The organism is Streptacidiphilus cavernicola (assembly GCF_042510955.1).
GTDB lineage: Bacteria > Actinomycetota > Actinomycetes > Streptomycetales > Streptomycetaceae > Streptacidiphilus > Streptacidiphilus cavernicola.
On sequence record NZ_JBHFAB010000005.1, the window covers coordinates 1 to 82695 of the forward strand.

Below are 82695 nucleotides of genomic sequence, written 5' to 3' on the forward strand. Positions count from 1 at the left end.
ATCTCCATGCTGCTGCACCAGATGGTCCTTCCGTCGCGGCCTTAACTAGCGTCGCTAGTTAAAGCCGCCGGGCACATCCGACGCAAGTGCCCGGTGCCGAATGCCGCGGATGGCGCAAATCTAGGGCGTAGTGGTGGACCAGGTCAGCGGCTCGCCCCAATCCGGTGAGACCTGGGCGGTTGCGGCGCCTCCGCGAGCCCTAGACTCAGCCAATGCGATCGGATGCACGCCCCGCTGCCACGAGTGCCACCGGCACGCCCAAGGCGAAGCGGGTGCCGCGGGCCCAACGCGAGCAGCAGATGCTGGACGCGGCGGTTCAGGTCTTCTCCCGCTGCGGCTACCACGCCGCCTCGATGGACGAGATCGCCGAGGCCTCGGACGTCTCCAAGCCGATGCTCTACCTCTACCTGGGCTCCAAGGAGGAGCTGTTCGCCGCGTGCATCCGCCGGGAGGCGGCCCGGCTGATCGAGGCGGTGGGCCAGGCCGCGGAGCCGGGGCTGGAGACCGGCGAGCAGCTGCGGCGCGGGCTGACCGCGTTCTTCGCGTTCGTGGCGGAGCACCGGGAGAGCTGGATCGTGCTCTACCAGCAGGCCAGGGCCCAGGGCGAGCCGGTGGTCGAGGAGGTGGCGGCGGCGCGCCGCCAGGTCGTCGACGCGGTCACCCTGCTGGTGCGCCGGGCCGCGCTGGACTCGGTCCCGACGCCGAGGCTGGGCGAACGCCCGGACCGCGGCGAGGCCGCGGCGGTGGCCCAGGCCATCGTCGGCGCGGCCGACGCCCTGGCCGGCTGGGTCCTCGACACCGGCCCGGAACCCCCGGAGGAGACGGCCCGCCGCCTGATGTCCGTCATCTGGATCGGCCTCGAACCCCGCCTCCACGGCGCCCGCTACGCGGCGGACCCGCCGACCCCGGACGAGCCGACCCCCGACGAGTCGGCCCGCTGACACCGGCGCCTCCACCGCCCGCCGCCCCCGCGCGTCACCTGCCCAGGGCGGCCATGGCCGCGTTGTGGCCGGGGATGCCGCTGACGCCGCCGCCGCGGACCGCGCCCGCGCCGCAGAGCAGGACGTTGGGGTGGGCGGTGCCGACACCCCAGCGGCCCCCGGGAGTCGCCGGGTCCTGGCCCGCGGAGCCCGCCTCCGTCTCCGCCTCCGCGAAGGGGAAGGACAGGTCGCGGTGGAAGATGTTGCCGCCGGGCAGGCCCAGGTCCCGTTCCAGGTCCAGCGGGCTGCGGGCCTCCACGCAGGGCCTGCCCTCGCCGTCCAGAGCCAGGCAGTCCGCCAGCGGCTCGTCCAGCACCGCGTCCAACTGCCGCAGCACCGCCGCGAGCGCGGCCTCCCGCACCGCCTCGTTGTCGGCCTCGGGGAACAGCCGGGCCGGCAGGTGCAGTCCGAACAGGGTCAGCGTCTGGTAGCCCGCCTCGCGCAGTTCGGGGCCGAGGATCGACGGGTCGGTCAGCGAGTGGCAGTAGATTTCCGACGGCGCGACGGACGGCACCGCCCCGGCCGCCGCCTCCCGGTAGGCGGTCTCCAACTGCCGGTAGGACTCCGCGATGTGGAAGGTCCCGGCGAAGGCCGCCCGCGGGTCCACGGCCCGGTCGCGCAGCCGGGGGAGCCGGCGCAGCAGCATGTTCACCTTGAGCTGCGACCCCTCCGGCGCGGGTCCGGACGGGGCCGCGCCGAGCAGCCGGTCCAGCTCGCGCGGCGCGGCGTTGCAGAGCACCTGCCGTCCGCCGACCCGGTACTCCTCGCCGCCGCTGCGGAACACCACCTCCGCGTCGCCGCCGTCGGTCTGGACCGACGTCACCTCACACCCCGTCAGCAGCTCGGCCCCGGCCGCCCGCGCGGCGTCCGCCAGCGCGTCGGTGAGCGCGCCCATGCCGCCGACCGGGACGTCCCAGTCGCCGGTCCCGTTGCCGATCACGTGGTAGAGGAAGCAGCGGTTCTGCCGCAGCGAGGGGTCGTGGGCGTGGGTGAACGTCCCGATCAGCGCATCGGTGAGGACGACGCCGCGGACGGTGTCGTCGCTGAACGCCGCCTCCACCGCCTCCCCGAGCGGCCGTTCGAACAGCGCCTCCCACAGCGGGTCGTCGCCGAGTCGCCGCCGCAGCTCGTCCCGGCGCGGCAGCGGCTCGGTCAGGGTCGGGAAGACCGCCTCGGCGACCCGCCGGGTCCGTCCGTAGAACTCCTGCCAGGCGGCGTACTCCCGCCCCGACCCGGTCAGCCGCCGGAACGCCTCGGCGGTCCCGGCCTCGTCCCCGTTGTCGACAAGCAGACCTGTCGCCCCGCCGCCGTCCCGCGACACCGGCGTATAGGAGGAGACCCTGCGCCGGCGCAGTTCCACTGCGAGCCCCAGGTCCGCCATGATCTGCCGCGGCAGCAGGCTCACCAGGTACGAGTAGCGCGACAGCCGCGCGTCCACCCCGGCGAACGCCCGGGTGGACACCGCCGCGCCCCCGGTGTGCCCGAGCCGCTCCAGCACCAGCACCCGCCGCCCGGCCCGCCCCAGGTACGCGGCGGCCACCAGGCCGTTGTGCCCGCCCCCGACCACCACCACGTCGTAGCGCGAACGGGACGGAACGGCGGGACCGGCACGGTGATCACTCATGCCCCCGTTCCTACCAGCCCACCCCCGGATCGGCCAGGGCCGGACCACAGCCCCGGTCACCCGTTCGGGCCGTCGGCGGTCGCACCGCCGCCGGGGGCGTGTGAGCGTGGGCCGCAGAGCCGACCGCTGATCCACCCCGGAGGTCCCACCGTGCTGTCGTTCCCCCGCCTTCGCACCGCCCTCGTCGCCGGCACCATGGCCGCGACCCTGCTGGTGCTGCCCGCCTGTTCCAGCAAGGGGAACAGCAGCTCCACCAGCGGAGCCGCCGCGAACCTCTCCTCGCAGTCCGCCAGCCCGGACCCGATCAAGCTGGCGAAGACCAAGTTCGTGGCGAACTCCGCGCTCGCGGCCGGGGCCTCCTACCAGTGGCTGTACAAGCCGTTCAAGGCCGGGACCTTCAAGAAGGGCGCCAAGGGCAGGACCGCCGCCCTGGTGAAGGCCGGTCTGGCCGGGGCCTTCACCTACAACCGGCTGAAGGCGGCGCTCAAGGACGCCCAGGCCGACCCGACCCTGTCCAAGGCCACGGCCGCGTTGCAGTCCGGTGTCGACAAGATCAAGGACCTGCCCGGCAAGCTCAAGAACGGGACCGCCACCGACGGCGACGTCAACCAGATGCAGGGGGTCATCGACGGCGTGAAGTCGGCCGGGGCCAAGAGCGGGCTCAACATCACCGACCAGGTGCCCTCGGTCGGCCAGCTGACCCAGATGGTCAACAGCTGACCCTGCCACTTCCACCCCGTGGCACACAGCACCGCGATCGCACCCGTATCCTTCCTGTACACATTCCGGCAATCCCGGGGTGCGTACGGAGGCGAGAGGGGCTCGATGGAATCCGCGAGCAGGCGCAGCAGTTGGTGGCGCAGGCGGCCCGCTCTGGGCGCGCGCCCGGCCGCCCCGGCCGGCGGCGTCGCCGACCCGGCCTCCCGGCTGGAACAACTGCTCCGCGCGGTCCGGGCCGGCTTCCCGGTCGCGCCCGCCGCGCACGCGGTCGACTACCGCTGCTCCTGCGACCGGGTCGGCTGTCCGGCCCCGGCGCAGCACCCGCTGTCCTTCGCCTGGCAGTCGCAGTCCTCGGTCGACGTGGAGCAGGTCTCCCGCTGGATGGGCCGCGATCCCGACGCCAACGCGGTCACCGCGACCGGCCGCAGCCACGACGTGCTGGACGTCCCGGCCGAGGCCGGGCGGCTGGCGCTGGAGCAGATGGACGCGCTCGGCGTCGCGGTCGGCCCGGTCGCCGCGGTCGGCGACGACCGCTACCTCTTCTTCACCACCAGCCGCTCCGCCCTGGACGAGGACGAGTGGTGGACCTCGGAGCTGGACACCAGCCCCGAGGACGTCACCGAGCACCCGGGCCTGCGCTGGCACACCCGCGGCAGCTACGTGCTACTGCCGCCGTCCCGGCTCGCGGACGGCTCCACGGTCAGCTGGGTCCGCGACCCGGACCGGCCGCTGCCGGACCCGCTGCGGGTGCTGGACGTGCTCACCGACGCCTGCACCGCGGTCGGCGCGGTGGCCCTCGGCGAGCACTGGCTGATCGGCTAGCCCCTGGCCCAGGCAGCGGCGGAGGGCGCTCAGGGCAGCGTCAGGATCTCCGCGCCGTCGTCGGTGACCACCAGCGTGTGCTCGAACTGCGCGGTGCGCTTGCGGTCCTTGGTGACCACGGTCCAGCCGTCCGCCCAGATGTCGTGCTGGTGCGTGCCCAGGGTCAGCATCGGCTCGATGGTGAAGGTCATCCCCGGCCGCATCACCGTGGTCGCGTACGGGCTGTCGTAGTGCGGCACGATCAGACCGGAGTGGAACGACGTGTTGATGCCGTGCCCGGTGAAGTCGCGCACCACGCCGTAGCCGAAGCGCTTGGCGTAGGACTCGATCACCCGGCCGATGACGTTGATCTGCCGTCCCGGCTTCACCGCGGCGATGCCGCGCCGGGTCGCCTCCCTGGTCCGCTCGACCAGCAGCTTCGACTCCTCGTCCACGTCGCCGACCGGGTAGGTGGCGTTGAGGTCGCCGTGCACGCCGTGGATGAACGCGGTGACGTCCAGGTTCACGATGTCGCCGTCCCGGAGCACGGTCGAGTCCGGGATGCCGTGGCAGATCACCTCGTTGACCGAGGTGCAGATCGACTTGGGGAAGCCCCGGTAGCCGAGGTCCGAGGGGTAGGCGTCGTGGTCGCACATGTAGGCGTGGGCGATCCGGTCCAGCTCGTCGGTGGTCACCCCCGGCGCGATCGCCGCGGCGGCGGCGTCCATGGCACGGGCGGCGATCCGGCCGGCGATCCGCATCTTCTCGACGGTCTCGGCGGTCTGCGCCTCGGGCCCCTCGTACGGGGACGGGGCCTTGCGGCCGACGTACTCGGGGCGGGGGATGTGCGCCGGGACGCCTCGGGTCGGGGAGAGGGTGCCGGGAACCAGGGGTGACATGGCGGCAATCCTAACGATCCGCCAGCACCCGGACCGCCCAGGCGTGCGGACGCCGGACCGGGGCAGCATCCTGAGCAGGGACGACCACGACAGCGAGGAGACAGGCTCATGGCCGACGCCGCCGAGAAGGACCAGGGCTGGTACTACTGCCTCAAGCACAGCACGGTGGAGCAGGGGATGGTCTGCCCGGCCCGCAACCGGCTCGGGCCCTACCCGACCGAGGCGGACGCGGCGCGGGCGATCGAGCGGACCAAGGAGCGCAACGAGGAGTGGGACAACGATCCTCGCTGGCAGTAGCCCCGCGACGGCTGAGCCAGGGGATGAGCCGGACATCCCGGACATCCCTTGGCGCTAGGGCGTCAAACGTGCCAGGGTGGCCGTCGAGACTGGCTCGCGTACGCACGTCACGGTGCGCAGCGCGCGACCCGGTGACGTACGGGGGCAAGGGCGCGGGGGCATCGACGGCGTGGCGGACCAGACAGAGGCCGGGAGCCGGTCGCCGGGGCCGCGTCCTGACGGCGCCGGGGGTCCGGGCGGCGCCCGCGCGCTGCTGCTGCTGGCCCTGCTCGGCGGGGCCGCGGTCGCCGCGGTCAGCCTGCACGCGGGCGGCGGCGACCTCGGCGGCGCGGTCGGACCGCTGCACGGCGAGTGGCTGCTGGTGCTGCTGGTCCTGGCGGTGGGCGGCTGGTTCCTCGCCGCGAAGTACCGGGCCCGGCAGGACGAGCGCCCGCTCGGCACCGCCCGCGAGGGCCGGCTGATCACCCTCACCTTCACCGCGCTGGTGCTGACGATCCTCGGCACCGCCGTCGCGGTGGCCGTGCTGGGCATGCACACCCACACCAGCCCGCCTCCGCCGGCACCGCCCCCGCCGCCTCCGCCCGCGCCGACCGGGCCGCCCAATCCGCCGCAGCCGGTGTCCACCGGGCCGATCCGGAATCCGCACCCGCCGTTCGTGTTCTCGATCCAGGACGCGCTGCTGGTGCTGTTCTGGGCGGCCGTCGCGCTGCTGCTGGTGCTCGGGGTGATCGCGGCCCGGCGCTATCTGCGCGGCCGTTCCGCGCCGGTCGCGGTGCTGCGGGGCACGCTGCAGCTCCCGGCCGAGGAGGAGGCGCTGTCCGCCGCGGTCAGCGCCGGACGGCTGGCCCTGGCCGGGGAGGACGTGCGCGCCGCGGTCATCGCCTGCTACGCCGCGATGGAGCAGTCGCTGGCCGAGAGCGGGCTCGGCCGCAGGGCCTCGGACAGCCCGGCCGACCTGCTGGAACGCGCCACCGCCGCCGGGCTGCTGGTCGGCCCCGCGGCGCAGCGGCTGGCCGAGCTGTTCCGGGAGGCGCGCTACTCCAGCCACCCGATGACCCAGGACCAGCTGAACCGGGCCAGGACCGCACTGGACGACATCGGCCACCTGCTCGCCGAGCACCGCGCCGAGGCCGAACGCGCCGCAGCCGCGGCGGCGGCCACCGAGGCCCCGGCAGGCGCGTCCGCGGACCCGGCCGCGCAGGCCGCCGCGGGTCTCAACGGAGCGTCTGCCGGGCGCGGCGGTGTCCGCGGCGCGTCGGCCGAGCGCGGCACCGCACCAGACGCGTCCGCGCTGGACGCCGCGCGGCAGGCCGCTGACGGCAGGCCGGATCCGGCGAAGGGGGCGCAGGCCCGATGAGCTCCCGTCCCGCCCCCCGGATCGCGGTGCTGCCCGAGGCCGTCGCCGTGCTCGCGGTCGCCGCGGTCGCCGCGGAGACCGCGCTCGCCCTGGTCGGCGGGCTGGCCGCGGCCGGTGTCGGCGCGGCCGTGCTGATCGCGGCGGCGCTGCTGGGCGCCCGCTACGTGCACGGCGCCGAGGCCATGGACAGCGACTACCGCCGCAAGGTCCGGCTGGTCGGCAGCCGCGAACCGACCCTGCGCTACTGGGACGCGGCGATCGACGACGCCCGCGAGTCCCTGGCCGGCTACGAACTGCACCTGCGCCCGCTGCTGCAGCGCCTCTACGCGGTCCGGCTGGCCGAGCGGCACGGGATCTCGCTGCACACCGAGCCGCGCAGGGCCGCGGCCGTCGTCGGCGCCGACCTGTGGCCCTGGATCGACCCGGCGCGGGCCCGGCAGAGCCGCGAGGCCACCGCCCCGGTCGCCTCGGGCCGCGGCGGCAGCGTCCCCCGGGTCGATCCCAGGATCGCCCCCGGGCCGCCCCCCGACCACATCCTGACCGCCCTGGTCGAGCGGCTGGAGGCACTGTGACCCCACTGTCGCAGACTGTGACCCACCGTCAGAAGCCGTCCCCCGCACGGCGCCGGAACTCGTACCACCGATGCGAACGCGATCTAGGAGCACCGTGGCAACTCTGAGCCAGCAGGACGCCGTCCCCGTCCTGACGCCGCAGCAGGCGGGCGAGCGCGCCCATGCCGTCCTCGCCGAGGTCGAGCGCGCCGTCGTCGGCAAGCGGGCCGCCCTGGAACTGGTCATGCTCGGCGTGCTGGCCGGCGGCCACGTCCTGATCGAGGACCTCCCCGGCCTCGGCAAGACGCTGCTCGCCCGCTCCTTCGCGTCGGTGCTCGGGCTGGACTTCAGCCGGATCCAGTTCACCCCCGACCTGCTGCCCTCCGACGTGTCCGGCGCGCCGTTCTACGACCAGCGCACCGGCGAGATGGTGTTCCGGCCCGGCCCGGTGTTCACCCACCTGCTGCTCGCCGACGAGATCAACCGGACGCCCCCGAAGACCCAGGCGGCGCTGCTGGAGGCGATGGCCGAGGCCCAGGTCTCGGTGGACGGGGTGACCCGGCGGCTGCCGTCCCCGTTCGTGGTGATCGCCACCGACAACCCGATCGAGTACGAGGGCACCTACACCCTGCCGGAGGCCCAGCTCGACCGGTTCCTGCTGCGGGTCAGGATGGGCTACCTGCCGGTCGCCGACGAGGCCGCGATGCTCAGGGCCCGGCTCGACCGGGCCGCCCCCGAGGCGGTGCTGAAGCCGCTGTCGGACCCGGCCGAGGTGCTGGCGATGCGGGACAGCCTGGAGCGGGTCGAGATCGACGACGACCTGGTCGACTACATCGTGGCGCTGATCGACGCCAGCCGCAGGCACGCCCAGATCCAGGTCGGCGCGTCGCCGCGGGGCGGCCTCGCCCTGGTCCAACTCGCCCGCGCGCGTGCGGTGATGGCCGGACGGGACTATGTCGTCCCGGAGGACGTCAAGTCCATCGCGGTGCCCGCGCTGGCCCACCGGATCAGCCTGCGGCCGGAGCTGTGGGTGCGCCGGATCAACGCGGACGACGTGGTGGCCGGGCTGGTCGAGTCGGTCCCGGCCCCGCGCACCACGCCCCGGCAGGCCGTCCCGGGATCTGTTCCGGCCCCGGCCCAGGCCCAGGCCGCCCCGAGCCAGGTCCCGCCGCAGGCCGTGCGTCCGGCATGACCGCGACCGAACCGGACCCGACGGCGCTGCCACCGGAGGTGGTCCGCGCGCTGGGGCGGGACCGGCTCTCCACCGGCGACTCCGAGGCGCCGGCCCCCCGGCCCGAGGGCTGGCGGCCGTCCGAGCGTGCGCTGCGGCTGGCCACCGTCGCGGCCGTGGCGGTGGCCGCCGCCGTGCTCACCGGGCAGCCGTGGCTGCTGGCCCTGGCCGCGGGACCGGCCTGCCTGCTGGTGCTGTCCGGCTGGTCCGGCCGCCGTCCGACCAGGGCCAGGGCCGAGGCCGCGGTGCCGACCCGGCGCTGCTTCGAGGGCGAGCTGCTCACCGCCGTGGTCACGGTGGACTTCGACGGCCTGGTCGGCTGGGTGGACCCGGGCGTCGCGCCCGGCCCCGGCACCGAGCTGGTCCACGTCGCGGTGGACGGACCGGTGGTCACCCTCGGCTTCACCGCCCGCCGCTGGGGCCGCTGGTCGCTCGGCGTGGTCGACCTCGACCTTTACGACGAGGGCGGCCTGGCCCGGACCACGGTCCGGGCCGACCTCGGCGACGTCGAGGTCTTCCCGCTGCCGGTCGACGGCGGCCTCACCCCGATCCCGGTCCGGCTGCCGGACCGGCTCGGCGAGCACACCGCCCGGCAGACCGGCGAGGGCATCGAGGTCATCGGGGTCCGCCCGCACGTCTGGGGCGAGCGCCAGCGGCGGATCCACTGGCCGTCCACGACCAGGCGCGGCAGCATCCAGATCAACCAGTTCGCCGCCGAGCGGGCCGCCGACGCGGTGATCCTGCTGGACGCCTTCGCCGACATGGCCGACCCGGTCACCGGCCGGTCCAGCCTGGACGAGTCGCTGCGGGTCGTCGCCGGGCTGGTCCGCACCTACCTGCGGAGCCACGACCGGGTCGGCATCGTCTCGGTCGGCGGCAAGCTGTACTGGCTCCAACCGGGAATGGGCGACGCCTACTTCTACCGGATCGTGCAGACCGTCCTGGACGTCCGCCGCGACCTGACCTTCAACACCCCGGACCTGAACCGGCTGCCGCCGCCCGCACTGCCGCACGGCGCGCTGGTCTACGCGGTCACGCCACTGGCCGACAGCCGGATGACGGACGTCCTCGGCGGGCTCGCCGAACGCGGCAACCCGATCGTGGTGGTCGAGATCCCGATCGGCGACCCGAGGGTCGCCGACGCGGACGCGGTGGAGCAGCTGGCCCTGCGGCTGTGGCGGCTGGACCGCGAGGCGGTCCGCTACAGCCTGGTCGAGAAGGGCATCCCGGTGGTGCCCTGGCTCGGCGAGACCCTCGACCTGTCCCTGGCCCCGCTGCTGCGCAGCCGTCTCCGAGGGAGAGTCAGTTGACCGCCCCCGCTCCCGCCGTGACCGGCATGACCTCCCGTCCTGCCCCCGCGGGCGCCCCCGCCGGGGCTCCCCGCCCGGCCGCCGAGGGCGGTCAGGGCGGGTTCGTCCGCCTGCTCGGGGTGATCCTCGCGCTGCTGGTCACCGACCCCGTGACCTGGACCTCGCGGACCCTCCCCGGCCTGGTGCTCACCGTCGCCGTCGCGGTCCTCGCCTGGTTCGGGGCGAGCCCGCTGACGGCCCGTCCGGTCGCGCTGGGCTTCCGCTGGCGGGTGCGGCTGCTGCGGCACCGGAACACGGCGTTCGCGGTGCTGTGCGTCCTGGTCGCGGCGACCGAACGGCCGCCGGGGTGGCTGGCCGGCTGCGACGCGGCGCTGCTGCTCAGCTACCTGCTGCTGGTCGACGCCGTCGCCGGGGGACCGCCCGCGGCGCGGCTGCTGCGCCGTCCGGTGGCGCTGGTCTGCGCCTACGGCGGCAGCGGCGTCGTCCTCGCCGCGGCCCTGGTGCCGGTGGCCCCGGCCGGGCCCTGGGTCCGCCTCCTCGCCGCCGCCGCCCTGGCCGCGGCTGCGGCGGCGGTCATGACCGCCCTGGCCGCCCGCCGCACCCGCCGCTAGGAGCGGCAACAGAGCGGCAGCCGGGGCCTGAATTCCGTCAACAGCCCCTGTGATGTGCGTCATAGCCACTTGGGGTCTAGGTATCGCTATGTCCAATTACTCCCGCGAGGTCGAATCGGGGCACATGGGCGCGATCACCGTACGGGTAAGAATTCCATGAGCACCCGTCATGCGGACCGCCTTGACGCAGGCCCTGGGCGGGCCCATAACCTCCCGGTGAAAAACCGGAAGAAACCAAGGACGGAAATTGAAGACGCCCAGAGCACTCCTCGCCTCCCCGTTGCGCCTCGTCGTCGCCGCTGCCTGCGCCCTGCCGCTCACCCTGGTGGGCACCTCGGCCGCGCACGCGGACCCGGCGGTGACGACGAAGACTTCCCCCTGCCAGGCCTGGGAGGTGGGCGCCTGCCTGTTCTACAACTCGAACGGTGCGGGTGCCACCTACGGTTTCGGAATTAATGTCCCGGACCTTTCCGGCTACTCCTACTCCTGCGGCGCCGGCAATGAATGCCGGGTCAACTACGTCTTTTCGGGCGGCGCCGGGAGCGGGGTGTCGGTCAAGAACAACGCGGCATCGGTGTCGAACGGCTACGAGGCCCAGGAGGTCACTGTCTTCTACAACAGCAACTTCAGCGGGCCCAGGCAGGACATCGACCCCACCATGAAGGCGGTCAACCTCAACTCGACGCTCAAGAACGAGGACGCCTCGCTGTACGCGGCACCCATCTGCGACTGCTGAACCGGTCCTCGCGCGTCGATCCGACGAGCCGCACCGCACACCCCTTAGCTACCGCCCCGTGGAGTTCGTCCCGTGAAGACCCGTACCGCCGCCAGCGCGGTGATGCTGGCCCCCGCGACCGCAGTCGGTACCGCCGGGTGCTCGCGGACTGCCGCCCCGGCCGCCCGGCCCGCCACCCCGGCGGGCCGGTCGGCGGCAGCCGCTGTCCCGCCGCCCACGGGCGCTCCGACGGCCGGTCTGACCAAGGGCATGGTGCTGCCTCTGGAGGCGTACATGGAGAACCGGCAGCAGATGCTCGTCATCGACAACGGGCGCCTGGCGGTGGAGGCCAAGTGCCTGGCCCGGTACGGCTTCAGCATCTCCACCCGGGTCACCAACCCCGGGAACCTGGCTCCCGGGTTCGACGAGGCCAACATGGAACGCCGGTACGGCGTCTCCGACCTCGACGAGGCGATGACGTACGGCTACCACCTGGCCTACACACCGACCCCGGTGGACTCCGCGAGCAACACTCCCGACTCCCCGTCCCGACACGCGCTGGTGTTCGGCGCCACGGTCGACGCCGCAGGCGTGACAACCCCGTTGACCACGTACGACGGCAAGCCGGTCCCCCAGGGCGGATGCCTCGGCGAGGCCACCCGCCAGATCGGTGACGGTCCGTTGCAGGCGGACCTGCCCCACCAGCTGGACCTGCAGAGCATGAACCTCAGCACTGCCGAGCCGCAGGTCCAGGCCGTCATCGCGCGTTGGTCCCGCTGTATGAGGAGCGCGGGCTACCGGGCCGTCAGCCCGGAGCAGACCGGCTCCCTGTATCCGGTGAGCAAGGACGGACTGACCAGCACGGCCGAGATCAAGGCCGCCGTGGCCGACGTCCGGTGCAAGCAGTCGACCGGTCTGGTGGCCACCTGGTTCGCCGCCGAGACCGCTGTGCAGCGGCAGCTCATCGACCGGAACCAGTCGGCCCTGGACCAGGAGAAGACCGTGCTCAGCACCGCCGTCAAACGCGCCGCCGCACTCGCCGGATAGCACGCGCCGGGCAGTACGGGGGAGCGTGCCCCTAGACGGTCGCCGAGGGCTGGGGTGCGGGCGCCGCTTCGCGTTCGCGGCGGGCTCGTTGGGCCAGGGCGTGGGGGTTGGTGCGGGCGTCGTAGCGCATCAGGGCGGGCAGCGAGAGGGCCAGCGCGCCGACGGCGACCACGCAGGCCGCGCCGCCGACCCAGACCGAGGCGCGGACGCCCACCGCGGAGGCCGTCCCGCCCGCCCGTACCTGGCCCAGCTGCGGGCCCACCGAGTAGCTCAGCAGCTCGACCCCGGCCAGCCGGCCGCGGAACTCGTCCGGGATCGTCCCGTTCCACATGGTCGACCGGAACAGCCCGCTGACCATGTCCGAGCCGCCCGCCGCGACCAGGCACAGCAGTACCACCCAGACGTTCGCGCTCAGCCCGGCGCCGGCGACGGCCAGGCCCCAGCCCATCGCCGCCCAGACCACCATCCGCCCGTGCCGGTGCACCCGTGAGGCCCAGCTGCTGGTCAGCGTCACCAGCAGCGAGCCGACCGCGAAGGCCGCGTACATCAGCCCCAACGACCAGTCGGCGTGCAGCCGGTCGGCGAGAAACGGGAAGACCGCGGTGGGCATCGCGAACAGCATCGCGGCCAGGTCGACCGCGTAGGTGCCGAGCAGTTCCGGACGGCTGCGGGCATAGCGCAGCCCGTCCACGATCGCGCCGACCGACGGCCGCGCGGCCGACGGCGACGGCGGCACCGGCCGCAGCCTGCGGATCAGCAGCACCGAGAGCACGAAGGTGGCCAGGTCGATCGCATAGGCCGAGGAGACGCCCGCGGTGGTGGCGATCACCCCGGCCAGCGCCGGACCGGCGATCGCGCCGACGTTCCAGCGCAGCGAGTTGAGCGAGGCGGCGGCGGTGAGCTGGTCGTGCGCGACGAGCTGCGGGGTGAGCGCGTCCAGCGAGGGCCGCTGGAGTGAGCCGAAGGCCGAGGCCAGCCCGGCGACCAGATACAGCGGCCAGACCGCCGGATGCGGCAGCAGTGCGTTCAGCAGCAGCACCGCGGCGCAGACGCCCTGCGCGGCCTCGCTGTAGAGGACCAGGCGGCGCCGGTCCAGCGCGTCGGCGAGGGCCCCGCCCCACAGCCCGCAGACGATCAGCGGGACCAGCTCCACCGCCCCGATCAGTCCGACCGCGAGCGAGGAACCGGTCAGCTGCTTGAGCTGGAGCGGCACCGCGACCAGGGTGAGGAAGCTGCCGAAGAAGGTGATCGCCCCGGACGTCCAGAGCAGCCGGAAGTCGCGTGAGCCGTGCCAGGGCGAGAGGTCCACGCTGAGCTGCGCGGCCAGGCGGCGCAGCCGTGATCGGTCCTGCGGCGGGGTGTCGTTCGAGGTCACAAGGGGTGATCCTGACCCGCGGGGCCCCTACGGAGCAAACCGTTTTCCGGCACCGGGCACGAGCACCGGCACGGTCACCAGCGCATCGGCGGGGCCGGGGTGCTGAGCCGGTCGAGCAGCCGGGACAGTGCCCGCCGACCGCGCCCGGCCGTGCCCGGCCCTTCCCCGGCCGCGGAGCTGACGAGGTGTTGGACCACGTCCAGGGTCAGCGCGCCGCCGACCGGTGTGCTGCCCTCCCCGGCCCCCGGGACCGTCAGCGACTCGTGGGCCAGGCCGTGCAGCTCCCGGTCGTCCCGGTCCGCGCCGAGCGCCAGCACCGTCGCACCCGCCTTCCTGGCCCCGTGCACCCGCTCCAGCAGGCCGCCGTCGGCGCGGTCGGGGGCGACCACGAAGACGGTCTCACCGCGCCGGGCCCGTTCCAGCCGCCGCATCGGCACCGACAGGTGCGGCGGCGCGCCCGGCGGGACCACCCGGCGGACCAGGACCGGGGAGAGCTGCGGCAGCCCGGACCAGGCGGCCTCGTCGTCCAGGTGCGCGGCGAGGTGCCACGGCTCCTCACCGGGCGTGCCGACCAGCAGCAGCCCGTCCGGTGGCGCGGAGGCCCGGGTGACCGAGCCGCGCAGCGCGCCCGCGAAGCCGTGGGCCCGCTCCAACCAGGGCGTCCCGGCGAGGGCTTCCCGCAGCACTGTGATCCTGGCCGCATCCATGCAGCTCATGCTGCCGCAGTCGGCGCGGCTGGTGGGAGGATTCGGGAATGAGTACACCTGAGGGAAGCACCACCCCGGCCGCCCCCGCGCGCGGCCCGCACGACCTGCCGGACGTCTCCGGCCTGGTCGTCGGCGTCCTCGGCGGCACCGGCCCGCAGGGCCGCGGCCTGGCCTACCGGCTGGCGAAGGCCGGACAGCAGGTGGTGATCGGCTCGCGCAGCGCCGAGCGCGCCCAGGAGAAGGCCGACGAGGTGGGCCACGCCACCGGGAATGCGAACTGTCGCGGCGCGGACAACGCCACCACCGCGGCGACCAGCGACATCGTCATCGTCGCGGTGCCCTGGGAGGGCCACGCCGAGCTGCTCGCCTCGCTGCGGTCCGAGCTGGCCGGAAAGATCGTCGTGGACTGCGTCAACCCGCTCGGCTTCGACAAGCAGGGCGCCTACGCGCTGAAGCCGGAGGAGGGCAGCGCCGCGCAGCAGGCCGCCGCACTGCTCCCGGACTCGCGGGTGACCGCGGCGTTCCACCACCTCTCGGCGGTGCTGCTGCTGGACCAGTCGGTGGACCGGGTGGAGATCGACGTGCTGGTGCTGGGCGAGGAGCGGGCGGCGACGGACGCCGTGCAGGCGCTGGCCGAGCGGATGCCCGGGATGCGCGGTGTGTTCGCCGGGCGGCTGCGCAACGCGCACCAGGTGGAGTCGCTGGTCGCCAACCTGATCTCGGTGAACCGCCGCTACAAGGCCCACGCGGGCCTGCGGGTCACCGACATCTGACAGCACCCCTGCGGGCGGGGGCGCGGGCCGGGCAGGGGACAATGGTGCTGCCCGGCCCGTTCGCCTGCCCCGCCCGTAGTCGCTGCCCGTACCCGATGTCCCGTTCCCGGAGTTTCGAGATGCCCCGTTTCGCCCTGCTCGCCTTCGTCCTCGCCGCGCTGGCGCTGCTCGCCGCCGTGGTGTCGGTGCTCGCGGGCTTCTGGCTCGGCCTGGCCTGGATCCTGCTGGCGGGGATCTCCAGCAACATCGGCTGGGTCCAGTGGCGCCGCGCCCGGGTCCAGCAGCCGTAGCACCCGCCCGACCGGTCCCCTTGACTAACTCCGCTCCCGGAAGGTCTGCCGGTAGCTGTCAGGGGGGACGCCGACCACGCGGTTGAAGTGCCGCCGCAGAGTGGTCGCGGTGCCCATGCCGGTCCTGGCGGCGATCTGCTCGATCCCGCCGTCCGTGGTCTCCAGGAGTTCCTGCGCCCGGTGCAGCCGCTGGTTGAGCAGCCACTGCAACGGGGTGGTGCCGGTGACGGCGTTGAAGCGCCGGGTCAGCTGACGCGGGCTCAGACCGGCCTGCCGGGCCAGGTCGGTGACGGTCAGCGGCTGGTCCAGCCGCGCCGACGCCCACTGCAGCAGGTCGGCGAGCGGCGCGGTGTCCGGGGCGGGCACCGGCGCCGGGATGAACTGGGCCTGCCCGCCGGTCCGGTGCGGCGGCACCACCAGCCGCCGGGCCAGCGCGTTGGCGACCGCCGCGCCGTGGTCGAGCCGGACCACGTGCAGGCACAGGTCCATCGCGGCGGACTTCCCGGCCGAGGTGAGCACCCTGCCGTTGTCGACGTAGAGGACGTCCGGGTCCACCTCCACTCGGGGATACCGGGCGGCGAGCGCCTCGGCGTGCAGCCAGTGCGTGGTGGCCCGCCGTCCGTCCAGCAGCCCGGCCGCCGCCAGCACGAACGCGCCGGTGCACAGCGAGACCACCCGGGCGCCGTGGTCGTAGGCCGCCCGCACCGCCTGCACCAGGTCGTCGGGCGGGCCCTCGTCCAGGTCGTGGCAGGCCGGGACGACCACGGTGTCCGCCTCCAGCAGTGACCCGAGGCCGTGTCCGAGGTCGGAGCGCATCCACCCGCCGACCCGGGCCCGGTCCGGCCCGCAGACGGTGAACGAGTACCACGGGTCGACCAGGTCGGACCGGTCGACGCCGAAGACCTCGCAGGCCGAGGCCGCTTCGAAGAGGCTGATGCCGTCGTGGACGGCCAGTGCCACCGTATGCATGTCCGAAAGTGTACGCATAGCGTCGTTCCAGACGCTGTCGAATCGTCAGCCGAGCGACGACCATGGTCATCAGCAAAGCGGTTCCCGCACCCACGAGCCCCCAGGAGCACCGGTGTCCTCGTCCTCCCCGCTGTCCTCCCCGCTGCCGACCGCCGCCCACCGGGAGCGCACGATCGTCGTGTTCGGTGCCTACGGGCACACCGGCCGCTTCGTCGTCGCGGAGCTGCGCCGCCGCGGCCACCGGCCGGTGCTGGCCGGACGCGACCGCGCGGCGCTGCGGTCCCTCGCCGAACTCCACCCGGGCTCGGAGACGCGGGTCGCCTCCGCCGACGACGCACGCTCGCTGGACCGCGCCCTCGACGGCGCGGAGCTGGTGATCAACTGCGCCGGGCCGTTCATCGACACCGCCGCACCGCTGATCGACGCCGCGATCCGGGCCGGCGCGCACTACCTGGACGTCGCTGCGGAGCAGCGGGTCGCGCTGGCCGCGTTCGACGGCGCGGCGGACCGGGCCAGGGAGGCGGGCATCGCGGTGATCCCGGCGATGGCCTACTACGGCGGCCTGGCCGACCTGCTGGCCACCGCGGTGATGGGGGACTGGGCCACGGCGGACGAGATCCGGATCGGACACGCCCTCGACAGCTGGCAGCCGACCCGGGGCACCAGGGAGACCGGGCGGGTCAACTCCCCGCACTACGTCGTCTTCACCGGCAACCGCTACACCACGCCGCCGCAGCCGGCCGCCCGGCGCGGTTGGGACTTCCCGGTCCCGTTCGGCCCGCTCGACGTCACCGAGCTGTCCACCGCGGACCAGGTCACCATCCCGCGCCACCTGGCGGTGCCCGAGGTCCGCGTCTACATGAACGACGCCCCGCTGCGCGACCTCCGCGACCCGGTCACCCCCGAGCCGGTGCCGACCGACGCGACCGGGCGCTCGGCCCAGGTCTTCGTCGTCGAGGCAGTGGTCCGCAGGGGCGCCGAGGAGCGCCGCGCGCACGCCCGCGGGCAGGACATCTACGCCGTCACTGCGCCGCTGGTGGTGGAGGCCGCCGAGCGGGTGCTCGACGGACGCTGCAAGGCGGTCGGCGTGGTCGCCCCGGGGGAGGCGTTCGACCCCGAGGACTTCCTGACCGCGCTGGCGCCCCAGCAGCTGACCTGGCAGAGTGGCTGACCCGGGGGCGTCCGGGTGCCGCTACCTGCCGAAGATTCCACCGAGGTGGAAGTTGAGCACCTGGAACGCGTTCATCCCGGTGTAGGCGAAGTCCGAGCTGTAGCCGAAGTGGCCGAGGATCCCGAAGATCACGGTGTTGAAGAACCAGTTGTTGATGGTCGGGTTCCACAGCAGCAGGAAGAGGATCATCATCCCGTACGGGGCGATGTTCGCGAACGCGCGGCGGTTGGCGTAGGACATCCAGGGCTCGATGATGCCGTAGCCGTCCATGCCCGGCATCGGGACCAGGTTCAGGATCCCGGCCATCACCTGCAGCATCGCCAGGTAGCCGAGGCCGCAGAAGAAGGCCAGGTGCGAGGTGGTCGGACTGACCTGGCCCAGCACCAGCAGCAGCACCAGTGCGAACGCCAGGTTCACCGCGGGACCGGCCGCCGAGATCGCGCTGTGCTTCCACTTCCCGCTGATCCGGCCGCGCTCGATGAAGACCGCTCCACCGGGCATGGCGATGCCGCCGAGGATCAGGAACACCACCGGCATCACGAAGCTGTAGATCGGATGGGTGTACTTCAGCGGGTTGAGGGTCAGATACCCCTTGGCCCCGACGCTGATGTCGCCGCCGTGCAGGGCGGTGCGGGCGTGGGCGTACTCGTGCAGGCAGAGCGAGACCAGCCAGCCGGCGATGACGAAGAGGAAGATGCCGAACCTGGCGTTCCCCCAGCCCGTCCACAGCGCCCATCCGGACGTGACCAGGACGGCGAGCAGGACCCAGAAGATCACACTGATCTTCCGGTCGGAGTGGTTGCGGGCGTCGGTGAAGGACATGCTGGCTCTCGTGCTCCGATGACTGGGAGGGGACTGCCGATCATTCCGCCTAACCAGCGCAGGTACAAGCGACAACCTCTGAACGTCGACAATCGGCCGCGCGTTCCGTCCGGACGCCCGGATGAACGAGAATGATCCGATGCGGTACGGGATCCTCGGCACGACGCAGGCGCTCCGCGACGACGGCACGCGGGTGCCGCTCGGCGGTGCACGGCTGCGCGCCCTGCTGGCCGCGTTGGTGCTGCGGGACGGACGGGCGGTCCCGGCCTGGGCGCTGATCGAGGAGATCTGGGCGGACCAGCCGCCGGCCGACCCGCAGGACGCGTTGCAGACCCTGGTCGCCCGGCTCCGCCGTGCGCTCGGCCCGGCCCGGATCGCCTCCGCGACGGACGGCTACCGCCTACGGGGGGCCGCCGAGGACGGCGGCGTCCTCGACACCGACCTGCGGCGGTTCGAGGCGCTGGCCGCCCGCGACGACGCCGACGCAGACGCGCTGCGCGGGGCGCTGGCGCTGTGGCGCGGCCCCGCGCTGGCCGACCTGCCCTCCCGGGCGGACGCGGCGGCCCGGTACGAGGCGCAGCGGGAGTCCGTCCTGCGCCGGCTGCTCGCGGCGGAGCTGGACCTCGGCCGGGCGGACGCGGTGCTGCCGCGGTTGGCCGAACTGATCGAACGTCAACCGCTGGACGAGCCGCTGCAGGCACTCCACCTGCGCGCCCTCCGCGACACCGGGCGGGTCCCCGAGGCCCTGCTCGCCTACGACACCTTCCGCCACCGCCTGGCCGACCACCTGGGCACCGACCCCGGCCCGGAACTACGCCGCCTCCACACCCAACTCCTCAACCCCACCGCCACAACCCCCACCACCCCGACCCCCGGCTCCGCCACCCCGACCCCGAGCCAGCTGCCGACCCCCGCCCCCGCCCCAGCCGCCCCCGCCCCGACCCAGCCGCCGACCTCGGCCCCCGGACCAGCCCAGCCGCTGACCCCGGCCCCCGGCCCAGCCGCCCCCGCCCCCGCCCCGACCCAGCCGCCGACCTCGGCCCCCGCCCCCACCCCCGGTACCAACCTCCGGCCACGCCTCACCAGCTTCGTCGGGCGGGACGCCGACCTCGCCGCCCTGCGGGCCGCCCTCCCGGCCCAGCGGCTGCTGACGCTGATCGGCCCCGGCGGCAGTGGCAAGACCAGGCTGGCGCAGCAGGCCGCCGAGGCCCATGCCGCCGACCATCCGGCCGACTGCCCGGACGGCGTCTGGATGGTCGAGCTGGCCCCGCTGGACGACCCGCAGGCCGTCCCCGGCGCGGTCCTCAGCGCCCTCGGCCTCCGCGGCACGCACCTGAACGTCGGCGGCAAGGCCGAGGCCATGGCCGCCGAAGCGCTGTCCTCGCCGGAGGCGGAAACCCCGCTGGCGCAGCTGGTCGACTACTGCGCGTCCCGCCGCCTGCTCCTGGTGCTGGACAACTGCGAGCACCTGGTCCAGGCCGCCGCCGAACTCGCCGAGCCGCTCACCGCCGCCTGCCCCGGCGTGACCGTACTGGCGACCAGTCGGGAGCCCCTCGGCGTCCCGGGCGAGGTGCTGCACCCGGTCGACCCGCTGCCGGACCCGGCAGCCCTGCGCCTGCTCGCCGAGCGCGGCGCAGCCGCCCGTCCCGGCTTCGACCCGGCCGACCCGGCCCAGGACCCGGCGGCCTGCGCCGAGATCTGCCGCCGCCTGGACGGCCTCCCGCTCGCGATCGAGCTGGCCGCGGCCCGGCTCCGCGCGCTGACCCCGCGTCAGCTCGCGGACCGGCTGGACGGCCGGTTCCACCTGCTCAGCGCGGGCAGCAGGACCAATCTGCCGCGCCAGCAGACCCTGCGCGCGGTGGTGGACTGGAGCTGGGACCTGCTGGACAAGCCGGAGCGGGTGCTGCTGGCCCGGCTGTCGGTCTTCGCCGGCGGCTTCACCCTGGAGGCGGTCGAGGAGATCTGCGCGGACGAGGTGCCGGGCGGCGGCCTGCCCCGTGCCGAGGTGGCCGCGGTGCTCGCCTCCCTGGTGGACAAGTCCCTGGTGCAGGCCCCACTCCACGGCCCCGGCAACAGCAACGCCTCAAGTGACGGCCCCGGCCGCTCCCCCCGCTACCGGATGCTGGAGACCATCCACGAGTACGCCCGCGAGCGCCTCGCCGAGGACGCGAGCGAAGCCGCCGCCGACACCGACGGCGCCGATACCGACACCGACAGCAGTCAGGTGACGCACCGTCACCTGGTGTACTTCCGCGAGCTGGCCCGGGTCACCGACCCGCTGCTCCGCGGGTCCGGCCAACTCGACGCGCTGGCCCTGCTGGAGGCCGAGCACGACAACCTCCGCGCCGCCCTGCGCCGGGCCGTCGCGGCCAGGAACCAGCAGGAGGCGTTGAGCCTGGTGCTGTCGCTGGCCTGGTTCTGGAACCTGCGCGACTTCGTCGACGAGTCCCGGGCCTGGATCGCCGCGGTGTCGGAGCTCTGCCCGGCCGAGTTCCCGTCCGGCCCGCCGATCCCGCTGCCGCAGGGCCCGATGGACCTGCCGCCGCCCTGGTCCGCCGAGGTGCACGACGAGGCGCTGCGCGGGCTGCTGATCTACCGGTGCGTCACCGCCGAGGGCGACTTCAACCGCAGCCCGAGCGAGGAGCACGTTCGGCTGGCCGAAGCCGTCCTGGCCGCATATCCGCCGGAACTGCCGCAGTCCGCCCGGGTCCCGGGCATGCACCGCGCCTATGTGACCATGTTCGCGGCGCAGATGGAGCAGATGCACCCCACCGTCGAGGCGATGATCGAGGGCTGCCGACTGCACGACCGCCCCTGGGAGCTGGCCTTCTCCCTGCAGTTGGGCTGCAAGCTGCACAACGACCAGCCCGGCAAGCGCGAACTCTCGCTCGCCGAGGCGGTCGAGAGCCTGGAGCTGTTCACCCGGCTCGGCGACCGCTGGGGCATGGCCGAGGCGCTGGCCGGGCAGTCCGAGGCGGCGTCCTTCGCGGGCGACTACCTCACCGCGGCCCGCTGCGCCCGCGAGGCCATCGCCCTGGCCGAGAGCATCGGCGCGGACCAGGGCGTCCCGGTGCTCCAAGTGCGGCTCGGCGACGCCCTGCTGGGCGCGGGGGAGCTGGAGGAGGGCGAGCGCTACATCGTGCTGGGCGTCGAGAACTCCCGGGTGCACACCCCCTACGGCCAGGGGGCCGGGTTCTTCGGGACGGTCGTGCTGGCCGCGCTGCGCTGTCGGCAGGAGCGCTACCAGGACGCGAGGGCCCTGCTTGAGCCGCTGGTCCAGGACTTCCGCGAGGGGAGCATGGGCTCCATGCTCGGCGGGATGCTGGAGGGCATGCTCGGCTGGATCGACTCCCGCGAGGGGCAGCCGCTGGAGGGCCTGCGGCGGCTGCGGGCCGGGGTCGGCCGGGTCGCGGACCACCCGATGGCCGGGATGGTCAACGACATGCTCGGGCTGATGCTGGTCCCCTCGGCCGCCGACATCATGCTGCGCTGCGCCCAGCAGGGCCTGCTGCCCGCGGACCGCAGCACCGACCTGGCGGCCAGGCTGCTCGGCGCCTACGCACAGCAGCAGACCCGCGAGGTGGTCCACCACCTGGAGCGCCAGGTGCTGGACCAGACCACCGCGGGCCTGCGGGAACTGATGGGGGATCAGGCGTTCGACGCCGCCTTCGCCGAGGGCGCCGAACTCGACACCCGCCAGGCCGTCGCACTGCTGCGCGAGAGCTGATGAGCCGTCACTACCGGCCCCGCGCACGGCCGGTCAGGTGCGCTTCTTGAACTTCCGTACCGCCAGCGGCGCGAACACCGCGGTCAGTCCCACCGACCAGGCCAGCACCTCCAGCGCCGGATGCAGCACCGGCAACCCGCCGTTGATCAGTGCCCGGCTGGAATCCGCCAGCGCGGACAGCGGGTTGACCTTGGTGAAGGACTGGAGCCAGCCCGGCATGGTGCTGGTCGGCGCGAAGGTCGAGCTGCCGAACTGCAGCGGCATCACGATCAGCATGCCGACCCCCTGCACCGCCTGGGGGTTCTTCAGCGCCATCCCCAGCAGCATCGACACCCACACCATGCCCGCTCCGAAGGCCATCGCCAGCGCCAGCGCGGCCAGCAGCTGCAGCGGGCCGGTGTGGACTCTCATGCCCAGCAGCATCGCGAAGGCCATCAGGATCACCAGCGACACCAGCGCCCGCAGGCTCTCCGCGACCAGCTTGGAGACCAGCACCGAGGCGCGCCCGATCGGCAGGGTGCGGAAGCGGTCCATCACCCCGGTGCTGAAGTCCGAGTTCAGCCCGGTGCCGACGGCCATGGCCAGCGAGATGCCGATCTGCCCGAGCATCCCGGGGACCATGTACTGGATGTAGTTGGTCTGGTTCCCGGACACCGCGCCGCCGAACACGTACACGAACAGCGTGGTGAACAGGATCGGCATCAGCAGGACGTCGATCATCGACTCCGGATCGGCCTTGATCCGCATCAGGTTGCGCCGGGTCAGCGCGCCGATGTGGGTCAGCGTCGCCCGCGGGCTGATCCGCTGGTCCTCCAGCGGCGGCAGCGGGCGCACCGACGTGCGTACGGTCGTGGCGCTCATCGCACACCCTCCATCTGCTTCTGCTCCGGCACGTCCTGACGCTCAGGCGTTCCGGTGCCGGTGATGGTCAGGAACACCTCCTCCAGACTCGGCATCCGGGTCTCGATCCCGGCGACGGCGAACCCGCCGCGGGCCAGCTCCGCGATCACCGCGGTCAGCTGCTCCTCGCCGCCGACCGGCAGCGCCACCCCGCCGTCGATCGCCTTCGCCCCGTGCCCGGCCAGCCGGCACACCATCTCGTCCAGCTGATCCGCGACCGCCGGACGGACGGTCAGGGTCTGTCCGCCGACCTGGCGCTTCAGCGCCCCGACGCTGCCGTCGGCGATCACCCGGCCCTTGTCGATGACGGTCAGGTCGTGCGCGAGCTGCTCCGCCTCCTCCATGTACTGGGTGGTCAGCAGCACGGTCGAGCCCTCGCCGACCATCCGCTGGACCTCCTGCCAGACCTCGTTGCGGGTCCGCGGGTCGAGGCCGGTGGTCGGCTCGTCCAGGAACAGCACCCGCGGCTGGCCGATCATCGAGGCGGCGAGGTCGAGCCGTCGCCGCATCCCGCCGGAGTAGGTCTTGGCGGGCCGCTTGGCCGCGTCGGTCAGGGAGAAGCGTTCCAGTAGCTCACCGGCCCTGGCCTTGGCCCCCTTGGCGGACAGGTCGAGCAGCCGCCCGATCAGGTAGAGGTTCTCGTAGCCGGAGAGCAGCTCGTCCACCGAGGCGTACTGCCCGGTCAGGCCGATCGCCCGGCGCAGCTGCCGCGGCTGCCGCTCCACGTCGAGCCCGGCCACGGCGGCCGTCCCCGCGTCCGGCTTCACCAGCGTCGAGAGGATCCGCACCAGCGTGGTCTTCCCGGCCCCGTTCGGCCCGAGCACCCCCCGGACGGTCCCCTCCTGCACATCGAGATCGACGCCGTCCAGCGCCTTGGTCTCCCCGTAGTGCTTCACCATCCCCCGTACCACGACGGCCGGGGTCCTCCCTGCGCTCACTGTCATGCCCCGACTCTCCCCCGGGCCGCCGTCAGGCGTCCGTCGGTCCGGGGGAGGGCTCCGTCAGGGCTCCGTCAACCCCGTCAGCGCTCCGTCGGTGCTCGCGCGGTCAGTGGAAGGTGTGCTCCTCGGCCGGGAAGGCGGCGCCGATGACGTCGGCGGAGAAGGCGCGGGCGGCGTCGCCGAGGGTGCTGCGGAGGTCGGCGTACTGCTTGACGAAGCTGGGGACCCGGCCGCCGGTCAGCCCGGCCATGTCGGTCCAGACCAGGACCTGGGCGTCGCAGCCCGCCCCGGCGCCGATGCCGACGGTGGGGATGTGCAGGGACGCGGTCACCTGCGCGGCCAGCTCGGCCGGGACGGCCTCCAGGACCAGCGCGAACGCGCCCGCCGCCTCGGCGGTCTTGGCGTCGCGGAGCAGCTGGTGCGCCGCCTCGTCGCCGCGGCCCTGGACCGGGTAGCCGCCGAAGGCGTGCACGGACTGCGGGGTGAGCCCGAGGTGGGCCATCACCGGCACGCCGGCCTGGACCATCAGCTCGGTCGCGGCGGCGGAGCGCTCGCCGCCCTCCAGCTTCACCGCGCCGACCCCGGCCTCCTTCATCAGCCGGACCGCGTTGTGCAGGGCCTGCTGCGGGGACTCCTGGTAGGAGCCGAAGGGCAGGTCGGCGACGATCAGCGCGCGCTTGGTGCCGCGGACCACCGAGGCGGACATCATCACCATCTCGTCCATGGTGACCGGGACGGTGTTCTCGTAGCCGAGGTGACAGTTCCCGGCGGAGTCCCCGACCAGCAGGACCGGGATGCCGGCCTCGTCGAAGATCGCAGCGGTCGGCGCGTCGTAGGCGGTGAGCATCGGCCAGCGCTCGCCGCGGCGCTTGGCGCCGGCCAGGTCGCGGACGGTCACGCGGCGGGAGGTGACACCGCCGTAGAGGGACTGCTGGGCCTTCTCGGCGGGGGCCTTCGCGGCGGGCGCCGCGGGCGTCCCGGTGGCGGGGTCGGCGGCGGAAGGCGTGGGGGCAGGCGGAAGCGAACCGTGCTGCATGGCTGGTCTCCTGTTGGTGTCGTCTCGTGGCGCCGCAGAGGGCGTCCCCGGATCACCTCCATGCTGACACGTGGCGGCTCCGCCGCAAAGGGGCGGGGCCGACCCGGCGGCGGACATCGTTGCCGAAGATTTACGATACGAGACGGTTCCGTATCGAAAAGAGCGGTAGCGTGTCCGCCATGACCACCACATCCCCCGCCGCCACCGCCGCGCGCCGGGTCCCCGAGGCCGTCCACCGGCGCCGCTGGGCGATCCTGACCATCCTGATCTTCGCCCTGCTCGTCGTCGTGCTCGACAACTCGATCCTCAATGTGGCGATGAAGACCATCGCCACTCCGGCCCCGGTCGGCCTGGGCGCGACGCAGAGCCAGCTGGAATGGGCGATCAACTCCTACACCCTGGTCTTCGCCGGACTGCTGTTCACCGCGGGCCTGCTCGGGGACCGGCTCGGCCGCAAGAAGACCCTGCTGTTCGGGATGGTGATCTTCGGCGCGGGCTCGCTGCTCTGCTCGATGGCGCACTCGCCGGGCGAGCTGATCGGCTACCGGGCCGCGATGGGCTTCGGCGGCGCGTTCGTGCTGCCCGCCACGCTGGCCATCATCATGAACGTCTTCGAGCGCGAGGAGCAGCCCAAGGCCATCGGCATCTGGTCCGGCGCGGTCGGCCTGGCCATCGCCATCGGCCCGATCGCGGGCGGCCTGCTGCTGGCCCACTTCTGGTGGGGCTCGGTGTTCCTGGTGAACGTGCCGATCGTGGCCGTGGCCCTGGTCGGGATGGTCTGGCTGGTCCCCGACTCGCGCGACCCCAACCCGGGGAAGCTGGACCCGCTGGGCGTGCTGATGTCCGTGGTGGGCCTGGTCGCGCTGATCTACGGGATCATCAAGGGCGGCCAGGTCGCCGACTTCACCGTGGTCCAGTCCTGGCTGCCGATCCTGGTGGGCCTGCTGGTGCTGGCCGGGTTCGTGCTCTACCAGCTGCGCAGCCGGCACCCGGTGCTGGACATCGGCTGGTTCCGCAACAAGCACTTCTCCGCGGCCGTGACCGCGATCGGGCTGACCTTCTTCGCGCTGATGGGGGTCACCTTCTTCTCGGTGTTCTACCTGCAGAGCGTGCGCGGCTACTCGGCGCTGCAGGCCGGTCTGCTGCTGCTGCCGCTGGCCGTGGCGCAGCTGCTGGTCTCGCCGCGGGCCCGGCTCGTGGTGGACCGGATCGGGGTCAGGGCGACCTGCACCACCGGCATGCTCACCATCGCCGCGACCTTCGCCGGGTTCCTGCTGCTGGGCCGGGACACCGGGATCTGGGTGCTGGAGGTGCTGGCCTTCTTCCAGGGCGTGGGCATGGCCCTGGTGATGCCGCCCGCGACGGTCACCATCATGTCCAGCCTGCCGCGCGAGAAGGCCGGGTCCGGTTCCGCGGTCAACAACACCTTCCGGCAGGTCGGCGGCTCGCTCGGGGTGGCGATCCTGGGCGCGCTGCTGTCCACCAGCTACCGCGACGGCATCCAGGACAAGCTCTCCGCGCTGCCGGCGCCGCTGCGCGCTCCGGCCGGGGAGTCCATCGAGGGCACTCTCGGCATCGTCGACAAGGTCGGCGCGCGGGCCGCGGGCCTGGTGGACCCGGCCAAGGACGCCTTCGTCCATGCCATGCACGTGACCGCGCTGGCCTCGTCCGTGGTCGCGGTGCTCGGGGCGGTCGTGGCGGTGTCCTTCCTCCCCGGTCGGCCGGGTAAGGAAGAGACGGCAGGATAGGGGGGTGACCAGCACGAACGAGGAAGCGGCGGCCGAGGCGGCGGCCCCGCGCCGGGGCCGCCCCCGGAGCGAGGCGGCCGAGCAGGCGATCATCGGGGCGGTGCTCCGGCTGCTCGACCAGGGGTATCCGCTCGCCCTGCTCTCCATCGAGGGCATCGCCGGTGAGGCCGGGGTCGGCAAGGCCACCATCTACCGCCGCTGGCCCAACAAGGAGGAGCTGCTGCTCGACGTGCTGCGGCGGGTGGACGAGCCGGAGCCGCCGGAGTTCGACGGCCCGGTCAGGGACGCCCTGGTGGCCGCGCTGGAGTTCCTGCGCCGGTCCGGTCTGGCCCGGCGCTCGCAGTCCTCGCTGGCGCTGATCGCGCACGAGGTGCAGCACCTGCCGGAGCTGCACCGCCGCTACCACGAGCAGGTGATCGAGCCCCGGCGGGAGCGGATGCGGCGGCTGCTGGCCCGCGGCGTCGAGCGCGGCGAGATCCGCGGCGACGTGGACCTCGACCTGCTCGGCGAACTGGTCGTCGGACCGATGCTGTCCCGGACGCTGCTCCGTCCGGGCGCGCCGCTGGAGGACCCGACGCTGTCGGCGACCATCGTCGACACCCTGTTGCAGGGCCTGGGCCCGGCCGGGGCGGACATCGGGGCGGACGCGGATCCTGTGTAGATCGGACTTTCCACCGCAAGTCGGAACCTGTTCGACCGGGTCGCACGTCCTTGTCCCCATAGGGTGGGATCAGGGACGCAACGGCACGTTGGGTAGGCACATGGCACAGGCTCCACAGGTTCAGGCCCAGCCCGGGGCGACCTCCGCGGGCGCGGCGCGCTCGCGCATCCCCGGGGTGCGCGGCTGGGGACGGGACTCCCGCGGGAAGTCCGCCTGGCGCCGCGGCTGGATCCTGGCGGCGCTGGCGCTGCTGGTCACCTGCGTGCTGCTGTTCCACCGGGAGATCCCCAACCGGGTCGGCAACCTCGGCAGCCTGGTGGAGACCTTCCTGCCGTGGACCGCGCTGGCCCTGCCGGTGCTGCTGGTGCTGGGCTTGGTCCGCCGGTCGGCGACGGCGCTGGTCGCGCTGCTGCTGCCGGTGCTGGCCTGGGGCAACCTGTTCGGAGCACTGCTCACCGACAAGAGCGGCGGCCCGTACGACTTCACCGTGGTCCAGCACAACGTCAACGCCTCGAACACCGACATCGCCGGGACGGTCGCGGTGCTGGAGGCCGCCAAGCCGGACGTGATCGCGCTGGAGGAGCTGTCCGCCGGGCACGAGCTGGACGCCTTCCGGCAGGACCTGGCCGCCGAGTACCCGTACCACGTGGTGGAGGGCACGGTCGGGCTGTGGTCCAAGGACCGGCTCTCGGACAGCGGCCCGGTGGACATCAAGATCGGCTGGACCCGGGCGCTGCGCACCACCGTCGACACCCCGCACGGCGCCGTCGCCGTCTACGTGGCGCACATGCCGTCGGTGCGGGTGAACCTGGACGCCGGCTTCACCGCGAACCAGCGCGACAACAGCGCCCAGGCGCTGGGGCAGGCGCTGGCCGCCGAGAAGCTGTCCCGGGTGGTGCTGCTCGGCGACCTCAACGGGACCATGAACGACCGCAGCCTGGCCCCGGTCACCTCGCAGATGCGCTCGGCCCAGGGCTCGGCCGGGTCCGGCTTCGGCTTCAGCTGGCCGGCCTCGCTGCCGATGGCCAGGATCGACCAGATCATGACCAGGGGAGTGAAGCCGACCGACGCCTGGACCCTGCCGCGGACCGGCAGCGACCACCTCCCGATCGCGGCCCGCATCGAACTCTGAGCCCGGCCTGCCGCCCCGTTGCTGGTTACGGCGCCTCGCGCCAGCGGTTGGTGATCGGCTGCCGGCGGTCCCGTCCGAAGTTCTTGGACGAGATCTTGGTGCCCGGCGGGTACTGCCGCCGCTTGTACTCGGCGGTGTCGACCAGCCGGATCACCCGGTCCACCACCGCCGGGTCGTAGCCCTCGGCCAGGATCCCGGCCCGGCCCAGGTCGCGTTCGACGTAGGCGGTGAGCACCGCGTCCAGCAGGTCGTAGTCCGGCAGCGAGTCGGTGTCGACCTGGCCGGGGCGCAGCTCCGCGCTCGGCGGCTTGCTGATGGTGTTCTCCGGGATCGGCGGGGTCTCGCCGCGCTCGACCGCGGCCTGGTTGCGCCAGCGCGCCAGCCGGAAGATCAGCGTCTTGTAGACGTCCTTGATCGGCCCGTAGGCGCCGACCGAGTCGCCGTAGAGGGTGGAGTAGCCGACGGCCAGCTCGCTCTTGTTGCCGGGGGCGAGCACCAGGTGGTTCTCCTGGTTGGAGATCGCCATCAGCATCGTCCCGCGCAGCCGCGACTGCAGGTTCTCCTCGGCCAGGCCGGTCAGTCCCAGCGCGCCCATGTAGGCGTCGAACATCGGCGCGATGGACACCGTGCGGAAGTGCAGCCCGGTTCTGCGGGCCAGCTCGGCGGCGTCGTCGCGGGAGTGCTGGGAGGAGTAGGCGCTCGGCATCGACACGCAGTGCACGTTCTCGGCGCCGACCGCGTCCACCGCCAGCGCGGCCACCAGCGCGGAGTCGATGCCGCCGGAGAGGCCGATCAGCGCGGACTTGAAGCCGTTCTTGTGGAGGTACGCGCGCAGCCCGGTGACCAGGGCGCCGTAGATCTCCTCCTCCTCGCCGAGGCGCGGGGACTGACCCGGCGTCACCCGTTCGGCGGGTTCCGGCAGCGGTTCCTCGGAGAGGACGGTGTGCACGACCTCCAGGCCGTCCGCGACGAAGTGGCTGCCCTGCGGTTCGGCGGTGGCCCGCGGCAGCTCCAGGTCGAGCAGCAGGCAGCCCTCCTCGAACTGCGGCGCCCGCGCCAGCACCTCCCCGGCGGCGGTGACCACGGCCGAGTCGCCGTCGAACACCAGCTCGTCCTGGCCGCCGACCTGGTTGACGTAGGCCAGGGTGCAGCCGGCCTCGGCGGCGCGCTTCTGGATCAGCTCCAGCCGGGTGTCGTCCTTGTTCGCCTCGTACGGGGAGGCGTTGACCACCAGCAGCAGCCCGGCCCCGGCCTGCCGCGCGGCCTGCACCCGGCCGCCGTCCTGCCAGATGTCCTCGCAGATGGCCAGCGCCACGTCCACGCCGTGCAGCCGGACCAGCGGGAGGGTGTCGCCGGGGACGAAGTAGCGGAACTCGTCGAACACGCCGTAGTTGGGCAGGTGGTGCTTGGCCAGCCGGGTGACCACCTTGCCCTCGTGCAGCAGCGCCGCGCAGTTCTGCGGGGAGCCGACCGGCAGCCCCAGCTTCGCCGAGGCGGTGGTGGAGCGGCCCAGGTAGCCGACCACGACGGCGGTCGAGCCGAGGCCTTCGGTCTGCAGCCGCTCGGCCAGCGCGAGCAGCGCGGCCCGGGAGGCGTCCACGAAGGAGGGCCGCAGGGCCAGGTCCTCGACCGGGTAGCCGGTGAGCGCCATCTCCGGGAAGGCCACCAGGTGCGCGCCCTGTTCGGCGGCGTGCCTGGTCCAGCGGACGACGAGGTCGCCGTTCCCGGCGATGTCGCCGACGGTGGTGTCGATCTGGTTCAGCGCGAGGCGTAGGTAGGACACGGGTCCAGCGTAATCGTCTATCCGACGCTATGGGGGGTCGGGGTGGGCCGGACGTGGTTTCCGGTACCCGGGATCGGGGGGACACCCCTGATACGGGTGCAATGTCCCTCTGTTGACGATTTGTCGGATATAAAGATACGTTCAGTCAGGAAGTGCCGCCGAGCCGCAGAGGGAGACCATCCACGTGGACCAGCGCAGCAGCACCAGCACCGACCAGCGCGGCAGCGGCAGGGCCGCCCGGCGCGGCAGCACCGCCGCCGCGGACGACGCCGAGCGCGCGGTCCGCCGTCCGCCCCGGGCCGACACCGAGTTGAGGGAGCGTCCGGCCCGGTTCGTGCTCCCCGGCTGGATCGGGCTGCTGGTCCTGGCCGGCGCGCTCGGCAGCGCCGCGCTGGTGGCGCTCCGGCCATGGGCGTTCACCCACCGGCTGCCGCACACCCGGCTGCTGGAGCCCAGGATGCTGCTCGGCTACTGCGCCGTGGTCGGCGCGGTCGCGCTGCTCGGCCTGATCGCCAACCCGGTCGGCACGGCCAGGGTGCTGAGCCGCTGGGGCGGCTACCGCGGCACCATCCGGCGGACCGGCCTGCTCTGGGTCAACCCGATGCTCAAGCGGCACACGGTGGACGTGCGGGTGCGGCACTGGCGCAGCGAGCCGATCGCCGCGACCGACCGCGAGGGCTCGCCGGTGCAGGTCGAGGTGCTGCTGGTCTGGGCCGTCCGCGACACCGCGCGGGCCCGCTTCGCGGTCCAGGACCACCGCGCCTACCTCGCCGCCGCGACCGAGGCCGCGGTGCGGCGGGTCACCGGGACGCTGCCGTGCGACAGCTTCGCCAGCCCCGGCCCGTCCCTGCGCGACGGCCAGTGGCTGGACGGCGAGCTGACCCGGCTGCTCAGCGCGGAGGCCGCGCCGGTCGGCCTCGCGGTCTACTCGGCGCAGGCGGTCGCCCTGGACTACACCGGCGAGTTCGCCGCGGCGCTGCGGCGCCGGCGGCTGGCCGAACTCGACGCCGCCACCCGCGAGGTGATCGTCGGCGACGCCCTGGAGACGGCGGCCCAGGCGGTGGCCCGGCTGGAGCACGACCAGGGCGTGGCCTTCGACGGCGAGGGCCGGGTCGGCCTGGTCCGCGACCTAGTCACAGCGTTCCTGACGCTGCCCGCGGTGAGCGCCCCGGCGGAGGTGGCGTCAGCGGAGGTCGCGGCGGCGGAGATTGCGTCGGCGGAGCTGCGGGCGCAGGCGTCGGGGTCGCGGGGGTCGGCGTCGCGGGGGTCGGCGTCGCGGGGGTCGACCTCGGCGCACGCGCTGGCCCGTGCCTCGGCCCAGGTGTCCGGCCGGGCTCCGGCACAGATGCCGGGCCAGGCCCAGGAGCAGCCGTCCGGCCAGGCTCCGGCCTCGACCCCGGTTCCGTCCCCGGCCTCGACTCCGGCCCCGGCCCCGGCCTCGACTCCGGCCCCGGCCCCGCAGCCCGCCTCGGCCCAGCCCGTCACGCCGCAGGCGCCCGCGTCCCCGACCGTCCCCGCCGCCAAGGTCCCTGCGACCGCGTCGGTTCCTGCGACCGCGTCGGTCCCTGCGACCGCGTCGGTCCCTGCGACCGCGTCGGTCCCTGCGACCGCATCGTTGAACGGAGCACGCGAGGTATGACCGCCTTCATAGAACTCGGCGACGCCGACATCGACGCCGCCCGCTGCCCCTGCACCCCCTGCGCGTCCGCCGCGCAGGTCTCCGCCGCGCGCCAGGCCTTCCAGCAGCAGGCCCAGCAGCGCCGTCCACTCGTCCGGGCCGCCGCGACCACCGCACTGGTCGCCGTCGGCGGGACCGTCGGCGGGACCGGGATGAGCCTGGCCGCCGCCTCCACCGCGAGCGCGCTGGCGGCCCCCAACCAGCCCGGCTGGGACGGCCACCGCTACTGGTTCCGCTCCAACGGCGAGTGGCGCTGGACCAGCCACTACTCCGTCTACCTGCAGCACCAGTCGTCCGGCGGGACCACCGCGCCCCCCGCCCCCACCCGGGCGCCGCTGCACCAGGGCTGGGACGGACAGCGCTACTGGTTCCAGCGGCCCAGCGACCACGCCTGGCGCTGGACCACCCACTACGACATCTACCTCCAGTACACCAAGGGCAGCACGCCCGCCCCGACCCCCACCCCGCCCAAGCCGACACCGCCGCCGAAGCCGACACCCGCTCCGCCGAAGCCGACGCCGCCCCCCGACACGCCCAGCTCCGCCTCCCTGGAGGCGGCGATCAGCTTCGCCTCGGCCCAGCTGGGCAAGCCCTATGTCTGGGGCGGCAACGGCCCCAACGGTTACGACTGCTCCGGCCTGGTCCAGCAGTCGTTCCTGCGGGCCGGGGTGAAGCTGCCCCGGGTCGCGGTGGACCAGTTCGCCGCGACCGCGCCGATCGCCTCGGCCGACCTGCGCCGCGGCGACCTGCTGTTCTGGTCCAGCAGCAGCCGCGCGTCCGGCATCCACCATGTCGCGATCTACCTCGGCGGCAACCGCTACATCGAGGCCCCGCGCCCCGGTGTGAACGTCCGGATCTCGGTGCTGTCGACCGGCTACTGGCCCACCCAGTTCGGTCGGGTCGTGGACTGACTTTCGCTGCGGCGTGAATCTGCGATGATGCGACCAGCGGACAAGTCAGCGCGCGGAGCGCTGCCCCTGGTGGCCGCTTTCACGTAACGTAACCGTAAAGATCAGAGGTGAGACTGTCGCCATGGGCAAGCAGCAGGAGTTTGTTCTCCGCACACTCGAAGAGCGTGACATCCGGTTCGTCCGACTGTGGTTCACGGACGTCCTGGGCTTCCTGAAGTCCGTCGCGGTCGCGCCGGCCGAGCTGGACCAGGCCTTCGAGGAGGGCATCGGGTTCGACGGCTCGGCGATCGAGGGCTTCGCCCGGGTCTACGAGTCCGACATGCTGGCCAAGCCAGACCCGGCGACGTTCCAGATACTGCCCTGGCGCTCCGAGTCCCCGGGCACGGCCCGGATGTTCTGCGACATCCTGATGCCGGACGGCTCCCCGTCCTACGCCGACCCGCGTTACGTGCTCAAGCGGACGCTGGAGAAGTGCGCCGCGCTGGGCTTCACCTTCTACACCCACCCCGAGATCGAGTTCTTCCTGCTGAAGGACCTCCCGGGCGACGGCACCGTGCCCACCCCGGCGGACCAGTCCGGCTACTTCGACCACACCCCGCGCGGCGTCGGCCACGACTTCCGCCGACAGGCCATCACCATGCTGGAGTCGATGGGCATCTCGGTGGAGTTCAGCCACCACGAGGGCGCCCCCGGCCAGCAGGAGATCGACCTCCGCTACGCGGACGCACTGTCCACCGCCGACAACATCATGACCTTCCGTTCGGTCATGAAGGAGGTGGCGCTGGAGCAGGGCGTGCACGCCAGCTTCATGCCCAAGCCGTTCTCGCAGTACCCGGGTTCGGGGATGCACACCCACCTCTCCCTGTTCGAGGGCGACCGCAACGCGTTCCACGAGGCGGGCGCGGAGTTCCAACTCTCCAAGGTCGGCCGCTCCTTCATCGCCGGGCTGCTGAAGCACTCTGCGGAGATCTCCGCGATCACCAACCAGTGGGTCAACTCCTACAAGCGGATCTGGGGCGGTTCGCAGCGCGCGGCGGGCGCCGGCGGCGAGGCCCCCTCGTACATCTGCTGGGGCCACAACAACCGCTCCGCGCTGGTCCGGGTGCCGATGTACAAGCCCAGCAAGCAGGGCTCGACCCGGGTCGAGATCCGCTCGCTGGACACCGGCTGCAACCCGTACCTGGCCTACTCGGTGATCCTCGCGGCCGGCCTGAAGGGCATTCAGGAGGGCTACGAACTCCCCCCGGGCGCCGACGACGACGTCTGGGCCCTCAGCAGCATGGAACGCCGCGCGATGGGCATCGAGCCCCTCCCGCAGAACCTCGGCGAGGCCATCGACCTGATGCAGACCAGCGAACTCGTCCAGGACACCCTCGGCGAACACGTCTTCGACTTCTTCCTCCGCAACAAGCGCCAGGAGTGGGAGGAGTACCGCCAGGAAGTCACCGCCTTCGAGCTGCGGAAGAACCTGCCGGTGCTGTAACCACTGGTCAGCGGGCATAGAGCGAGACACAGACAACAAGAGAGGCCAGCGGATCGAATCCGCTGGCCTCCCGTCTGTTCCGGGCTCCGGGGCCGTCTGTGGGCCGTCAGACCGATGGGTCGCACTGCGTGCGCGATCACGTTCCCGCTGTTCAGTATCTGCAACACGCCCCCTCGGCCAGGACCATCATTGGATCCTTGGTCGGTTGTCCGGTGGCGTTTGGATGGGACGAAGGATTCGCGAGTGCCTTCGCTGGCCACCGCATCTCAACCGGATGCGTCTCATAACGCGCGTCAAACACGGGATGTGATCGCGTTGCGCGTTGGGTGCGGCAGGCGGCTGCATCCGTGCGGCAAGTGACGATGCAGAAGGGCCACCCATGGCCAGACCTGACGAAGATTGCTTAGCCCGCGGAAACGGTGGATTCAGTCTACCGATGCGGGGCGCTCGGCTGTGACGTCTCAGTCATCAGATACAAGCCGTCTCGTGCAGCGTCCAGCAGTTGGTTTGCATACATATCCAGCAGAGTTCTTACAGCGTCGAGCCTCTCGCCTGCGTCGGCCTGCGTGAAGGGGATCATCTCTCCGTGTACAACCTGGTTTCTGGAGTGCACAAGCTTCTCGTCTATGAAGGCCTGACGGGTGGAGTAGGCGTCGGAGTACGGGAGCCCGATGCCGATCACGATGTCCTTGAACGCCTCGGAGGACAGGTTTCCTCCGGTCGCTATGCACTTGGCAGGATTTGCGAAGAACGGCTCCTTCCTGTCGGTGTCGATCTTTTCGAGCAGCTCTCCGAGTACACTTGTCCTCGAACTGTTGCCGGCCTGGCTCAAGTAGGTGAGAACGTGGGCGGCCTGCAATGGTTTCTTGAGTTTCAAGACGGGGATTTGAAGAGTATTGAGATGCTCGATGTACAGTTGACTGGAGCTCTTGACGAACCCCTCCCAGTGGGCGTATGAAAAGACGACGACTGCCCTGCACAGAAGGGATTCCTGGGCTCTGTCGGGATGAGTCGAGAGAGCAAGGATTCGCAGTCGGGATAACTCGATCTTTCGCTGGGCGAGATTCTTTTGGATCTTTTCGCCGAACCTCTGCAGATCCACCAGCTGTTTCTCTACTTCCGGGAGAAGAGCGTGCGCCCGAAGGGGATGGCCTTCTTCATCCGCTGATCGCCGCGGAGTCCGGTGGCGTGTCCTGCGGAGAACTGCGGATCAGACCAGAGCTCCACCTGTCGGAGGCGAACTCCGCTGGCTGTGGGGGTGGTTCCGGGGAGGTGGTAGGCAATTCCAAGTGCCAGGGCTTCGAAAGCCGAGAGCGAGAAGGATCCTTCGGGCTTTGCCTTGGCGTGATTCCAGCGACGTAGCATTTCTGCGCCGCCTGCTTCCATGAGGATCGCGAAAGTTTTCTTGAAGACTTTCATCTCCACGGTGAGCTTTTTATCTGAGTAGTCCGCAAAGTCGACCAGCTCCTCGGTGAGGAAGTCGCCGATGTTGCGAATTGAGGCCAGCTTTGGCGGAGAGATTGAGCGCAAGAACACGAACCGCAGCGCCAGCTCCATGTGATAGCGCTCATCGATTAGCCTGGATGGCAGGTCCAGTGTGTCCAGGAAGTTAGCGTCGCTGGATACGTCTACCAGCCAGTCGAAATGCTTCTTGCTCATACTCACGAGCAGGCAGTTGCGCAGTTCCTGCTCTGTCGCCACCGTGCCGAATGAGTTCAGTCGCTGGAAGAGGTCATACTTTGCCCGGTTGTCGCTCTCACGCTTGATGATCTTCATGTCCACGCGAGCTCTTTTGAAGTCGAGTCGCTGCGTGGGGGTCAGTGATTTATCGGTGCCGTTGATGGACTCGTACGTACAACCCTCAAGCTCCCTCAGAAAAGGAGCATCGGTGCAGACCAGCGGCTCGAAGAGATTCCCTTGATCGTCTTTCAGGATCCCCATGAACTGAAAAATCGTCGAAAGTCTCTGCACGCCGTCTACGACGTCCCATACGCCCTTCTCGTTCTGGGCGACGAATATACTGGGGAGGGGGATTCCAAGGAGAATGCTCTCGACTAGCCTGCTTTTCTGGCTGTCCCTCCAGCGGAAGATCCGCTGGAACTCCGGATGGATGTCGATCTCGCCGTCACGGTAGAGATTGGAGAGTTCGCCGATCGACATCGGATATGAATCCGTGGCGATCTGCCGACGGTACTCGTTGATCTGGCTTTCGAGGGTCATGGCTCCTCTGTCGTGAGATCGACTCGATGGCTGACGTGATCCTAGTTCGTCACATGGGTCATTGACGGACCTTCGACGGAAATTTCCACCGAGCATTCTGACGTGCGGCGGTTCCAGTGGTCCGGCGCCAGGGTCGCGCGGTCAGGACGCGTCGGTGTTGCGGAAGCGCTTGGCGAGTTTGGGGTCGGACTCCCACCAGAGGCCGGAGCCGGGGGCGCCGTCCGCTGCGGTGGCTGGATCGGGGAGGTCGAGGTCGGCTTCGGCGCGGAGGCGGTTGACCAGGCCGGGGATGAAGCAGACGACGTAGAGCAGCGGGAGGACGGCGACGAGGAGGGCGAAGCCGGTGGAGAAGGCGGAGAGCCGAGCGGTGCCGTCCTCGGGGACCTCTACGGTGAGGACGTTGGAGCGGCCGGCCCCTGAGCCGACGCGCACCGTGTGCGGGCCCGGGGTGACCGGAAACCGTTCCGCGTGGCCCTGCTTGATCGTGCCGACCAGTTCGCCGTCCACGAGCACGTCGAGCTTCCCGGCCTTGCTCAGCGAGGGGGCCTCGGTGCGGATGAACACGGCTCCGGCCACGGGGTGTCCTTCGTTCGGCTCGGCGGATCGGCGGCGAATCGTGCCGAGCATACAAGCCGCGCATGTGAGTCCCGGACGTGGGAGGATGCCGCGCATTGTCGCCGCCCGGGGAGTGATCGCATGAACATCGCACTGTCGTACCAGCTGACTCCGGACGAGGTCAGACGGGCCCTCGCCACGATGGCTCGGGGCAGGCGGGCAGTGCTGTTGTCCGCCTGCGCGGTGGTGCTGCTCAGTGGAGTGCTGCTGCTGGTCGACGGGGCCTACGCCAACGGTGCGCTGTGCAGCTTCCTGGGGGTGGCCTACCTCTTCCTGCTCGTCCTCGGCCCGCGGACGGCGGTCCGCAGGCAGGCGGCACGGCTCTGCCAGGCGACGCAACTGGTGTTCACGGACGCCGGTTTCGAGATCGACACACCGTTCGAGCGGGCGCAGATCACGTGGGCGGCGATCAGCATGGTCCGGGAGACCGACGAGGCGTTCCTGCTGCACCGGACCAAGCGGATGGCCAACATCGTGCCGAAGCGGGCGTTCGCCCCCGCGCAGTTGGCGGAGTTCTCGGCGTTCGCCGGAGTCAGCGGCGGCGGGAGGAAGGGGACGCCGTAGGGGCGAGCGAGGACGGGGTCCGGGCCGCGGGGACGGACGGGCCCGGGTGGGGGGTGTACGCGCCGGGGCCGCGTCCGCGGATCCGGGCCTCGATCGGGCGCTCCACCCAGGTGTAGAGGGTTCCGGCCAGGGCCAGGCTCAGCACGAGCACGAGCAGCCAGCCGAGCAGGACGCCGGTGTGGCTGCGCGGGGTGCCGTAGGTCGCCGCGACCAGGTGCATGCAGCTCTGGTGGACCAGGTACCAGGCGAAGGACCAGTGGCCGAGGCGGCGCATCCACGCCCCGGCGAGGAGGCCTGGCGGTCGGCGGGACGCGGTGGCGTCGGTGGTGGCCGGGCGGGTCGGCGCGGTCGCGTCCGCGTCGCGGCCTGCCGCTGCCGCGATCAGCGCGGCGAACAGCGGGGCCACCAGCAACTGCGAGGCGCTGTACGGTCCGTACCAGCGGCTGTCCGGGACGGCGTCGTGCCAGCCGACCAGCGCGAGGTGCCACAGCAGCAGCGCGGCGACGGCCGCGCCCACCGGCACCGGTGGCCGCCATCCTCGCTTCACGGCGACGCCGACGACCGCGCCGAGGACGAACTGCGGGGTGCGGGACAGCGGCAGGTAGTCCAGCAGCCAGCCGCGCAGCCCGGCCGACCCGGCCAGCGCGCCGTACCACCCGGCCAGCCACAGCAGCAGGCCGCAGCCGCAGGCGACCGTGCCCAGCACGGCCAGGCCGCGGTCGCGGCGGCGCAGCAGGAACGGTAGCAGCAGCGGCAGCAGCAGGTAGAACCAGGCCTCGGCGCTGAGCGACCAGGCGGCGGAGTTCCCGGCGGTCGCGGTGCTCCGGGCCCAGGCCTGGAGCAGCGGCAGCGACAGCAGCACCCCGCGCAGCGGCACGACCCCGCCCAGGGCCAGTGACACCGCCACGGCCAGGCCGGTCGCCAGCAGGTGCAGCGGCATGATCCGGACCGCCCGGCGCCAGTAGAACACCCGCGCGGGCACCGCCGCCCCGGCGTAAGACCAGGCCAGGACGAAGCCGGAGAGGACGAAGAAGAAGGTCACCCCGTCCCGGCCGTACCAGGCCAGCGGGCTGATCCAGGGGAGCGGGCGGTACTCCCGGCTGAGGTGGTAGAGCACCACCAGCAGCGCGGCCCAGAACCGGAGCCCGGTGAGCGAGGGCAGCCGGTCGCGTTGCGGGGCGGTACGGGCAGGGGACACGCCGTGGACAACGCCGCGCCGGGAGAGGAGTCACGGGGGCTCTGGGGGGAAGAACGGCGGAGTGGCACGTAGTCTCGGATCTTGTTCCAGCATCCGAACCGGCGTCTGAGGGGAACCGCCTTGTCCAGTGCGGACGGCAGCAACGGCCGCGGTCGCGCGGCCGACGCGACGAGCGCGAGCCGCGCCAACGGCGTGACCGGCGCCAACAGCGCGACCGGCGCGACCGGTGCCGACGGCGCGACCCCCGCGGACCTGACGGTCCGCCACGCGCGGCGCAGCAACCCCGCCGCGCGGCTGGTCCGGCGGGGCTTCACCGATCCCGACGCCGCCATGCGCCGTCTCGCCGAGCCGGTGCTCGCGGACTACGCCACCGACACCGTGCTGCTGGACGCCCTCGCCGCCACCGCCGACCCGGACCTGGCCCTGCTCGGGCTGACCCGGCTGGCCGAGGCCTGCACCCCGGCCGACCGCCGCACCCTGCTGGACACCGTCACCACCGCGAAGCCGCTGCGCGACCGGCTGCTCGGCGTGCTCGGCGCGAGCACCGCCCTCGGCGACCACCTGGCCCGGCACCCGCGCGACTGGCACGCCCTGGTCACCTTCGAGCTGCGCGACATCCACCCCGGTCCCGAGGAGTTCCTGCGCACCCTCTACTCCCACATCTGGGAGCACGGCGACGAGTCCCGCCCCGACCCGGCCCACCCGTCGCCCGCCGTCGTCGCCGCCCCCGACCGAACCGCCTCGCGCGCCGACCTGCTGCGCACCGGCTACCGCCGCTGCCTGCTCGGCATCGCCGCCCGGGACCTGACCGGGACCACCCAGATCGGCCAGACCGCCGCCGAACTCGCCGACCTGGCCGGGGCCACCCTCCAGGCCGCGCTGGACATCGCCGCCGAGGAGGACCCGGCCGCCGCCAAGGCCTGCCGGCTCGCGGTGATCGCCATGGGCAAGTGCGGCGGACGCGAGCTGAACTACGTCTCGGACGTGGACGTGGTCTTCGTCGCCGAGCCGCGGACGGACCCGGGCGGCGGACGCGGCGACGACGGCCTCGCCGTCCAGGCCGCCACCCGGCTCGCGGCCCGGCTGATGCGGCTCTGCTCGGACACCACCAGGGAGGGCGTGATCTGGCCGGTCGACGCCAACCTCCGCCCCGAGGGCAAGAACGGACCCCTGGTCAGGACCCTCGGCAGCCATCTCGCCTACTACCAGCGCTGGGCCAAGACCTGGGAGTTCCAGGCGCTGCTGAAGGCCCGCCCGGTGGCCGGGGACGCCGAGCTCGGCCAGGCCTACCTGGACGCGGTCAGCCCGCTGGTCTGGCACGCCGCCGACCGGGAGAACTTCGTCCCGGACGTGCAGCAGATGCGCCGCCGGGTGATCGAGGCGATCCCGGCCGCCGAGGTCGCCCGGGAGCTGAAGCTCGGCCCCGGCGGGCTGCGCGACGTCGAGTTCTCGGTGCAGCTGCTGCAGCTGGTGCACGGCCGCGCGGACGACACCCTGCGCAGCCCGACCACCCTGGACGCGCTGGCCGCGCTCTCCCACGGCGGCTATGTCGGCCGCGCCGACGCCGCCGCGCTGGACTCGGCGTACCGGTTCCTGCGGGCGATGGAGCACCGGATCCAGCTGTTCCAGCTGCGCCGCACCCACCTGGTCCCGACCGGGGAAGACGACCTGCGCCGGCTCGGCCGCTCGCTGGGGCTGCGCGCCGACCCGGTGGAGGAGCTGCGCCAGGAGTGGCGCCGGCACGCCCGCGAGGTGCGGCGGCTGCACGAGAAGCTGTTCTACCGCCCGCTGCTGGACGCGGTGGCCCGGCTCGGCGCCGAGGAGGCCGGGCTGACCGGCGGGCTGACCGGGCTGACCGGCGGGGACGAACTCAACGGACTGTCGGCCGAGGCCGCCCGCACCCGCCTGGCCGCGCTCGGCTACCGCGCGCCCGCCGATGCCCTGCGCCACCTGCGGGCCCTGGCCACCGGGGTCAGCCGCCGGGCCGCGCTGCAACGCACCCTGCTGCCGGTGATGCTCGGCTGGTTCGCCGACTCCGCCGACCCGGACGCGGGCCTGCTCAACTTCCGCAAGGTCTCCGACAGCCTCGGCTCGACCCCCTGGTACCTGCGGTTGCTCCGGGACGAGGGGGCCACCGCGGAGAGCCTGGCCCGGATCCTCTCCTCCGGACGGCTCGCCCCCGAGCTGCTGCTGCGCGCCCCGGAGGCGGTCGCCCTGCTCGGTGACCGCAACGGTTTGCAGCCGCGGTCCCGGCAGGCCCTGGAGCGGGAGATACAGTCCGCCGTCGGCCGGGCCCCGGACGCCGGCTCCGCCGTGGCCGCGGCGCGCTCGGTGCGCCGCCGCGAGCTGTTCCGGACATCCGCCGCGGACGTACTGGGCCGTCTGGGTGACACTCCGGCCGAGTCGGTGGAGGCGTCCGGGGCCGCGCTCACCGATCTCACCACCGCGACCCTGGGCGGCGCGCTGACCGCCTGCGCCGCCGCCTGGGAGGCGCGGGCGGGGGAGCCGCTGCCGACCCGGATCGCCATCATCGGCATGGGCCGCTACGGCGGCGGGGAGCTGGGCTACGGCAGCGACGCGGATGTGATGGTGGTCCACGACCCGGCGCCGGGGGCGGACGAGACCAAGGCCGGCAACGCCGCCCGCGCGGTGTTCGAGGAGGTCCGCAGGCTGCTCCAGGTGCCGTCCACGGAGCCCGCGCTGCTGATCGACGCCGATCTGCGTCCGGAGGGGCGGCAGGGTCCGCTGGTGCGGACGCTGGCCTCCTACGCCGCGTACTACCGGCGCTGGTCGCGGACCTGGGAGAGCCAGGCGCTGCTCCGGGCGGCCCCGGTGGCCGGGGACGAGGAGCTGGGCGCGGCGTTCGTCGAGCTGGTCGACCCGCTGCGGTACCCGGCGGACGGGGTCAGCGACACCGAGCTGCGGGAGATCCGGCGGATCAAGGCCCGGGTGGAGACGGAGCGGCTGCCGCGCGGGGCCGACCCGACCACGCACACCAAGCTGGGCCCCGGCGGGCTCGCCGACGTGGAGTGGACCGTGCAGCTGCTGCAGTTGCAGCACGGGCACCGGGTGCCGGGGCTGCGCAGCACCAGGACCGGGGCGGCGCTGACCGCGGCGGTGGCGGCGGGGCTGGTCGACCCGGAGCAGGCCGAGGCGCTGCGGTCGGCCTGGGTGCAGGCCTCGCTGGTGCGGAACGCGGTGATGCTGGTCCGCGGCCGGGCCGGGGACAGCTTTCCCGGCGACCCGCAGGAGCTGTCCGGGGTGGCCCGCTACCTGGGGTACCCGGCCGGTCACGCCGGGGAGATGGTGGACGACTACCGCAGGCGGGCCCGCCAGGCCCGGACCGTGGTGGAAGACCTGTTCTACGGGTGAGCCCCGGCGGTCCGGGGCGCGTCGGCGGTGGCACGGGCAGCGGCCCCGCCGCGCGGCGTCAGCGCCCCGCGGCGACCGGCTCGCGGTCGGGGGTGCTGTCGTCCGCGGCCCCGCCCAGGTGCGGGCGGGTCTCGTTGTCGCGGGGAAAGGCGAACACCCAGCGGCCGTAGACCAGCCGGGAGGCGACCAGGCCGACGCCGGTGCAGCAGGCCCCGAGCACGGCGTCCATGAAGAAGTGGTTGGCGCTGGCCACGATGACCACCAGCGTCGCCAGCGGGTAGAGCAGCCCCAGCACCCGGACCCAGCGCCGTCGGGCCAGGAAGACGATCATCAGTCCGCACCACAGCGACCAGCCGATGTGCATCGACGGCATCGCGGCGAACTGGTTGGACACGCTGGCCATGTCGCCGGAGGCCATCGAGCCCCAGGTGTGGTGCTTGGCGACGGTGTCGATGAAGTCGCCGCCGGTCATCAGCCGGGGCGGCGCCAGCGGGTAGAAGTAGTAGCCGAGCAGCGCGATCGACGTGGTCACGAAGAGCGCCAGCCGCGCCGCCGCGTACCGCCCCGGCTGGCGGCGGAACAGCCACACCAGGACGCCGATGGTCATGATGAAGTGCAGCGTCGCGTAGTAGTAGTTCATCCCGGTGATCAGCCAGGTGACCGAGTCGAAGGCGTGGTTGATCGACCGCTCCCAGGCGAAGCCGAGGTGCTGCTCCAGGTGCCAGATGTCCAGCGCGTTGGTCTCGGCCTGCTGCTGCATCTCCGGGACGGCGTTGCGCACCAGCGAGTAGATCCAGTAGCTGACCGCGATCAGCACCAGCTCGAACCACAGCCGCGGACGGCCGGGGGAGTGGAAGTGTCCACGCAAGGGCTGCCAGCAGCGTTGCCAGCCGCCGCGCAGGCCCCGGGGCGCTCCGGCGGCGGGTTCGGCGCCGGACGTCGGGGCGGGGGCAGGCTCGACGCCGGTACGCGCGGCGGCTCCGTCGGGGGCGACGGAACCGGACGTGCGTACCGCGGCGGTGGTGGTGCTGTCGCCTGTGCGGTCCCGCTTCGGTTCCCCCATGGGGCAGTAGTCTGCCATGCGGCCTCCCGGGACCTGATCACCCTGTGGTTGGGGATTCGCCAGCCGATATCCCTCTGAAGTCCTACGACCCTTGTCGGGCCCGCGCGCTGCGGCCTCCGTTCCCTCGGCGGTCGGAGTACACGCAAAAGAGCCGCTTGCCCGGTGCGGGCGCGGCTCCGAACACGTTGGCGATCCTATCCCCCGTGGCACACGACGGCAGCGGGGGGTTCATCGGGAAGTTCTGCCGGGTTCACCGGAATGAAAACAGTTGCAGACCCTTGCTGAAACATCTTGCGACCACTACGTTCCTGGGCGAGCCACCCCTGTTCCGCACCGCTGACGCCGCCTCAAGGGAGAGCCCGCGTGGCCACACGTTCCAGACTCGGCAGCATCATCGCCACCGCCGCCCTACTCGCGCCCGCGCTCGCCGCGGCCGCCCCCGCGGCCTCCGCCGCCTCCACGACGGTCACGACCACGACGGTCACGACCACGACGGTCACCGCCCCGGCCGCCCCGGCGCCGAAGCTTCCGGCCGCGCCGTCCGACGCCTCCCTCGCCGCCACCCCGGACCGGCACGACCTGACCCGTGAGCAGTACTACTTCGTCCTCCCGGACCGCTTCGCCAACGGCGACACCGGCAATGACACCGGCGGGATCACCGGCAGCCGGATGGACAACGGCTTCGACCCGACCGACAAGGGCTTCTACCACGGCGGCGACCTCAAGGGCCTGATCGACAAGCTCGACTACATCAAGAAGCTGGGCACCACCGCGATCTGGATGGCGCCGATCTTCAAGAACAAGCCGGTGCAGGGCACCGGGGCCGAAGCCTCGGCCGGCTACCACGGCTACTGGATCACCGACTTCACCCAGGTCGACCCGCACTTCGGCACCAACGCCCAGCTCAAGCAGCTGATAGCGAAGGCCCACGCGATGGGCATGAAGGTCTTCTTCGACGTCATCACCAACCACACCGCGGACGTCATCGACTACGCGCAGCAGACCTACGACTACCGCTCCACCGGCGCCTATCCGACCCTGGACGCCAGTGGACGGCCGGTCGACACCACCGCGATCGCCGACGTCAACGCCCGGAACGGCACCGCGAACTACCCCAAGCTGACCACGAGTTCGTTCCCGTACACGCCGGTCTACGACACCAAGGCAGACGCCACCGCGCGCACCCCCGCCTGGCTCAACGACCCGACGCTCTACCACAACCGGGGCAACTCGACCTTCACCGGCGAGTCCGGGACGGAGGGTGACTTCTCCGGCCTGGACGACCTCGACACCCAGAACCCCAAGGTGGTCCAGGGGTTCGAGAAGATCTACGAGAACTGGGTCAAGGAGACCGGGGTCGACGGCTTCCGGATCGACACCGTCAAGAACGTCGACATGGCGTTCTGGCAGCAGTGGGCCCCGGCGCTGAAGAAGTACGCGGCGGCGCAGGGCGAGAAGAACTTCTTCATGTTCGGCGAGGTCTACGACAGCGACACCTCCACCACCTCCTCCTACGTCACCCAGGGCAAGCTGCAGGCGACGCTGGACTTCCCGTTCCAGGCCGCGGCGCAGAGCTACGTCGCCAACGGCGGGTCGGCGCAGGGGCTGTCCTCGCTCTACGGCAACGACTACAAGTACACCACCGCCGACACCAACGCCTATGAGCTGCCGACCTTCCTCGGCAACCACGACATGGGCCGGATCGGCTACTTCCTGCAGTCGGCGAACCCCGGCGACAGCAACGCCCAGCTGCTGAAGAAGGACCAACTGGCCCAGCAGCTGCAGTTCCTGACTCGTGGTCAACCCGTGGTCTACTACGGCGACGAGCAGGGCTTCACCGGCACCGGCGGCGACAAGTCCGGCCGCCAGGACATGTTCGCCTCCCAGGTGGACGAGTACAACACCGACACCGTGATCGGCGGCAGCACCGGCTCCGCCAACCGCTACGGCACGGACACCCCGCTCTACGCGACCATCTCCACCCTCGCCGCGCTGCGCAAGGCCAACCCGGCGCTGGAGGACGGCGCCCAGGTCGAGCGCTACGCCGCCGACGGCCCCGGGGTGTACGCGTTCTCCCGGATCGACGCCAAGCAGCAGGTCGAGTACCTGGTCGCGGTGAACAACGCGACCACCGCGCAGAGCGTCAGCGTCCCGACCTACTCGGCCGGGATGACCTTCACCCCGATCTACGGCGGGGCGATCGACACGGCGAAGACCGGGAGCGACCGCAAGCTGGCGATCACCGTCCCGGCCGGGTCCGCCGTCGTCTACAAGGCCGCCGCCAAGCTCGGCAGGCCCGCCGCCGCGCCGTCGGTGACGCTCGCTCCGCCCGCCGCGGGCGCCACCGGCACGGCGACGATCGCCGCGACCGTGCCCGGCGGCGGCTTCGACCGGGTCACCTTCGCCGCCTCGGTCGGCACCGGGAAGTGGCAGACCCTCGGCACCGCCGACCACGCCCCGTACCAGGTCACCCAGGATCTGAGCAACGTCAAGCCCGGCACCGCGGTGCGCTACAAGGCCGTGGTCCAGGACAGCGCCGGGAAGCTGGCGGACGCCACCGGCAGCACCACCGCGGGCACGCCCGCGCCGGTGGCCAAGCCCACCGCCGCCTCCCGCAGCTACGCCGTGGTGCACTACCACCGCGCGGACGGCGACTACAGCGGCTGGAACCTCTACGCCTGGGGCGACATCGCCGACGGCGAGGGGACGACCTGGCCGGACGGGCACCCCTTCATCGGCCGCGACGCCTACGGCGCCTTCGCCTACGTCAAGCTGAAGCCGGGCGCCAGCACGGTCGGCTTCATCATCGAGAAGGACGGCACCAAGGACGGCGACGCCGACCGCTCCATCGACCTCTCGCAGACCGGCGAGGTCTGGGTCGACTCCGGCAGCGCCACCACCTCGCCGACCGACCCCGGCACCCCGGTCCAGCCCCCGGCGAACACCGTGGTGATCCACTACCACCGCACCGACGGGAACTACACCGGCTGGGGCCTGCACGACTGGACCGGCGCGGCCAGTCCGACCGACTGGACCAGCCCGCTCAAGCCCTCCGGCACGGACGCCTTCGGCGACGTCTTCACCGTGCCGCTGGCGGACGGGGCGACCGTCCTCGACTACATCATCCACAACGGCGACACCAAGGACCTGCCGGACAACCAGGAGCTGAACTTCGCGGTGAACGGCCGCGAGGTCTGGATCACCGACGGCACTCCCGGCTACATCCTGCCGCAGTCCAGCGCCTCGGCCGCCGACCTGGACCTGAGCCAGTCCAAGGCGCAGTGGATCGACCGCACGACGGTGGCGGTCCCGGCCGGCTGGGGCTTCGGCCAGAGCCTGCCGGCCGGTTCCTCGGCCGAGCTGGTCTACTCGCCGACCGGCGCGCTCGCGGTCAAGGACGGGGATCTGACCGACCCCGGCTACTGGCTCCGACTGCTGCCGGTGGCAAGCGGTCTGACGGCGGCTCAGCTCAAGGCGCACCCCGAACTCAAGGGCTATGCCGCCTTCACCGTCGACCCGCGCGACACCGGGCGGATCACCACCGCGCTGCGCGGCCAGGTGATCATGACCGAGCGCGAGGCCAACGGCGCGCTGCTGGCCGCCAGCGGCGTGCAGACGCCGGGCGTGCTGGACGCGGTGTACGGGGTGAAGGCGGCCAAGGCCGCCCTCGGCCCGGTGGTCAGCCGTCACGGCGCCACGCTCGCGGTCTGGGCCCCGACCGCGGCCACGGTCAGCCTGGAGCTCTACGACAGCCCCACCGCCGCCACCCCGCACCTGGTCGCCATGCACCGGGACGACCGGACCGGCGTCTGGTCGGTCGGCGGACCGGCCTCCTGGAAGGGGAAGTACTACCTCTACCGGGTCACGGTCTGGGCCCCGAGCGTGCAGCAGGTGGTCACCAACCACGTCACCGACCCCTACTCGCTCGCCCTCTCCGCCGACTCCAAGCGCAGCGAGATCGTCGACCTGGACGACCAGTCCACCCAGCCGGCCGGGTGGCGTGACGACAGGTCACCCAAGGCGGTCAGCGCCGGGCAGGAGGAGATCCAGGAACTGCACGTCAACGACTTCTCCGCCGCCGACAGCACCGTCCCGGCCGCCGACCGGGGCAGCTACCTGGCCTTCAACGACCTGAACTCGGACGGCATGAAGCACCTCGCCGCCCTGGCCAAGGCCGGCGTCACCACCGTCCACCTGCTGCCGACCTTCGACTTCGCCACGGTGCCGGAGACCAAGGCCGAGCAGACCGCACCGGCCTGCGACCTCGCCTCCTACCCGGCCGACTCGTCCGAGCAGCAGGCCTGCATCGCCAAGACCCAGGCCACCGACGACTACAACTGGGGCTACGACCCCTACCACTACACCGTTCCCGAGGGCTCCTACGCCACCGACCCGAACGGGACGGCGCGGACCGTGCAGTTCCGGCAGATGGTCGCCGACCTGCACCGGATCGGACTGCGGGTGGTGATGGACGTGGTCTACAACCACACCTCGGCCTCCGGCCAGGCGGCCACCTCGGTGCTCGACCGGATCGTGCCCGGCTACTACCAGCGGCTCGACGCCAACGGCAAGGTCACCACCGACAGCTGCTGCGCCGACACCGCGCCCGAGCACACCATGATGAACAAGCTGGTGGTGGACTCCACCCGAACCTGGGCCACCGAGTACCACGTGGACGGCTTCCGGTTCGACCTGATGGGGCTCGACCCCAAGCAGACCATGCTGGACGTGCAGTCCTCGCTGAAGAAGACCGGGCGCAGCGAGTTCCTCTACGGCGAGGGCTGGAACTTCGGCGTCGTCGCCGACGACGCCCGGTTCGTCCAGGCCACCCAGGCGAACATGGCCGGGACCGGCATCGCCACCTTCAACGACCGGCAGCGGGACGCGGTCCGCGGCGGCGGCCCGTTCGACACCGACCCGCGGATCCAGGGCTTCGGTTCCGGCCTCTACACCGATCCCAACGGCGCGGCCGTCAACGGAACGGCCGACCAGCAGAAGGCGGCGCTGCTGCACTCCATGGACCAGATCAAGGTCGGCCTGACCGGCGACCTGGCGGCCTACACCTTCACCGACAGCTCGGGAAAGACCGTCAAGGGCTCCGGCGTGGACTACAACGGTGCTCCGACCGGCTACACCGACGCCCCGGGCGAGGCGATCACCTACGTGGACGCCCACGACAACCTGGACCTCTACGACGCCCTCGCCTACAAGCTGCCGACCGGCACCTCGGCCGCGGACCGGGCCAGGATGCAGGCGCTGTCGCTGTCCACCACCGCGCTGTCGCAGGGCCCCGGCTTCGCCGTCGCGGGCAGCGACCTGCTGCGCAGCAAGTCGCTGGACGCCAACTCCTTCGACAGCGGCGACTGGTTCAACGCGATCCAGTGGAACTGCGCGGCCGGGAACGGCTTCGGGCACGGGCTGCCGCTCGCGGCGTCCAACCAGGCGTCCTGGGTCTTCGCCCAGCCGCTGCTGGCGAACCCCGCGCTGGTCCCCGGCTGCGCCGCCGAGAACCAGGCCACCGCGCTCTACCAGCAGTTCCTGAGCATCAAGAAGTCCACTCCGCTGTTCTCGCTGCCCACCGCGGCGGCGGTGCAGCAGCGGCTGAGCTATCCGCTGTCCGGCACGGCGGGGGAGACCCCGGGCGTGATCACGCTGCACCTCGACGGCGCGGGCCTGCACACCTACCGCTCGGTCACGGTGGTCTTCAACGCCACCCCGACCGCGCAGACGCAGACCGTCGCCGCACTGGCCGGCACCACCGAGCGGCTGCACCCGGTGCAGGCGACCGGGGCCGACCCGGTGGTCAAGCAGTCCGCCTTCGACTCCGCGACGGGCACCTTCACCGTCCCGGCGCGGACCGTGGCGGTCTTCGTCCAGCAGTGAGCGAACCATGGGGGAAGGCCCGCTCCGTCCGTGGACGGAGCGGGCCTTCCCCGCTTGCTGTGTGACGCGACGTCAGGGCGTGACGACGGCGAAGTCCGGGACGGCGGTGTCCAGGAAGCCCAGCAGCCTGCCCGGCACCGCGCGGTCGCCCTCGACGGTGACGCCGTCCAGGCCGCCGCCCGCGAGGATGCCGAGCAGCTGCGGCTTGGTGAGGGTGAGCGAGGCGTCCGCGGCGGTCGCCGGCGGCTGGTCCGCCGGGGCGCTCCGGTGGGTCAGCGCGCCGTTGGAGAGGGTGAGCCGCCAGCGGCGGTCCTGGTCGGTGAGGGTCAGGTCCAGGGTCAGCGCGGTGTCCCAGCAGCGCGGTCCGTCGATCCGGACGGCCAGGCTGTCGATCAGCTGGTCGACGCTCAGCGCCAGCGACATCTCCGGGTTGCCCAGGTCGAGTTCGGTCTTGCCGACGCCGTGCCGCAGCTCCTGGGCGCCGGTCAGGTAGAAGTTGCGCCAGGTGCCGTTCTCGGCGCCGTAGCCGAGTGCGTCGTACACCTTGGCCAGCGCGTTCTTGGCGCCCTTGTGGTCCGGGGCGGCGAAGACCGCGTGGTTGAGCAGGGTGGCGGCGAAGCGCAGGTCACCCTCGGCGGCGTACTCGTTGCCCTTGACCACGGCGGCGTCCACCCCGCCCATGACATCGACATAGCGCTTTGCCGCCTCGACCGGCGGGTGCTCCCAGAGGTGGGACGGGTTGCCGTCGAACCAGCCCAGGTAACGCTGGTAGACCGCCTTGACGTTGTGGCTGAGCGAGCCGTAGTAGCCGCGCCCGTCCCAGGCGTTCTCCAGGCCGGGCGGAAGCACCAGCTGCTCGGCGATCTCCGGCCCGGTGAGGCCGCGGTTGAGCAGGCGCAGGGTCTGGTCGTGCAGGTAGGCGTAGAGGTCGCGCTGCCCGCCGAGGTAGTCGGCGATCTCGGCCTGCCCCCAGGTGGGCCAGTGGTGCGAGGCGAAGGCGACGTCGGCGTCCGCCCCGAACAGGGCCACCGCCTGGTCCAGGTAGCGGGCCCAGACCCGGGCGTCGCGGACCACCGCCCCGCGCAGGGTGAGCACGTTGTGCATGGTGTGGGTGGCGTTCTCGGCCATGCACAGCGCCCGGCGCTCCGGGAACAGGAAGTTCATCTCGGCCGGGGCCTCGGTGCCCGGGGTCAGCTGGAAGACCATCCGGACGCCGTCCACCACCTCCTCCTGGCCGGTGCGGGTGATGTCCACGGTCGGCGCGATCAGGGTGATCGTGCCGGTGGAGGTGGTCATCCCCAGGCCGCAGCCGACCTGACCGTCCGGCGACTTGGTCAGCGTCGCCCCGTACATGTAGACGGCGCGGCGGGTCATCGCCGGGCCCGCGTAGACGTTCTCGCTGACCGCGTGCTCCATGAAGCCGGCCGGGGCGAGCACCGGGACCGGGGCGTGGCCGTGCGGGACGACGCCGCGCGCGCCGCCGAAGTGGTCGCCGTGGGAGTGGGTGTAGAGCAGGCCGGTGACCGGGCGCTCGCCGCGGTGCTCGCGGTAGAGGGCGAGCGCGGCGGCGGCGGTCTCGGCGGAGATCAGCGGGTCGATCACGATGACCCCGGTGTCGCCCTCGACCAGCGTCATATTGGACAGGTCCAGGCCTCTGACCTGGTAGATCCCCTCGGTGACCTGGTACAGCCCCTGCTTGGCGCAGAGCTGCCCCTGGCGCCAGAGGCTGGGGTTGACGGTCCCGGGGCAGTCCCCGCCGAGGAAGTCGTAGGCGTCGTTGTCCCAGATCACCCGCCCGCTGGAGTCCTTGACGACGGCGGGCTTCAGGGCGGCGACGAAGCCGCGGTCGGCATTGGCGAAGTCGGTGGTGTCCGCGAAGGAGGGTGTGGTCATGCCGTCCACGATGGCACCGGGTATGCCGTTTGTCCGGTTATGGGGAGCGGGTGTCGCCCGCTCCCCACAACCGGATCAGCACCGGATCAGCCCTGGATCAGCACCGGACCGGCGCCGGATGCCGAGGAGCCAAGGGTCAGGCCTCGGCCGAGGCCATCGCCGCCAGCTCCAGGTCCACCCGGCGGGCGTGCTCGTCCGCGTCCTCACGGGCCTTCTTCGGGCTCCAGCGCCCGGCCATGACGAACAGGAACGGCAGGAACAGCACCTGTCCGGCCAGGGCGACGAACCACCAGGTGCGCCAGTTGCCCGGGTTGTCCTTGGCAGCCTGCTGCACCTGGGTCCCGTACTTCTGCAGGATCGCCAGCTGCGGCTGCGCCTTCTGCACGGTCTGCAGGTCGGCGATGCCGACCTCCTGCACCGCCTGGCCCTGAAGCGCCGGCGGGATCGCGGTCGGCGGGTACTTCGACAGCTCGGCGAACAGTTGCGGGTGCGCGTTGACGATCGCCAGCGCCGGGCCGGCCTGCGCCTGCGCGGCGGCGACCTGGGCGCCGTGCTCCACCAGCGGAGTCGCCGAGGTCACCACCACCGGGACGAAGGCGGCCGAGACCGCCACCACGATCCGGATGATCCAGCCCCACACCGCCAGGCCGGTCGCGGTCGCCGCCGGGTTGTGCTTCTCCACGGTCTCGGTGAAGCTCGCCATCCACGGCGCGTAGGTGAGGCCGCTGAAGACGCCGATGCCGATGAACATCCAGGCGAAGGTGTAGTAGCCGGTGTGCGGATGGGTCGCGCTGAGCGTGAACCACAGCGTGAACGCGATCGTGCCGAGGGCTCCCACCAGCATGAACGGCTTGCGGACCTTCAGTCGGTCGGAGACCAGCCCGGCCACCACCAGGGCGATCGCGTTGGCCGCCCAGTACCAGTTGGCAAGGGCGTTCACCCGCTGCTCGGAGTAGCCGAAGACGGTGGAGAAGTAGACCACGAAGTTGCCGACGGCGGCGAAGTACAGCAGCAGGAAGATGCTGATGGCGACGGCCGAGCCGACCACGTCGAGGCGCATCATCTGCTTCCAGTGGTTGCCCGACTGGACCGCCTCCATGTCGATGCCCTTGGCGCGGGCCTCGACCAGGGCGCGGTCGCGCAGGCTGACCATGATCTGGTCGCGCAGCCGCGGCGACAGCTCACGCAGCGTCAGCAGCGCGATCACGAAGACGATCAGCGCGGAGATGCCCGCGTAGCGCAGCTCGTCCTGCCAGGTCGAGGAGTCCAGGGTGCTGCTGGTGACCGTGGTGACCACCAGGCTGCCCAGCACCGGGCCCATGGTCCAGTAGCCCATCGCCGTGGCCCGGCCCAACTGCGGGGAGAAGTCCCTGATCAGAGCGGGCGTGGCGACCAGCACGATGCCCTCGACAAAGCCGACCAGGGCGAACAGGATCAGGTACGACAGCTTGCCGGAGGCGTTCGGCAGGCCGAACAGCACCAGCAGGCCGGTCACCGCCAACCCGTAGACCACCAGGTTGGCGCGGCCCCAGCGGTCGGCCAGACCGGCCACCAGCGAGGCGAAGGCGCCGACGGCGTTGCCGACCACCGAGACCCAGATGAAGTACCGGTAGGTCATGTCGAAGTGCTGGATGATCGAGGTGGCCACGGCGTACTGGATGTACAGCGCGTAGTACAGGACGATCGTGGTCAGCACCACGATGGCGAGGTAGGCGTAGCGCCGCCCGGTTTCCGGGTAGTGGTCCAGGTTGCGCTGCCACAGCCGGTTGAGTGGGCCGGGCGCGGGTCTGGCGGCCGGCGCGTCGGCGGTGGAGGGGGTCGTCGTCATCCTGCTGCTCCTCGGGACACCGGATCGTATGGACAGACGCGGACGCGCCGGGGCATGGCCGGAGATCCGGCGCCTCGGCGGCGAGGGCGTTAACGGAGGGTAGTACCGACCAGTCGGTACGGACTAGACGCCTGCAGGGATCAGTTCCTGAGAATCCCCTCGACGGGGAACTCGGGGCCGGGGCGAAGGGTTCTCCAGGTACACGGACGACCGGGCGTGGTTGTGGGGAGCATCCGGTCGCGGCGGACAGCAGGGGACACGGCGACGCAGGGGGCGGGGATATGGCGGCGGGCACCGGGAACACCGCGGGGGCGAGAGCGACGGCCGCGGCGATGGCCGAAGCCGGGGCGATCGTCGAGCTGCTGGCGGGGGAGACCGGCCGGGCCGACCCGTACCCGCTCTACGCGCGGGCCCGGGAGCTGGGGCCGGTGGCCCCGCTCAGCGATTCGTTCGTCCTGGTCACCGGGTATGCCGAGGTCAACCGGCTGCTGCGGGAGCCGGGCTTCGGTGTGGTCGACGGCACCGTCCTCGAAGCCTGGTGGGCGACCGGGCCGGGGGAGCGGGACGCCTCGCAGGAGCCGGACTCGATGACGCTGCTCGGCCGCTCCATCCTGCAGGCCAACCCGCCCCGGCACGCCCGGATGCGAGCGCCGATCGCCTCGGTCTTCACCCCGCGCCGGGTCGCCGCGCTGGAGCCGGCCGTGTCCGCGGTGCTGGACGCGCTGCTGGACGAGCTGGCGGAGCTGGGCGCGGACGGCACGCCGGTCGACTTCATGGAGCAGGTCGCCTACCGGCTGCCGGTCGGGGTGATCTGCGAGCTGCTCGGCGTGCCCGAGCAGGACCGGCACCGGTTCCGCCCGCTGGGCCACGAGCTGACCCGGGCGCTGGAGTTCGCCTCCGGCCAGGGCGACCTCAGCGGAGCGGACGAGGCGGCCCGCGAGCTGTCCGGGTACTTCACCCGGCTCGCCGCCGAGCGCCGGGCCGAGCCGAGGGACGACCTGGTCAGCGCCCTGGTCGGGCTGACCGAGGGGGACGGCGCCCGGCTCACCGACGCCGAGCTGATCGGCAATCTGGTGCTGCTGCTGGTGGCCGGGTTCGAGACCACGACCAACCTGCTCGGCAACGGCCTGACCGCGGTCTTCGCCCACCCGAAGGTCCACGCGGCGCTGCGCGCGGGCGCGCTGCCCGCCGCCGACCTGGTGGAGGAGGTGCTGCGGTACGACTCCCCGGTGCAGCTGACCTCCCGGGTGGCGCTGCGCGAGGGCCTGGACGCGGGCGGCGTGCCGCTGCCGAAGTACGGCGAGGCGCTGCTGCTGATCGGCGCGGCCAACCGCGACCCGGCCCGGTTCCCCGAGCCTGACCGCTTCGACCCCTGGCGGGCCGACGTCCAGCCGCTGAGCTTCGGCGCGGGCGCGCACTACTGCCTGGGCGCGATGCTGGCCCGACTGGAGGCGACCCTCGCCTTCCGGGCCCTGTTCGCCCGCTTCCCCGGGCTGGCGCCCGCGCCCGGCCAGGAGCCGGTCCGCAACGACCGGCTGCTGCTGCGCGGCTACGCGACCCTTCCGGTGGTGCTGGGCTGACGGAGCGTCAGCCCAGCCGCCGGTTCATCTGTCGCCTCATTCGTCGCGTCATCCGCCGCCTCGTCCGCGCTTCGGCGGGACGACCGCGGCCAGGGCCTCCGGGGTCCGGGCGACCACGGCGGTGCCGTCGTCGGCGGTGATGATCGGGCGCTGGATCAGGATCGGGTGCTCGGCCAGCGCGGCGATCCAGCGCCCGCGCGCCGCCGCGTCCCGCGGCCAGGCCTGCCGGTCCTTCAGGCCCAGCTCCGCGGCGACCGGCTCGTCCGTCCTGGCGATGTCCCAGGGCTCAAGGCCGAGCCGGTCCAGCACAGCGACCAACTCATCGGCGCTGGGCGGGTCTTCGAGATAGCGGCGGACGGTGTACTCGGCACCGGCCTCCTCGAACGCCTTGACCGCGCTCCTGCACTTGCCGCAGCGGGGGTTGATCCACAGTTCCATGCGGCCAGCCTACGCAGGTGAAAGGACCCGTACCTCCCGGAAGGCCACCCGAGACCGAGCCCAATCAATCGTGGGAGGCATGCCCTCGGAGCGCTGTCGTCAGCTATTTCCTTCTCACACCCTGGATGCGTGCTCGGAGGGCAGCCGCAGCAGCAGGCCGTGAGTAGTGAGCGCTCGTAGGCGCGTGGTGAGGGCGTCGTAGCGTGCGGAACGACGCGTGTCGCGGTGAAGGAGGAAGTAGGTGTGGTCGAGGGTGTCGGCGGAGGACCGGCCCTGGGCAACACCGAGGAGAAGAAGTGCCATGGGGTCAAGTTCGACGGTGCCGGCTGCGGTGTGGGCGACGATCCCTGACGCTTGGAGTCCCAGGTCGAGATCTGAGGTGCGGTAGTAGGTGCCGGGCTTGACGGTCCGGTGTATCGGGTAGTCCTCGCCCGTGGCCGCCTGGATGAGCAGGTCGTGAGCCAGGGCAGTGTGTCCGTAAAAGACGTTTGGGTTCGCCAGGTCTGGGGCCTTGGGCAGGAAGGGCATGGGTTTGGCCACGGTGCGGCGCCAGCGTGCCCAGACGTGGGTAGTTCCCGGGTACAGATCACCGCGCGAGCTGAGAAACGCGTCGAAGGCTGACAGGCAGGCATGCTGAGCGTTCCACTCTGCCGCTGGGCCGTCGGCGTTGGCAAGCGCGTCACGGACGTTGCCCAGCGCTATCCGGGTCTCAGCCGCTGAGATCCGGAAGATGGCGTCCACCAGGTGCTTGGCCTCTCGCCGCATACGGGTGTGCAGGATTTGCAGCGAGTCGTCGTCGATGATGATCTTCCCCATGAGGAACCGCGAGGCGAGGTTGATGTCTGCCCTGCTGACCCCGGTCGGCTGCCCGGAGGAACAGCAGCGTTCGATGGCTCCGCGCAGCTCCATGTACGACTGGTAGCGGATGAGTGTTCGGTGGCCAGCCACGATCAGGCTCCGGGAGGGCGCAGCCAAGGGGCTGTCCGCGACGAAGGCGCTATCAAGCACTGCTGTGGAAGTGCCCAGGCCCGCCGTTGCCGGCCCGGACAGGTAGGCCATGCCGAACCCCTCGGATCGGGCTCGCGTTCCCAAGTGATCAACGATGTCCTTCAAGTCGAGACCGGGGTGGGGCGGGTACCTCAGCAGCTCCATCGAGACTCTCCATTGATGAGGACATGGCATCTTGGAAACTATGATGCCAAAACTTTTGTCACTGCGTTGCCTAAACTTCGGCACTGGGATAACTTCTGTCCCGCAGGTGCGGAACCGTTCCCTCTGGGGCGGCCAACGCACACATTCCGCTGTGCCCCTGGGCTCGGCATTCCGCCTCCACTTTGGGAGTCCCGTGATGAAGCTCCTCGGCCGAGTAGCCACCGGCGTTGCCCTGGCTGCCTTGGCCATGATCGCGTGCACGCTGCCTGCGCAAGCGGCTCAAATCCACGCCGCGCACGCCATCTCACCCGCCGAGATCATCTGGCCCTAGCCAGGAGCGGGAAGACCCGTAGACCACCCCCGGAGCGTCCAGGAACGACGGACGAGGACATAGCCGCCATAGTCGTTATGCTTCCGCGCATGGGCGAATCGTTGGGGCAGGTAAATTTCGGGCGCCGGCTGCGTCGGCTGCGTCAGGCCCGTGGCCTGTCGCAGGCCGACCTGTCGGGGCCGGAGATGTCCAAGCCCTACCTCTCACGCCTGGAATCCGGGACCCGTAAGCCGACAGAGCGCGCGCGCGTCTACCTCGCCGGAAGGCTGGGCGTCCCCGTCTCAGCGTTCGAGGAGCCCGAGATGCCGACCCTGGCCGAGGTCGTCCTGTCCCTTCTCACCTACAGGGCAGACCCAGAAACCGACCACGAACGACTGCGAGAGGCATACGAGAACGAACCGGCGGCCGACCTGGCACTACGCTGGCAAGCGCTGTGGTTGCTGAGCAACCGCCAAGACGGTAGCGAAGGCCCCTACCTTGACGCCCTCCTGGGCCTGAGCGAACAACTCGGCCAGCCCGGACTCCACGCCCAAGCCATGGCCAAGCAGGCCAGATACCTACGTGCCCAAGGCCACCTCGACAAGGCCCGAAAATCCGCCGAGAAGGCACTCGAATCCGTTGAGGACGAGGACGTCCAACCCGCGGACATCGCCTCGATCCTGCTGGCGCTGGTCTCAGTCGAGACCGAGCTGGGCGAATTCGAACTCGCCGACAGGCACGCCAACCAGCTTGAGGAAGTCTGTCACCTCCTGCCTCGTCGGCTCCGGGCCGAATCCCTGTGGACCATCGCCAGTCAGCGCATTTACGCACGGCGGCTTGTCGAGGGTGCGGAAGTCCTGAATCAGGCCATGGCCGAATTGGATGCAGCATCGGACCCCCTGACCTGGATGCGCCTGCGATTCGCCGCCGCAGGGCTCTACCTTCGAACCGACCCGCCTGCCCTGGACACCATCAGACAGCACCTGGACGAGGCCGAACCCGCCGTCATGATCCTCGGCGGTCCCCACAACACGGCTGAGTTCCTCTCGCTGCGTGCACGCCTGGCCTTCCTCGAAGGCCACTTTGATGAGGCACAGCAGCTGAGCCACCGCGTGGAACAGCACAGCGAACTACTCGCTTACCGGGACCTCATGCGACACCGCGCACTAACGGCCCAACTACGTCTGGTGCAAGGCGATACGTCAGCCCAGGCAGAGTTGGAGGACCTCGCGCGCGAAGGCGAATCCCGCGGCAACTTCGAACTGGCTAGCGAAATCTGGCGATCCCTTGCTCAGATCCGGCCTTCCAGCCATGGAGGAACCGACCAACAGTCCTGAGCCGACTGCTGGTCTGACCGCGGTCCGGTCGAGAGCTGTCGCAATTGACCTCTTACTTACTCAAGGGCGGCGCTTCGCGCCGCCGGGGCGGCCGGTCCGCCCTGCTCGGCGGGACCAACCGTCAGGCCGTTTGTCTCGCCGGGTATCCGTCTGCTGCCGCGCTCTCGACTGAACTCAGGGTGCGGTGCCTGCGTCCGCCTCACATACGGTTGCTGATCACCAGGCTGGCTGGCTTTAACGGTCGGCCCCTGCCTTCCGGTTGCGTTTGTAGGTGCAACTTGGCCCGTTGTCCCGACCTTGCCGTTGGTGCGGCCGGGACAACGGTGTTCCGAGTTCCGACTCAGGGAATGTGAACGGACTTCGGCACAGTGAGGCGGATGCTGCAGTTGGGGCACTTCCAGCACATCAGGTAGTGGAACGTCGCTTGCCAGTTGCACTCTGGTTGAGGACAACGAACGTCCTCTGATGCACGGGCTGGCAGAGCGCCCTCATTGAGGGGCCAAGCAACGGGGTTGTCACCACCTAGCGCCGGGAGCGCCCAAGCGCGGAGATCACCTTCGGTTTCGATCGCCGGTTGCGTCCGCCGATGTTCAGCGGGTGCCTGCGACCGATGGTCAGGGGCTGTCCACATCTGCCAAGTCCAGTCCGGCCGCGGTCAGTTCGTCATCGGAGGCGTAGAGGTGGACGAACTGGCCGGACACGATGCCCCGCGCGAAGATCGTGAACTCAGCCCGCGAGAAGTGCAGGACGGGGGCCAGCTCGTCCTTGTCGTCCGAGATTCCCACCATGCGGGTGCCGTTCGGGATGCCGACCGACGTGTGCTCGGTGGAGTCCGGCAGAACCGTGACGATCACGCAGTTCTTGAGGATCGCGTCCAGCTCGGTGTCCGACGCCTTGAACCACTGCGCGCCCGGTGCGAGCGGGTTGTTCCAGGGGACAGTCTGCCTACCATTGCTGAGCGTTCCGGTCATTGGTCTACCTCCTGTGCGGAACGTCGTCCAGTCTGTTGACCGGACGGTCTGGCAACCCGCTCCGGCCCGGTGCTGAACCCACCTGGCCGGAGCGGGGGGTCTAAGGGTGGCGGCGTTGCTGGGGACGTGCCCGGTGGCGACCGGAGGGTGCCCGGCCGGAGGGTGGCACCGCAGATCCCCGGGAAGCGAGGGACGGGTCCGACAAGAGGACGGAGTCCCAAGCCCACTCCCAAAGGTCTCGAATGCAGGGGCCACATGCGTTCAAGGGGATATGCAGACCAGGGAGAAGCACATCCCCGACGACCAGGACACGGCGCCATTCGCGGCATCGAAGTCCGCATAGGCCGTTGGTCCACGGGTTGTCGTCATTGGTCTGCGCGGGAGCAACCCGGTCCCCCCGGGCCCAGTCGGCCAAGCGGTGACCAACCAGCAGTGTCACCGTCCCTCCTCTTTGCTCCGAGGCTGGTTCCTGGCCTCCCCTTCAGGAGTGAGGTAGCGCGGAGTGTTGAAGTGGGCATACACGTACTTGCCGCCGATCCCGCGACGCTTCCACCAAACGAAATCGGCCAGCTCTCGAACAATCACCAGTCCATGTCCGTGTGCCCTGACCAGTTCGGAAGCTCCGTCTCCGCTTGGAGTGGGCGCTACCGGTGGGCCCGGGTCGCAGTCACCGACCTCTACAAAGAGGCTGCACGTTGGGAAGTAGCGGAGTCCCACCACGACCTGATAGGGCACCAGTGGATCGGTCGAGATCTTCGCGTGCTTGACGGCGTTGGTCACCAGCTCGCTGACGCACAACAGCACGTCTCCGGTCAGCCTCCCGAGGTGCCAGTCCTTCAGAGTCTCCTTGACGACCTGGCGTGCCGAGGCAGGGGCGGACAGCTGACCGCCGGGCCACACCCAGCCGCGGTAACTCTGTCGTTCCTGCGATTCCGTGCACCAGTCCCGCGCGTGGTTCGTTGAGGATCCAGCGACCACGTCGGCGCCGCCGATCGAATCCGACCAACAGTGGGCCAGCGGATCCTGCGGCGAAACAGATTGAGCCACCAGCGCCGTTGGTGCACGCGACGTGTCGAAGTCATCCCTTCCCTTCACCTCTGACCGTCCTCACTGTGAGTAGCTGATCGCTTCGGATAGTTCCGAAGTGGTAACCATCAGCATCCTCAGGTGGCAGCCAAGAGACTTGCCCATCGTGGTTACCCACTCTGGGTAAACTGGCCGTCACTCAACTTGTATAGCTTGATGCAGAGATCGCCTTGGCTGGAAGGATGTGTCATGGCTGCGCCCGAGATGCCGGACAGGCTTCCGCGAGCCCTCCTTGCCGAGCCGGCGATGATCTCAGCGTGCGCCAGCCACGACTTCTCCGCAGTCTTCAAGCTGCTGAAGGTGCACGCCGGCATCTATCCCTCGATGATCGCGCGCGCCTGCGACATGACACCGAGCCGGGTGGGTGAGGTGATCGACAAGAGCCGCAAGATCGAGAAGTTCGATCTCATTGGGCGCATCGCTGACGGATTACACATCCCTGGGCACATGCTCGGACTCGCTGCCCGCCCGTGGGAGTCGAGGCCCGACTTCAGGCGCACGACCACTAGGGATACCCGCAGCCGCATTGCTGACATCTCGTCAGTTAAATTGGTTCGCGCCACCGGTAGCGTTGCCTTGGTGGATCCTGAATACTTCGCGGATCACATCCGAACAGTTATGCCTACGCATTACAAGACCATGAATCTGTTCGGTGCACACCACGCACTTGATGGCGTGGAGCACCATCTGCATGTGATCGACCGTCTCCAGGCTCAGACAGATGGTGCGATCAGAGACAGCATGCTCACCCTCGGGGCCCGCAGTGCTGAGTTTCTGGGTTGGCTTCACCAAGACCTGGGCGACTTCACCAATGCCTGTTACTGGTCCGACCGTGCGATGGAGTGGGCCCAGGAGACCGGCGATGACGAGATGATCGCCTACATCCTGTTCCGTAAGAGCAACCAGGCGACTGCCCGGCGGGATCCGCAATGTGCCGTCGCACTCGCTCGGGCGGCGCAGCGGGTCTCGGGGATCAGCGCCAGTGTTCGCGCCCTTGCCGCTCAGCAAGAGGCCCAAGGTCATGCTCTGTCGAAAAACCTCCGCTTTGCCCACCAGAAGTTCGACGAGGCGCGTCAGTTGGTCGAAACTCCACCAGAGCAAGGCCACGACACTGCCTTGGACACCGCCTACTGCACTCCCACGTACATCGAGATGCAGCGAGCGAACTGCTGCCTTGAGATGGGAGACCCGCAGCAGGCCATCGACTTGTTCGAGGCGGAGTTGCGAACGCTGCCGCGGATGTATCGCAACGACCACGGCGTCTACCTGTCGCGCCTTGCGCGCGCCTACGCCACCGCGGGCGAGCCGGATCAAGCCGTGGCCGCGGCGGAACGTGCCCTGGCCATCGTGCGCGACACGCAGTCGGTCCGGGCCATGGCTGAACTGGGCGACGCCGCAACCGCAATGGACGCGTGGGCGAGCGTCCCCGCTGTTGCCCAGCTCCAGGTCTCCATCAAGCGCGTTCGGGGTGAGATCGGTTTTCTCGAACTGGGGTGATGCTGGAGACTGGGCGCATGATGCCATTGATCACGCACGCCACGTCCGCCGACGAGAGCGCCCGGGGTTCGCGGATCGCCGTGCTTCCGGTCGGCAGCTTTGAACAGCACGGCGCGCATCTCCCGCTGATCACGGACACGGCCATCGCCTGCATGATCGCTCAGCGGATCGCGACCGACCACGGGCTGTTCCTGCTGCCGCCGGTCACCATGTCCTGCTCCCACGAGCACGCCGGCATGACCGGCACGGTCAGCATCAGTGCGGTCACCCTGTACGCCGTGATCGGGGACATCTGGCGCTCCCTCCAGGCATCGGGCATCCAAGGGCTGATCATCGTCAATGGCCACGGCGGAAACTACGTGCTGTCCAACTTCGTCCAGGAGGCCAGCGTCGCCGGACCCAGGGTCGCTCTCTTCCCCACCCGCGACGACTGGCAGCAGGCCCGCGCGGACGCCTGCCTGGAAAGCACCTCGACCGAGGACATGCACGGCGGCGAACTGGAAGTTTCCCTGCTACTGCACGGGGCCCCGGAACTCGTACGCGACGGCGTCGAGGCGGACGATCACGCAGCTCCCCAGCGGCCCCATCTCCTCACGCTGGGCCTGACCGCCTACACGCCGAACGGCATCATCGGCAACCCGTCGCTGGCCAGTGCCGTCAAGGGCAAGGCCATCCTCGCAAGCCTCTCCCATTCTGCTGCCGGACACCTGGCAATACTCGCCGCGGACTGACGAGGGCCATTCAGCCGAGGGGGTGGGCGTCCACGTCCTCCAGCCGCACTCCCGGGCATCGGGCGGGGATACCTGCCCGGAACTGCTGGGCCCACTCGGTGTCGAGTCTGCGCAGCAGTTCAATCTGTTTGGCGAGCCAGCCGATCCGCGTGTCCCTGTCGGCGGGGAAGCGACCCCGCTGCCCTCGCTCCCAGTCCAGAGCCATGGAGAAGGTGGCGTCGAGGGCAACCCAGTTCAGGAGTTCGTTGAGATCGCCGGTGGTGCGGTGCTGGAGTTCCTTGCCTCGTTCCTCCACGATCCAGTGGATGATCCCGTCCTGGACCTTGATGTACGGGTAAGCGGCGTCTCGGCGGCTGAAAGCGACGTGGTCGTTCCCGTCGAGTTGGGCTGTCATGGCCCTCACTGCGGCCTGCACATCCCCGAGCGTTATCGTCATAGAGACGATTATTGCATGGCTACCTCTTCGTGCTGATCGTGCACCGGGGCCGATCAAGGTTTTGAACGGTGACGTCCGCGCAGGGCCCTCGCGGAGCAAGACCAGGGGCCGAGTGCCTGCTTCGCAAGGTGAGGGCCCCAGCCCTCTCCATTTGGCCAGCTTGATGGCCCCTGGCCATGCTCCGCCCCTCCGCGAACGCCACCGTTCAAAACCTTCGCCAACCCCTACGAACTGCCTGGCGTGGACGCCGTGCCGGTGGACGCGGTGTTCAGCTCCGAGCCGTACGGGACCGAGCTGGCCCGGCGGTTCGGCGCGGCGCCGGTGCTGCTGGACCCGCCGAGGGAGACCTACGCCGTCTCCGGGACCAAGGTGCGGGCCGATCCGGTCGCGCACTGGGACGCGCTGGAGCCGCCGGTCCGGGCCTGGTTCGCGCGCCGGGTGGTGGTCCTCGGCGCGGAGTCCACCGGGACCACCACGCTCTCCCGCGACCTCGCCGCGGCGCTGCGGGCCCGCGGCGGCGTCCATGCGCTGACCGGCTGGGTGCCGGAGTACGGGAGGGAGTTGACGGTGGTGAAGCTGGCTCTGGCCCGTGCCGTCGCCGACCCGGCCGGGCCGCAGCCCATGGTGTTCGACCTGGAGTGGGACGACGCGGACTTCGAGACCGTGGTCCGCAGGCAGGCCGCGGACGAGGAGCGGGCGGCCAGGGCCGGCGGCCCGGTCCTGGTCTGCGACACCGATGCGCTGGCCACCACCGTCTGGCAGGAGCGCTACCGGGGCCGGAGTACCCCGGCCGTCCGGGACCTGGCCGCGGCGGTGCCGCCGCGGGCGCTGTACCTGCTCACCTCGGACGCCGGGGTGCCGTTCCACGACGACGGGCTGCGCGACGGCGAGGAGCTGCGGCCGTGGATGACCGGGCGCTTCCGCGAGGTGCTGGCCGCGCAGCGGGTCCCCTGGACCGAGCTGCGCGGCGACCGGCAGGAGCGGCTCGCGGCGGCGCTGGCGGCGGTGGACCTGCTGCTGGCCGGGGGCTGGCAGCTGGCCGACCCGCTGGGCTGACGCCCGGTCGTGCCGTCGCGCTGGTGCCGGACGTTCGGTCGCTCCGACGTTCGGCAGGAACATTTCCCGGCGCCGTGGAATTGTCGCTTGCATGAAGGCAATCGTGTACACAGCGAACGGTCCGTCCGACGTCCTCGGTCTCACCGAGCAGCGGCCGGTTCCCGAGCCGGGGCCCGGCGAGGTGCGGGTCGCGGTCCGGGTCTCCGGGGTGAATCCGACCGACTGGAAGTCGCGGGCCGGGTCGGCCCCGGCCGGGGAGCAGGTGCCCAACCAGGACGGCTCCGGCGTCGTCGACGCGGTGGGTCCCGGGGTGGCGGCGGAGCGGGTCGGTGAGCGGGTGTGGATCTGGGAGGCCGCCTGGCAGCGCGCCGACGGCACCGCGCAGGAGTACCTGGTGCTGCCGGGGGAGCAGGCCGTGCCGCTGCCCGAGGGCGCGTCCTTCGAGCTGGGCGCGAGCATCGGCATCCCGGCGATGACCGCGCACCGGGCGCTGACCCTGGGCGCCGGCGGCCCCGACCGGCTCGCGCCGGGCGCGCTGGCCGGGCGTACCGTGCTGGTCGCTGGCGGTGCGGGCGCGGTCGGCAACGCGGCGATCCAGCTGGCGCGCTGGGCCGGGGCCACCGTGCTCAGCACGGTCAGCGGCCCGGCGAAGGGCGCGCTGGCCACCGCGGCGGGAGCACAGCACGTGGTCGACTACCGCGCCGGGGACGCCGCCGAGGCGGTCCGCGGGTTCGCCCCGGACGGCGTCGACCTGATCGTCGAGGTCGCCCCCGGCACCAACGCCGCACTCGACCTCGCGGTGCTCCGCCCCGGCGGCACGGTCGCCTTCTACGCCGACGGCAGCGGCCCCGAAGTGACGCTCCCGGTACGGGAACTGATGGTCCGCAACCTGCGCTGGCAGGGCGTCCTGATCTACACCATCCCGCGCGAGGCCAAGCTCGACGCGGTCGCCGCCATCACCGCGGCCCTCGGCGCGGGCGCGCTCCGCGTCGGCGAGGAGGCGGGCCTCCCGCTGCACCACTACCCCCTGGAACAGACCGCCGCCGCCCACGACGCGGTCCAGTCCGGCGCCGTCGGCAAGGTCCTGATCACCCTCTGACGCTGCTGAGGCAGCCGGGCCCGCGGTCGACCCGCCGCCGTCGACATGCCGGAGTGATCGGTCGGGCTGGTGCGCGGGGAAGGGGGGTGGGCGGCGATACTTGTGCCGACTGATCCGAGGAAGGAAGCCGCCATGCCCGAGCAGGTTCTTGTCCAGCGCGCCGACGAGGAGGCCGCTCAGGGCCGCCACGCCGAGGCCCTGGAGTTGTACGCGCGGGCGTGGGAGAGCAGGCACGACGAGGTCGCCGAGAAGCTGCTCGACCTGGTCGAGGACTGGGGCGACGTGGACGCCGCGCTCGAGGTGCTGCAGCGGACCGCCGACCAGGGCGTCTCCGGCGCCTACGAGGCGCTGGCCGCGCTGCTGGTCGAGATCGAGGAGCCGGAGGAGGCGCTGAAGGCGCTTCAGGAGGCGCACGAGCGCGGACGCGAGGTCGCCCTGTGGACGGCCGCGGTGCTCGCCGACGAGCTGGACGACCGGGAGCAGGCCGAGGCCTGGTACCGCAGGGCCATCGACGCGGCGGCGGCCGGTGCGCTCAACGACTTCGGCGTCTTCCTCAGCGACGACCCGGACCGGCTGGTGGAGGCCGAGGAGGTGCTGACCCTCGCGGTCGAGCGCGGCGACCCGATGGCGCTGGGCAACCTCGGCCGGATGCACCTGGAGGCCGAGCGGCCGGAGGAGGCGCTGCGCTGGCTGCGCCGCGGGCTGGACGCGGGCGTCCGCTCGGTGCTGGTGCCGATGGCCGAGGCCGAACAGCAGCTCGGCGACTACGCCGCGGCCCGGGAGCGGCTGGCCGAGGCGCTGGACGACGAGATCGAGGGTGCGCAGCTGGCCTGGGCCAACTTCTGCGCCGAGCACGGCACGCCGGAGGAGCAGGCGAGCGCCGAGGGCGAGTTCTTGTCCGCGCTGGAGCAGGAGGAAGTGGGCGCTCACTTCGACTACGCGGTCTTCCTGGCCGACCGGGACCGGTTGGACGAGGCGGTCGAGCAGTACACCGCCGCCGCGGACGAGGGCGAGACCAACGCCTGGCTGAACCTGGCCCTGATCCACGAGGACCGCAAGGACCGCCGCACCGCGGAGGAGTGCTACCGCAGCGGCATCGACGCGGGCGACCTGCACGCGCTGCTCGCCTACGCGGAGTTCCTGCGGCAGTGGGGCCGGCAGAAGGACATCCCGGCCCTGTACGGCCAGGCCGAGGCGCTGGGCGCGGACGCCGAGGAACTCACCCAGCTGCGGACCTTGGCGGGGTAGCACCGGATCGGAACCGCCGTAGCGACAGCACGGCGTCACACCACGGCGAGGGCCGCGCGGGAAGCTCCGCGCGGCCCTCGCCGCGTCCCTCAGCCCTGGACGTCGGCGACCGGGGCGCCCGCCGCCTGCGGCTGCTGCGCCTGCTGCGCCTGCGCCTGTCGCGGCCGGGGGTACTGCGGGTGCTGCGGGTACGGGTACGGGACCTGCGGCGCCCGCAGGGCGGCGGCTTCCGCGCGGCTGCTGCGGCGGGCCGCGTAGGACTTCACCGTGTTGGCGATCAGCAGCACCGGCACGATGAAGGCCTTGAAGAAGATGATGTAGGTGCCGCCGTCGAAGACGAAGCCCAGGTAGAAGCCGTAGCCCAGGAAGGCGATCCCGACCAGGGCGTTGAAGATCCGCATCCCGGTCCGGCCGGTCGGCACCAGGCTGAGGCCGACCAGGACGACGCCGCTCACGGCGAGCAGGACGACGTACCAGGAGAAGAGCGGTTGGTTGCTGAAGTCGATGTTCACGGGGTCCCCCGACATAAAGATCCGATAAGAAGCTCGGCGAAACCTAGCTGATCGCGGGTGCTGCTGTCATCCGCGTTCGACCTGTTGACCGCAGGTCAGGGCGCGCGTAACGGAGCGGTCCCGGTTAGTCGTCCTGCTGCCGCTGGTCCTCGCCATGGTCGTCGCTGCCGGGTTCGCCGGCCTGTCCGGGCTCGGTGGCAGGGCCGCCGCCGCGGTGACCGTCGCGGACGGCTCGGCGGACAGCGCGCCGGTCGCGGCTCCGGTGGACCTCGGCGCCGCCGGGTGGACCGTGCTGACCAGCGCCACCGCCACGCGGACCGGCGCGCAGATCTCCACCCCCGGCTTCGCCACGGCGGGCTGGCACCCGGTCGCGGTGGACGACGGCGGCGGCCCCGGCACCGAGATCGAGGCACTGCTGCAGAACGGCAAGTGCCCCGATGTCTCAACCAGGACGGCGACAGGCGGGCAGCTTCTTCGGCGCCAAGAAGGCCAATGAGCCGCTGCACGCCCTCTACACCCAGGACAACGGCACCGTGGCCCTGGACAACCTCGGCTCGGCGACGCAGAGCGGGCTCTCGGTGCAGGCCAAGGTCTACAGCCTGGCCGGGGCGGTGCTGGACGACCGGACCGTCAGCGGCCTGAGCCTGACCGGGCAGCAGGTGCGCAACGCGGTGATCACGCCCAAGGTCCCGGCCGCCCCCAGTTCGCCCGCGCAGGCCTACTTCGTCGAGTTGACGATGCGTCAGGGCGGGGCCACCACCAACGGCGGCACCGCACGGACCGTCAGCTTCCCGGAAACACCCGGCTACAACACCGTCGGCTGACCGGGTGGGGCCAGGGGCGCGTCCGAGCGTGTCCCCGGCCCCACCTGCCCATGGAGCGGAACAGTGGGGTCATCCGTCCCGAGGGAGCCCCGTGGCCGCCGCGCCTTTCCGTCGACTCCTGGCCGCTCTGTTCGCGCTGGGCCTGCTCACCGCTTCGCCGGTGGCCTCCGCCTCCGCCACGGCCGCACCGCGACCGCCGGTGGCGAGCTTCGCCGACATCCTCCCGGCGCCGGTCAGCGCCGTCCCCGCGGCCGGGGTCAGTTACACCCTGCGGCGCACGGACACCCTCTCCAGCGACGTCCCGGGCATCGGCGGCTATCTGGCGGCGGTGCTCCGCAGGTCCACCGGCTACCCGTTCCGGGTCGGCACCGCGCCGGGCGCGATCGCGCTGCTGCTCTCGGGCGCGCCCGCCTCGGTCGGGCCGCAGGGGTACCGACTGGACGTCACCGCCCACGGGGTCACGGTCAGGGCCCGCGCCGCGGCCGGGCTGTTCGCCGGGGTGCAGACGCTGCTGCAACTGCTGCCGCCGTCGGTGCAGGGGAGCAGGGTCGTGAAGACGGCCCGGTGGACCCTGCCGGGCGGGAGGGTCATCGACCACCCGCGCTATGCCTACCGGGGCGCGATGCTGGACGTGGCCCGGCACTTCTTCACCGTCGCGCAGGTCGAGCGCTACACCGACCAGCTGGCCCACTACAAGATCGACTACCTGCACCTGCACCTCACCGACGACCAGGGCTGGCGGATCGCGATCAGCGGCCTGCCCCGGCTCACCTCGCACGGCGGCAGCACCGAGGTCGGCGGCGGCCGTGGCGGCTACTACACCGAGGCCGACTACCGCGCGATCGTCCGCTACGCGCAGGCCCGCTACATCACCGTGGTGCCCGAGATCGACATGCCGGGCCACACCAACGCCGCCCTCTCCTCCTACCCCCGGCTGACCTGCGACGGGGTCGTGCCCCGGCTCTACACCGGGATGAACGTCGGCTTCAGCTCACTGTGCGTCAGGAGCAAGGCCACCTACGCCTTCCTGGAGACGGTGATCGCCCGGCTCGCCGCGCTCACCCCGGGCCCCTATCTGCACATCGGCGGCGACGAGGCGCAGTCCACCAGCAGGGCCGACTACGCGGCGTTCGTGAACCGGGTGCAGGCGATCGTCGCGGCGCGGCACAAGACCGTGATCGGCTGGCACGACATCGTCGCCGCCACCCTGCGGCCGTCCACGGTGGCCCAGTTCTGGAGCAGCACCACCGGCAGGCCGGGGGACCGGGCGGTGGCCGCGGCGGCCCGGCGGGGGACGAAGGTCATCATGTCCCCGGCGAGCCGGGCCTACCTGGACATGCGCTACACCTCGGCCACCCGGATCGGCGCGGACTGGGCCGGGCGGATCGACGTCAGCAAGGCCTACGACTGGAACCCCGGGGCGTATCTGCCCGGCCTTCCGGCGTCGGCGGTGCTGGGGGTCGAGGCCCCGCTGTGGACCGAGACCGTGCGCAGCAGCGCGGACCTCGACTACCTGGCCTTCCCGCGGGTCGCCGCCATCGCGGAGCTGGGCTGGTCGCCCGCGAGCAGCCACAGCTGGCCGCGGTTCCGGGTCCGGCTGGCCGCGCAGGGGCCGCGGTGGCGGGCCGAGGGCGTGCGCTACTACCGCTCGACCCAGATCGACTGGCCGGCCGGCTCCTGACGCAGGCTCCTGGCGCCGGCTCCTGAGCGGCCGACCGTCGTGCTGCTCGGCGCCGGATACATTGGTCCGACGATGAACCAGTTGACCACCGCACACGCTGCGTACTCCCTCGCCCGCTTCCCCGAGGACCCCCGCGACACCCTCCGCGCCTGGGACGCCTCCGACGAGTACCTGCTGCGGCAGCTCGACGGCACCGCCGCGCTGGACGGGACGACCGTCCCGCCGGTCGCGCTGACCGGGACGGTGGTCGTCCTCGGCGACCGCTGGGGCGCGCTGGCCACCGCGCTGGCGGGCTCCGGCTCCAGCCCCGGCTCCGGTTCGGGGCGCGGCGCGGCGTCGGCTCCGGCCGAGATCGTGCAGATCTCCGACTCGTACCTGGCCCAGCAGGCGACCCTGGCCAACCTGGAGCGCAACGGGCTCGCTGCCGACGCGGTCACCCTGCGCTCCACCCAGGAGCCGCCCCCGGCCAGGATCGACGTGCTGCTGGTCCGGGTCCCCAAGAGCCTGGCGCTGCTGGAGGACCAGCTGCTGCGGCTCGCGCCGGGGGTGCACCCGGGCACGGTGGTGGTCGGGACCGGCATGGTCACCGAGATCCACACCTCCACGCTGAAGCTGTTCGAACGGATCCTCGGCCCGACCAGGACCTCGCTGGCGGTGAGGAAGGCCCGGCTGATCCTCTGCACTCCTGATCCGCAGCTCACGCCCGGCCGCAGCGCCTGGCCGGTCCACTACACCCTGCCCGCCGACGACGCCTCGCTCGGTGCCGCTGCCGGACTGACCGTCAGCAACGAGGCCGGGATCTTCTCCGCCGAGCGGCTCGACATCGGCACCCGCTTCCTGCTCCAGCACCTGCCGACCCGCTCGGGCCCGGAGACGGTGGTGGACCTGGGCTGCGGCAACGGCGTCGTCGGCACGGCCGCCGCGCTGGGCAACCCGGACGCCGAAGTCGTCTTCACGGACGAGTCGCACCAGGCCCTCGCCTCGGCCAGAGCCACCTTCGCGGCGTCCGGATCGCCCGCCAAGGCGCGGTTCCTGCTCGGCGACGGGCTGTCCGACCTGCCGCCGGGATCGGCCGACCTGGTGCTCAACAACCCGCCGTTCCACTCGCACCAGGCCACCACCGACGCCGCCGCCCGGCGGATGTTCGCCGACGCCCGCACCGCGCTGCGCCCCGGCGGCCAGCTCTGGGTGGTCGGAAACCGGCACCTCAACTACCACGTGACGCTGCGTCGGCTGTTCGGCGGCTGCGTGACGATCGGGTCAGGCCCCAAGTTCGTCGTGCTCCGGGCGACCAAGCGCTGATCCCCGAGGGGCTGATCCCGAGGGGCTGATCCCCGGGGGCTGATCCGACGGCGGGCCGGGCGCCAATTCGTTCCGCGCCCGCCGTCGCGCTGTTTCGCGTTCATCTCGACGTCACCCCGCTCCGGCTAACTGGGCCGCAACTTGTTCAGACAACTTCTGGACGCCCAGCGACGGAATGGAACGGGCCCGATGAGACGACTCGCCGCCCTGCTGCTCGCCGCCCTGGTGGCGCTGCTGGTCGGGGGCCTCGCCTCCGCGGGCGCCGACGCGGATGTGAACGGCAGCACGATCACCCTGACCTCGCCCGCGCACCCGCTGGAGGGCGACCAGCTCACTTTCCACTTCGTCACCGGCGCGCCCGGGGCCAAGAACTGGGTGGGCGTGTACGACGGCTCCCGGGCGCCCGGCAACGGCGCCTCGCTGGTGTGGCAGTACACCCCGGGGGCCTCGGGCGACGTCACCCTCGACACCAGCGGGCTGACCGGCGGCCCGTACACCGCCTACCTGCTCGCCGACGACGGCTACGGCATCCTGGCCACCAGCGCGCCGTTCTCCTTCGCGGTCCGCCCGGTGCCGCCGCCCCCGCACTTCGCCGTCGCCAACCTCGGCTCGCGCACCCTGCACCCGGGCGACGCCGCGAAGGTCGCGCTGGCCGGGCTGTGGATGCGTCCGTCCGGCAGCACCGGCGGGGCCCCGGTGTTCAGCCGGGTCTCCGGCGACAGCTGGCTGGACGTGTCCGCCGACGGCACCGTCAGCGGCACCGCCCCGGCCCGGGTCCCCGCGCATCCGGCGGTGCTCACCGTGCGGGCGACCGACAGCGCCGGGCACAGCGCGCAGCTCACCGTCGAGGTCCCGGTGGTCGCCGCCCGGACCCACCCGCGGCTGAAGACCGCCAGCCTCAACCTCTGGGACGCCGGCAGCCATGTCGACAACCCGCTGGAGAAGCAGATCGCCGTCGTCCTCGGCGACGACCTGGACGTGGTGGGGCTGCAGGAGACCGGCGGCAGCGCCGCGCGGCAGCTCGCCGACGCGCTCGGCTGGTACGCCTACCAGAGCCCCGGCGACCTGGGCGTCATCAGCCGCTACCCGCTGACGGACGTTCAGCAGCCGACCGCGGCGCTGCCCGCCGCCGCCGTCACCGTCCAGCTGGACGCCACCCGGTCGGTCCGGGTGTGGACCGCGCACCTGGACGAGACCGGCTACGCCCCCTACGCGGTCTGCCTGGACGGGGAGTCGGGCGCACAGGCGCTGGCCGCCGAGCGGACCAGCGTCCGGGCCGGGCAGGCCACCGCGCTGGCCGCGGCGATGAAGGCCGACCTGGCGGTCGCCGGTCGGGCCCGGCAGACCCCGGTGGTGCTGGCCGCCGACCTGGCCTCCCCGTCCGACCTGGACTGGACCGCCAGGACCGCCGCCGCGCACTGCGGGGCCGGGGCGGTGAAGTGGCCGGTGACCGCGACCCTCGCGGCGGCCGGGCTGAAGGACGCCTACCGGGCGGTCCACCACGACCCGGCGAAGTTCCCCGGCGCGACCTGGTCCCCGGTGCTGGCCCAGCACCCGGGCGGGACCTCGGCCGAGCCGCAGGACCGGATCGACTACGTCGACTACGCCGGGGGGCTGACCCCGGTCCAGGCGCAGGCGCTGGTCACCGGCTGGCCCGCGGCCGAGCCGGACACCGCGGGGAACGGCTGGCCGTCCGACCACGCCGCCGCCGTCGCCCTCTTCACCGTCAACTAGCAAACCAGTCAAGCAGGAGCTGCAGCATGACCTCCCTCTCCCGTCGCACCTTCGTCGGCTCCACCGCCGCGGCCGGTGCCGCTGCCGCCCTCGGCACCGGCCTGCCCGGCACCGCGTCCGCCTCGGCCCCGACCGTTGCAGCGGCCAAGTCCGGGAAGCACCCGGGCGACACCGGCACCGTCAAGGACGTCAAGCACGTGGTCGTGCTGATGCAGGAGAACCGCAGCTTCGACCACTACCTGGGCACCCTGTCCGGGGTCCGCGGCTTCGACGACAAGCGGACGCTCACGCTGCCCGGCGAGCAGAGCGTGTTCCGCCAGCCCGCCCCGGCCCGCAGCGACGGCGGCTACCTGCTGCCGTACCGGATGGACACCACCAGGTACAACGCCCAGAACGCGGCCGGGCTGCCGCACGACTGGGGCACCACCCACCAGGCCTGGAACGGCGGCGCCTGGAACAAGTGGACCGCGGCCAAGGGCCCGGCCTCGATGGGCTACTTCACCCGGCAGGACATCAGCTACCAGTACGCGCTGTCGGACGCCTTCACCGTCGCCGACCACTACTTCTGCTCGATGGCCGGACCCACCGACCCCAACCGGCTCTACCTCTGGACCGGGACGTCGGGCCCGGGGGTGGACGGCACCACCGGCCCCTTCACCGACAACACCATCGTCACCGAGAACCCGATCGCCGACTGGACCACCTACGCCGAGCGGCTGGAGACGGCCGGGGTCAGCTGGCGGGTCTACCACAACCCCAGCCTGGACGACCGCTACGGCGACTACGACGACAACGCGCTGTCCTACTTCAAGCAGTTCCACGCGTTCCCGGCGGACGACCCGCGCTACATCAACGCGATGACCAAGTTCGACCTCGCCGCGTTCGACGCCGACTGCAAGGCGGGCACCCTGCCCACCGTGTCCTGGCTGGTCGCGCCGTACCTGTTCTGCGAGCACCCCAACGCCAGCCCGGACTACGGCGCGGACTACGTCAACACCGCGCTGCAGTCGCTGATGTCCAACCCCGACGTCTGGCGCGACACCGTCTTCCTGGTGATGTACGACGAGAACGACGGCTACTTCGACCACGTCGTCCCGCCGTTCCCGCCGGCCGGGACGAAGGACGAGTTCGTCGACGGCCAGCCGATCGGGCTCGGCCCGCGGGTGCCGCTGTGGGCGGTTTCGCCGTGGTCGCGCGGCGGGTACGTCAACTCACAGGTGTTCGACCACACCTCGGTGCTGCGCTTCCTGGAGCTGGTGACCGGGGTGCGCGAGCCCAACATCTCCGCCTGGCGCCGTGCCGTCTGCGGTGACCTGACCAGCTGCTTCGACTTCAGCAAGCGGGATCTGACGATCCCTCGGCTGCCGGACACCAAGGCCCTGGTGCTGGCCGCCGACGCCGACGCCAAGCTGCCGCCGGTGCCGCAGCCGGCCGTCGGCGCCCAGGCCACCCCGGCCCAGGAGCCGGGCACCCGCCCACACCGCCCGCTGCCGTACCGGCCCGGCGCGGACGTCACGGTGGACCGTACGACCGGCCGGGTCACCTGCACCATGACCTCGACCGGGCGCGAGGCGTTCCACTACAACGTCTACCCGCAGACCGCGCTGCCCTTCGCCGCCACCCCGTACACCGTGCTGCCGCGGACCAGTCAGACCTACCTCTGGGAGGCCGCCGCGACGGACGGCGTCTACGACTTCTCGGTGCACGGCGCGGACGGCTTCCTGCGCCGGTTCCAGGGCACGGTGGTCCGGGCGGGGCAGGACGACATGGGCGTCCCGACCGTGCGGCTGCGGATCCAGGAGGGCGGCAAGCCCCGGCTGCGGCTCACCCTCGGCAACGACGGCGGGGCCGAGCTGCGCTTCACGGTCGCCCCCAACGACTTCGCCGGCACCGCGACCACCGTCCACGTCGCCCCCGGCCACCACACCGAGCTGTCCTGGCCCACCAGCGCCGAGGGCGGCTACGACCTCACCGTCAGCGCCGACACCGCGGCCCGCTTCGCCTACCGCTACGCGGGGGTGGCCCACCGCGACTGAGCGGCCCGGCCCGGCTACTTCAGCAGACGGGACATCCGGCGGTCGGCGAGGGGCTTGCCGCCGGTCTGGCAGGTGGGGCAGTACTGCAGGGCGGAGTCGCTGAAGGAGACCTCGCGGACGGTGTCGCCGCAGACCGGGCACGCTTCGCCCTTGCGGCCGTGGACCCGCAGGCCGCTCTTCTTCTCGGCCTTGAGGTGGCGCAGGTCCAGGCCGCGGGAGCGCTCGATCGCGTCGGCGAGGGTCGAGCCGATCGCGGCGTGGAGCTGGGCCACCTGCTCCGGGGTGAGGCTCGCGGCCAGCTTGAACGGGGACATCCGGGCGGTGTGCAGGATCTCGTCGGAGTAGGCGTTGCCGATCCCGGCGATGGTGCCCTGGTCCCGCAGGAAGCCCTTGATCTGGCGGCGCTCGCCCGCCAGCAGCGCGGTGAGGGCCTCCAGGGTGAAGTCGTCGGCGAGCGGGTCGGGGCCGAGCCGGGCGATGCCGGGGACGTCCTGGGGGTCGCGGACCAGGTAGATCGCCAGGTGCTTCTGGGTGCCCGCCTCGGTGACGTCGAAGCCGGAGCTGTTCCCGCCGCCGGCGCCGGTCCCGCCGCCGCCGTCCGGCTCGGTCAGCCGGACCCGGAGCGCCAGCGGGCCCTTGCCGGGGCGCGGCGGCGCGTCGGACAGCTTCTCGCTCCAGCGGATCCAGCCCGCCCTGGCCAGGTGGACCACCAGGTGCACGTCCCCGGCGCGCAGGTCGAGGAACTTGCCGTGCCGGGTCACCCCGTCGAAACCGCGGCCTTCGAGCACGGTGACCGGCGGGTCGTAGGTCTTCAGGGCGTGCACCGCGAGCGGGTGGACCCGGTCGACGGTCCGTCCGGCCAGGTGCTCGGTCAGGAAACCGGCCAGCGCCTCGACCTCCGGCAGTTCGGGCATCGGCTCAGATCCAGTCTCTGCGTTTGAAGGTGGTGTAGAGCAGGACGGACAGCACCAGCATGATCCCGGTCGAGGTCCAGAACCCGCCGTGGGTGTCGAAGCCGGGGTAGGGGACGTTCTGCCCGTAGAAGCCGGTGACCGCGGTGGGGACCGCGATGATCGCGGCCCAGCTGGTCACCTTCTTCATGATCAGGTTCATCCGGTTGCCCTGGACCGTCAGATTGGTCTCCATGATCGTGCCGACCAGGTCGCGCAGGGACTCGGTCCACTCGGTGGCCCGCAGCACGTGGTCGTAGACGTCCTGGTAGTACGGCAGCATCGGCTCGGTGACCAGTTGCAGGTCACGGCGCATCAGGCTGTTGACCACCTCGCGCATCGGCAACACCACCCGGCGCAGCCGGACCAGGTCCTTGCGCAGGTCGAAGGAGCCGCGCTGGACGGCCCGGATCTCGTCCCTGCCGTCCTCGAACAGCAGGCCCTCCAGTGCCTCGATCCGCTCGTCCAGGTCCTGGACCGCGTTGAAGTGGCCGTCCACCAGGTAGTCCAGCAGCCCGTGGACCAGGAAGCCCACGCCGTACTTCGCCAGGTCGGGGCTGTCGTCCCAGCGCTCCATCACCTGGTCGATCCGGCAGTGCGCGCCCTTGCGGATGGTGATCAGGGCGTTGGCGGTGATGAACGCCGCCACCTCGCCCGCGGTGACCCGGCCGGTCTCCGGATCGGTGGACACCGCGTAGGCGGAGAGGTAGAGGTGGGTCCGGTAGCGGTCCAGCTTGGGCCGCTCGTGCTGCTCCCTGGCGTCCTCCACGGCGAGGGCGTGCAGGCCGAACTCCTCGGCGATCATGTCGAAGTCGGAGGACCCGGGGTCGCGGACGTCCAGCCACACCGTGCAGTCGGGATCGCCGGAGTACCGGGAGATGTCCTGGACCGGGAAGTCCTCCAGCTCCAGGGCGCCGTTGCGGTACAGCCTGGTGTGCGTCATGTCCGCCAGCGTAGTCAGGAGAGCAGCTTGTCCTTGGCCTTCTGGAACTCCTCGGGGGTGAGCGCCCCGCTGGACTTGAGGTCGGCCAGCCGGGCCAGCTCGTCCACGTGGTTGGGAGCCGTGCCGCCGTCGGCGGCGGCGTTGCGGACGTACTGCTTGAAGGCGTCGTCGGCCTGCTTGGCCTGCTCCTGGTCGCGTTGGCTCATCGAGCGGCCACGGATGATCACATAGAGCAGCACGCCGAGGAACGGCAGCAGGATGACCAGGACGATCCAGCCTGCCTTGGCCCAGCCGCTCAGGTCATGGCTGCGGAACAGGTCGGTGAGGATCTTGAACAGCAGGAAGAACCACAGGATCCACAGGAAGAACTCCAGCATCGTCCAGAACACGTTGAGCAGCGGGTAGTTCGACACAGTCGCTCCAGCCGGTCGTTCGCGAGATGGTATGAAAAACAGTCATATCACCCTATTTAGGGCGGCGCCTGTTCGGTCAGTGTCGCCGGTGCCGCCGCAGCAGTGCCGCGTACAGCGCCGAGACCGCGATCAGCAGCAGCACCGCGGCGGGCCAGTGGCTGGACGCGATCCTCAGGTCGGCGAGCAGCACCGCGGCCAGGACCGCCGCGGTGAGCAGCACCGAGACCAGCGCGCGGACGGCCACCAGGACGGCCCCCGGCCGTAGCAGCCAGCGCCGCCCGCCCGCCGGGAGCGGGTCGTAGCCTCCCACCGGGGAGTAGTAGGCGGTGGCCCGAGCCGCGAGGCCCGCGGTGGCGCGCCGGTACATCTCGGCGCTCGCCGGGATCCAGACCAGCGGGGCGGCGCAGCCGACCAGGACCACGGCGGCGACTCCGGCCCAGGTCGCGGCCCGGCGGAGCCGGATCCCGGCCCGGCTGCGGTTCCGGCCCCGGCTCCCGGCCGGGTCGGCTGGGGTGAGCAGGCCGATCAGGTAGGCGAGCCGCCGTCCGGTGCTCCACCAGCCGGGACGGGGCCCGGCCGGTTCGCCGCGGTCCGCGTGGGACGCGGCGTCGAGCAGGGCCCTGGCCGCGGCCGGGGTCGGGCTGACCCCCTGCAGCACCAGCAGGTCCTCGGCCAGTTCTTCCGGGGAGCGCGGCCGGTCGGGCAGCGCGGCCAGTTCCAGCACCATGGTCAGCTGGGCGACCAGCGCGGCGCCGAACGCGGCCGGCCACAGCAGCATGAAGGGGCCGCCCAGGAACGCGCCCTCGGCGACGGTGGCGCGGATTCCGCGCTCGGCGACGGTCCGGCTCCAGCGTCCTGGCACGGCGTCAGGGTGCGCGGCCCTGACCCGCGCCGCCGCGGCGGTCGCGTGCGGGCCGAGCAGGCGCACCGCCTGGACGGCGAGCTGCTCCGGGAGGTGGCGCGGATCGGCGGACCGCGCCGCCCGCAGCAGATCTCGCGGTGCGGTGCTCACCTTCGGAGGCTAGCCGAGCGCGCCTGGTTTGTCCGGTATCGCCCCGCAGGGCGAAGCGGCTAGAGCCAGCCGCGGCGTACTGCCTGGGCCCCGGCCTGGAAGCGGCTGGTGGCGCCGAGCCGGCTGATCAGTGAGGTCACCCGGCGGCGTACGGTCCGCTCGCTGATGCCGAGCTGGCGGGAGATGGCCTCGTCCTTGAGGCCGGCGTGCAGCAGGTGCAGCAGGGCGTGCTCGCCCTCGCCGAGGTCGGGGTGCGCGTCGGTCTCCGGCGCCTCGGCGGAGAAGACCGGGGTGGCCTGCTGCCAGCTCGCCTCGAACAGCTCGACCAGGGCGTCGCACAGCCGGGACCGGTGCACCAGGGCGGCGATGCTGCGGGTGCCCTCGGCGCTCGCGGTGAGCGGGATGACCGCGTCCCTGCCGTCGATCACCACCATCTTCAGCGGGACCCGGGGCAGCACCCTGGCCTGTTCGCCGAGCAGCACCAGGCCGCGCAGCCGGTCGGCGCGGTCGGGGATGGCCAGCACCTCGGTCGCGTACACCGCGCGGACCCGAACGCCGCGGGCGAGCAGCTCGTGCTCGGAGCGTGAGGCGGTTTGGTCGGCGGTGACATAGGGCGGGGCGTCGAAGGCGAGCACCTCCTCCTTGGCCCCGGCCATCAGCTCGGTGAGCCGGGCGGTGATCGCGGCCGGCCCCTCGACCAGCTCGACCAGCCGCTGCGGGTCGGTGCGCAGCATCCGCTCGTGGAACTCGGCCGCATAGATGTCCACCGCGGCCGTGGTGCGTTCGAGTTCGAGTCGGCGGGCGTGGATCAGCGTGGTCAGCCCGACCCGGGGGTCCACGGCGACGTAGCGGCCGGTGCGGCCCGGTTCGACGAAGGCGAGCTCCAGCCCGACCAGTGCGTCGAGGCTGCGGCGGACCCGCTGGTCGCCCACGCCGAGCAGCCTGGCGAGGTCGGCGACGGTGGCGGGGGAGCGGGCGACCAGATGCCGGTAGGTCTGCTCGGTGTGGTCGTCCAGTCCGACGGACTCAAGCATGCGGTCTCCTTTGCCTGCGCGGGCACGGTGCCGGACCAGTGTCACGCACCGTGCCACCGGCTGGCCAGAACCGGAATCTGTCCGGTTCAGGACAGCGCAAAGCCTGTCCGGTGACGGCTGCCGCTGCGACAGTTCACTGCATCCGAGCAGGTAGTGAAAGGCACCCCCATGAGAACAGGACGGGGCATACGCCCCGGTACCGTCGCGACCGTACTGGCGGTCGCGGCCGCCTTGCTGACGGCCCCTCTGGCACACGCCGACGCCGCCCCCGCGCCGAAGGGCGTCCGGCTCACCGCCGCGGCGATCAGCAAACTGAGTCAGCGTTACCAGAACCGGATCGACGGCACCCCCGGTCAGGTCGCCTACGAGGAGGGCGCTTCGGTGGCCCCGGCGATGCCGACCGGGCCCGCGGGCACCGGGCTCGGCGCGACAGCGGGCAAGGCGTCGGGCGCGGCGTCCGGCAGCTCGTCGGCCGCCGCCTCCGGGACGTCCGCGTTCCAGCAGACCGGCGCCTGGGAGACCGCGCGCGGCTTCGCCGAGACGGCGGCGCTCGGCGGGACCGGCGACTGGGTGGGCGTCTTCTCCGGCGGCACGGTCGCCCGCTACGACGCCGAGGGCAACCAGGTCTGGGACCGGGCGGCCGGCTCGTTCTACGCGGACTGGCAGGTCAAGCCGGTCAACGCGTTCCAGCCCTGGCCGTACACGCCCAACCTGTACCAGGGCTACGACCCCTACCAGATGTCCGTCACCGGCCGGCACGCCTATGTCACCGGTGACGTCAACGGCGACGGGGTCGACGACATCGCCGTGGCCTACGCGGTCGCCGACTCCCCGTTCCGGCCGTTCACCTCGCCGGGATCGACGCTGAACAACGGCACCTTCGTGACCGTCCTGGACGGCCGCACCGGGAAGACCGACTGGAGCAAGCTGGTTCCCGGCTACGTCGGGAACATGCTGGTCCAGGACGGCAGGCTGATCGTGGCCGACGCCACCGGGCCGTCCTGGAGCGTCGACCCGGTCGCCGAACAGGGCGACAGCCGCAGCAGTCTGACGGCCTACAGCTTCACCAGGGCCGCCGCGGGCAAGCTGACCGCGAAGACGGACTGGACCTACTCCACCCACGCGCCCTGGGCCAACTGGGGCGACCTGGAGCCGCTGGCCCACGGGGAGATCGCGGCCTCCTGGTCCGACACCCCGATGGGCCTGGGCAGCCCCCGCCCGGCCGACGGCCGGGTGCTGGTGCTGAACGGCGCCGACGGCAAGGTCGCGGTCGACGCCGAGACGCCCGGCTACCCGCGCATGCTGGCCCAGGACCCGACCGGCGACCGGGTCCTGGTGGTCGAGCAGCGCGACCCCTATGACGTGGTCGGCTGGGACCTCACCTCGATCGACGCGCACAGCGGCGCCCGCAAGGTGATCACCTCGCGGGAGGGCACCGTCCCCGAGGCCTTCGCGGTCGCGCCGTCCGCGCACGGCCACCAGGCCCGGTACGCGGTGGCCGAACTGGGCATCAACGCGGACCTGTCGGACGGTCAGAGCACCGTCTCCGGCCTGGACGGCAAGGGCGGCACGCTCTGGTCGCACACCACCGCCTCCACTGTCGGCGGCGCCAACGCCCCGACCCTGGCGCTGGCCTTCGACACCCACGGCGGCGGACAGGTGATCGCCTCGGTCTCCGACCCGGCGCAGGACACCGCCGCCGCCCCGCAGGCCCCGGAGCACACCCAGCTGATCGCCTTCGACTCCGGCTCAGGGAAGACCGACTGGCGTCAGCAGGGCGCCGTGTCCGGCGACCAGCTGACGCAGTACCGGGGCAAGCTGCTGACCGTCGGCTACGACGACACCGCCTACGCCGTCGACCCGGCCAAGGGCGGCTCGCGAGCCATGCCGCTGGCGGGCGACCCCTTCGCGGTGGTGAACACGGACGTGAACGGCGACGGCGTCAAGGACATGATCGTGGCCGGTCAGAGCCGCGGCGTCTTCGCCGTGGACGGCCGCACCCTGAAGCAGGCGACGCCGACCGTGCTGTGGCACAGCACGGTCGACGCCTCGGTGGCCGACCTCACGCTGGTCCCGGTCGGTTCCGGCAAGGCTGCTGGGGAGGTGGCCGCCGCCACCGGTGACGGCTTCTCCGTCCTGGACGTCCGCACCGGCGCGGTCCGCACCACCGTGCACCTCCCCGGCTACACCGACAAGCTGACCGTCGTCGGCGACGGCCACGGCGGGTCCGAGATCGTCGTCCCCGGCGGCGGCGGGCTGACCGCCTACACGCCGGACGGCGCCGAGCGGTGGACCTACCGGCCCAAGGGCACGGCCGGGAAGAGCCTCGTCTTCTCCACCGTCGCCACCGACGCCTCGGGTCATCTGCTCCTTGAGTACAGCGGCACCAAGGACGCGCCCGACAGCACCACCGCCGACCCGGCCCCGACCGTGGTCAGCCTGGACTCGGCCACCGGCGTCCAGGTCTGGGCCGAGACCCCGGCCGACCCGGGCGCCGCCGCGATCGCGCCGACGAACTCCGTCTTCGTCTCCCCGTACCTCCCCGGGGCGGACGGGCACGGCGTCGCCGTCGCGTTCAGCGGCCGACAGAGCAGCGGCGAGCACCTGGTGCAGATCCTGGACGAGCGCACCGGCGCGGTGCTGAGCACTCATGAGTCCTCCAACGCCTACTCCTTCCTGGGCTTCACCGCGTCGAAGCAGATCGGCATGGTCGAGCTGCTGACGTTCGACCAGATGATCTACCCGGCCGACGGCAGCGCGCCGTACGAGTTCCGCTCGTTCCTCGGGGCGCAGTCCGCGCTGTTCGTGAAGACCGCGGGCGGCACGGAGTCCTTCGTCGGCGCCGGAACGGGCTTCTGGGACTACACCCTGCCGTTCGGCAACACCGGCGGCGGCATCAACAGCGTCGCGTCGGCCGGTGCCCTCGGCGCCAGTGTGATCCAGCCGGCCCGGTTGGGCGACGGGCCCGGTGACGACATGATCGGCGTGGACACCGACTGGACCGACCTGGACGTCTCGCTCCAGACCGTCGGCTCGGGCAGCTACCAGCCGGACTCGTATCTGCACGGTCTGACCACCTACAAGATCACGGACGCCGCCGCGGCCGGCACCGCGCCCGCGGTCCAGCCCGCCGCCCCCCGGGCGAGCGGGGTCAGCAGGAACAGCGCCAGTCCGCTGCAGGGCTCCGAGATGCGGATCGGGACCGCCACCACGCCGATCAGGATCCAGGCCAGCCACCCGACGGCGCACCCCGAGGCCACCGGCGCGGCGGCGGACGGCGAGACCGCTCCCGGCTATACCCCGCAGCAGATCCAGGCCCGGCTCGGGCTCAAGGGCGACGGGACCGGGCAGACCGTCGCCATCGTCGACGCCTTCGACTATCCGACGGCCGAGGCGGACCTGAACCACTTCGCCGCGCACTTCGGCCTGCCGCCGACCTGCGACACGGCCGGCGCCGGAACCGACTGCTTCGACTTCCAGGTGACGTACGCCGACGGCGCCCAGCCGGCCGGCGACACCGGGTGGAACGAGGAGGCGGCGCTGGACATCGAGTGGGCCCACTCGGTCGCCCCGCACGCAAAGATCGTCCTGGTCGAGGCGGCCGACTCGGGCATGGCCGCGCTGGAGCGCGCGGACGACGCCGCGGCGGCGCGGCACCCGGCCGCGGTGAGCAACAGCTGGGGGGAGTCGGAGTTCTCCGAGGAGAGCTTCTACGACGGCCACTGCAAGCTGGCCGACTCGGTCTGCGTCCAGTCCACCGGGGACAACGGCTACCCGTCCGGCTACTCGGCGACCAACCCGTACGTGCTGGCCATCGGCGGCACCAGCCTCCAGTTGGACGCGGCCGGGAACACCCTCGGGGAGACCGCCTGGTCGTCCACCGGCGGCGGGCTGAGCTACTTCGAACCGCGTCCGGCGTACCAGGACGGCGTGCAGTCCTCGCCGCTCCGGGCCACCCCGGACGTCAGCTTCGTCGCCGACCCGAGGACCGGGGTGCCGGTGTACATCACCTTCGCGACCGTCAGCGGCACCCGGTCGCTGTGGCTGGAGGTGGGCGGCACCAGCCTGGCCGCGCCGATTTGGAGCGCGATCATCTCCTCGGCCGACCAGCTCCGGGCCGCGGCGGGCAAGCCGCACCTGGCCTCGGCCGGACCGCAGGGCGACACCGCGCACGCTGACGTCTACGCCCTGGGCGGCGGCTTCCTGCGGGACGTGACCTCCGGGTCCAACGGCGCGTGCGGCGCCGAGTGCACCGCGGGGCCCGGCTACGACACCGTCACCGGGCTCGGCTCGCCGACGGCGGGGGTGGACGCGGCGCTCGCCGCACTGAAGTAACGGCAGGAGTAACGGCGGGCAGGGCACAAGGAGGGGCGTGGCGTCCGCGGAACGCCTCCGGAAAGGTGGTCAAGGGCCTGCTGCGGGGGTGA

The 82695-nt window shown here is 71.8% G+C and carries 66 protein-coding genes; 38 read left to right on the plus strand and 28 right to left on the minus strand.

Annotated features, from left to right (window positions below):
* Nucleotides 1-212 precede the first annotated feature (212 nt).
* Nucleotides 213-941, plus strand: coding sequence for a TetR/AcrR family transcriptional regulator (locus tag ACEZDE_RS08160; RefSeq protein WP_380534000.1), 729 nt, complete (start codon nucleotides 213-215; stop codon nucleotides 939-941).
* Nucleotides 942-975: 34 nt separating this feature from the next.
* Here ACEZDE_RS08160 and ACEZDE_RS08165 read toward each other — a convergent pair whose 3' ends face one another.
* Nucleotides 976-2604 carry a phytoene desaturase family protein gene (locus tag ACEZDE_RS08165; RefSeq protein WP_380534001.1) on the minus strand — a complete coding sequence of 543 codons (1629 nt, stop codon included), beginning with the start codon at nucleotides 2602-2604 and terminating at the stop codon, nucleotides 976-978.
* A gap of 150 nt (nucleotides 2605-2754) precedes the next feature.
* On the opposite strand from ACEZDE_RS08165, the gene ACEZDE_RS08170 reads away from it, so the two are divergent.
* Complete coding sequence (locus tag ACEZDE_RS08170) at nucleotides 2755-3324, plus strand: hypothetical protein (protein WP_380534003.1); 570 nt, start codon at nucleotides 2755-2757, stop codon at nucleotides 3322-3324.
* A gap of 105 nt (nucleotides 3325-3429) precedes the next feature.
* The gene (locus tag ACEZDE_RS08175) at nucleotides 3430-4146 is read left to right on the plus strand and encodes a bifunctional DNA primase/polymerase (protein ID WP_380534005.1); all 717 of its coding nucleotides are present in this window, start codon (nucleotides 3430-3432) and stop codon (nucleotides 4144-4146) included.
* Between the two features lie 29 nt (nucleotides 4147-4175).
* Here the strand turns inward: ACEZDE_RS08175 and map are convergent, their stop codons facing one another.
* Nucleotides 4176-5024: a type I methionyl aminopeptidase gene (gene map / locus ACEZDE_RS08180; RefSeq protein ID WP_380534007.1), complete on the minus strand. Its 849-nt coding sequence runs from the start codon at nucleotides 5022-5024 to the stop codon at nucleotides 4176-4178.
* 108 nt (nucleotides 5025-5132) lie between these two features.
* On the opposite strand from map, the gene ACEZDE_RS08185 reads away from it, so the two are divergent.
* From ACEZDE_RS08185 to ACEZDE_RS08220, 8 genes are all read left to right on the plus strand, one after another.
* Nucleotides 5133-5321 (plus strand): hypothetical protein, encoded by a 189-nt coding sequence (locus ACEZDE_RS08185; protein WP_380534009.1) that lies wholly within the window; start codon nucleotides 5133-5135, stop codon nucleotides 5319-5321.
* Between the two features lie 169 nt (nucleotides 5322-5490).
* A complete protein-coding gene (locus ACEZDE_RS08190) occupies nucleotides 5491-6678 on the plus strand; it encodes a DUF4129 domain-containing protein (protein ID WP_380534010.1) in 1188 nt (395 codons plus the stop codon).
* Nucleotides 6675-7250 (plus strand): hypothetical protein, encoded by a 576-nt coding sequence (locus tag ACEZDE_RS08195; RefSeq protein WP_380534012.1) that lies wholly within the window; start codon nucleotides 6675-6677, stop codon nucleotides 7248-7250. Before ACEZDE_RS08190 ends, ACEZDE_RS08195 begins: the two co-directional genes overlap by 4 nt.
* A gap of 94 nt (nucleotides 7251-7344) precedes the next feature.
* Complete coding sequence (locus ACEZDE_RS08200; protein ID WP_380534014.1) at nucleotides 7345-8421, plus strand: AAA family ATPase; 1077 nt, start codon at nucleotides 7345-7347, stop codon at nucleotides 8419-8421.
* Nucleotides 8418-9770: a DUF58 domain-containing protein gene (locus tag ACEZDE_RS08205; protein WP_380534016.1), complete on the plus strand. Its 1353-nt coding sequence runs from the start codon at nucleotides 8418-8420 to the stop codon at nucleotides 9768-9770. The genes ACEZDE_RS08200 and ACEZDE_RS08205 overlap by 4 nt, the downstream gene beginning before the upstream one ends.
* The gene (locus ACEZDE_RS08210; protein ID WP_380534018.1) at nucleotides 9767-10381 is read left to right on the plus strand and encodes a hypothetical protein; all 615 of its coding nucleotides are present in this window, start codon (nucleotides 9767-9769) and stop codon (nucleotides 10379-10381) included. The genes ACEZDE_RS08205 and ACEZDE_RS08210 overlap by 4 nt, the downstream gene beginning before the upstream one ends.
* Nucleotides 10382-10628: 247 nt before the next feature.
* The gene (locus ACEZDE_RS08215) at nucleotides 10629-11117 is read left to right on the plus strand and encodes a hypothetical protein (RefSeq protein ID WP_380534020.1); all 489 of its coding nucleotides are present in this window, start codon (nucleotides 10629-10631) and stop codon (nucleotides 11115-11117) included.
* Nucleotides 11118-11189: 72 nt separating this feature from the next.
* On the plus strand, nucleotides 11190-12143 hold the full coding sequence (locus ACEZDE_RS08220) for a hypothetical protein (protein WP_380534022.1): 954 nt from the start codon (nucleotides 11190-11192) through the stop codon (nucleotides 12141-12143).
* Between the two features lie 31 nt (nucleotides 12144-12174).
* Here ACEZDE_RS08220 and ACEZDE_RS08225 read toward each other — a convergent pair whose 3' ends face one another.
* Nucleotides 12175-13518 (minus strand): MFS transporter, encoded by a 1344-nt coding sequence (locus tag ACEZDE_RS08225; RefSeq protein ID WP_380534024.1) that lies wholly within the window; start codon nucleotides 13516-13518, stop codon nucleotides 12175-12177.
* A 74-nt stretch (nucleotides 13519-13592) separates the two neighbouring features.
* Nucleotides 13593-14225, minus strand: coding sequence for a hypothetical protein (locus ACEZDE_RS08230; RefSeq protein ID WP_380534026.1), 633 nt, complete (start codon nucleotides 14223-14225; stop codon nucleotides 13593-13595).
* A gap of 47 nt (nucleotides 14226-14272) precedes the next feature.
* Between ACEZDE_RS08230 and npdG the strand changes: the two genes are divergently transcribed.
* Nucleotides 14273-14998: an NADPH-dependent F420 reductase gene (gene npdG, locus ACEZDE_RS08235; protein ID WP_380534028.1), complete on the plus strand. Its 726-nt coding sequence runs from the start codon at nucleotides 14273-14275 to the stop codon at nucleotides 14996-14998.
* Between the two features lie 119 nt (nucleotides 14999-15117).
* The gene (locus tag ACEZDE_RS08240) at nucleotides 15118-15288 is read left to right on the plus strand and encodes a hypothetical protein (RefSeq protein WP_380534030.1); all 171 of its coding nucleotides are present in this window, start codon (nucleotides 15118-15120) and stop codon (nucleotides 15286-15288) included.
* A 24-nt stretch (nucleotides 15289-15312) separates the two neighbouring features.
* On the opposite strand, the gene ACEZDE_RS08245 is transcribed toward ACEZDE_RS08240, so the two are convergent.
* The gene (locus tag ACEZDE_RS08245; RefSeq protein ID WP_380534032.1) at nucleotides 15313-16257 is read right to left on the minus strand and encodes a helix-turn-helix domain-containing protein; all 945 of its coding nucleotides are present in this window, start codon (nucleotides 16255-16257) and stop codon (nucleotides 15313-15315) included.
* 112 nt (nucleotides 16258-16369) lie between these two features.
* Here ACEZDE_RS08245 and ACEZDE_RS08250 point away from each other — a divergent pair, with 112 nt between their 5' ends.
* Complete coding sequence (locus tag ACEZDE_RS08250; protein ID WP_380534034.1) at nucleotides 16370-17428, plus strand: saccharopine dehydrogenase family protein; 1059 nt, start codon at nucleotides 16370-16372, stop codon at nucleotides 17426-17428.
* Nucleotides 17429-17449: 21 nt separating this feature from the next.
* On the opposite strand, the gene ACEZDE_RS08255 is transcribed toward ACEZDE_RS08250, so the two are convergent.
* Entirely contained in the window at nucleotides 17450-18250 is an 801-nt protein-coding gene (locus ACEZDE_RS08255; RefSeq protein ID WP_380534036.1) for a site-2 protease family protein, read from the minus strand.
* A gap of 121 nt (nucleotides 18251-18371) precedes the next feature.
* Between ACEZDE_RS08255 and ACEZDE_RS08260 the strand changes: the two genes are divergently transcribed.
* Nucleotides 18372-21977: an AfsR/SARP family transcriptional regulator gene (locus ACEZDE_RS08260; protein ID WP_380534038.1), complete on the plus strand. Its 3606-nt coding sequence runs from the start codon at nucleotides 18372-18374 to the stop codon at nucleotides 21975-21977.
* Nucleotides 21978-22010: 33 nt separating this feature from the next.
* Here the strand turns inward: ACEZDE_RS08260 and ACEZDE_RS08265 are convergent, their stop codons facing one another.
* The 3 genes from ACEZDE_RS08265 to panB form a co-directional block, all read right to left on the minus strand.
* Entirely contained in the window at nucleotides 22011-22838 is an 828-nt protein-coding gene (locus ACEZDE_RS08265) for an ABC transporter permease (RefSeq protein WP_380534040.1), read from the minus strand.
* Nucleotides 22835-23821, minus strand: coding sequence for an ATP-binding cassette domain-containing protein (locus ACEZDE_RS08270; RefSeq protein ID WP_380534042.1), 987 nt, complete (start codon nucleotides 23819-23821; stop codon nucleotides 22835-22837). The genes ACEZDE_RS08265 and ACEZDE_RS08270 overlap by 4 nt, the downstream gene beginning before the upstream one ends.
* A gap of 103 nt (nucleotides 23822-23924) precedes the next feature.
* Nucleotides 23925-24854, minus strand: coding sequence for a 3-methyl-2-oxobutanoate hydroxymethyltransferase (gene panB / locus ACEZDE_RS08275; RefSeq protein WP_380534044.1), 930 nt, complete (start codon nucleotides 24852-24854; stop codon nucleotides 23925-23927).
* Nucleotides 24855-25033: 179 nt separating this feature from the next.
* Here panB and ACEZDE_RS08280 point away from each other — a divergent pair, with 179 nt between their 5' ends.
* From ACEZDE_RS08280 to ACEZDE_RS08290, 3 genes are all read left to right on the plus strand, one after another.
* Nucleotides 25034-26602 carry an MFS transporter gene (locus tag ACEZDE_RS08280; RefSeq protein WP_380534046.1) on the plus strand — a complete coding sequence of 523 codons (1569 nt, stop codon included), beginning with the start codon at nucleotides 25034-25036 and terminating at the stop codon, nucleotides 26600-26602.
* A gap of 4 nt (nucleotides 26603-26606) precedes the next feature.
* The gene (locus ACEZDE_RS08285; RefSeq protein ID WP_380534048.1) at nucleotides 26607-27263 is read left to right on the plus strand and encodes a TetR/AcrR family transcriptional regulator; all 657 of its coding nucleotides are present in this window, start codon (nucleotides 26607-26609) and stop codon (nucleotides 27261-27263) included.
* 100 nt (nucleotides 27264-27363) lie between these two features.
* The gene (locus tag ACEZDE_RS08290) at nucleotides 27364-28395 is read left to right on the plus strand and encodes an endonuclease/exonuclease/phosphatase family protein (RefSeq protein WP_380534050.1); all 1032 of its coding nucleotides are present in this window, start codon (nucleotides 27364-27366) and stop codon (nucleotides 28393-28395) included.
* A gap of 25 nt (nucleotides 28396-28420) precedes the next feature.
* On the opposite strand, the gene ACEZDE_RS08295 is transcribed toward ACEZDE_RS08290, so the two are convergent.
* Entirely contained in the window at nucleotides 28421-30178 is a 1758-nt protein-coding gene (locus ACEZDE_RS08295; RefSeq protein WP_380534052.1) for an NAD+ synthase, read from the minus strand.
* 184 nt (nucleotides 30179-30362) lie between these two features.
* Between ACEZDE_RS08295 and ACEZDE_RS08300 the strand changes: the two genes are divergently transcribed.
* The 3 genes from ACEZDE_RS08300 (at nucleotide 30363) to ACEZDE_RS08310 (ending at nucleotide 34250) form a co-directional block, all read left to right on the plus strand.
* Nucleotides 30363-31817 (plus strand): SPFH domain-containing protein, encoded by a 1455-nt coding sequence (locus ACEZDE_RS08300; RefSeq protein ID WP_380534055.1) that lies wholly within the window; start codon nucleotides 30363-30365, stop codon nucleotides 31815-31817.
* Entirely contained in the window at nucleotides 31814-32767 is a 954-nt protein-coding gene (locus ACEZDE_RS08305) for a C40 family peptidase (RefSeq protein ID WP_380534057.1), read from the plus strand. The genes ACEZDE_RS08300 and ACEZDE_RS08305 overlap by 4 nt, the downstream gene beginning before the upstream one ends.
* 121 nt (nucleotides 32768-32888) lie before the next feature.
* Entirely contained in the window at nucleotides 32889-34250 is a 1362-nt protein-coding gene (locus tag ACEZDE_RS08310) for a glutamine synthetase family protein (protein ID WP_380534059.1), read from the plus strand.
* A gap of 430 nt (nucleotides 34251-34680) precedes the next feature.
* Here ACEZDE_RS08310 and ACEZDE_RS08315 read toward each other — a convergent pair whose 3' ends face one another.
* The 3 genes from ACEZDE_RS08315 to ACEZDE_RS08325 form a co-directional block, all read right to left on the minus strand.
* The gene (locus tag ACEZDE_RS08315) at nucleotides 34681-35352 is read right to left on the minus strand and encodes an MAE_28990/MAE_18760 family HEPN-like nuclease (RefSeq protein ID WP_380534061.1); all 672 of its coding nucleotides are present in this window, start codon (nucleotides 35350-35352) and stop codon (nucleotides 34681-34683) included.
* Between the two features lie 11 nt (nucleotides 35353-35363).
* Complete coding sequence (locus ACEZDE_RS08320) at nucleotides 35364-36470, minus strand: DUF262 domain-containing protein (RefSeq protein WP_380534063.1); 1107 nt, start codon at nucleotides 36468-36470, stop codon at nucleotides 35364-35366.
* A gap of 141 nt (nucleotides 36471-36611) precedes the next feature.
* A complete protein-coding gene (locus ACEZDE_RS08325) occupies nucleotides 36612-37046 on the minus strand; it encodes a hypothetical protein (protein ID WP_380534065.1) in 435 nt (144 codons plus the stop codon).
* Nucleotides 37047-37166: 120 nt separating this feature from the next.
* Here ACEZDE_RS08325 and ACEZDE_RS08330 point away from each other — a divergent pair, with 120 nt between their 5' ends.
* Nucleotides 37167-37649 (plus strand): YcxB family protein, encoded by a 483-nt coding sequence (locus ACEZDE_RS08330; RefSeq protein ID WP_380534067.1) that lies wholly within the window; start codon nucleotides 37167-37169, stop codon nucleotides 37647-37649.
* Here ACEZDE_RS08330 and ACEZDE_RS08335 read toward each other — a convergent pair.
* Nucleotides 37618-38847, minus strand: a complete 1230-nt coding sequence (locus tag ACEZDE_RS08335) for an acyltransferase family protein (protein ID WP_380534069.1) — start codon at nucleotides 38845-38847, stop codon at nucleotides 37618-37620. The genes ACEZDE_RS08330 and ACEZDE_RS08335 overlap by 32 nt on opposite strands.
* Before the next feature lie 252 nt (nucleotides 38848-39099).
* Between ACEZDE_RS08335 and ACEZDE_RS08340 the strand changes: the two genes are divergently transcribed.
* Nucleotides 39100-42219: a bifunctional [glutamine synthetase] adenylyltransferase/[glutamine synthetase]-adenylyl-L-tyrosine phosphorylase gene (locus ACEZDE_RS08340; protein WP_380534555.1), complete on the plus strand. Its 3120-nt coding sequence runs from the start codon at nucleotides 39100-39102 to the stop codon at nucleotides 42217-42219.
* A gap of 58 nt (nucleotides 42220-42277) precedes the next feature.
* Here ACEZDE_RS08340 and ACEZDE_RS08345 read toward each other — a convergent pair whose 3' ends face one another.
* On the minus strand, nucleotides 42278-43282 hold the full coding sequence (locus tag ACEZDE_RS08345; protein ID WP_380534071.1) for a phosphatase PAP2 family protein: 1005 nt from the start codon (nucleotides 43280-43282) through the stop codon (nucleotides 42278-42280).
* Between the two features lie 363 nt (nucleotides 43283-43645).
* Here ACEZDE_RS08345 and pulA point away from each other — a divergent pair, with 363 nt between their 5' ends.
* Nucleotides 43646-49165 carry a pullulanase-type alpha-1,6-glucosidase gene (pulA, locus tag ACEZDE_RS08350; protein WP_380534073.1) on the plus strand — a complete coding sequence of 1840 codons (5520 nt, stop codon included), beginning with the start codon at nucleotides 43646-43648 and terminating at the stop codon, nucleotides 49163-49165.
* 72 nt (nucleotides 49166-49237) lie between these two features.
* Here the strand turns inward: pulA and ACEZDE_RS08355 are convergent, their stop codons facing one another.
* Together ACEZDE_RS08355 and ACEZDE_RS08360 are read right to left on the minus strand one after the other, a co-directional pair.
* Nucleotides 49238-51058 carry an alkyl/aryl-sulfatase gene (locus ACEZDE_RS08355; protein ID WP_380534074.1) on the minus strand — a complete coding sequence of 607 codons (1821 nt, stop codon included), beginning with the start codon at nucleotides 51056-51058 and terminating at the stop codon, nucleotides 49238-49240.
* 136 nt (nucleotides 51059-51194) lie between these two features.
* Entirely contained in the window at nucleotides 51195-52886 is a 1692-nt protein-coding gene (locus tag ACEZDE_RS08360) for an MFS transporter (protein WP_380534076.1), read from the minus strand.
* 281 nt (nucleotides 52887-53167) lie between these two features.
* Here ACEZDE_RS08360 and ACEZDE_RS08365 point away from each other — a divergent pair, with 281 nt between their 5' ends.
* Nucleotides 53168-54466, plus strand: coding sequence for a cytochrome P450 (locus ACEZDE_RS08365; protein WP_380534077.1), 1299 nt, complete (start codon nucleotides 53168-53170; stop codon nucleotides 54464-54466).
* Between the two features lie 48 nt (nucleotides 54467-54514).
* On the opposite strand, the gene ACEZDE_RS08370 is transcribed toward ACEZDE_RS08365, so the two are convergent.
* Nucleotides 54515-54904 carry an arsenate reductase family protein gene (locus ACEZDE_RS08370; protein WP_380534079.1) on the minus strand — a complete coding sequence of 130 codons (390 nt, stop codon included), beginning with the start codon at nucleotides 54902-54904 and terminating at the stop codon, nucleotides 54515-54517.
* 114 nt (nucleotides 54905-55018) lie between these two features.
* Nucleotides 55019-55963, minus strand: a complete 945-nt coding sequence (locus tag ACEZDE_RS08375) for a hypothetical protein (protein ID WP_380534080.1) — start codon at nucleotides 55961-55963, stop codon at nucleotides 55019-55021.
* A 513-nt stretch (nucleotides 55964-56476) separates the two neighbouring features.
* On the opposite strand from ACEZDE_RS08375, the gene ACEZDE_RS08380 reads away from it, so the two are divergent.
* Nucleotides 56477-57703 (plus strand): helix-turn-helix domain-containing protein, encoded by a 1227-nt coding sequence (locus ACEZDE_RS08380; RefSeq protein WP_380534082.1) that lies wholly within the window; start codon nucleotides 56477-56479, stop codon nucleotides 57701-57703.
* Nucleotides 57704-58317: 614 nt separating this feature from the next.
* On the opposite strand, the gene ACEZDE_RS08385 is transcribed toward ACEZDE_RS08380, so the two are convergent.
* A complete protein-coding gene (locus ACEZDE_RS08385) occupies nucleotides 58318-58674 on the minus strand; it encodes a DUF397 domain-containing protein (protein ID WP_380534083.1) in 357 nt (118 codons plus the stop codon).
* Nucleotides 58675-59109: 435 nt separating this feature from the next.
* On the minus strand, nucleotides 59110-59769 hold the full coding sequence (locus ACEZDE_RS08390; protein ID WP_380534085.1) for an ATP-binding protein: 660 nt from the start codon (nucleotides 59767-59769) through the stop codon (nucleotides 59110-59112).
* Nucleotides 59770-59949: 180 nt separating this feature from the next.
* Here ACEZDE_RS08390 and ACEZDE_RS08395 point away from each other — a divergent pair, with 180 nt between their 5' ends.
* Both ACEZDE_RS08395 and ACEZDE_RS08400 read left to right on the plus strand, forming a co-directional pair.
* A complete protein-coding gene (locus ACEZDE_RS08395) occupies nucleotides 59950-61257 on the plus strand; it encodes a tetratricopeptide repeat protein (RefSeq protein ID WP_380534087.1) in 1308 nt (435 codons plus the stop codon).
* Nucleotides 61257-61988 (plus strand): creatininase family protein, encoded by a 732-nt coding sequence (locus ACEZDE_RS08400; protein WP_380534557.1) that lies wholly within the window; start codon nucleotides 61257-61259, stop codon nucleotides 61986-61988. Before ACEZDE_RS08395 ends, ACEZDE_RS08400 begins: the two co-directional genes overlap by 1 nt.
* 10 nt (nucleotides 61989-61998) lie before the next feature.
* Here the strand turns inward: ACEZDE_RS08400 and ACEZDE_RS08405 are convergent, their stop codons facing one another.
* Nucleotides 61999-62424 (minus strand): Imm63 family immunity protein, encoded by a 426-nt coding sequence (locus ACEZDE_RS08405; RefSeq protein WP_380534089.1) that lies wholly within the window; start codon nucleotides 62422-62424, stop codon nucleotides 61999-62001.
* Between the two features lie 240 nt (nucleotides 62425-62664).
* Between ACEZDE_RS08405 and ACEZDE_RS08410 the strand changes: the two genes are divergently transcribed.
* The 3 genes from ACEZDE_RS08410 to ACEZDE_RS08420 all read left to right on the plus strand — a co-directional run bounded on the left by ACEZDE_RS08410 (nucleotide 62665) and on the right by ACEZDE_RS08420 (nucleotide 65827).
* A complete protein-coding gene (locus ACEZDE_RS08410) occupies nucleotides 62665-63480 on the plus strand; it encodes an AAA family ATPase (RefSeq protein WP_380534090.1) in 816 nt (271 codons plus the stop codon).
* 91 nt (nucleotides 63481-63571) lie between these two features.
* A complete protein-coding gene (locus ACEZDE_RS08415) occupies nucleotides 63572-64579 on the plus strand; it encodes an NADPH:quinone reductase (protein WP_380534092.1) in 1008 nt (335 codons plus the stop codon).
* 132 nt (nucleotides 64580-64711) lie between these two features.
* Nucleotides 64712-65827, plus strand: a complete 1116-nt coding sequence (locus ACEZDE_RS08420) for a tetratricopeptide repeat protein (protein ID WP_380534094.1) — start codon at nucleotides 64712-64714, stop codon at nucleotides 65825-65827.
* Between the two features lie 89 nt (nucleotides 65828-65916).
* Here ACEZDE_RS08420 and ACEZDE_RS08425 read toward each other — a convergent pair whose 3' ends face one another.
* The gene (locus ACEZDE_RS08425; protein ID WP_380534096.1) at nucleotides 65917-66354 is read right to left on the minus strand and encodes a hypothetical protein; all 438 of its coding nucleotides are present in this window, start codon (nucleotides 66352-66354) and stop codon (nucleotides 65917-65919) included.
* A 139-nt stretch (nucleotides 66355-66493) separates the two neighbouring features.
* Here ACEZDE_RS08425 and ACEZDE_RS08430 point away from each other — a divergent pair, with 139 nt between their 5' ends.
* The 6 genes from ACEZDE_RS08430 (at nucleotide 66494) to ACEZDE_RS08455 (ending at nucleotide 73916) form a co-directional block, all read left to right on the plus strand.
* Complete coding sequence (locus ACEZDE_RS08430) at nucleotides 66494-66835, plus strand: hypothetical protein (protein ID WP_380534098.1); 342 nt, start codon at nucleotides 66494-66496, stop codon at nucleotides 66833-66835.
* Nucleotides 66777-67163, plus strand: coding sequence for a hypothetical protein (locus ACEZDE_RS08435; RefSeq protein WP_380534100.1), 387 nt, complete (start codon nucleotides 66777-66779; stop codon nucleotides 67161-67163). The genes ACEZDE_RS08430 and ACEZDE_RS08435 overlap by 59 nt, the downstream gene beginning before the upstream one ends.
* Nucleotides 67164-67254: 91 nt before the next feature.
* On the plus strand, nucleotides 67255-68844 hold the full coding sequence (locus ACEZDE_RS08440) for a beta-N-acetylhexosaminidase (protein WP_380534102.1): 1590 nt from the start codon (nucleotides 67255-67257) through the stop codon (nucleotides 68842-68844).
* Between the two features lie 72 nt (nucleotides 68845-68916).
* Nucleotides 68917-70146 carry a methyltransferase gene (locus ACEZDE_RS08445; protein WP_380534104.1) on the plus strand — a complete coding sequence of 410 codons (1230 nt, stop codon included), beginning with the start codon at nucleotides 68917-68919 and terminating at the stop codon, nucleotides 70144-70146.
* A gap of 189 nt (nucleotides 70147-70335) precedes the next feature.
* A complete protein-coding gene (locus tag ACEZDE_RS08450; RefSeq protein WP_380534106.1) occupies nucleotides 70336-71880 on the plus strand; it encodes an endonuclease/exonuclease/phosphatase family protein in 1545 nt (514 codons plus the stop codon).
* A 26-nt stretch (nucleotides 71881-71906) separates the two neighbouring features.
* A complete protein-coding gene (locus tag ACEZDE_RS08455) occupies nucleotides 71907-73916 on the plus strand; it encodes a phosphocholine-specific phospholipase C (RefSeq protein WP_380534108.1) in 2010 nt (669 codons plus the stop codon).
* Between the two features lie 14 nt (nucleotides 73917-73930).
* Here ACEZDE_RS08455 and ACEZDE_RS08460 read toward each other — a convergent pair whose 3' ends face one another.
* The 5 genes from ACEZDE_RS08460 to ACEZDE_RS08480 form a co-directional block, all read right to left on the minus strand.
* Nucleotides 73931-74830 carry an Fpg/Nei family DNA glycosylase gene (locus ACEZDE_RS08460; protein WP_380534110.1) on the minus strand — a complete coding sequence of 300 codons (900 nt, stop codon included), beginning with the start codon at nucleotides 74828-74830 and terminating at the stop codon, nucleotides 73931-73933.
* A gap of 4 nt (nucleotides 74831-74834) precedes the next feature.
* Nucleotides 74835-75809 (minus strand): magnesium transporter CorA family protein, encoded by a 975-nt coding sequence (locus ACEZDE_RS08465; RefSeq protein ID WP_380534112.1) that lies wholly within the window; start codon nucleotides 75807-75809, stop codon nucleotides 74835-74837.
* A 14-nt stretch (nucleotides 75810-75823) separates the two neighbouring features.
* On the minus strand, nucleotides 75824-76222 hold the full coding sequence (locus ACEZDE_RS08470; RefSeq protein ID WP_380534115.1) for an SHOCT domain-containing protein: 399 nt from the start codon (nucleotides 76220-76222) through the stop codon (nucleotides 75824-75826).
* Nucleotides 76223-76298: 76 nt separating this feature from the next.
* The gene (locus ACEZDE_RS08475) at nucleotides 76299-77234 is read right to left on the minus strand and encodes a hypothetical protein (RefSeq protein ID WP_380534117.1); all 936 of its coding nucleotides are present in this window, start codon (nucleotides 77232-77234) and stop codon (nucleotides 76299-76301) included.
* Between the two features lie 59 nt (nucleotides 77235-77293).
* Nucleotides 77294-78268, minus strand: a complete 975-nt coding sequence (locus ACEZDE_RS08480) for a helix-turn-helix domain-containing protein (protein ID WP_380534119.1) — start codon at nucleotides 78266-78268, stop codon at nucleotides 77294-77296.
* Between the two features lie 168 nt (nucleotides 78269-78436).
* Here ACEZDE_RS08480 and ACEZDE_RS08485 point away from each other — a divergent pair, with 168 nt between their 5' ends.
* Nucleotides 78437-82603 carry a hypothetical protein gene (locus ACEZDE_RS08485; RefSeq protein ID WP_380534121.1) on the plus strand — a complete coding sequence of 1389 codons (4167 nt, stop codon included), beginning with the start codon at nucleotides 78437-78439 and terminating at the stop codon, nucleotides 82601-82603.
* Nucleotides 82604-82695: the final 92 nt, after the last annotated feature.

What these genes read in the sequence shown, in the direction of transcription:
- ACEZDE_RS08160 (WP_380534000.1), top strand. Translation starts at nt 213, where the DNA reads ATGCGATCGGATGCACGCCCCGCTGCCACGAGTGCCACCGGCACGCCC.
- ACEZDE_RS08165 (WP_380534001.1), bottom strand. Translation starts at nt 2,604, where the DNA reads ATGAGTGATCACCGTGCCGGTCCCGCCGTTCCGTCCCGTTCGCGCTAC.
- ACEZDE_RS08175 (WP_380534005.1), top strand. Translation starts at nt 3,430, where the DNA reads ATGGAATCCGCGAGCAGGCGCAGCAGTTGGTGGCGCAGGCGGCCCGCT.
- map (WP_380534007.1), bottom strand. Translation starts at nt 5,024, where the DNA reads ATGTCACCCCTGGTTCCCGGCACCCTCTCCCCGACCCGAGGCGTCCCG.
- ACEZDE_RS08185 (WP_380534009.1), top strand. Translation starts at nt 5,133, where the DNA reads ATGGCCGACGCCGCCGAGAAGGACCAGGGCTGGTACTACTGCCTCAAG.
- ACEZDE_RS08195 (WP_380534012.1), top strand. Translation starts at nt 6,675, where the DNA reads ATGAGCTCCCGTCCCGCCCCCCGGATCGCGGTGCTGCCCGAGGCCGTC.
- ACEZDE_RS08205 (WP_380534016.1), top strand. Translation starts at nt 8,418, where the DNA reads ATGACCGCGACCGAACCGGACCCGACGGCGCTGCCACCGGAGGTGGTC.
- ACEZDE_RS08230 (WP_380534026.1), bottom strand. Translation starts at nt 14,225, where the DNA reads ATGGATGCGGCCAGGATCACAGTGCTGCGGGAAGCCCTCGCCGGGACG.
- npdG (WP_380534028.1), top strand. Translation starts at nt 14,273, where the DNA reads ATGAGTACACCTGAGGGAAGCACCACCCCGGCCGCCCCCGCGCGCGGC.
- ACEZDE_RS08240 (WP_380534030.1), top strand. Translation starts at nt 15,118, where the DNA reads ATGCCCCGTTTCGCCCTGCTCGCCTTCGTCCTCGCCGCGCTGGCGCTG.
- ACEZDE_RS08245 (WP_380534032.1), bottom strand. Translation starts at nt 16,257, where the DNA reads ATGCATACGGTGGCACTGGCCGTCCACGACGGCATCAGCCTCTTCGAA.
- ACEZDE_RS08255 (WP_380534036.1), bottom strand. Translation starts at nt 18,250, where the DNA reads ATGTCCTTCACCGACGCCCGCAACCACTCCGACCGGAAGATCAGTGTG.
- ACEZDE_RS08260 (WP_380534038.1), top strand. Translation starts at nt 18,372, where the DNA reads ATGAACGAGAATGATCCGATGCGGTACGGGATCCTCGGCACGACGCAG.
- ACEZDE_RS08265 (WP_380534040.1), bottom strand. Translation starts at nt 22,838, where the DNA reads ATGAGCGCCACGACCGTACGCACGTCGGTGCGCCCGCTGCCGCCGCTG.
- ACEZDE_RS08270 (WP_380534042.1), bottom strand. Translation starts at nt 23,821, where the DNA reads ATGACAGTGAGCGCAGGGAGGACCCCGGCCGTCGTGGTACGGGGGATG.
- panB (WP_380534044.1), bottom strand. Translation starts at nt 24,854, where the DNA reads ATGCAGCACGGTTCGCTTCCGCCTGCCCCCACGCCTTCCGCCGCCGAC.
- ACEZDE_RS08280 (WP_380534046.1), top strand. Translation starts at nt 25,034, where the DNA reads ATGACCACCACATCCCCCGCCGCCACCGCCGCGCGCCGGGTCCCCGAG.
- ACEZDE_RS08290 (WP_380534050.1), top strand. Translation starts at nt 27,364, where the DNA reads ATGGCACAGGCTCCACAGGTTCAGGCCCAGCCCGGGGCGACCTCCGCG.
- ACEZDE_RS08305 (WP_380534057.1), top strand. Translation starts at nt 31,814, where the DNA reads ATGACCGCCTTCATAGAACTCGGCGACGCCGACATCGACGCCGCCCGC.
- ACEZDE_RS08310 (WP_380534059.1), top strand. Translation starts at nt 32,889, where the DNA reads ATGGGCAAGCAGCAGGAGTTTGTTCTCCGCACACTCGAAGAGCGTGAC.
- ACEZDE_RS08320 (WP_380534063.1), bottom strand. Translation starts at nt 36,470, where the DNA reads ATGACCCTCGAAAGCCAGATCAACGAGTACCGTCGGCAGATCGCCACG.
- ACEZDE_RS08330 (WP_380534067.1), top strand. Translation starts at nt 37,167, where the DNA reads ATGAACATCGCACTGTCGTACCAGCTGACTCCGGACGAGGTCAGACGG.
- ACEZDE_RS08345 (WP_380534071.1), bottom strand. Translation starts at nt 43,282, where the DNA reads ATGGGGGAACCGAAGCGGGACCGCACAGGCGACAGCACCACCACCGCC.
- ACEZDE_RS08355 (WP_380534074.1), bottom strand. Translation starts at nt 51,058, where the DNA reads ATGACCACACCCTCCTTCGCGGACACCACCGACTTCGCCAATGCCGAC.
- ACEZDE_RS08360 (WP_380534076.1), bottom strand. Translation starts at nt 52,886, where the DNA reads ATGACGACGACCCCCTCCACCGCCGACGCGCCGGCCGCCAGACCCGCG.
- ACEZDE_RS08365 (WP_380534077.1), top strand. Translation starts at nt 53,168, where the DNA reads ATGGCGGCGGGCACCGGGAACACCGCGGGGGCGAGAGCGACGGCCGCG.
- ACEZDE_RS08370 (WP_380534079.1), bottom strand. Translation starts at nt 54,904, where the DNA reads ATGGAACTGTGGATCAACCCCCGCTGCGGCAAGTGCAGGAGCGCGGTC.
- ACEZDE_RS08375 (WP_380534080.1), bottom strand. Translation starts at nt 55,963, where the DNA reads ATGGCCTACCTGTCCGGGCCGGCAACGGCGGGCCTGGGCACTTCCACA.
- ACEZDE_RS08380 (WP_380534082.1), top strand. Translation starts at nt 56,477, where the DNA reads ATGGGCGAATCGTTGGGGCAGGTAAATTTCGGGCGCCGGCTGCGTCGG.
- ACEZDE_RS08385 (WP_380534083.1), bottom strand. Translation starts at nt 58,674, where the DNA reads ATGACCGGAACGCTCAGCAATGGTAGGCAGACTGTCCCCTGGAACAAC.
- ACEZDE_RS08395 (WP_380534087.1), top strand. Translation starts at nt 59,950, where the DNA reads ATGGCTGCGCCCGAGATGCCGGACAGGCTTCCGCGAGCCCTCCTTGCC.
- ACEZDE_RS08400 (WP_380534557.1), top strand. Translation starts at nt 61,257, where the DNA reads ATGCTGGAGACTGGGCGCATGATGCCATTGATCACGCACGCCACGTCC.
- ACEZDE_RS08405 (WP_380534089.1), bottom strand. Translation starts at nt 62,424, where the DNA reads ATGACGATAACGCTCGGGGATGTGCAGGCCGCAGTGAGGGCCATGACA.
- ACEZDE_RS08415 (WP_380534092.1), top strand. Translation starts at nt 63,572, where the DNA reads ATGAAGGCAATCGTGTACACAGCGAACGGTCCGTCCGACGTCCTCGGT.
- ACEZDE_RS08420 (WP_380534094.1), top strand. Translation starts at nt 64,712, where the DNA reads ATGCCCGAGCAGGTTCTTGTCCAGCGCGCCGACGAGGAGGCCGCTCAG.
- ACEZDE_RS08425 (WP_380534096.1), bottom strand. Translation starts at nt 66,354, where the DNA reads ATGTCGGGGGACCCCGTGAACATCGACTTCAGCAACCAACCGCTCTTC.
- ACEZDE_RS08430 (WP_380534098.1), top strand. Translation starts at nt 66,494, where the DNA reads ATGGTCGTCGCTGCCGGGTTCGCCGGCCTGTCCGGGCTCGGTGGCAGG.
- ACEZDE_RS08435 (WP_380534100.1), top strand. Translation starts at nt 66,777, where the DNA reads ATGTCTCAACCAGGACGGCGACAGGCGGGCAGCTTCTTCGGCGCCAAG.
- ACEZDE_RS08445 (WP_380534104.1), top strand. Translation starts at nt 68,917, where the DNA reads ATGAACCAGTTGACCACCGCACACGCTGCGTACTCCCTCGCCCGCTTC.
- ACEZDE_RS08450 (WP_380534106.1), top strand. Translation starts at nt 70,336, where the DNA reads ATGAGACGACTCGCCGCCCTGCTGCTCGCCGCCCTGGTGGCGCTGCTG.
- ACEZDE_RS08455 (WP_380534108.1), top strand. Translation starts at nt 71,907, where the DNA reads ATGACCTCCCTCTCCCGTCGCACCTTCGTCGGCTCCACCGCCGCGGCC.
- ACEZDE_RS08460 (WP_380534110.1), bottom strand. Translation starts at nt 74,830, where the DNA reads ATGCCCGAACTGCCGGAGGTCGAGGCGCTGGCCGGTTTCCTGACCGAG.
- ACEZDE_RS08465 (WP_380534112.1), bottom strand. Translation starts at nt 75,809, where the DNA reads ATGACGCACACCAGGCTGTACCGCAACGGCGCCCTGGAGCTGGAGGAC.
- ACEZDE_RS08480 (WP_380534119.1), bottom strand. Translation starts at nt 78,268, where the DNA reads ATGCTTGAGTCCGTCGGACTGGACGACCACACCGAGCAGACCTACCGG.
- ACEZDE_RS08485 (WP_380534121.1), top strand. Translation starts at nt 78,437, where the DNA reads ATGAGAACAGGACGGGGCATACGCCCCGGTACCGTCGCGACCGTACTG.